The organism is Niveispirillum fermenti, from assembly GCF_048066175.1.
In the GTDB taxonomy this organism is placed as follows: Bacteria; Pseudomonadota; Alphaproteobacteria; order Azospirillales; family Azospirillaceae; genus Niveispirillum; species Niveispirillum fermenti.
In genome coordinates this window covers 1-104,689 of sequence record NZ_JBLTXA010000015.1, presented here as the reverse complement: position 1 = coordinate 104,689, position 104,689 = coordinate 1, and the positions used below count along the sequence as shown (strand labels likewise).

The 104,689-nt window shown below is 64.9% G+C and carries 107 protein-coding genes, 3 tRNA genes and 1 riboswitch; of the genes, 68 read left to right on the top strand and 42 right to left on the bottom strand.

Features of this window, described 5'->3' with window-relative positions; translation table 11 throughout:
* Positions 1-155 precede the first annotated feature (155 nt).
* The gene (locus tag ACM9LZ_RS15870) at positions 156-1,052 is read right to left on the bottom strand and encodes a branched-chain amino acid aminotransferase (RefSeq protein ID WP_416620467.1); all 897 of its coding nucleotides are present in this window, start codon (positions 1,050-1,052) and stop codon (positions 156-158) included.
* A gap of 73 nt (positions 1,053-1,125) precedes the next feature.
* On the opposite strand from ACM9LZ_RS15870, the gene ACM9LZ_RS15865 reads away from it, so the two are divergent.
* Positions 1,126-1,617: a MarR family winged helix-turn-helix transcriptional regulator gene (locus tag ACM9LZ_RS15865; protein ID WP_416620466.1), complete on the top strand. Its 492-nt coding sequence runs from the start codon at positions 1,126-1,128 to the stop codon at positions 1,615-1,617.
* Between the two features lie 206 nt (positions 1,618-1,823).
* On the opposite strand, the gene ACM9LZ_RS15860 is transcribed toward ACM9LZ_RS15865, so the two are convergent.
* Both ACM9LZ_RS15860 and ACM9LZ_RS15855 read right to left on the bottom strand, forming a co-directional pair.
* Positions 1,824-1,899, bottom strand: a tRNA-Asn gene (locus ACM9LZ_RS15860).
* Between the two features lie 95 nt (positions 1,900-1,994).
* Positions 1,995-2,070 (bottom strand) — tRNA-Asn (locus tag ACM9LZ_RS15855).
* A gap of 183 nt (positions 2,071-2,253) precedes the next feature.
* On the opposite strand from ACM9LZ_RS15855, the gene ACM9LZ_RS15850 reads away from it, so the two are divergent.
* Entirely contained in the window at positions 2,254-2,865 is a 612-nt protein-coding gene (locus tag ACM9LZ_RS15850) for an NUDIX domain-containing protein (protein ID WP_416620465.1), read from the top strand.
* 96 nt (positions 2,866-2,961) lie between these two features.
* Here the strand turns inward: ACM9LZ_RS15850 and ACM9LZ_RS15845 are convergent.
* Positions 2,962-3,035, bottom strand: a tRNA-Cys gene (locus ACM9LZ_RS15845).
* A 217-nt stretch (positions 3,036-3,252) separates the two neighbouring features.
* Between ACM9LZ_RS15845 and ACM9LZ_RS15840 the strand changes: the two genes are divergently transcribed.
* The 5 genes from ACM9LZ_RS15840 to ACM9LZ_RS15820 all read left to right on the top strand — a co-directional run bounded on the left by ACM9LZ_RS15840 (position 3,253) and on the right by ACM9LZ_RS15820 (position 9,235).
* On the top strand, positions 3,253-3,918 hold the full coding sequence (locus ACM9LZ_RS15840) for a protein-L-isoaspartate O-methyltransferase family protein (protein WP_416620464.1): 666 nt from the start codon (positions 3,253-3,255) through the stop codon (positions 3,916-3,918).
* Between the two features lie 26 nt (positions 3,919-3,944).
* Positions 3,945-4,277 (top strand): rhodanese-like domain-containing protein, encoded by a 333-nt coding sequence (locus ACM9LZ_RS15835; protein WP_416620463.1) that lies wholly within the window; start codon positions 3,945-3,947, stop codon positions 4,275-4,277.
* Position 4,278: 1 nt separating this feature from the next.
* Positions 4,279-5,670 carry a TolC family outer membrane protein gene (locus tag ACM9LZ_RS15830; RefSeq protein ID WP_416620462.1) on the top strand — a complete coding sequence of 464 codons (1,392 nt, stop codon included), beginning with the start codon at positions 4,279-4,281 and terminating at the stop codon, positions 5,668-5,670.
* A gap of 209 nt (positions 5,671-5,879) precedes the next feature.
* The gene (locus ACM9LZ_RS15825) at positions 5,880-6,449 is read left to right on the top strand and encodes a DUF2497 domain-containing protein (RefSeq protein WP_416620461.1); all 570 of its coding nucleotides are present in this window, start codon (positions 5,880-5,882) and stop codon (positions 6,447-6,449) included.
* 101 nt (positions 6,450-6,550) lie between these two features.
* Positions 6,551-9,235 (top strand): valine--tRNA ligase, encoded by a 2,685-nt coding sequence (locus ACM9LZ_RS15820; RefSeq protein ID WP_416620460.1) that lies wholly within the window; start codon positions 6,551-6,553, stop codon positions 9,233-9,235.
* Between the two features lie 122 nt (positions 9,236-9,357).
* Here ACM9LZ_RS15820 and ACM9LZ_RS15815 read toward each other — a convergent pair whose 3' ends face one another.
* The gene (locus tag ACM9LZ_RS15815) at positions 9,358-9,615 is read right to left on the bottom strand and encodes a hypothetical protein (protein ID WP_416620459.1); all 258 of its coding nucleotides are present in this window, start codon (positions 9,613-9,615) and stop codon (positions 9,358-9,360) included.
* A 517-nt stretch (positions 9,616-10,132) separates the two neighbouring features.
* Between ACM9LZ_RS15815 and ACM9LZ_RS15810 the strand changes: the two genes are divergently transcribed.
* The 3 genes from ACM9LZ_RS15810 (at position 10,133) to ACM9LZ_RS15800 (ending at position 12,872) form a co-directional block, all read left to right on the top strand.
* A complete protein-coding gene (locus ACM9LZ_RS15810) occupies positions 10,133-11,152 on the top strand; it encodes an ABC transporter substrate-binding protein (protein ID WP_416620458.1) in 1,020 nt (339 codons plus the stop codon).
* 206 nt (positions 11,153-11,358) lie between these two features.
* A complete protein-coding gene (locus ACM9LZ_RS15805; protein ID WP_416620457.1) occupies positions 11,359-12,117 on the top strand; it encodes an ABC transporter permease in 759 nt (252 codons plus the stop codon).
* On the top strand, positions 12,114-12,872 hold the full coding sequence (locus tag ACM9LZ_RS15800; protein WP_416620456.1) for an ABC transporter ATP-binding protein: 759 nt from the start codon (positions 12,114-12,116) through the stop codon (positions 12,870-12,872). Before ACM9LZ_RS15805 ends, ACM9LZ_RS15800 begins: the two co-directional genes overlap by 4 nt.
* A gap of 10 nt (positions 12,873-12,882) precedes the next feature.
* Here ACM9LZ_RS15800 and ACM9LZ_RS15795 read toward each other — a convergent pair whose 3' ends face one another.
* The 9 genes from ACM9LZ_RS15795 to ACM9LZ_RS15755 all read right to left on the bottom strand — a co-directional run bounded on the left by ACM9LZ_RS15795 (position 12,883) and on the right by ACM9LZ_RS15755 (position 21,711).
* Entirely contained in the window at positions 12,883-13,749 is an 867-nt protein-coding gene (locus ACM9LZ_RS15795) for an alpha/beta hydrolase (protein ID WP_416620455.1), read from the bottom strand.
* Positions 13,750-13,780: 31 nt separating this feature from the next.
* On the bottom strand, positions 13,781-14,671 hold the full coding sequence (locus ACM9LZ_RS15790) for a DUF481 domain-containing protein (protein WP_416620454.1): 891 nt from the start codon (positions 14,669-14,671) through the stop codon (positions 13,781-13,783).
* A 73-nt stretch (positions 14,672-14,744) separates the two neighbouring features.
* A complete protein-coding gene (locus ACM9LZ_RS15785) occupies positions 14,745-15,224 on the bottom strand; it encodes a Dps family protein (RefSeq protein ID WP_416620453.1) in 480 nt (159 codons plus the stop codon).
* Between the two features lie 242 nt (positions 15,225-15,466).
* Positions 15,467-16,012: a hypothetical protein gene (locus ACM9LZ_RS15780; RefSeq protein WP_416620452.1), complete on the bottom strand. Its 546-nt coding sequence runs from the start codon at positions 16,010-16,012 to the stop codon at positions 15,467-15,469.
* Positions 16,013-16,096: 84 nt separating this feature from the next.
* Positions 16,097-16,858, bottom strand: coding sequence for a 5'-methylthioadenosine/adenosylhomocysteine nucleosidase (locus tag ACM9LZ_RS15775; RefSeq protein ID WP_416620451.1), 762 nt, complete (start codon positions 16,856-16,858; stop codon positions 16,097-16,099).
* Positions 16,855-17,286, bottom strand: a complete 432-nt coding sequence (locus tag ACM9LZ_RS15770) for a response regulator (protein WP_416620450.1) — start codon at positions 17,284-17,286, stop codon at positions 16,855-16,857. Before ACM9LZ_RS15770 ends, ACM9LZ_RS15775 begins: the two co-directional genes overlap by 4 nt.
* Positions 17,283-19,943: a PAS-domain containing protein gene (locus tag ACM9LZ_RS15765; RefSeq protein WP_416620449.1), complete on the bottom strand. Its 2,661-nt coding sequence runs from the start codon at positions 19,941-19,943 to the stop codon at positions 17,283-17,285. The genes ACM9LZ_RS15770 and ACM9LZ_RS15765 overlap by 4 nt, the downstream gene beginning before the upstream one ends.
* 62 nt (positions 19,944-20,005) lie before the next feature.
* On the bottom strand, positions 20,006-21,373 hold the full coding sequence (locus tag ACM9LZ_RS15760; RefSeq protein WP_416620448.1) for a tetratricopeptide repeat protein: 1,368 nt from the start codon (positions 21,371-21,373) through the stop codon (positions 20,006-20,008).
* A complete protein-coding gene (locus tag ACM9LZ_RS15755; RefSeq protein WP_416620447.1) occupies positions 21,367-21,711 on the bottom strand; it encodes a hypothetical protein in 345 nt (114 codons plus the stop codon). The genes ACM9LZ_RS15760 and ACM9LZ_RS15755 overlap by 7 nt, the downstream gene beginning before the upstream one ends.
* A 226-nt stretch (positions 21,712-21,937) precedes the next feature.
* Between ACM9LZ_RS15755 and recA the strand changes: the two genes are divergently transcribed.
* The 3 genes from recA (at position 21,938) to ACM9LZ_RS15740 (ending at position 26,901) form a co-directional block, all read left to right on the top strand.
* Positions 21,938-23,014 (top strand): recombinase RecA, encoded by a 1,077-nt coding sequence (gene recA / locus ACM9LZ_RS15750; protein ID WP_416620446.1) that lies wholly within the window; start codon positions 21,938-21,940, stop codon positions 23,012-23,014.
* 253 nt (positions 23,015-23,267) lie between these two features.
* On the top strand, positions 23,268-25,943 hold the full coding sequence (gene alaS, locus ACM9LZ_RS15745; RefSeq protein WP_416620445.1) for an alanine--tRNA ligase: 2,676 nt from the start codon (positions 23,268-23,270) through the stop codon (positions 25,941-25,943).
* A 106-nt stretch (positions 25,944-26,049) separates the two neighbouring features.
* On the top strand, positions 26,050-26,901 hold the full coding sequence (locus ACM9LZ_RS15740; RefSeq protein ID WP_416620444.1) for an AAA family ATPase: 852 nt from the start codon (positions 26,050-26,052) through the stop codon (positions 26,899-26,901).
* Positions 26,902-26,972: 71 nt separating this feature from the next.
* Here ACM9LZ_RS15740 and fliP read toward each other — a convergent pair whose 3' ends face one another.
* From fliP to ACM9LZ_RS15720, 4 genes are read right to left on the bottom strand one after another with little or no spacing between them, the layout of a single operon-like run.
* Entirely contained in the window at positions 26,973-27,734 is a 762-nt protein-coding gene (fliP, locus tag ACM9LZ_RS15735) for a flagellar type III secretion system pore protein FliP (RefSeq protein WP_416620443.1), read from the bottom strand.
* Positions 27,731-28,063, bottom strand: a complete 333-nt coding sequence (locus tag ACM9LZ_RS15730) for a flagellar biosynthetic protein FliO (protein WP_416620442.1) — start codon at positions 28,061-28,063, stop codon at positions 27,731-27,733. The genes fliP and ACM9LZ_RS15730 overlap by 4 nt, the downstream gene beginning before the upstream one ends.
* Entirely contained in the window at positions 28,064-28,408 is a 345-nt protein-coding gene (locus ACM9LZ_RS15725) for a hypothetical protein (protein WP_416620441.1), read from the bottom strand.
* The gene (locus ACM9LZ_RS15720; RefSeq protein WP_416620440.1) at positions 28,405-28,773 is read right to left on the bottom strand and encodes an EscU/YscU/HrcU family type III secretion system export apparatus switch protein; all 369 of its coding nucleotides are present in this window, start codon (positions 28,771-28,773) and stop codon (positions 28,405-28,407) included. Before ACM9LZ_RS15720 ends, ACM9LZ_RS15725 begins: the two co-directional genes overlap by 4 nt.
* Before the next feature lie 358 nt (positions 28,774-29,131).
* Here ACM9LZ_RS15720 and flgB point away from each other — a divergent pair, with 358 nt between their 5' ends.
* Genes flgB through ACM9LZ_RS15685 form a run of 7 tightly spaced genes read left to right on the top strand, consistent with a single transcriptional unit; the run spans position 29,132 to position 34,769 of the window.
* A complete protein-coding gene (gene flgB / locus ACM9LZ_RS15715; RefSeq protein ID WP_416620439.1) occupies positions 29,132-29,536 on the top strand; it encodes a flagellar basal body rod protein FlgB in 405 nt (134 codons plus the stop codon).
* Positions 29,537-29,584: 48 nt separating this feature from the next.
* Positions 29,585-29,998, top strand: coding sequence for a flagellar basal body rod protein FlgC (gene flgC, locus ACM9LZ_RS15710; RefSeq protein ID WP_416620438.1), 414 nt, complete (start codon positions 29,585-29,587; stop codon positions 29,996-29,998).
* Positions 29,999-30,039: 41 nt separating this feature from the next.
* On the top strand, positions 30,040-30,354 hold the full coding sequence (fliE, locus tag ACM9LZ_RS15705) for a flagellar hook-basal body complex protein FliE (protein ID WP_416620437.1): 315 nt from the start codon (positions 30,040-30,042) through the stop codon (positions 30,352-30,354).
* Positions 30,355-30,372: 18 nt separating this feature from the next.
* A complete protein-coding gene (fliQ, locus tag ACM9LZ_RS15700) occupies positions 30,373-30,663 on the top strand; it encodes a flagellar biosynthesis protein FliQ (RefSeq protein ID WP_416620436.1) in 291 nt (96 codons plus the stop codon).
* Entirely contained in the window at positions 30,663-31,427 is a 765-nt protein-coding gene (gene fliR / locus ACM9LZ_RS15695) for a flagellar biosynthetic protein FliR (protein WP_416620435.1), read from the top strand. The genes fliQ and fliR overlap by 1 nt, the downstream gene beginning before the upstream one ends.
* 16 nt (positions 31,428-31,443) lie before the next feature.
* Positions 31,444-32,523 (top strand): flagellar biosynthesis protein FlhB, encoded by a 1,080-nt coding sequence (gene flhB / locus ACM9LZ_RS15690; protein WP_416620434.1) that lies wholly within the window; start codon positions 31,444-31,446, stop codon positions 32,521-32,523.
* 44 nt (positions 32,524-32,567) lie between these two features.
* A complete protein-coding gene (locus ACM9LZ_RS15685) occupies positions 32,568-34,769 on the top strand; it encodes an ATP-binding protein (RefSeq protein WP_416620433.1) in 2,202 nt (733 codons plus the stop codon).
* Positions 34,770-34,844: 75 nt separating this feature from the next.
* Here the strand turns inward: ACM9LZ_RS15685 and ACM9LZ_RS15680 are convergent, their stop codons facing one another.
* Positions 34,845-35,042, bottom strand: a complete 198-nt coding sequence (locus ACM9LZ_RS15680; protein ID WP_416620432.1) for a hypothetical protein — start codon at positions 35,040-35,042, stop codon at positions 34,845-34,847.
* On the opposite strand from ACM9LZ_RS15680, the gene ACM9LZ_RS15675 reads away from it, so the two are divergent.
* The 3 genes from ACM9LZ_RS15675 to ACM9LZ_RS15665 are packed head-to-tail and all read left to right on the top strand — an operon-like array spanning position 35,041 to position 38,527.
* A complete protein-coding gene (locus ACM9LZ_RS15675) occupies positions 35,041-36,270 on the top strand; it encodes a 3-keto-disaccharide hydrolase (RefSeq protein ID WP_416620471.1) in 1,230 nt (409 codons plus the stop codon). The genes ACM9LZ_RS15680 and ACM9LZ_RS15675 overlap by 2 nt on opposite strands.
* A complete protein-coding gene (locus ACM9LZ_RS15670; protein ID WP_416620431.1) occupies positions 36,267-36,821 on the top strand; it encodes a gluconate 2-dehydrogenase subunit 3 family protein in 555 nt (184 codons plus the stop codon). The genes ACM9LZ_RS15675 and ACM9LZ_RS15670 overlap by 4 nt, the downstream gene beginning before the upstream one ends.
* Positions 36,821-38,527, top strand: coding sequence for a GMC oxidoreductase (locus ACM9LZ_RS15665; protein ID WP_416620430.1), 1,707 nt, complete (start codon positions 36,821-36,823; stop codon positions 38,525-38,527). The genes ACM9LZ_RS15670 and ACM9LZ_RS15665 overlap by 1 nt, the downstream gene beginning before the upstream one ends.
* A gap of 21 nt (positions 38,528-38,548) precedes the next feature.
* Here ACM9LZ_RS15665 and ACM9LZ_RS15660 read toward each other — a convergent pair whose 3' ends face one another.
* From ACM9LZ_RS15660 to ACM9LZ_RS15645, 4 genes are all read right to left on the bottom strand, one after another.
* The gene (locus ACM9LZ_RS15660; protein ID WP_416620429.1) at positions 38,549-39,295 is read right to left on the bottom strand and encodes an arginyltransferase; all 747 of its coding nucleotides are present in this window, start codon (positions 39,293-39,295) and stop codon (positions 38,549-38,551) included.
* A gap of 23 nt (positions 39,296-39,318) precedes the next feature.
* Positions 39,319-40,290 carry an alpha-E domain-containing protein gene (locus ACM9LZ_RS15655; RefSeq protein ID WP_416620428.1) on the bottom strand — a complete coding sequence of 324 codons (972 nt, stop codon included), beginning with the start codon at positions 40,288-40,290 and terminating at the stop codon, positions 39,319-39,321.
* Positions 40,291-40,304: 14 nt separating this feature from the next.
* The gene (locus ACM9LZ_RS15650; protein ID WP_445376512.1) at positions 40,305-41,858 is read right to left on the bottom strand and encodes a circularly permuted type 2 ATP-grasp protein; all 1,554 of its coding nucleotides are present in this window, start codon (positions 41,856-41,858) and stop codon (positions 40,305-40,307) included.
* Positions 41,859-42,103: 245 nt separating this feature from the next.
* Positions 42,104-43,267 carry a flagellar motor protein MotB gene (locus ACM9LZ_RS15645; RefSeq protein ID WP_416620469.1) on the bottom strand — a complete coding sequence of 388 codons (1,164 nt, stop codon included), beginning with the start codon at positions 43,265-43,267 and terminating at the stop codon, positions 42,104-42,106.
* 167 nt (positions 43,268-43,434) lie between these two features.
* Between ACM9LZ_RS15645 and ACM9LZ_RS15640 the strand changes: the two genes are divergently transcribed.
* From ACM9LZ_RS15640 to ACM9LZ_RS15625, 4 genes are all read left to right on the top strand, one after another.
* Complete coding sequence (locus tag ACM9LZ_RS15640) at positions 43,435-43,917, top strand: flavin reductase family protein (RefSeq protein ID WP_416620427.1); 483 nt, start codon at positions 43,435-43,437, stop codon at positions 43,915-43,917.
* Between the two features lie 99 nt (positions 43,918-44,016).
* Entirely contained in the window at positions 44,017-44,871 is an 855-nt protein-coding gene (locus tag ACM9LZ_RS15635) for an alpha/beta fold hydrolase (protein ID WP_416620426.1), read from the top strand.
* Between the two features lie 79 nt (positions 44,872-44,950).
* A complete protein-coding gene (locus ACM9LZ_RS15630) occupies positions 44,951-45,856 on the top strand; it encodes a YheT family hydrolase (RefSeq protein WP_416620425.1) in 906 nt (301 codons plus the stop codon).
* Between the two features lie 59 nt (positions 45,857-45,915).
* On the top strand, positions 45,916-46,512 hold the full coding sequence (locus ACM9LZ_RS15625) for a hypothetical protein (protein ID WP_416620424.1): 597 nt from the start codon (positions 45,916-45,918) through the stop codon (positions 46,510-46,512).
* A 25-nt stretch (positions 46,513-46,537) separates the two neighbouring features.
* Here ACM9LZ_RS15625 and hemB read toward each other — a convergent pair whose 3' ends face one another.
* The 6 genes from hemB to ACM9LZ_RS15595 all read right to left on the bottom strand — a co-directional run bounded on the left by hemB (position 46,538) and on the right by ACM9LZ_RS15595 (position 52,167).
* Positions 46,538-47,545 carry a porphobilinogen synthase gene (gene hemB, locus ACM9LZ_RS15620; protein WP_416620423.1) on the bottom strand — a complete coding sequence of 336 codons (1,008 nt, stop codon included), beginning with the start codon at positions 47,543-47,545 and terminating at the stop codon, positions 46,538-46,540.
* Between the two features lie 137 nt (positions 47,546-47,682).
* Entirely contained in the window at positions 47,683-48,450 is a 768-nt protein-coding gene (locus ACM9LZ_RS15615) for an Hpt domain-containing protein (protein WP_416620422.1), read from the bottom strand.
* 267 nt (positions 48,451-48,717) lie between these two features.
* Positions 48,718-49,932: a 5-aminolevulinate synthase gene (hemA, locus tag ACM9LZ_RS15610; RefSeq protein WP_416620421.1), complete on the bottom strand. Its 1,215-nt coding sequence runs from the start codon at positions 49,930-49,932 to the stop codon at positions 48,718-48,720.
* 86 nt (positions 49,933-50,018) lie between these two features.
* Positions 50,019-50,216: a hypothetical protein gene (locus tag ACM9LZ_RS15605; RefSeq protein ID WP_416620420.1), complete on the bottom strand. Its 198-nt coding sequence runs from the start codon at positions 50,214-50,216 to the stop codon at positions 50,019-50,021.
* A gap of 6 nt (positions 50,217-50,222) precedes the next feature.
* Positions 50,223-51,611 carry an aspartate aminotransferase family protein gene (locus ACM9LZ_RS15600; RefSeq protein WP_416620419.1) on the bottom strand — a complete coding sequence of 463 codons (1,389 nt, stop codon included), beginning with the start codon at positions 51,609-51,611 and terminating at the stop codon, positions 50,223-50,225.
* A gap of 76 nt (positions 51,612-51,687) precedes the next feature.
* Positions 51,688-52,167, bottom strand: a complete 480-nt coding sequence (locus ACM9LZ_RS15595) for a glutathione peroxidase (protein WP_416620418.1) — start codon at positions 52,165-52,167, stop codon at positions 51,688-51,690.
* 164 nt (positions 52,168-52,331) lie between these two features.
* On the opposite strand from ACM9LZ_RS15595, the gene ACM9LZ_RS15590 reads away from it, so the two are divergent.
* From ACM9LZ_RS15590 to ACM9LZ_RS15565, 6 genes are all read left to right on the top strand, one after another.
* Positions 52,332-53,222 (top strand): hypothetical protein, encoded by an 891-nt coding sequence (locus ACM9LZ_RS15590; protein ID WP_416620417.1) that lies wholly within the window; start codon positions 52,332-52,334, stop codon positions 53,220-53,222.
* Positions 53,219-53,599 carry a fluoride efflux transporter CrcB gene (gene crcB / locus ACM9LZ_RS15585; RefSeq protein WP_416620416.1) on the top strand — a complete coding sequence of 127 codons (381 nt, stop codon included), beginning with the start codon at positions 53,219-53,221 and terminating at the stop codon, positions 53,597-53,599. Before ACM9LZ_RS15590 ends, crcB begins: the two co-directional genes overlap by 4 nt.
* Positions 53,596-54,633: an RluA family pseudouridine synthase gene (locus tag ACM9LZ_RS15580; RefSeq protein WP_416620415.1), complete on the top strand. Its 1,038-nt coding sequence runs from the start codon at positions 53,596-53,598 to the stop codon at positions 54,631-54,633. The genes crcB and ACM9LZ_RS15580 overlap by 4 nt, the downstream gene beginning before the upstream one ends.
* 7 nt (positions 54,634-54,640) lie before the next feature.
* Positions 54,641-55,309 carry an HAD-IA family hydrolase gene (locus tag ACM9LZ_RS15575; RefSeq protein ID WP_416620414.1) on the top strand — a complete coding sequence of 223 codons (669 nt, stop codon included), beginning with the start codon at positions 54,641-54,643 and terminating at the stop codon, positions 55,307-55,309.
* A gap of 5 nt (positions 55,310-55,314) precedes the next feature.
* Positions 55,315-56,007: an ATP12 family chaperone protein gene (locus ACM9LZ_RS15570; RefSeq protein WP_416620413.1), complete on the top strand. Its 693-nt coding sequence runs from the start codon at positions 55,315-55,317 to the stop codon at positions 56,005-56,007.
* 182 nt (positions 56,008-56,189) lie between these two features.
* Entirely contained in the window at positions 56,190-57,755 is a 1,566-nt protein-coding gene (locus ACM9LZ_RS15565; RefSeq protein ID WP_416620412.1) for a methyl-accepting chemotaxis protein, read from the top strand.
* A gap of 41 nt (positions 57,756-57,796) precedes the next feature.
* Here the strand turns inward: ACM9LZ_RS15565 and ACM9LZ_RS15560 are convergent, their stop codons facing one another.
* On the bottom strand, positions 57,797-58,558 hold the full coding sequence (locus ACM9LZ_RS15560) for a GntR family transcriptional regulator (RefSeq protein WP_416620411.1): 762 nt from the start codon (positions 58,556-58,558) through the stop codon (positions 57,797-57,799).
* Positions 58,559-58,642: 84 nt separating this feature from the next.
* Positions 58,643-59,671: a phosphoglycerate dehydrogenase gene (locus ACM9LZ_RS15555; RefSeq protein ID WP_416620410.1), complete on the bottom strand. Its 1,029-nt coding sequence runs from the start codon at positions 59,669-59,671 to the stop codon at positions 58,643-58,645.
* A 410-nt stretch (positions 59,672-60,081) separates the two neighbouring features.
* Here ACM9LZ_RS15555 and ACM9LZ_RS15550 point away from each other — a divergent pair, with 410 nt between their 5' ends.
* The 3 genes from ACM9LZ_RS15550 to ACM9LZ_RS15540 are packed head-to-tail and all read left to right on the top strand — an operon-like array spanning position 60,082 to position 63,126.
* Complete coding sequence (locus ACM9LZ_RS15550) at positions 60,082-61,521, top strand: amidohydrolase family protein (RefSeq protein WP_416620409.1); 1,440 nt, start codon at positions 60,082-60,084, stop codon at positions 61,519-61,521.
* Positions 61,521-62,684 carry a dipeptidase gene (locus tag ACM9LZ_RS15545; protein ID WP_416620408.1) on the top strand — a complete coding sequence of 388 codons (1,164 nt, stop codon included), beginning with the start codon at positions 61,521-61,523 and terminating at the stop codon, positions 62,682-62,684. Before ACM9LZ_RS15550 ends, ACM9LZ_RS15545 begins: the two co-directional genes overlap by 1 nt.
* Positions 62,685-62,694: 10 nt before the next feature.
* Positions 62,695-63,126, top strand: coding sequence for a RidA family protein (locus ACM9LZ_RS15540; RefSeq protein WP_416620407.1), 432 nt, complete (start codon positions 62,695-62,697; stop codon positions 63,124-63,126).
* Between the two features lie 95 nt (positions 63,127-63,221).
* Here ACM9LZ_RS15540 and ACM9LZ_RS15535 read toward each other — a convergent pair whose 3' ends face one another.
* The 3 genes from ACM9LZ_RS15535 to ACM9LZ_RS15525 all read right to left on the bottom strand — a co-directional run bounded on the left by ACM9LZ_RS15535 (position 63,222) and on the right by ACM9LZ_RS15525 (position 67,533).
* Positions 63,222-65,180, bottom strand: coding sequence for an O-linked N-acetylglucosamine transferase, SPINDLY family protein (locus ACM9LZ_RS15535; protein WP_416620406.1), 1,959 nt, complete (start codon positions 65,178-65,180; stop codon positions 63,222-63,224).
* Positions 65,181-65,283: 103 nt separating this feature from the next.
* Complete coding sequence (locus ACM9LZ_RS15530; RefSeq protein ID WP_416620405.1) at positions 65,284-66,444, bottom strand: sialidase family protein; 1,161 nt, start codon at positions 66,442-66,444, stop codon at positions 65,284-65,286.
* A gap of 96 nt (positions 66,445-66,540) precedes the next feature.
* Complete coding sequence (locus ACM9LZ_RS15525; protein ID WP_416620404.1) at positions 66,541-67,533, bottom strand: hypothetical protein; 993 nt, start codon at positions 67,531-67,533, stop codon at positions 66,541-66,543.
* A 496-nt stretch (positions 67,534-68,029) separates the two neighbouring features.
* Between ACM9LZ_RS15525 and ACM9LZ_RS15520 the strand changes: the two genes are divergently transcribed.
* The 8 genes from ACM9LZ_RS15520 to ACM9LZ_RS15485 all read left to right on the top strand — a co-directional run bounded on the left by ACM9LZ_RS15520 (position 68,030) and on the right by ACM9LZ_RS15485 (position 74,380).
* A complete protein-coding gene (locus ACM9LZ_RS15520; protein ID WP_465123022.1) occupies positions 68,030-68,869 on the top strand; it encodes a protein phosphatase CheZ in 840 nt (279 codons plus the stop codon).
* Positions 68,870-68,887: 18 nt separating this feature from the next.
* Complete coding sequence (locus ACM9LZ_RS15515) at positions 68,888-69,193, top strand: STAS domain-containing protein (RefSeq protein ID WP_416620403.1); 306 nt, start codon at positions 68,888-68,890, stop codon at positions 69,191-69,193.
* A gap of 12 nt (positions 69,194-69,205) precedes the next feature.
* Positions 69,206-69,967, top strand: coding sequence for an ATP-binding protein (locus tag ACM9LZ_RS15510; protein WP_416620402.1), 762 nt, complete (start codon positions 69,206-69,208; stop codon positions 69,965-69,967).
* Between the two features lie 8 nt (positions 69,968-69,975).
* The gene (locus ACM9LZ_RS15505; RefSeq protein WP_416620401.1) at positions 69,976-71,163 is read left to right on the top strand and encodes a PP2C family protein-serine/threonine phosphatase; all 1,188 of its coding nucleotides are present in this window, start codon (positions 69,976-69,978) and stop codon (positions 71,161-71,163) included.
* A gap of 2 nt (positions 71,164-71,165) precedes the next feature.
* On the top strand, positions 71,166-71,507 hold the full coding sequence (locus ACM9LZ_RS15500; RefSeq protein WP_416620400.1) for a PilZ domain-containing protein: 342 nt from the start codon (positions 71,166-71,168) through the stop codon (positions 71,505-71,507).
* A gap of 103 nt (positions 71,508-71,610) precedes the next feature.
* Positions 71,611-73,386 (top strand): ABC transporter ATP-binding protein, encoded by a 1,776-nt coding sequence (locus tag ACM9LZ_RS15495; protein WP_416620399.1) that lies wholly within the window; start codon positions 71,611-71,613, stop codon positions 73,384-73,386.
* 26 nt (positions 73,387-73,412) lie between these two features.
* A complete protein-coding gene (locus tag ACM9LZ_RS15490) occupies positions 73,413-73,760 on the top strand; it encodes a hypothetical protein (protein WP_416620398.1) in 348 nt (115 codons plus the stop codon).
* The gene (locus ACM9LZ_RS15485; RefSeq protein WP_416620397.1) at positions 73,757-74,380 is read left to right on the top strand and encodes a helix-turn-helix domain-containing protein; all 624 of its coding nucleotides are present in this window, start codon (positions 73,757-73,759) and stop codon (positions 74,378-74,380) included. The genes ACM9LZ_RS15490 and ACM9LZ_RS15485 overlap by 4 nt, the downstream gene beginning before the upstream one ends.
* A gap of 34 nt (positions 74,381-74,414) precedes the next feature.
* On the opposite strand, the gene ACM9LZ_RS15480 is transcribed toward ACM9LZ_RS15485, so the two are convergent.
* Positions 74,415-74,690, bottom strand: a complete 276-nt coding sequence (locus ACM9LZ_RS15480) for a hypothetical protein (protein ID WP_416620396.1) — start codon at positions 74,688-74,690, stop codon at positions 74,415-74,417.
* 74 nt (positions 74,691-74,764) lie between these two features.
* Positions 74,765-74,874: riboswitch (SAM-I-IV-variant riboswitch) on the bottom strand.
* Positions 74,875-75,077: 203 nt separating this feature from the next.
* Here ACM9LZ_RS15480 and ACM9LZ_RS15475 point away from each other — a divergent pair.
* The 14 genes from ACM9LZ_RS15475 to ACM9LZ_RS15410 all read left to right on the top strand — a co-directional run bounded on the left by ACM9LZ_RS15475 (position 75,078) and on the right by ACM9LZ_RS15410 (position 89,668).
* Positions 75,078-76,724 carry an acyl-CoA synthetase gene (locus tag ACM9LZ_RS15475; RefSeq protein ID WP_416620395.1) on the top strand — a complete coding sequence of 549 codons (1,647 nt, stop codon included), beginning with the start codon at positions 75,078-75,080 and terminating at the stop codon, positions 76,722-76,724.
* Between the two features lie 72 nt (positions 76,725-76,796).
* Positions 76,797-78,101, top strand: coding sequence for an MFS transporter (locus tag ACM9LZ_RS15470; RefSeq protein ID WP_416620394.1), 1,305 nt, complete (start codon positions 76,797-76,799; stop codon positions 78,099-78,101).
* A gap of 98 nt (positions 78,102-78,199) precedes the next feature.
* Positions 78,200-78,805, top strand: a complete 606-nt coding sequence (locus tag ACM9LZ_RS15465) for an RraA family protein (protein ID WP_416620393.1) — start codon at positions 78,200-78,202, stop codon at positions 78,803-78,805.
* A 19-nt stretch (positions 78,806-78,824) separates the two neighbouring features.
* Positions 78,825-79,859: an amidohydrolase family protein gene (locus ACM9LZ_RS15460; protein ID WP_416620392.1), complete on the top strand. Its 1,035-nt coding sequence runs from the start codon at positions 78,825-78,827 to the stop codon at positions 79,857-79,859.
* Positions 79,852-80,871, top strand: coding sequence for a DODA-type extradiol aromatic ring-opening family dioxygenase (locus tag ACM9LZ_RS15455; protein WP_416620391.1), 1,020 nt, complete (start codon positions 79,852-79,854; stop codon positions 80,869-80,871). The genes ACM9LZ_RS15460 and ACM9LZ_RS15455 overlap by 8 nt, the downstream gene beginning before the upstream one ends.
* A 17-nt stretch (positions 80,872-80,888) precedes the next feature.
* Complete coding sequence (locus ACM9LZ_RS15450) at positions 80,889-81,290, top strand: RidA family protein (protein WP_416620390.1); 402 nt, start codon at positions 80,889-80,891, stop codon at positions 81,288-81,290.
* The gene (locus ACM9LZ_RS15445) at positions 81,283-81,960 is read left to right on the top strand and encodes an RraA family protein (RefSeq protein ID WP_416620389.1); all 678 of its coding nucleotides are present in this window, start codon (positions 81,283-81,285) and stop codon (positions 81,958-81,960) included. The genes ACM9LZ_RS15450 and ACM9LZ_RS15445 overlap by 8 nt, the downstream gene beginning before the upstream one ends.
* Positions 81,953-82,618 (top strand): RraA family protein, encoded by a 666-nt coding sequence (locus tag ACM9LZ_RS15440; RefSeq protein WP_416620388.1) that lies wholly within the window; start codon positions 81,953-81,955, stop codon positions 82,616-82,618. The genes ACM9LZ_RS15445 and ACM9LZ_RS15440 overlap by 8 nt, the downstream gene beginning before the upstream one ends.
* Before the next feature lie 83 nt (positions 82,619-82,701).
* Complete coding sequence (locus ACM9LZ_RS15435) at positions 82,702-83,382, top strand: TetR/AcrR family transcriptional regulator (RefSeq protein ID WP_416620387.1); 681 nt, start codon at positions 82,702-82,704, stop codon at positions 83,380-83,382.
* A 303-nt stretch (positions 83,383-83,685) separates the two neighbouring features.
* Positions 83,686-85,857 (top strand): TonB-dependent receptor, encoded by a 2,172-nt coding sequence (locus tag ACM9LZ_RS15430; RefSeq protein ID WP_416620386.1) that lies wholly within the window; start codon positions 83,686-83,688, stop codon positions 85,855-85,857.
* Between the two features lie 20 nt (positions 85,858-85,877).
* Positions 85,878-87,278, top strand: a complete 1,401-nt coding sequence (locus ACM9LZ_RS15425; protein WP_416620385.1) for a sulfatase-like hydrolase/transferase — start codon at positions 85,878-85,880, stop codon at positions 87,276-87,278.
* 66 nt (positions 87,279-87,344) lie between these two features.
* Positions 87,345-88,502, top strand: coding sequence for a cytochrome P450 (locus tag ACM9LZ_RS15420; protein ID WP_416620384.1), 1,158 nt, complete (start codon positions 87,345-87,347; stop codon positions 88,500-88,502).
* Between the two features lie 5 nt (positions 88,503-88,507).
* Positions 88,508-89,308, top strand: coding sequence for an enoyl-CoA hydratase/isomerase family protein (locus ACM9LZ_RS15415; protein WP_416620383.1), 801 nt, complete (start codon positions 88,508-88,510; stop codon positions 89,306-89,308).
* A gap of 42 nt (positions 89,309-89,350) precedes the next feature.
* Positions 89,351-89,668, top strand: a complete 318-nt coding sequence (locus ACM9LZ_RS15410; RefSeq protein ID WP_416620382.1) for a 2Fe-2S iron-sulfur cluster-binding protein — start codon at positions 89,351-89,353, stop codon at positions 89,666-89,668.
* 65 nt (positions 89,669-89,733) lie between these two features.
* On the opposite strand, the gene ACM9LZ_RS15405 is transcribed toward ACM9LZ_RS15410, so the two are convergent.
* From ACM9LZ_RS15405 to ACM9LZ_RS15385, 5 genes are all read right to left on the bottom strand, one after another.
* On the bottom strand, positions 89,734-90,480 hold the full coding sequence (locus ACM9LZ_RS15405) for a DUF2189 domain-containing protein (RefSeq protein WP_416620381.1): 747 nt from the start codon (positions 90,478-90,480) through the stop codon (positions 89,734-89,736).
* A 325-nt stretch (positions 90,481-90,805) separates the two neighbouring features.
* Positions 90,806-91,606 (bottom strand): twin-arginine translocase subunit TatC, encoded by an 801-nt coding sequence (tatC, locus tag ACM9LZ_RS15400; RefSeq protein WP_416620380.1) that lies wholly within the window; start codon positions 91,604-91,606, stop codon positions 90,806-90,808.
* Positions 91,603-92,229 carry a Sec-independent protein translocase protein TatB gene (tatB, locus tag ACM9LZ_RS15395; protein WP_416620379.1) on the bottom strand — a complete coding sequence of 209 codons (627 nt, stop codon included), beginning with the start codon at positions 92,227-92,229 and terminating at the stop codon, positions 91,603-91,605. Before tatB ends, tatC begins: the two co-directional genes overlap by 4 nt.
* Positions 92,230-92,235: 6 nt before the next feature.
* Positions 92,236-92,454, bottom strand: coding sequence for a twin-arginine translocase TatA/TatE family subunit (gene tatA, locus ACM9LZ_RS15390; protein ID WP_416620378.1), 219 nt, complete (start codon positions 92,452-92,454; stop codon positions 92,236-92,238).
* A gap of 97 nt (positions 92,455-92,551) precedes the next feature.
* A complete protein-coding gene (locus ACM9LZ_RS15385; protein WP_416620377.1) occupies positions 92,552-93,766 on the bottom strand; it encodes an ABC transporter ATP-binding protein in 1,215 nt (404 codons plus the stop codon).
* A gap of 236 nt (positions 93,767-94,002) precedes the next feature.
* Here ACM9LZ_RS15385 and ACM9LZ_RS15380 point away from each other — a divergent pair, with 236 nt between their 5' ends.
* From ACM9LZ_RS15380 to ACM9LZ_RS15360, 5 genes are all read left to right on the top strand, one after another.
* Positions 94,003-94,455 carry an SRPBCC family protein gene (locus ACM9LZ_RS15380; RefSeq protein WP_416620376.1) on the top strand — a complete coding sequence of 151 codons (453 nt, stop codon included), beginning with the start codon at positions 94,003-94,005 and terminating at the stop codon, positions 94,453-94,455.
* A 69-nt stretch (positions 94,456-94,524) separates the two neighbouring features.
* A complete protein-coding gene (locus tag ACM9LZ_RS15375) occupies positions 94,525-94,857 on the top strand; it encodes an XdhC family protein (RefSeq protein ID WP_416620375.1) in 333 nt (110 codons plus the stop codon).
* Entirely contained in the window at positions 94,854-95,564 is a 711-nt protein-coding gene (locus ACM9LZ_RS15370) for an XdhC family protein (protein WP_416620374.1), read from the top strand. The genes ACM9LZ_RS15375 and ACM9LZ_RS15370 overlap by 4 nt, the downstream gene beginning before the upstream one ends.
* A 4-nt stretch (positions 95,565-95,568) precedes the next feature.
* Positions 95,569-97,164, top strand: a complete 1,596-nt coding sequence (locus tag ACM9LZ_RS15365) for an NTP transferase domain-containing protein (protein ID WP_416620372.1) — start codon at positions 95,569-95,571, stop codon at positions 97,162-97,164.
* A 115-nt stretch (positions 97,165-97,279) separates the two neighbouring features.
* Complete coding sequence (locus tag ACM9LZ_RS15360) at positions 97,280-98,896, top strand: peptide chain release factor 3 (protein WP_416620371.1); 1,617 nt, start codon at positions 97,280-97,282, stop codon at positions 98,894-98,896.
* Positions 98,897-98,924: 28 nt separating this feature from the next.
* Here ACM9LZ_RS15360 and ACM9LZ_RS15355 read toward each other — a convergent pair whose 3' ends face one another.
* Together ACM9LZ_RS15355 and ACM9LZ_RS15350 are read right to left on the bottom strand one after the other, a co-directional pair.
* A complete protein-coding gene (locus tag ACM9LZ_RS15355; protein WP_416620370.1) occupies positions 98,925-99,902 on the bottom strand; it encodes an aspartate carbamoyltransferase catalytic subunit in 978 nt (325 codons plus the stop codon).
* A gap of 107 nt (positions 99,903-100,009) precedes the next feature.
* Positions 100,010-100,903, bottom strand: a complete 894-nt coding sequence (locus ACM9LZ_RS15350) for a dienelactone hydrolase family protein (RefSeq protein WP_416620369.1) — start codon at positions 100,901-100,903, stop codon at positions 100,010-100,012.
* Between the two features lie 146 nt (positions 100,904-101,049).
* On the opposite strand from ACM9LZ_RS15350, the gene ACM9LZ_RS15345 reads away from it, so the two are divergent.
* The 5 genes from ACM9LZ_RS15345 to ACM9LZ_RS15325 form a co-directional block, all read left to right on the top strand.
* Positions 101,050-101,358, top strand: a complete 309-nt coding sequence (locus ACM9LZ_RS15345) for a hypothetical protein (RefSeq protein WP_416620368.1) — start codon at positions 101,050-101,052, stop codon at positions 101,356-101,358.
* An 86-nt stretch (positions 101,359-101,444) separates the two neighbouring features.
* Positions 101,445-102,188: a substrate-binding periplasmic protein gene (locus ACM9LZ_RS15340; protein WP_416620367.1), complete on the top strand. Its 744-nt coding sequence runs from the start codon at positions 101,445-101,447 to the stop codon at positions 102,186-102,188.
* A 409-nt stretch (positions 102,189-102,597) separates the two neighbouring features.
* Positions 102,598-102,849 (top strand): AbrB/MazE/SpoVT family DNA-binding domain-containing protein, encoded by a 252-nt coding sequence (locus ACM9LZ_RS15335; RefSeq protein ID WP_416620366.1) that lies wholly within the window; start codon positions 102,598-102,600, stop codon positions 102,847-102,849.
* 168 nt (positions 102,850-103,017) lie between these two features.
* Complete coding sequence (locus ACM9LZ_RS15330; protein WP_416620365.1) at positions 103,018-104,172, top strand: site-specific integrase; 1,155 nt, start codon at positions 103,018-103,020, stop codon at positions 104,170-104,172.
* Positions 104,169-104,689 (top strand): hypothetical protein (locus ACM9LZ_RS15325; RefSeq protein ID WP_416620364.1); only part of this gene is annotated, 521 nt, incomplete at its 3' end. The genes ACM9LZ_RS15330 and ACM9LZ_RS15325, both read left to right, overlap by 4 nt.

Below are 104,689 nucleotides of genomic sequence, written 5' to 3'. Positions count from 1 at the left end.
AAAACAGTTGCTTGGCTACGCCGCACGTGCGGCGCGGCGGCGGCGGTCCCCGCCGATACCAACGGCCAAATATTCCGACCGTTGCTATGACACCCCCGCCGCCGCCCGCCCGTTGGCCCGTTGACGGTGGCACCAGCCGGTACCCCCTCCGGCCGCTATGCCGCCGCCACGGCCAGGGGGCGGCCGTTCACCAGCGTGTCATAATCCAGCATCAGGGTGCGGCACACCTGGCCCGGTATATAGGTCCAGTCGCCGATGCGTCCCACCGGGGTGACTTCCGCTGCCGATCCTGTCAGGAAGACCTCCGTGGCGTCCCGCACCTCCTCAAGAAGGATGTGACGCTCCACCACCTGATAGCCGCGCTGGCGTGCCAGATCGATGATGGTCCGGCGGGTGATGCCGTCCAGGAAGCAGTCGGGCGTCGGCGTGTGCAGAACGCCGTCCTTCACCATGAAGAAGTTGGCGCCCGTCGCCTCCGCCACATAGCCGCGGTAATCCAGCATCAGGGCATCCTGGAAACCGTTTTGCTCCGCCTCGTGCTTGGACAGGGTGCAGATCATGTAAAGGCCGGCGGCCTTGGCCTCCGACGGGGCCGTGTCGGGGGCCGGGCGGCGCCAGCGCGCCAGTTGCAGGTGGATGCCCTTCATCCGTGCTTCCGGGCTGAAGTAGCTGGGCCATTCCCAGCAGGCAACGGCCATGTGAATCCTGTTCTGCTGTGCGGCCACGCCCATCATCTCGCTGCCGCGCCAGGCGACGGGCCGCAGATAGCCGTTGGTGAGATTGGCGGCGCGGCACGTGGCCAGCTTGGCCGCGTCGATCTCCTCCGCACTGAAGGGGATGGTGAAGCCCAGCAGTTCCGCTGACCGCCTCAGCCGCTCGCTGTGTTCACGGGACTTGAAGATGGAACCGTTGTAAATGCGCTCCCCCTCGAATACACAGCTTGCATAGTGCAGGCCGTGCGTGAGGACGTGGACCTTCGCGTCGCGCCACGGGATCAGCGCGCCATCGAACCAGATATGACCGTCACGGTCATCGAAGGGGATGATCGACATTGCTGGGGCTTCCTTGTTACTTTATGTCCCTATGAGTAGCCTTAACGTTACAGAATTGCAGAAATAAGTCAACATGGCTGACATAAAATCCGGACCCAACCCGCTCTTCCTGCGTGAAGAGGACCTTCGCCAGGGCATCGAGCTGCTGTTCTATGCCTATCGCGACTTCACCGCGGAGCCGGATGCCATGCTGGCCCGGATCGGTCTGGGACGGGCTCATCACCGCGTCGTCTATTTCGTCGGCCGCTATCCCGAGATCACGGTGACCGAGCTGCTGGGTATCCTGCAGATCACCAAGCAAAGCCTGTCGCGCGTGCTGTCCGATCTGGTGGAACAGGAATATATCGCGCAGCGGCCGGGGACGCGGGACCGGCGCCAACGGTTGCTGACCCTCACCGACAAGGGGCTGGAACTGGAGCGCACCCTGTCGGACGCCCAGCGCGCCCGCATCGCGCAGGCCTATCGCGCGGCCGGGGCCGCGGCGGTGGAGGGGTTCCGCACCGTCATGCTGGGCATCATCGATGCGGAGGACCGCGCCAAGTTTCCCAATGCCGGCAAGCGCTGACGGGGTCGGGGGGGGGGAACGGGGAGCGGGCGTGTGATCCCGCTTCTCTGACCGGCCATGACGGCCTGTCAGGCTGCATGATCCGGACAGTATGACCCAATCCGTTTAACAAGGCGGGTTGCCGCCCACCAGTCGGCGACGGGTGGTTTCATTCAGGATCGAATGACAGGGGAGAGGAGGGCGCGACACGCCCGATGATCCGGAAATGGCTCCCAGGGAGGGACTCGAACCCCCGACCGGGCGGTTAACAGCCGCCTGCTCTACCGGCTGAGCTACCTGGGATCAGGCCATTTCAGATGCCGGAACGTCACATATTATAAAGCCAATCTCACCTGAAACAACAGGGCCGGATGCTTTTGACATCCGGCCCTGCCGATTGGCTCCCAGGGAGGGACTCGAACCCCCGACCGGGCGGTTAACAGCCGCCTGCTCTACCGGCTGAGCTACCTGGGATCAGTGCTCACGATACGAACACCGCTTCCGGGGCGCCGCATCGTGCGGTGGGCGGGCTTATAGCCAACCCGGTCACCGTTTGTAAACCCCTGTTTCGCATTTTGGCGCATTTTCTTGGCCATCTTGGAAAAACCCTTTGTTTCCAGTAGCCTGAAGTCTTCCAGCTCCTTTGGCAGGCGGCCCATGCTCCCCGATCCCGACCGCAATCCCTGGCGTATCCTGGCCAGCCGGAACGTCTATGAGAATCCCTGGATCGCCGTGGAGCATCACGAGGTGCTGAAGCCCGGCGGCGCGCCGGGGGTCTATGGCATGGTCCGGTTCCGCAATCATGCCGTCGGGGTCGTACCGGTGGCAGCGGATGGTTCCACCTGGCTGGTGGGCCAGTACCGGCTGCCGCTGGGCCGCTACAGTTGGGAGATCCCGGAGGGTGGTGTTCCGATGGGGGAGGACCCGGTCGACGGTGCCCGGCGGGAATTGCGGGAGGAAACAGGCGTGACGGCGGCCCATCTGTTGCCCATCCAGCGTGTGGCGCTGTCAAACAGCGTATCGGACGAAGAGGGCAGCCTGTTCCTGGCCTGGGGGCTGACGGAAGGGGAGGCAGCGCCCGACGATACCGAGGAATTGCGTGTCCGGCGTCTTCCCCTGCGCCAGGCGCTGCACATGGCCCTGTCGGGTGAGATTACCGACAGCCTGTCGCTGATCGCGCTGCTGCGTCTGCCGCTTCTGGTGTCCGACCCGGCGACTCCAGCCGAACTGCGCCGGTTGCTGGCGATTGGACTGGAGGCGGCGGGCTGAGAACCGGTCGTTTCCAGTTTCTGGATCGACCCCGGAAAACGAAAAGGCCCGCCGTTTGGGGCGGGCCTTCTGACCTGGCGGACAGGCTTGAAAACTTGGAGGCACGGCCGGGAATCGAACCCGGATTCACGGATTTGCAGTCCGTTGCATCACCATTCTGCCACCGCGCCGATGGCCCGCCTTCCGGCTCTCGCCGTCCGGGGTGGGGCCGGTATATAGACGGCTGGAAAGGGGCTGGTCAAGGGTCTGCTGCAATTATTCCGTCGGATGCTTTCAGGGTGCAGGCGCAACATTGTGTTCCGCGGTCGGGGCGGATATATAGCAGCGTGGAATTCCTTCTGCGGATTCACGCCACCCTTCGTTTTCCCCAGCGCGACAGACCCGTCCATGATGGCCCCCACCGAATATAGCGCCGCCCGTCTGAACATGGTCGAAGGCCAGATCCGGCCGAACAAGGTGACCGACCAGCGTGTGGTCGATGCCTTTCTGGCCGTTCCGCGCGACCGGTTCGTGCCCGCCGGGCTGCGCGGCGTCGCCTATGTCGACAAGAGCATTCCGCTTGGCAACGGCCGCTTCCTGCTGGAACCCATGGTGCTGGCGCGCCTGCTGAACGAAGCCCGTATCGAGGCGACCGACATCGTTCTGGATATCGGCACGGCCACGGGCTATTCCGCCGCCGTTCTGGGCCGTCTGGCCTCCACCGTCGTGGCCGTGGAGGCGGATGGCGATCTGGCGGCGCAGGCCGATCAGGCCATGCAGACGCTGGGCGTGGACAATGCCGCTATCATGCGCGGCCCGCTGAACGCCGGGTGGGCCGGTCAGGCCCCCTACAATGTCATCGTCATCCAGGGGGCCGTCGCCGCCGTGCCACAGGTTCTGCTTGACCAGTTGGCCGAGGGTGGCCGCCTGGTCACCGTCGTCATTCCCGAAAGCGGCCAGGGCGTCGCCCGGCTCTATCAGAAGTCCGGCGGCCAGGTTTCCAGCCGCATCCTGTTCGACGCTTCCGCCGCGCTGCTGCCGGGGCTGGAGGCAAAGCCCGATTTCCGCTTCTGATCTTTCGGTTGAACGGAGCCCCGCCTGTGCGTCCCATCACAGACAATGAAGTGACGGTGGAGGATTTGGCGGAGAGGCTCCGGGGGGATGACGGGTTGGTTGTGCTGGACGTGCGCGAACCCTGGGAAGTGGAACTTTGCCATATCGGCGGAAGCCTTCACATTCCCCTCGGACAATTGCCGACCGCCGTGGCGGCATTGCCGCGGGATCGTGATATCGCGGTCCTGTGCCATCACGGCATGCGAAGCGCGCACGCCACACAATGGCTGCGTACCCAGGGTTTTGACCGGGCCATCAATCTTGCGGGCGGAATCGACGCTTGGGCCCGGCGTATCGATCCGACCATGAAGGTGTATTGACATGGACGCCACCCGTCAGAAGCCGACTTCCACCAGCCCGTTCCTGCGCCATGCGGCGCGTGCTGCCCTGCCGGCCGTGGCGCTGGCCTTCGGGCTGGGCCTGTCGCCCGCCCAGGCGCAATCCCTTCAGGATGCGCTGGCCCAGGCCTATGAATCCAACCCCACCCTCGACGCCGCGCGCGCCCAGTTGCGTGCCACCGACGAACTGGTGCCGCAGGCCCGCGCCGGCTATCTGCCGACCCTGTCCGCCGAAGGCCAGGTCGGCCGAAACGTACAGAAGAACGGACCGTCCGACACGTACTGGAATGAGAAGACGGCCAGCGCCACCGTCGTCCAGCCGCTGTTTCGCGGCGGCCGCACCGTTGCGGGAATGAGCCGCGCGGAAGCCCTCGTCCAGGCCCAGCGCGCTACCCTGCTTGCGACCGAGCAGAGCGTGCTGCTGACCGCCGCCACGGCCTATAGCGACGTGGTGCGTGATCAGGCCGTGCTGGACCTGAATGTCAACAATGTCCAGGTGCTGCAGCGCCAGTTGGATGCTTCCAACGACCGGTTCCGGGTGGGCGAGATCACCCGCACCGATGTCAGCCAGTCCGAGTCGCGTCTGGCCCTGTCGCGGTCCAACCGTATCGCGGCTGAAGGCCTGCTGAATGCCAGCCGCGCGACCTTTACCCGCCTGATCGGCGCACCGCCGCAGAACCTGCAGCAACCGGCCCCCCTGATGGGCCTGCCGGCCTCGCTGGAGGCCACGATCGCCCTGGCCGAACAGAACAATCCGCAGGTCGTTGCGGCCCGTTTCGCCGAGCGCGCGGCCGATGCCGCCGTCGATCAGGTCGCCGGCGAACTGTTGCCCACCGTGTCGCTGGTCGGCACTTACAGCCGTACCTGGGATCGCCCCGGCACGCTGGGTGACTACGATACCGGATCGATCACGGCCCGCGTCTCGATTCCCATTTACGAGGCCGGCGGCACGACGGCCCGTGTGCGTGAAGCCAAGCAGACGGCCTCCCAGCGCCGCATCCAGATCGATGAGGCGACACGCCAGGCGCGCGAGACCGCCATCCGGTCATGGGAAGCACTGGTGACCTCGCGTGCATCCATCAAGTCGCGTGAGGAACAGGTTCGCGCCGCCAATATCGCGCTGGAAGGCGTGCGTCAGGAAGCGACGGTGGGCTCGCGCACCGTGCTGGATACCCTGGATGCCGAACAGGAATTGCTGAACGCCCAGGTCGAACTGGTCCGGTCGCAGCGTGACGAGATCGTGGCCAGCTTCCAGGTGATGGCGGCCATCGGTCAGTTGTCGGCGAACACGCTGGAACTGGCGGTTCAGGTCTATGATGTGGAAGGCCATTATAACCGGGCGTCCAACAAGTTCTGGGGCCTGTCCATCGATTGATTCGGTGGACTTGACCGGCCGGTGTCGAACGGGACAGGGGAGGCGGCGACGCCTCCCCTGTCCCTTTTGGGGCGGGCAGGGGCGTTTTCTTAACGCCATTAACAAGTTCGTGGAAATTTGCAGCGTTCTGCCCTAGGCTTGGCGCCACATTCGTGGAAGGTCAGGTTACGCGCGCAATGGCCGACAAAGGGTCCTCACAAGAACCATCGATGGAAGAGATTCTCGCTTCCATCCGCAGGATCATTTCCGAAGATGGCGAGGCGCCACCGGAGGAAGCGCCGGCTGCTGCGCCGCCGCCGCCTCCCCCGCCGCCGCCACCACCCCCTCCTCCCCCGCCGCCACCGCCGCCACCCCCGCCGATGTTCGAGCCGGAGCCCGAACTCGACCCGGAACCGGAGCTGCCGTCCTATGAGGAAGAGGACGAGCCGCTGGAGTTGACGCAGGTGTTGCCGGAGGAAGATCCGGAACCCTTCTATGCGCCGCCACCGCCGCCACGCCGTCCGCCACCCCCCCTGCAGGATGATGGCGGGCTGATCTCCGATTATGCCGCCGATGCGGCCAGCCGTGCCTTTGCATCGGGTCTGGCCGGGTTCCGCCGTGGCGGCCCCAGCCTGACAGGCGATGGCCCGGTCGGGCGTGGCGATGTCACGCTGGAGCAGATCGTTTACGAGATCGTTCGTCCGATGATCCGTGAATGGCTTGATGACAATCTTCCCACCATGGTGGAACGCATGGTCAAGCGGGAGATCGAGCGGGTTGTACGGCGCGGGCTCGACTGACGCGCTTGCCTGCTTTGACATGAACAAAAGGGGCGGCGCCTTGCTGGTGCCGCCCCTTTTCCTTTATCTAACCCAATCCCTTTTACCCGGAAGGCCCGGCCATGTTGGAAAAGACGTTCTCCCCCTCGGAAGTGGAAGCCAACCATTACCAGCGTTGGGAGGCGACGGGCGCGTTCGCCGCGCATGTCGATTCGAACCAGACGCCCTATACCATCATGATGCCGCCGCCGAACGTGACGGGCAGCCTGCACATGGGTCACGCGCTGACCTTCACCTTGCAGGATATCCTGACCCGGTATCAGCGCATGCGCGGCAAGGATGCGTTGTGGCAGCCCGGCACCGACCATGCCGGCATCGCGACCCAGATGGTGGTGGAACGCAACCTGGGGAAGGAGGGTATTTCGCGCCAGGATCTGGGACGGGAGAAATTCCTGGAGAAGGTCTGGGAATGGAAGGCGGAATCCGGGGGCACGATCACGCGCCAACTTCGCCGCCTGGGCGCTTCCACCGACTGGAGCCGGGAGCGCTTCACCATGGATGAGGGCCTGAACAAGGCCGTCCGCAAGGTGTTCGTGGAACTGTACCGCCAGGGCCTCATCTATCGCGACAAGCGCCTGGTCAACTGGGACCCCAAGCTGCACACCGCCATTTCCGATCTGGAGGTGGAGCAGAAGGAGGTGAGCGGTAACCTTTGGCATTTCCGCTATCCCATCGACGGCCAGGAAGGCCGCCATATCGTTGTCGCCACGACGCGGCCCGAGACCATGCTGGCCGACACGGCTGTGGCCGTGCATCCGGAGGATGAGCGGTACAAGGACCTGATCGGCAAATTCGTGCGCCTGCCGCTCGTCGGTCGCCTGATCCCCATCGTCGCGGACGATTATGCCGACCCGGAGACGGGGTCGGGCGCGGTGAAGATCACGCCGGCCCATGATTTCAACGATTTCGAGGTTGGCCGGCGCCACAAGCTGCCGCTGATCAACCTGCTGGACCGCGATGCCCGCATCGTGCAGGAATTTGAAGGCTACAAGCCCGGTGCCGATGGTCGCCTGGAGGCGTTCAGCGAGCCGGTGCCCGACGCTTATCGCGGCCTGGACCGGTATGAGGCACGCAAGCGTGTCGTGGCCGATCTGGAGGCACTGGAACTGCTGGAACAGATCGTCCCGCACAAGATGACACAGCCGCACGGCGACCGGTCCGGTGTGGTGATCGAGCCCTGGCTGACCGATCAATGGTATTGCGACGCCGCCACGCTGGCCAAGCCGGCCATCGAGGCCGTGGAAACCGGCAAGACCGTGTTCGTGCCCAGGAATTGGGAAAACACCTATTTCGAATGGATGCGCAACATCCAGCCCTGGTGCATCTCGCGTCAGCTCTGGTGGGGTCATCAGATTCCCGCCTGGTATGATGCCGACGGGAATGTGTTCGTGGCGGAGACGCAGGAAGAGGCGCAGGCCCTGGCCGGGGCTGGTGTGGCGCTCACCCGCGATGCCGACGTGCTGGACACCTGGTTTTCGTCCGCTCTGTGGCCGTTCAGCACCCTGGGCTGGCCGGAGAAGGTGCCGGAACTGGATCGCTACTACCCCGGCGATGTCCTGGTCACCGGCTTCGACATCATCTTTTTCTGGGTGGCCCGGATGATGATGATGGGCATCCATTTCATGGGCGATGTGCCGTTCAGGACTGTCTATATCCACGCCCTGGTCCGTGATGAGAAGGGCCAGAAGATGTCGAAGTCGAAGGGCAACGTCATCGACCCGCTGAACGTCATCGACCAGTATGGTTGTGATGCGTTGCGCTTCACCCTGACCGCCATGGCGGCGCAGGGCCGCGACATCAAGCTGGCCGTCAACCGCGTCGAAGGCTATCGCAACTTCGCCACGAAACTTTGGAACGCGGCGCGCTATGCGGAGATGAACCAGGTTGCCGCCGTACCGGGCTTCGACCCGTCCCAGGTGACGCTGACAGTCAATAAGTGGATCGTCGGTGCCGTGCAGCAGGCGGCATCCCGGGTCACCGAAGCGCTGGACGCCTACAAGTTCAACGAGGCGGCGAACGGCATCTATCAGTTCGCCTGGAACAGCTTCTGTGACTGGTACCTGGAATTTACCAAGCCCATCCTGAATGGGGAGGATGAGGCCGCCAAGGCCGAGACCCGCGCCACCACGGCCTGGGTGCTGGACCGCATCCTGCACCTGCTGCACCCCATCATGCCTTTCATCACCGAGGAACTGAACGAGAAGCTGGGCGGCCAGGGCCAGACCCTGATTTCCGCTCCCTGGCCGGTGGCCCAGGAAGGGCTGATCGATGCCGCGGCCGGCGACGAGATGGAATGGGTGGTGCGCCTGATCTCCACGATCCGCACCGTCCGTGCCGAAATGAACGTTCCGCCTTCTGCCCAGCTTCCCCTGTTGCTGAAGGATGCCAGCGTGGTTTCCCAGGCGCGGCTGGCCACCCATCGCGACCTGATCCTGCGCCTGGCCCGCCTGTCGGGCGTGGAGGCAACGATGCAGGACGCGCCCAAGGGGTCGGCCCAGTCTGTGCTGGATGAGGCGACGCTGATCCTGCCGCTGGCCGATTTCATCGATGTGGAAAAGGAAAAGGCCCGGCTGGCCAAGGAGATCGCCAAGCTGGAGCAGGAGATCGGCAAGATCGACGCCAAGCTGTCGAACCGCAACTTCGTCGATCGCGCACCGGAAGAGGTGATCGAGGAACAGCGCGAGCGCCGCGCAGATGCCGAGACCACCCGGGCCAAGCTGGCCGACGCGCTGGCCCGCCTGGGATAGTTCCGCCCAGGCCCGGAAGGGGCACGGAAGACGGATATGAAAAGGCCGGCGGGTGATCATCCCGCCGGCCTCATTCTTATCGGCTACGGCCTATGTCGCGGGGCTGTGGCAATGCCGGCCTGTCAGGCCTGGGCCCTTTCAGGCTTGAATCCCCAGGACCGGAATACCTGCCCGCGGCTGTCCTGACGGCGCATGCCGTTACGCGCCTCGTTCTCCCGCCGGCGGGCGGCCTTCTCGGCGGCGGCCACACTGCTGAAATGCCGGCCATCCAGGCTGGCGAACAGGGGATGGGCGGAGAAGAAGCGGAATCCCTGGCCATCGGCCACGGCAATGCCGGCAGTATACCGGCTGGTTTCGATACTGAAAGCCTGGTTCGTCATGTCAAAATTGCTCCCATCAACGGCAAAGCTCATCGCCTTGCCGCACAACGCTGTAATAATGCTGGAGGACGCAAAAAGTTCTGCGTCAACACCCGGACATTCGGCCGCAGCGGGGAGGGGTCCGTTGAATGCTGAACTTGGTTTTCTTGTGCATTTTACTGCCCTCTCATCACCGATGGTTTGAACCAAACCACGAAGGGGCTTCGTGGCGCTTTAGCGTTTGATGACGCGGCGCAAGCTGCTGTTCGTCAAATTCCCGCGGCCCCTGCAGGGAAGGGCAACCCGGACCATGCGATCTTGGGTTCAGATTTGGTGATCATGGCGCCACTGTCAAGGAAAAACCCCAAGAAAAATTGGTATGTTCAATTTTGCATATCACACATGAATAATGTTATTTAATAGAAACCACAATAATAATTGACGAAAACCTCGGGATGTAAAACCCTCAGCCCGACGGTTCATCCAAGCCGACGTAATGCCCAGAGAAGTTTTCGACGTTTCAAGGAGGCCCTGCCCGATGTCGTTCAAGCGTTTCGCCACCCGCCTTGCCGCCGCCACCGCCCTGGTGGGCATGGCCTTCACCGGCTCCGCCCAGGCTGCCGATCCGGTGGTGGTGCGCGCCGGTTATATCCCCGTGCTGGGGGCCGCGCAGGCCTTCGTCATCGACAGCCAGGGCTGGGATCTGGAAAACGGCTTCGACCTGCAGCTCAAGCAGTTCGACAGCGGCCCGAACATGATCCAGGCCGTCGCCTCGGGAACACTGGATGCCTATATCGCCGGGGTGGCACCAGTGATCGTGGCGCGCGGCCGCGGTGTGGGCATCAAGGTGGTGGCCGCCACGGCCGTTGAAGAACTGGTGGTTGCTGCCGGTCCCGCCCTGGCCGCCACCGCGGGCAGCCCGGCAGAGGCCATCGCCGCCCTGTCCAAGAAGCTGGGCCGCCCGCTGAAGCTGGCCACCCAGCCGGCCGGCTCCGTCCCCAACACCTTCCTGCAATATTGGCTGTGGGAAGTGGCGAAGGTCGACAAAGCCCATGTCGAACTGGTGCCGCAAGGCATCGACGCAACGCAGCAGGCCCTGCTGGCCGGGGCTGTGGATGGCGCCATCATCCGCGAACCGGCCCTGACCATCATCACCGGCCGCAACCCGGACGTGAAGGTGCTGGCCTATGGTGGGGACATCCTGAAGAACCAGCCGGGCAATGTCATCGCCCTGACCGATGATTTCACCGCCAGGCATCCCGACATCGCGCAGAAGCTGGTCGAACTGACGGCGCGTGCGACGGAAGTGCTGCGCACGGACAAGGACGTCGCAGTGGCCGCCGTCGAATCGGCCATCGGCAAGGGCCTGATCCCGCGCGCCGTGATCGAACAGGCCCTGAAGTCGCCGGCCGTGAAGTTCAACACCGACCCGGCCGCCATCCTGAACGAGACGGCTACCGTTCAGGATTATCAGGTGAAGCTGGGAACGGTGAAGGAGGCGCTGCCGGTCGAGCAGCTCTTCGATCTTTCCTATTATCAGAAGGCCGCTGGCCGCTGAGGATCACCGGGCAATGCCGTCCCCGTTCTGGGGACGGCATTGCATTTCATTCAATTGGTTACGGAAATCTCTTAAAGTCACTTCATTGCAACTGATGCGGACCGGACAGCACGGTTGCGACAATTCCCATTGATACCTGATGGTTTTTGTGTGGAATTCTGGCCGGGCAATCTTGCCGACGCTGTGTAAAACGCCGACGATCCCCCATGCCCCATTCCAAGACCCGCCGCCTGCTGCTTTCCCTGCTGGGCGTGATCACCTTCCTGGCCATCTGGGAGGCCATGCCCCGCCTGGGTGTGGTCAAGCCCATGCTGTTGCCGGCACCCAGCGAAATACCGGCCAGCTTCTGGCGGGAGATCAGTTCCGGCGCTTGGCACTCCGCGGTGCTGGAGAGCCTGGGCCATTATATTTCGGGCCTGTTCCTGGGCTCGGCGCTGGGGGTCGGGCTGGGCGTGGCGACCGGCATGTCGCGGACGCTGGAAGATCTGACGAACTGGATCGTCCGCCTGCTGCGCCCCATTCCCGGTCTGGCCTGGGTGCCGTTCGCCATCATCTGGTTCGGCGTGTCGCCGACGGCGGCCAACTTCATCATCATCATCGGCGTTTTCTGGATCAATTATTTCGCGGCGCTGGGGGCTGTCCAGGCCGTGGATCGCGACCTGATCGAACTGGCCGACGCCTTCGGCCATCGCTCCCCCATCGCCAAGCTATTCAAGGTGATTCTGCCGGCATCCATCCAGCCGATCATGGCGGGGCTGCGCACAGGGCTGGGGCAGGCCTGGATGGCCGTGGTGGCGGCCGAACTGTTCGGCGTGGCCGGTCTGGGCCAGCGCATGATGCAGGCCTCGTCCCTGCTGGCCACCGACATTGTCGTTGTCTACATGATCACCATGGCGCTGCTGTATGGCATCGTCGACATGATCTTCGTCGCCCTGCGCGACCGTCTGCTGGCGTGGAAAGCATGATTTCGATCAAGGATTTGACGCTGTCATTCGATAGTGACCGCGGCCGCACCGTCGTTCTCAGGGATTTCCATCTGGATATCGAGGATGGGGAATTCGTGGCGGTGGTTGGGGCATCGGGCGTGGGGAAATCCACGCTGCTGCGCGTCATTGCTGGTCTGGTCAAACCTTCCGCCGGCACCGTAACGCGCGATCACCCGGAAACGCCGGGCCGGCGGCCTTATGCCATGGTGTTCCAGGATGCCCGCCTGCTGCCATGGCGGCGCGTCGTGAAGAATGTGGAATTCGGGCTGGAGGGGCTGGGACTGGACCGGGCGGAGAAGCGCCGCAGGGCCCTGAACGCGCTGGACCTGGTGGGCCTTGCCGACAAGGCGGGCCGCTGGCCGCACCAGCTTTCCGGTGGCCAGCGCCAGCGCGTGGCCATTGCCCGCGCACTGGCCGTTGACCCCGACCTGCTGATGATGGACGAGCCGTTCGGCGCGCTTGACGCCATCACGCGCCAGGCCTTGCAGGATGAACTGGTCGATCTGTGGCAGCGCACGGGCAAGACGATCCTGTTCGTTACCCATGACATCGACGAAGCCGTCTATCTGGCCGACCGCGTCGTCCTGCTGGCGGGCACGCCGGCCGGCGTGCGCTCTGCCGACCGGATCGCCGCACCGCGCCCGCGCCATCGTGACGATGCGTCGGCCCGCAGCACGGCCAATGCCATCCGCAACCGTCTGTCTGATGTCGTTGAGGCGGGCGAGGGTATCTAGGGTTGCTCCGTCACCCCGCTGGCCCGGGGCTGTCCGGGCGGCGAATGGCCACGGCCCTGCCACCGGCGGCGGGGGTCTTCTGCTCCAGTGTGGGCCGTGCCCTGGTCCGTGCCGCCTCGCCGCCCAGGAAGGCCAGAAGTGCCCGGCACTGGTCCGGCGGCAATTCACCATCTTCATGCCCGGAGGGCATGGGAACAATCGTCAGCGGTGCCGCCGCCGGCTTTCCGAGTTCCGCATCCGCGCTGCCCAGGATCAGTGTGGGGGCACGCACCATGGGCAGCAGGCCCGTCACGCTCAACCGGTGGCGTAACAGAGCCTGCACGGGAAGCAGCGGGAAGCGCCTGCCCATCCGCCCGGCCATGCTGGGGCAGGGCGCTTCCAGGACCAGGGCGGCCGTTGCACGCTCCCCCGCCAGCATGGCAGCCGGAACCGCTCCCATTTCCTGTCCGTAAAGAACCAGCCTTCCCCCGGAAATTCCGCGCGTGACGAGAAGGTCGGCCCAGGCGCGGGCATCGAGCATCAGGGCGTTCCCGCCCGGCCGGCCTGGATTGCCCGCATAGCCGCGATAACCGGCCAGAAGCACGCCAAACCCCGCATCGGCCAGGACCCGCGCCCGGTCGGCCCGGTCCGCCGCCTGTCCCCGGCTGCCATGCAGCAACAGGATGGTGGGCTTGGTCAGCCCGTCCGCCGGGCGAAGGCTGCCTTCCAGCAGCAGCCCGTCGGCCGTCTGCGCCCAGACGGGCTGGAAATCACCCAGCCCGGCATCGGCCAGGGGTGTGGCACGCGCAGAGGGGCGGAACAGGAGTGTGTCCTGCCGCAACCGGAACCAGAGCGCGTAGGCAATCCAGAGCAGCAGGGGGAACAAGACGTAAGCCACCCGTTCCCCCCATTGCCGCCTGCCTCATCGATCAGAATGTATAGACCAGCGTCGCCCGGCTCAATGTATCGGTCTGCTTGCGGTCATCCGGCGGCTCCGTCTCATGGCGCAGCGTGAAGCCGATGCGGGCGGAGAACAGCGAATTGATCCGCGCGGTCAGGCTGGAACTGCTTTCCAGCGTCTGGTTCTGGTCGCCGGTCAATGTCTTGATGGTCTGCGCGAACTTGATGTTTTCGTTGAATTCCTGGGTGTAATTGGCGTTGGCGCCGAACACGAATTCATGTTCCACGGCCGACACGCCGGGCGCGCGGACCTGGAAACTGTGCCGGGCACCGGGGCCGCCCTCCACCGAAAGGCGCTTGCCGTCGCTGTCCAGGATCAGGTAACCGATACCGACCGTTTCGGTCAGCCGGTGGCGGTACCCGGCGAACAGATCGCGTTCCCAGGTGAACTCACCGGCCGCGTAAAGCCGGGGATTGATGAAATAATTGGGCTTGTACCCGGCCGTATAACGTTCCTTGGAGGTTTCGCCTGACGCCCGCTGCAGGTCGGCGCTGCTGGTGATCTCATGACGCCACCGCAGCGTCTCCTTCACCAGGTTCAGGCGGATGGCGAGCGACCGGTCGTCGGTATTGCCCGAGGACAGGGAAGCGCCCAGTTCGCCATCGCCGCTCCAGCCGGCGATGACGCTGCTGCCGGCGGCCCGTTTGGCATCCCGCTCGGCCTTCTTGCGCTGATCACGCAGGTCCCTGGTGAGCGCGCCGATGGCCTCGGCGTGGTCGGGATAGGCATCCAGAGCCAGTGATTCGACCGTGTCCAGCGCCGTACCGTCCCGCGTTGCCGCCTGACGGATCATCACCTCTATACCTTCGGGAAGGGGGGAGGTCTGGGGAACCTGGGCCAGGGCCGCAGGCGTGGACATCAAGAAAAAGGTCAGCGCCGCGATACGCGGCGCTGTCTTCAAACCTGTCATTGTTCCGTCGAACTCCGTTCGGTTACTCAAGCATGGAACGCAACATCCAGGCAGTCTTTTCATGCACCTGCATACGCTGTGTCAACAGATCAGCGGTTGGCTCGTCGCCGGCTTCCTCCACCAGCGGGAATATCGTGCGGGCCGTGCGGGCCACGGTCTCATGTCCTTCCACCAGTTGGCGGATCATGTCCTGGGCGCGCGGCACCTCGGTTTCCTCCTTCACGGAGGCCAGCTTGCCGAACTGGCTGTAGCTGCCGGGCGCATGGAACCCCAGCGCGCGGATACGCTCCGCCACCTCGTCCACGGCGGTGAACAGTTCAGTGTACTGCGCCATGAACATGGTGTGCAGCGTGTTGAACATCGGCCCGGTGACGTTCCAATGAAAATTGTGGGTCTTCAGAAACAACGTGTAGCTGTCGGCCAACAGGCGCGACAGCCCGTCCGCGATGCGGGCGCGGTTCTCGTCGGTGATGCCGATATTGATCGCCGGTGCGGTGGCCATTTCTCGCCTCATCCCTTGTGGTTGTCGTCAGGAGACATGGGGATAGTGACGACAAAGGTAAAGGCTGGCAAGTGAAGCTTAGCCCTATAACCAATTGATAATGGTCTAAAAAATTCGGGGAGGACATGGGTTATGACCTTTGGTTGCCACCTTGTCCCCCCCGCAAGGTGCGAGGAACCGTCGGGTTCCCCGACAGATCCCGCCGACGGCATGCGATTGCCGGCGGGACCGGTGCGGATATGTCAGGCGGTGGCGGCAAGGCTGCTTGCGGCCTGACTGGTGCCCGTCTTCTGACCATAGCTGGCGATGGCACTTTGCAACTGGCTGATCAGGGCGCTGATCGGGTCTTCTTCCGCGCTGTCATCCTGTGTGGAACCGGTGGTCAGGCCGCTCAGGTCATTGCCAGCACTGGCCCGGGGCGGTGGTCCACCGGGACCGGGCTGACCGCCCGGCGGGGGCCCACCAGCACCGCCGGCCTGTTCCTGGGCATCCAGCAGGGTGCGGCGCGTGCCGTCACCCATGCGCTGGAACGCGGTTTCCATTTCTGCCTGGGTCAGGTTGCCGTCACCATCGCTGTCTAGGGAGGCAAACATGTCCTCCGCGCTGGGTCTGCCGGCGGCACGGGCGTTGGCGTCCGCTCCCTTCGGACCGGCAGCGCTGAACTCCTCCAGCGAAAGGCCACCGGAACCGTCCGCGTCGGCGGCCTGGAATTTTTCCTGCGCCCGCTGCTGCCGGGCGGCGGCGGACGGCGCATAGATGTTGGCGCTGCTGATGCTGCTGATACTCATGGTCGCTCCTACAGGGACAGGGTTGCCGGACCCGTCCTATCAACGGCCGGGCCGGCCCCTGCCTGTCGGGCCATGGGCGATTTTTCAGATCACCGCGGCAATGCGGCGGATGATGCGGGCGGCGTTGCCGGCGGCATTGCGGGCGAAGGCGGGAAAATCCAGGTGGCTCTCCTCTCCCGCCAGATCGGACAGGGCGCGCACGACCACCAGCGGCACCCCGAACCGGGCCGCCACCTGGGCCAGTGCCGCTCCTTCCATTTCGATGGCCTGTGCCTGGAACCGGTCGAACAGCCCGGCCCTGGTTCTGGCGCAATTGAGGAAATGGTCGCCCGTCAGCACCGTACCGAACCGCCATTGTGCCGGGCGCGATGCCCCTGGCGCCGGGGACAGGTCCAGCCCGGCCAGTGCCGCCCGGATCGTATCGTGCAGCCCGTCGGCCAGCGGATAGCCGAACCGTTCGTCGAAGCCCGGCAGCGGCGGCACGCCCGGCTGATAGGGTTTCAGCGCTCCCCCCGCCAGGGCCCCGTAATCATGCTGGATCAACCGGTCGGCGATCACCACGTCGCCCACGGCCAGCGACGGGTCAATGCCGCCCGCCACCCCGGAGAACAAAAGCCCGCGCACACCCAGATGGTGCAGCAGCAGCGTCCCCACCACGGCCGCGTTCACCTTGCCGATCCCCGCTTCCACCATCACCACGGGCTGCCCGTCCAGCAGGCCGTTCAGGAAGCGGAAACCGGCGATCCGTTCCTCTCCCTCCTGCCGGAACAGGGGTGAGAATTCGCCCATCTCCTCCGGTATGGCGCAGATCAGGCCCAGGGGGGCGGTCCGGCGGGGCGGGGTCATGGCGCGCCTGTGCTGCGATTGCGGATATTCTTGGCCAGCGTGCGTATCCGCACCTCCAGTTGGGCCGCGCTGTAGGGCTTGACGATGAAGGCATCCACCCCCTGGGCGCGGGCCGCCAGCACATGATCCTTGGTGCCGTGCCCCGTTTCCATGATGAAGGGAAGGTCCGGCCGGATGGCCCGAACGGCCGTCAGCAGGTCCATCCCGTTCATGCGCGGCATGGCCCAGTCGCAGATGATCAGGTCGATACCGCGCGGGTTGCTCTGGATCATGTCCAGCGCATCGCTGCCATCATTGGCGGCCAGCACCTCGCGGATTCCCATCTGGCGTAACACATCGGCGATCCAGATCCGGGTCTGTGGCTGGTCCTCCACGACCATGATGCGCAGGGACCGGATCGGGTCCTCGGGCATGTAATGCCGGTTCATGTGCTTCTCTTCGCTGCCAGGGCATCGGCGACGGCCCGCCGCAGGCCGTCCGGGTCGATGGGCTTGTACAGCACGGGAATGCCGGACGGCAAATCCGTCACTTCCGCGTGGCCGCGACCGGGATAGCCGGTCATGAACAGCACGGCAACCGTTGGATCAAGCTCGCCCACGAGATGGGCCAGCCGCACCCCGCCCAGGGCGGGCATGACAAGGTCCGTCAGCAACAGGTCGACCCCGCCCTCCTCGAACCGTTCCAGCGCCTCCACCCCATCGGCGGCACCGCGCACATGATGGCCGTCCTGTTCAAGGAAGGCCGTGACCAGGGTCAGCAACTCCGGCTCATCCTCCGCCACCAGGATCGTTGCCGGCGCAACTGCGGCCCCGGGGCGGGGGTCGGCACCGGTGACGGCTGCCGCCACCGGCGGTACGGCCAGCGGCAGCCACAGGGTGAAGCGGGTGCCGTGGCCGGGCTGACTGTCCACCAGGATGGTGCCGTCGGCCTGGGTGACGGTGCCATAGACCATGGCCAGCCCCAGGCCGGTGCCCTGGCCCGGCGGCTTCGTCGTGAAAAACGGGTCGAAGATGCGGTCCAGCAGTTCCGGCGGCATGCCCGTGCCCCGGTCGGTGACCGACAGCAGCGCATGGGCGCCCGGCGCCAGACCGGCGGGCGGGGACCCGGTTTCCACTGTTTCCAGCACGACCGACAGCGGGCCACCGCCAGGCATCGCGTCGCGGGCATTGATGGCCAGGTTCAGCAGCGCCTGGGCCACCATATCCGGGTCGATGGCAACCCAGACCGGATCGTCGGGCACCGACAGGGTCAGGTCGATGGTGGCGCCCAGCAGCGGCTTCAGCAGGAATTCCTGCCCCCGCAGCACCCCGCCCAGGTCGATGGGGCGCGACGGGGTTACGCCCTTCTGGCGCGAGAAAGTCAGCAACTCCCGCGTCAGGGCGGCGGCCCGGTCCACGCCCTGGCCGATCTTGGCCAGATAGCCGGCCAAGGGGCTGTCCGCGGCCACACCCATGCGGGCCATGCCGGCATAACCGCCGATGACCGACAGGATATTGTTGAAATCATGCGCGATCCCACCGGCAAGCTGGCCGAGCGCCTCCATCTTCTGGGCCTGCAGGAACTGGCTTTCCAGCCGCTTCTGTTCCGTCACGTCGGCGAACAGCACGACGAAGCCGCCGCCCGGCATGGGAAAATGCCGGACCTGCAGCCAGGCGCCGTTAGGCCGCTGGCGCTCACTGAAATGCACGCCCAGCCGTCGGATGCGGTCATAGTCGGCCAGACTTTCCTCGACCGTCTCGCCTGGATATTCACCCTGCCGGGCCAGCAACACGACAAGGTCATGGTCCTTCAGGCCCGGGCGCATGAAACCCGGTGGAATGTCCAGAAGCTCCGACACGCGGCGATTGGCGACAAGCAGCCGGCCATCGGCGTCATACACCTCGATGCCGATCCCGACATTGTCCATCATGCTGTCCAGGATGCGGGTCTTCTCCCATATCTCGTGCTCGGCCTGCCGGCGGTCGGTGATGTCGCGCAGATAGGCCGTGTAGCGCCGGCCCGGTCCCAGCGGCACGGCCGTGACGGCCAGTTCGATGGGCAGCGTGCTGCCGTCGCGCCGCCTGGCCTCCGTCTCCATGCGGCGGCCCAGCATCGTATCGTTCCGCCCGGCCAGCAGCGCGGCCAGCCCCGTATCGGACGGGTCCCGGTGATGGTGCGGCACAATCAGATCGACCAGTGTCCGGCCCACGGCCTCTGCCCGGGTCCATCCGAATGTACGTTCGGCGGCGGGATTGAATTCAAGCACCGTTCCGTCACCGTCGATGGACACGATGCAGTCCATGGCCGTATCCAGGATGGAACGCGCACGCGCCTCGCTCTCGCGCAGGCGCAGACTGGCCGCCGCCTCGTGCGTGACATCGCGGAACAGGCACAGCACCAGCCGTTCCTCCCCCGTCTGGAAGGGGACGGCGGACATTTCCGCCAGTCTCTCGCTGCCATCGCAGCTTTGCAGGCCGATACGCATCTGAGACACCGGCTCTCCGCCCGTGACCCGCCGGAACAGCATCTCTGCCAGGGGCCGCGCCTCGGGGCTGGCAAAGGACAGGATATGGACCCCCCGCGCTTCCAGGTCGGGGGCCAGGCCCAGGATGGTCCTGCCGGCCTTGTTGATGAACCGTCCCCAGCCTTGCAGATCGTGCACGGCGATGCCGTCGGGCGACAGATCGACCAACTGGCGATAGCGCTGCTCGCTGTCGCTCAACGCCACCTCGCGGCGTTTCAGTTCGGTGATCTCGGTGCGCAGGCACAGGATGCCGCCATCGGGCAGGCGCCGGTCCTGCACGCGAATCCAGCGGCCGTCGGGCAGGCGGAACTCCACCGGCCGGCCATCGGCACGGCGCAGTTCGCAAAGCCGTTCGGCGACGAAATCCTCTTCCCCGCGGCCACGGGCGGAAGGGTTCTCCCCCACCCGAATCCCGGCGCGCAGCAGCGCTTCGAAGGTCACGCCGGGCACCATCTGGGGCGACGTGGCCGGGAAAAGCGCCCGGAAGGCGGGATTGGCGCGTATCAGCCTTTCCTGCGCATCGAACAGGGCGGCCCCGTCCGTCAGCATGTCGAAGGCGATGCTCAGGCTGTCCAGGGTCAAGGCCGGGTCCTTGGGCTTGCGGGCCGTTTCCTGTGGTGATGGTGCCTTGGTCCCGGCCGCTGTCAAGCCGTCACGGGCAGGGCGGCCCGCAGCCGGGTGATCAGGCCGGCCCAATCGCCGCAGCGCTGCTGGCGGAACAGGCGCATGGAAGGATACCAGGGCGTCTTCGCCGACTTCTCCAGCCACCGCCAGTCCGTGTCGGTCGCGATCAGGGTCCAGACGGGCCGGCCCATCGCGCCGGCCAGATGCGCCAGGGCGCTGTCGGGCGTGATCAGCAGATCCAGATGGGGCAGAATGGCGGCGCTGTCGGTCCAGCCCGTGATCCGGGGCGCCAGATCGGTGACGGAACCGGGCAGCGCGGCGGCGGCCAGTTCGGCATGGCCGGCGGCCACCTGCATCGCGTACCAGTCGGCCCCCTGGCAGGCCAGCAGCGCCAGAAGCGGCGCCAGCCCCGGTGTACGCCAGCGGTCGCCCGGATGGGCGGGATTGCCGGCCCAACTGAACCCGATGCGCGGCCGGCCGGGGCGGCGGGGCAGATGCGGCGCCCATGCCGCGACGCGGTCCGGATCGGCAGCCAGATACGGGCCGGTCCAGGGAATGGTCTGCGGGGTCAGGCCAAGCAATCCCGGCAGGTCCAGCAGCGGCACCTGGAAATCCACGGGCGGGGGGGGCTCTCCACGCACCAGCATGCGGCCATGGTGCCCGTCAGCGAACAGGGGCGCCAGGGCGGGCGGTACCTCCAGCACCACATCCGCCCCCGCGTCGATCAGCGGGCGGGTCAGGCGCGCGCACATGATGGTGTCGCCGGCCCCCTGTTCATCCCATACCAGGATGCGCCGACCGGCCGCCGGCTCGCCCTGCCAGGCCGGGATGGACTGGTGCCGGGGCGGCCGGGCAGAAACCGACCAGCGGTGCCGGTAGCTGGCAAATCCCTCCGCCCATCGGCCCAGCCGCAGCAAGGCAAGCGATCGGCCCAGGGCGGCTGATGTGTCGCCGGGGGCCAGTGCCAGACAGCGCTCGAATGCCTCCAGCGCGCCGGCCGGATCGCCCGTGACGCGCCGGAACAGGCCCGTATCACGCCAGACATAGGCCTGGTCTGGGCCCAGGCGCTGCGCGGTCTCCAGATGCGGGCCGGCCTCGGCCTCGTTCCCCGTATGCAGCAACAGGTTGGCCAGCGCGCAGCGGGCGGGCAGAAGGTTGGGGGCAACGCTGACCGCCTGTGACAGCATCCGCAGGGCGGTCACCTCGTCGCCATCCCGGCGGGCTGCATCACCCAGGCTCAGCAATGCGCCGGGATGGTCGGGTGCCGCCGCCAGCACCCGTTGCCAAAGGGCCAGCGCGGCGTGTGCATCGCCGCGGGCGGCGGCCTCCATGGCCTGTCGCGCCAGAAGGGGGGCGGCGGGTGCTGTCGATGAACCGGTTCTCACCATTGTTTCTCCGTCAGGGTCGGCTTGCCCTGCACCGTGCTGCTGATGGCCTCCGGCATGCGGACCAGCCGGTCGCCGCGGATGGGCGGCAGCGGATCGGGATCATAGACCTGCTTCAGACGGCGATATTCATGGTCGTGATATTCCTGCTGTTCCTGGAAATCAGGCTCGCCATCGCGGCGGCCGGTCACGATCACCTCCTGCTCCATGGCGGGGGTGGCAGCTGGCGGCAGGCGCGCCGCGCCGGGGTCCTGCGCCGGGGCCGGCAGTGCCAGCAGCAACAGGGCCAGAACGGCACAGGGCAATGGTCGGGCGGGGTGATTCCCCACGGCGATCGGCATGGATGGACCGGCAGGCAGGATGCGGACAGGACAGCATAGGCGATTTCCGCCACGAACACTCCTGTCCTTTGCACCATCCGCGCATCCGCACGCCATTGCCATGGCTGAACAGGCGACGAATGTGAACGTAATGGGAACATTAGCACTTGGCGGGCGAGAACAAAAAAGGTACAACAGGTGCAGTTGAACGCGCATGCCTATCCGTGCGAGAAGGAAGGGGACAGATATGTCGGCAGCTCCACTCCGTCTGGTTGAAACACCCATGGACAAACAAAAAGCTCTCGATGCCGCGCTGGGTCAGATCGAACGCGCGTTCGGCAAGGGCTCGATCATGAAGCTCGGCGCCAAGGAGGCCATCTCCGAGACGGAGGTGGTGTCCACGGGCTCCCTGGGCCTCGACATCGCGCTGGGCATCGGCGGCTTCCCCCGGGGCCGCATCATCGAAATCTACGGGCCCGAGAGCTCGGGCAAGACGACGCTGGCGCTGCATGCCATCGCCCAGGCCCAGAAGAATGGCGGCGTCTGCGCCTTCGTGGATGCCGAACATGCGCTGGACCCCTCCTATGCCCGCAAGCTGGGCGTGGATGTGGATGAATTGCTGATCTCCCAGCCCGATGCCGGCGAACAGGCGCTGGAGATCGCGGACACGCTGGTGCGCTCCGGGGCGATCGACGTGCTGGTGGTCGATTCCGTCGCGGCCCTGGTGCCACGCGCCGAACTGGAAGGGGAGATGGGCGACAGCCATGTCGGCCTGCACGCCCGGTTGATGAGTCAGGCCCTGCGCAAGCTGACCAGTTCCATCTCCAAGTCGCGCTGCCTCGTCATCTTCATCAACCAGATCCGGTTGAAGATCGGCGTGATGTTCGGCAATCCGGAGACGACCACGGGCGGTAATGCGCTGAAATTCTATGCCTCCGTCCGCCTGGATATCCGCCGCATCGGCTCCATCAAGGACAGGGACACGGTGACGGGCAACCAGACCCGTGTGAAGGTGGTGAAGAACAAGATGGCGCCACCCTTCCGCGTCGTGGAGTTCGACATCATGTATGGCGAGGGCGTGTCCAAGGTGGGTGAACTGCTCGACCTCGGCATCCAGGCCGGTGTCGTTGACAAGTCGGGCTCCTGGTTCTCCTACGATGGGCAGCGGATCGGCCAGGGGCGGGAGAACGCCAAGACCTTCCTGCGCACCAATCCGGCCGTGGCCGACAGCATCGAACAGAAGATCCGGTCCAATGCCGGCATCGTGGCCGGTGCCATGATGGGCACGCCGGAGACCGATGGCGACGCTTCCAGCCCGGATTGATGGACGGGCGTTCCCCGCACGGGGGCGCTGCATGCGAAGATGGGGGAGGCGCTTGCCTTCCCCGTTTTGCTGTCCGGCCCGTGACCATCATCAGAGGGGGTTGCACGCGCTGACCGGACACGGTGCCGGCCTGAACCCCGGCCCCAAGCGGGCATGACCCCCCAGCCCCAAGCGGGCATGGACAGGCCGCCGCTTGCCACGGTACAACCCGTACCCCATGTCGCGTTCAATGCAGCAGTCAGGTCGTCATCCCATGTCCAAGAAGACCGTCAACGAAATCCGTTCCACGTTCCTCGATTATTTCGGGAAGAATGGCCACGCCATTGTCGACAGCTCGCCGCTGGTGCCGCGCAATGACCCGACGCTGATGTTCACGAATGCCGGCATGGTGCAGTTCAAGAACGTCTTCACGGGGCAGGAGCCACGACCCTATACCCGCGCGACCACCTCGCAAAAATGTGTGCGCGCCGGTGGCAAGCACAACGACCTGGACAATGTCGGCTTCACGGCCCGCCATCACACCTTCTTCGAGATGCTGGGCAATTTCTCCTTCGGTGATTATTTCAAGGCTGATGCCATCGAACTGGCCTGGAACCTGATCACCAAGGAATTCGGCATCCCGGCGTCCAAGCTGACGACCACCGTCTTCCATGATGATGACGAGGCGTTCGGCCTGTGGAAGAAGATCGCCGGCCTGCCGGACGATCGCATCATCCGTATCCCCACGTCCGACAATTTCTGGATGATGGGCGATACGGGTCCCTGCGGCCCCTGCTCGGAAATATTCTATGACCATGGGGCGCATATTCCCGGTGGGCCGCCGGGCAGCCCGGATCAGGATGGCGACCGCTTCATCGAGATCTGGAACCTAGTCTTCATGCAGTACGAGCAGTTCCCTGCCAAGGATGGCGGGTACCAGCGCGTGCCCCTGCCCAAGCCCAGTATCGACACCGGCATGGGGATGGAACGTCTGGCCGCCGTACTGCAGGGCGTGCATGATAATTACGATATCGACCTGTTCAAGGGCCTGCTGGAGGCATCGGCGGAAGCCACGGGCGCCAGCCTGCGGGGGCCGCATGCGACCTCGCACCGCGTGATTGCCGACCATCTGCGCTCCTGCTCCTTCCTGATTGCCGACGGCGTCATGCCGTCGAATGAAGGGCGTGGTTACGTCCTGCGTCGCATTATGCGTCGCGCGATGCGGCATGCGCACATGCTGGGCGCCAAGGAACCCGTGATGTACCGTCTGGTCCCGGCCCTGGTGCGCGAGATGGGCGGCCATTACGCGGAACTGGTGCGAGCCCAGGCCCTGATCACCGAGACCCTGCGCCTGGAGGAAACCCGCTTCAAGCAGACGCTGGATCGCGGGCTGAAGCTGCTGGACGAGGCAGAGGGTGGTCTGGCCAGGGGGGAGGCGTTGCCCGGCAATGTCGCCTTCACGCTTTACGATACCTATGGTTTCCCGCTGGACCTGACGCAGGACGTGTTGCGCACCCGCAACCGGCCCGTCGATGTGGACGGGTTCAAGGCGGCGATGGAGGAGCAGCGCCGCAAGGCTCGCGCCGCCTGGGCCGGTTCGGGGGAGGCCGCGACGGAGAGCGTCTGGTTCGAACTGAAGGATGAACTGGGTGCCACGGAGTTCCTCGGCTATGACACCGAGGCGGCCGAAGGGGCCGTCACCGCCATCCTGGACATGGCCGGCAACCGGCTGACCAGCGTCGGCGAGGGCACCGAGGTGCTTGTCGTTGTCAACCAGACCCCCTTCTATGGCGAAAGTGGCGGCCAGGTTGGTGATGCCGGCCTGCTGATATCGGCCAAGGGCGCGGAAGTGACTGTGCGCGACGTGCAGAAGAAGCTGGGTGCGGTCTTCGCCCATGTCGGCACCGTTACCAAGGGCACGTTGGCCGTAGGCGACAATGTGGAATTGAAGGTGGACGGCACACGCCGTTCGGCCATTCGCGCCAACCACAGCGCCACCCACCTGCTGCATGAGGCGCTGCGCCGCCGTCTGGGCGACCACGTCACGCAGAAGGGGTCGCTGGTCAGTGCCGATCGTCTGCGCTTCGATATCTCCCAGCCGACACCGCTGGCGGCCGGCGACATGTCGGCCGTGGAAGAGGCGGTCAACAGCCGCATCCGCGGCAACAGCGAGGTCACGACCCGCCTGATGACGCCCGATGCCGCCATTGCCGTCGGTGCCATGGCCCTGTTCGGGGAGAAATATGGCGAAGAGGTCCGTGTCGTCTCGATGGGTGGTGCCGATGAGGGGGGGAACAAGGAGTTTTCCGTCGAACTGTGCGGCGGCACCCATGTCCGCCGCACGGGCGATATCGGCCTGTTCAAGATCGTGTCGGAAGGGGCGGTTGCCGCCGGCATCCGCCGGATCGAGGCGCTGACCGGGGCGGGGGCGCTGGCCTATCTGGAACAGCAGGAGGGGCGCCTGCTGGATACCGCCCAGGCCCTGAAGGTTCCGGCGGGGGAAGTGGTGGCCAAGGTCACCAGCCTGCTGGATGAACGCCGCAGGATGGAGAAGGAGTTGGCCGACCTGCGCCGCCAGGTCGCGCTTGGCGGCGGCGGTTCCGGTGGGGCCGCAGAGATCAGGCAGGTTGGCGGCCTTGGTTTCATCGGCCGGGTGGTCAATGACCTGCCGGCCAAGGATCTGAAGCCCTTCGCCGATGAATTGAAGAAGCAGGTGGGCAGCGGCGTGGTCGTGGCCATCGCCGTGGCCGACGGCAAGGCATCCGTCGTGGTCGGCGTGACGGAGGATGCGGTTTCCAAGGCCAGCGCCGTTGATCTGGTCCGGGTGGCGGCGGCGGCCCTGGGTGGCAAGGGCGGCGGTGGCCGCCCCGACATGGCCCAGGCCGGTGGCCCCGATGGCGCCAGGGCCAATGATGCCATCGCGGCGGTGGAAGCGGCCCTGGCGGGGTGACACCCGTCAAGGCGGCAAGGCAAGGCGGGGCGCGCTGTGCCCTGGCCTGCCGAACCGCCGGTCCGTTTACGCCGGTATCGTCAAACCTCCCTGACAGGTATTCCCAATGACCCGTTTCGAAGGCACCCAGGATTACGTCGCCACGGATGATCTTCGTGTCGCCGTCAACGCGGCCATCACACTGCAAAGGCCCCTGCTGGTGAAGGGCGAGCCCGGCACGGGCAAGACCGTGCTGGCACAGGAGGTGGCCCGGGCCCTGGGCCGTCCGCTGTTGGCCTGGCACGTGAAATCGACGACCAAGGCCCAGCAGGGCCTTTACGAATATGATGCCGTCAGCCGGCTGCGCGACAGCCAGTTGGGTGACCCGCGCGTCAAGGATATCCGCAATTACATCCGTAAGGGCCCCCTTTGGACGGCGTTCGAGGCGGAAGAACCGCCCGTCCTGCTGATCGATGAGATCGACAAGGCGGATATCGAATTCCCCAACGACCTGCTGCAGGAATTGGACCGCATGGAGTTCTTCGTCTATGAGACGGGGGAGACCATCAAGGCGGCCAGGCGGCCCGTCGTCATCATCACCTCGAACAATGAGAAGGAACTGCCCGACGCCTTCCTGCGCCGCTGCTTCTTCCACTATATCCGCTTCCCCGACGCCGACACGATGACCCGCATCGTGGAGGTGCATTTCCCCGACCTGAAGGCGGAATTGCTGCGCGATGCGCTGACCCTGTTCTATGAGGTGCGTGAGGTGCCGGGGCTGAAAAAGAAGCCCAGCACGTCGGAACTGCTGGACTGGATCCGCCTGCTTCTGGTGGAGGATGTTTCGCCGGAAACGCTGCGCCAGCGTGACCCGAAGAAGCTGATCCCGCCCCTGCATGGCGCGCTTTTGAAGAATGAACAGGATGTTCACCTGTTCGAGCGGCTGGCCTTCATGGCGCGGCGCAACAACCAGGGTTGAGGCCGGCGGGACCCGTGACGGCGCAAAACCGCCGCCACGGGCCTGGTCTGGCCGCGCTACATTTCGCGGCGCTACACTTCGCCGAAGCTTTGCACCAGACTGCCGACGATCAGGTACCAGCCGTCGATCAGCACGAAGAAGATCAGCTTGAACGGCAGCGAGATCATCGCCGGCGGCAGCATCATCATGCCCATGGACATCAACACGCTGGCCACCACCATGTCGATGACCAGGAAGGGCACGAAGACAAGGAACCCGATCTCGAATGCCCGCTTCAGTTCCGACAGCATGAAGGACGGGATCAGCACATGGATCGGTATGTCCTTGGGCTCTGCCACGGGCGGGGTCTTGGACATGTCCATGAAAAGCTGAAGGTCGCGCTCGCGCACATGGCGCATCATGAAGGCGTGGAACGGCTCCGCCGTGCGGCGGAAGGCCGTGACCTCGTCGATCTCCTCATTGATCAACGGGCGCACCCCGACATCGTAGGCGGTCTGCAGGGTGGGGGCCATGATGAAGAAGGTCAGGAACATGGCCAGACTGACCATCACCTGGTTCGGCGGCACCTGCATGGTGCCCAACGCCGACCGCAGAAAGCTCAGCACGATGATGATGCGCACGAAGCAGGTCATCATGATCAGGATGCTGGGCGCCAGTGACAGTACCGTCAGCAGCGCCACGAACTGCACGATGCGGCCCGTGCTGCTGGGCCCTTCATCACCCAGGTCCAGGGAGAAGCTCTGTGCCAGGGCCGGTGCGGCGACAAGGGCCAGCAGCAGCCCGGCCGGCAGACCAACGCGGCGGATAAGGGGGAGGATCGGCCTGCCCGTCATGGGGTTGTGTCCGTCATGTCCTGGCGGCCCAGCACCGCCTTGAAATCGTGAGGGGTGGCGGATGGCGGCGCGATGCCGGTTTCCACCACCCTGTCCTCGCCATGGCCCAGCAACAGCAGATGCTCCACCCCGTCACGGCGCACCAGCACAAGACGCCGGCGGGCATCGAGCGTCAGCACCTCCACGATACCCAGCCGGCGGTCGCCCTTGCGCCTGGCTGTCAACCCTGCGGCAGGGCCATAGCGGCGCAGCAACAGGCCGCAGATCCCGATCAGCGCCAGGACCAGGCCCAACGCCATGAACAGGCGCAGATATTGCGTGGCGTCCATTCAATAATCCTTGGGCGTGCGATAGGCCTGGGCGGCACGGATGCGGGTCGCATGGGTCTCCCGTCCGCCCAGCTTGTCGCCATGCACCCGCTCCAGCGTTGCCGCCACCTTGTCCAGCGCGCCGCTCACCGCCTCCAGCCGATCCAGAAGGCTCCTGGCGTCCGGGGGGGGCAGTGATGTGGCGGCTTCCAGAATGGGCTTCACCTCGCGCTCCAGCCCGGCGAGGTCGACCATCTCGCCCTTGGCCAGTGCCTCCTCACCCCGGGCGAGCAGTTCCAGCAGGCTGTCCAGTGTCTGGGCGACATCGGCAGCATCGGGCCGGGCGGGAATGGTGGGCTCTGTCATGACGCGGGCGGCTCGTCTGTGGTCACATCAGGGGTACTGGCATCGGATGTGGCGGCGCTGTCGTGCCTGCCAACATCTTCAGCAGTATAGGTGCCGTTGGCACGATAGACATAGGCAAGGATTTCCGCCACGGCGGCGATGGCTTCAATCGGAATTTCGCTGTCCACGTCGATGGCGGCAAGGATTTCCGCCAGGTCGGCATCGGTGCGCACCTTCACCCCATGGGCAAAGGCCAGTTCCAGGATCTGTTCGGCCACGGCCCCCTTGCCGCTGGCCACGACGCGGGGCAGGGAGGGATCCCCCTGCTCGTGGCGCAGGGCCACGGCCACCTGTCGGCGGGCGGGCGTCGGCGGGGTATCGCTCATCGGGCTCAACGCATCACAATCCTGGATCGGTGCCGCCGGTGACAGGGGATCGTGGCACCCGTTCCGGCCACGAAACCACCCTTGCGACGAAAAGCAGCTTAGCAGATCATTGAAGCCTGTGCAGCCGGCCCCGGCGATAAAATCACCTTATATCCGGGCCGACGATGCGCTATGCTGACGAAGAGTTTGCCGGCTTGGCGTCCCGGTCCGGCAAACCCCGTCCCGCACAAGGCGGGACATGAATTCCCCGCCCGGCGCGGGGATATTGCCGAAAATGGCGCGGAAATTGCTTCTCTTGTCTTTGCCGGCGGCGGAAACTGCCGGTCGGCGGCTTGTTCGGGAATGGAAAGGATATGCCATGGATCTGAAGGACAGCGGATTGTTCCGCCTGATGTCGGACAAGATGGCCTGGCACAACCAGCGGCAGGAGGTTCTGGCCCAGAACGTCTCCAACGCCGACACGCCCAACTACCGCCCAAGCGATCTGGTCGAGTTCGATTTCAAGAAGCAGCTTCGCGTCGCCTCGCAGATGCAGGTCGCGGGTTCGGGTTCGGGGCATATGTCCGGCACCCTGCCGGTGAAGTCCGGTTTCCAGGACGGCAAGGAGCGCAGCCCCTATGAGACCGCGCCTGGCGGCAATGCCGTGGTGCTGGAGGAACAGCTCATGAAAGTCGGTCAGAACTCGATGGAATATCAGACGGTGACGAATCTTTACCGCAAGCAGGTTGCCATGCTGAAGACGGCGCTGGCGGCGCCGCGCTGATGATGGCGTCCCCGGCTGGGGCAGTTGTGGGTGTGAGGGAGAGCGGGAATGGATCTGTTGAATTCGATGGCGGCATCGGCCGCGGGCATGAAGGTGCAGGGCACGCGCCTGCGCGTCATCGCCGAAAATCTGGCGAACGCCAATTCCACCGCCCCTTCTCCAGGCGACCTTCCCTATCGCCGCAAGGTCGTGATGTTCCAGAATGTCCTGGACCGTGAATTGGATACCGATCTGGTGAAGGTGCGCAAGATCGATGTGGATCGCAGCGATTTCCAGCGCCGCTACGACCCCGGCCATCCGAGCGCCGATGCCGACGGCTATGTGCTGCTGCCCAATGTCAGCTCGCTGGTTGAAAGCATGGACATGCGCGAGGCGCAGCGTTCCTACGAGGCGAACCTGAACACGCTGGAAGCCACCCGGCAGATGATCATGCGCACTGTGGATCTTTTGCGGTCGAACTGATCCGTTCCACCGCCCGGTTTTGATGTGGAGAGAGACGAACCATGGCCATCCCGTTCAGCAACGCCGCCGCCGCCTATACCAACGCGGCCACGCGCGGGCTCAATGTTCCCGGCGGGCGCGCCGCGGCGCCGACCGACGGACCGTCCTTTGGCGACATGCTGGAAGAGGCGGTTTCCCAGTCGGTGCAGACCATGCGCACCGGTGAGGAGATGACCGCAAAAGGCGTTGTTGGCAAGGCGGATCTGGCCGATGTCGTCAATGCCGTCACCAACGCGGAGGTGACCCTGCAGGCCGTGGTCAGCGTGCGCGACAAGGTGATCTCTGCCTATCAGGAAATTCTGCGCATGCCGATGTGACGAGCCGGACCGTCCATCATGAACGAGGCCGAGGCCATCGAAATTGTGCGCGACGCGCTTTTCACCACGATCATCGTCAGCATGCCCCTGATGCTGATCGCGCTGGTGGTGGGGCTTGTCATCTCATTGTTCCAGGCGCTGACCCAGCTTCAGGAACAGACGCTGACCTTCGTGCCGAAGATTTTGATCCTGTTCACGGCCATGGTTTTCCTGTTGCCCTTCATGAACGGGCATCTGCAAAGCTTCACCGAGCGGATCATGGACCGTATCGTGGCGCTGGGCACCGGGCCTGAAGGGGATGGCGGCTGATGTCGCTGGACGCCCTTCTCGGCGGTTCCGTCTATGTGTTTCTGATGATCTTCGTGCGCGTCGGCTCGGCGTTTCTGATCATGCCAGGCTATGGCGAACAGTTCGTGTCGCCGCGCATCCGGTTGCTGCTGGCGTTGCTGATTTCCTTCATTTTGATGCCGCTGATGCTGCCCGACATGCCGGCGGCCCCATCCCGGCCGGGTGACCTGGCGCTGCTGGTCATCGCAGAGGCATTGATCGGCATCTTCCTGGGCACGATCGCCCGGTTCATGATGGCCGCGCTTGAGACGGCGGGCATGCTGATCGCCAATCAGGTGGGCCTGTCGGCGGCCCAGTCTTTCAATCCCGCCATGTCGGGCGCGGGCAATGCCGTATCGGCCGTGCTGTCCATGCTGGCGCTGATGCTGATCTTCGCCACGGATTTGCATCATCTGCTGCTGCTGGCCGTGGTGGACAGTTACAGCCTGTTCCGACCGGGGGAATGGCTGCCCCTGGGGGACGCCGCCCAGCATCTGGCCCGCGTTCTTGGCGACAGTTTCCTGGTCGGGATGCAGTTGGCGGCACCCTTTGTGGTGATCGGTCTGCTGTTCTATCTGGGGCTGGGCCTGATTGCGCGGCTGGTGCCGCAGATCCAGGTGTTTTTCGTCGGCATCCCCATCCAGATCGTGCTGGGGCTGCTGTTGCTGGGGCTCAGCCTGACGGCCCTGATGACCTATTGGCTGAACCGGTTCGAGGGTCAGCTCATCAACATCCTGCAGCCGTGAGCAGGGGAGGGAGCGCATGGCCGAGGATCAGGATGAAGACAGTAAAACAGAAGAACCTACCGGCAAACGCCTGCAGGAGGCGCGCGACAAGGGCCAGGTTCCCAAATCCCAGGAATTCAACCATCTATTCGTGCTGAGCGCCGCACTGGTGCTGATCCTGCTGGTTCTGCCCTGGTCCTTCGGGCGCATCAGCCTTTCCATCACGCCCTTCATCGAACAGCCGCACGCCATCCTGATGGATGGTGGGGCGCTGGGGGTTGTGCTGATCGATCTGGTAACCTCGGTTCTGGTTTCGATGGTCGTGCCGCTGGTGATCCTGCTGATTGCCGCCGTCATGGCGTCGGTGGTGCAGGTTGGATTTCTGGTGACGACGGAGAAGGTGTTCAAGTTCGACCTGAACCGTTTGAACCCGCTTTCGGCGCTGAAACAGAAATTCTCCATGAAAAACCTTGTGGAGTTTCTGAAGTCGCTGGCAAAGCTGATTATCGTCGGGATTGTCGTCTACATCATGTTGCGGCCGCTTTGGCAATCGGTCGATCATTTCATCGCCATGGCCATCATTGACATCGTTTCAGAGACCCAGATACTGGCGGCCAAGGTCATCTTCGCCGTCCTGCTGGTGCTGCTGACGCTCGCCGGTGCCGACTATGTCTATCAGCGCTATGCTTTCATGAAGCAGATGCGCATGACCAAGCAGGAGATCAAGGACGAGTTCAAACAGGCCGAAGGCGACCCGCTGATCAAGGGCAAGATCCGGCAATTGCGCATGGAGCGTGCGCGCAACAACATGATGGGCAACATCCCGTCGGCCGATGTGGTGGTCACCAACCCCACCCATTATGCTGTGGCCCTGAAATATGATCAGGCCAGCATGGGCGCGCCAACCGTCGTCGCCAAGGGTGTCGACCATCTGGCGCAGCGTATCCGTGAGGTGGCGGAGGAGAATGACGTGCCGCTGATCGCCAACCCCGCCCTGGCCCGCGCGCTATACGCCTCGGCGGAAGTGAACGAGGAAATTCCGCCCGACCATTACAAGGCCGTCGCCGAGATCATCTCCTATGTGTTCAAGATGAAGCGGCGTCCCCTGTCGCGCTGATCCCGCCCGATCCGTCAACATCTTCCGACACCGGTCGAATGCCCATGCGCAAAAGCACACCCGTTTCCCTGTCCGGCCTGAATCCGACGGCCCGCGTTGCCGCCCTGGGGCTGGGGGCGCTGGTCGCGGTGGCGTTGGCGGCCATGTTCTATCTGGCCCGGCTGGACGGCCCGCCGCCGGCCGAATGGGCGGCGGGCCTGCGCGGAGGCCTGGTGGTCTGGCTGGCCGGTGGGGTGCTGGCCTTCGGCGCCCTGTTTTTGATCCGGGCGGTGGCGGCCCGCAGCGGCGAGACCGAGTGGCGCCGCCACCTGCTGGCCCGCACGCTGGAGGCATCGCCGGTACCGTCGCTGCTGTTGGGGCCCGACGGCCGGGGCGTCCTGTACAATCCCGCTTTCCGGGACCTTGCCACACCCGGCCGGCAATTGCCGCTGGATGCCCTGGGTGCCGCGGCGGGCGGCGGGCTGGCGCCGCTGGAGATCAAACGGTTGCAGGCCGCGGCAGAGCGCGGGCAGGGCGGACAGGTGGATATCACCTTCCCGGGCGAGCGGCGTCGCCGCCTTTTTGTACAGCCGCTGGACGGATGCCCCGGCTACATGCTTTGGCAGGTGGTGGAGGCCCCGCCGGCGCAGCCGGCGCCGACCATGTCGGCAGGGGCGGAAGAGGTGGCGCCGCCTTCCCCCCTGCCGGCCGTGGATACCGATTGCCTGAATGCCGCGCTGGCGGCGATGGAGGCGCGCTTCCAGCGGTTTTTCGATTATGCGCCCATGGGTATCGCCCTGGTCGATGCCGAATACCGGCTGTTGGAATGCAACGACACGGTGCTGGCCCTGGCCGGCATGGTCATGGCCGATGCCCAGGGCCGGCCGGTCATCAATCTGTTCCGGCGTGATCAGCGATCTGTTGTGCAACAGCGTCTGGCCGCCATCATGCATGATGGCGGGGTAGCCCCCGCCCCGCACGAGGTGGCGCTGCGGGGCAGTCCCGGCCCCATCGTGCATCTTTATGCCCGGCGGCTGGACGGCGTGGCGGGGCCCGAACTGATCCTTTATCTGGTGGACATGACCAACCAGAAAAACCTGGAGGCACAGTTCGTCCAATCGCAGAAGATGCAGGCGATCGGCCAGCTGGCGGGTGGCGTCGCCCATGATTTCAACAATCTGCTGACCGCCATGATCGGCTTTTGCGATCTGCTGCTGCTGCGGCACAAGCCGGGGGACCATTCCTTCACCGATATCATGCAGATCAAGCAGAATGCCAATCGGGCCGCCAATCTCGTCCGCCAGCTTCTGGCCTTTTCACGTCAGCAGACATTGCAGCCGCGCATATTGTCTGTCACCGACGTGTTGGCCGAACTGTCGAACCTGCTGCGGCGCCTGATCGGCGAGAATATCGAACTGCGCATGATGCATGGGCGCGACCTGGGCCTGGTCAAGGTGGATCAGGGACAGTTGGAGCAGGTGATCATCAATCTCTGCGTCAATGCGCGTGATGCGATGGTCGAGACGGGGGGGAAACTGACCATCGTCACGTCCAACCTGCCGGTCGCCGCCCCGGTACAACGGGCCACGGAAACATTGCCCGCAGGCGATTATGTCGTGATCGAGGTTATCGATACCGGCATCGGAATCCCCCAGGAAAACCTGCAACGCATCTTCGAGCCCTTCTTTTCCACCAAGGAACTGGGCTCCGGCACAGGGCTGGGCCTTTCGACCGTCTATGGCATCGTGCGCCAGACCGGCGGCTTCATCTTTGTAGACAGCGCGCCCGGCGACGGGGCGAAATTCTCCATCTATCTGCCACGCCACCGGGAGGAGGGAGGAAGCCCCCCCGCGCCGGAACGGGGAGAGAAGGGGGCCGCCGACCTGACCGGCGTGGGCCGCATCCTGCTGGTGGAGGATGAGGACGCGGTGCGCATCTTCTCCGCCCGCGCCCTGCGCAACAAAGGGTACGAGGTGGTGGAAGCCAAGAGCGGGGAGGCAGCGTTGGAAATCCTGCGCGCACCGGACCGGCCGGCCGTGGACCTGATCATCACCGATGTCGTGATGCCGCAACTGGACGGGCCAGCCATGATCCGCGCCGTAAGGGAATTCATGCCCGATGTGAAGGTGATCTTCATCTCCGGCTATGCGGAGGAACGGTTCCGCAGCGCCGTCGGCGGTGGCGAGGCGGTGGAGTTCCTGCCGAAGCCGTTCAGTCTCAAGCAGTTGGCCGGCAAGGTGAAGGAAGTGATGGACGACGACACCTGATACCATGTGTGGACGGCCCTGCTTGAGCAGCGTGCGTCGGTGTTTCTTTGCGTATCCCCATCGGGTTCTGACCATTCACTGCATGATTGGTCTTCCCCGGCTTGCACCGATGATATATGACAAGGTTGTCAGATAACCGGGCGCCTTCTCCAATGACAAGCCCGGCACGAACAGGATCGGGAGGGTACAGATGGCGATGCCGCTGTCACGCTGCACGTTGTCACGTCGCACGGCGCTTGGTTTCATGGCCGGATCCTTGGGCTTGCCCTTCATGCCGGTGCGGGCCGCGCCGCCGCCGCCGCCCTGGCGCCGCCTGATCCCGGATCGACCGGCGGCCGATGGCGGCCTGCCCGGTTGGAAAACGCTGGGCGGGCACGCGCCCTTCACGCTGGAAGGCGGAGAGATCGTCGGCCGGTCGGTGGCCGCGTCGAAGAACAGTTTCCTGACGACACGGGAAACTTTCGGTGATTTCATCCTGGAATTCGATGTGAAGACCGATCCGCGTCTGAACACAGGTGTGATGATCCGGTCCGAAAGCCGGCCGGATTATCGCGACGGCGTGGTCCATGGCTATCAGGTTGAGATCGACCCCTCCGACCGTCGCTGGACCGGGGGCATCTATGATGAGGAACGGCGCCTGTGGCTGGCCAGCCCGGCCCATCGGCCGGAAACGCAGGCCACGTTCCGTCCCGGCGGCTGGAACCACCTGCGGGTGGAGGCGATCGGTCCGCGCATCCGCACCTGGCTGAACGGGAAGCCGGCGGCCAATCTGGTCGATGACTTGACCGCCCGCGGCTTTTTCGGCCTCCAGGTGCATGATGTGGGGCCGGACCCGGCCAATGAAGGGATGGAGGTGCGGTTCCGCGATATCCGCGTGATCACCGATGATCCTGCCCGTTTCGCCAGTCCGGTCGATGCGCGCGATGAACAGGATCACATCGCCAACCATCTGACGGCCGAACGCCATGCCTTGGGCTGGCGCCTGCTTTGGAATGGCACGGACAAAGCCGGCTGGGTGGGATGGTCGCCCGGTGGCTGGTGGATTGATGACGGAACGATCCGGCGGGATGCCACATCGGCACCCCTCATCGCTACACAAGGCTTGGCAGCCTTCGAACTGGAAATGGACGTCGCAGCCGAGGAAGAAGGAGCGGCAGGCGGCATCCTCTATCTGGATGGCGCCACCTACCGCCTGGCGCAGGGGCCGGCCGGGCAGGGGATGACGGCCAGCGGCAGCATGGATGGCCGGATTGCAGCCAGGAACCTGACAGACCCCAACCCGGACAAGCCGGCCATGAAGCCTGTGGGCCACTGGAACCGGGTGCGCATCTGTGTCACCGGTGACCGGATCGAACATTGGCTCAACGGTTCGCTGCTGGTTGCTGAGGACCGGGCGGCACTGAACCTGCCGGAAAGCGGTCCGATCGTCCTGCTGCCCGGCCAGGGTGCCATGCGCTTCCGTTCCATCCGGATCCTTCCGCTTGAGGGCGGGAGCCGATGATGAACCGGCGAGAGGCCCTGGCCGGTGCCATCCGTCTGGTTGGCGGTTCCTTGCTGCTGGCGGCGGTGCCGGCCGGCGCCTATGACGGCACGCAGGTGCCGGATGGTGCGGCCGGCCGATTTTTCACCGGCCCGGAGATGGCCCTGTTGGCCGAACTGGCGGATATCATGATCCCGCCCACCGGCACACCTGGTGCCAGGGCTGCCAATGTGCATGGGGTGATGGATGCATTGATGCTGGATTGGGCGTCGCCGGCGACACAGGCCCAGTTCCGGGCCGCGCTGGCCGGGATTGACCGGCAGGCAGGAGCGGACGGCTTTCTGTCGCGCCCGGCCGCCGGCCGCGCCACCCTGCTGGCTGGTATCGACCATGCCGCCTTTGCGGCAGATGCGCTGCCGGCGACACAGCCCTACCGCCGGCTGAAACAGCTTGTCTATTACGCCTATTTCACCTCGCAGGGGGCAGACCCCGATTATGTCGCCGTGCCCGGCGCCTATCACGGCGACCTGTCACAGGCCGACTATCGGCGGCTGGTGGAGGAGCATCGCTGATGGATTGGGATGCCATCGTCGTCGGGTCCGGCATTACGGGCGGCTGGGCGGCCAAGGAACTGTGCGAGAAGGGGCTGAAGACCCTGGTCATCGAACGGGGCCGGCAGGTGGAACATGCGGGGCCCGACTATACGGATTTCGAGGCCCCATGGGAGATCGAGTTCCGCAATCTGGTTCCGGAATCCTATGCCGGCCAGGGTTGGCAATATATGAAGGACAAGGGTGACTGGATCTACCGGATGCAGCATCTGCAGTTCTTTGCCGACACACAGACCTATCCCTTCTCCTATCCCGATGACCGGCCCTTCATGTGGACACGGGGCTATCAGCTTGGAGGCCGGTCACTGACCTGGTGGCGGCAATCCTATCGTTGGGGCGAGGCGGATTTCACGGCGAATGCCCGCGACGGACATGGGGTGGACTGGCCCATCCGTTATGGCGATCTGGCACCCTGGTATGATCACGTGGAACGGTTCGCGGGTATTGCCGGATCGGCGGATGGGTTGGATGCCGTCCCCGACGGGGTGTTCCAGCCGCCGTTCGAGATGAACTGTGCCGAAAGGCAGGTGGCGGCCGCGCTGAAGCGTGCCATGCCGGACGTACCCATGATCATGGGACGCACGGCGAACCTGACCGCCCCCACCGTTGAACAGCAGGCGCTGGGCCGCGGACCCTGCCAGGCCCGGTCGCATTGCAGCCGCGGCTGCTCCTACGGTGCCTATTTCTCCAGCCTTTCCGCCACGCTGCCAGCAGCGCGCAACACCGGCAACCTGACCGTGATGACCGACGCCATCTGCCACAGCCTGGAGGTCGATCCGGCCACGGGTCGTGTGGTGGGCGTGCGCGTGATCAATGCCGGCAGCCTGGAAGCAACCATCCATCGCGGCCGGCTGGTCTTTCTGTGCGCGTCCGCCATCGGGTCTGCCCATATCCTGCTGAATTCCCGCAGTGACGCCCACCCACGAGGGCTGGCCAACGGATCGGACGCGCTGGGCCGCCATCTGATGGACCATGTCGGCGGGGCGTGGGCCGCCGGGCGGGTGCCCGGGCTGCTGGACCGTTACCCCTATGGCCGCCGGCCCAACGATATCTATATCCCCAATTACCGCACGGACAGCCAGCGTCCCGGTGACGGGTTCATCCGCGGCTTCGGCTTCCAGGGATCGGCGAACCGCGGCCGGCCGCTGGATGCGGCGGGATTGCGGCCCGGCATCGGGAAGGCGGCCAAGCAGGCGGCGCTGGAATATGGTCCCTGGACCATCCGCATCGACATGTTCGGGGAAATGCTGCCCCATCCCGACAACCGCCTGACCCTGCATCCCACCAAGGTCGACCGCTGGGGCATCCCCCTGGCACATCTGGATTGCACCCTGCGCGCCAATGAAAAGGCCATGATCGCGCGCGGCCGGGAGGAGGCGGCAGCGATCCTGACCGCCGGTGGCTGCGAGGATGTGACGGCCGGTGCCCGGTTCGACATGCCCGTCGGGTCCAAGACCCACGAGATGGGAACGGCGCGCATGGGCCGCGATCCGGCCAGTTCCGTCCTGAACGCCTGGAATCAGGCGCATGAGGTGGCGAACCTGTTCGTCACCGATGGGGCATGCATGGCATCCAGCGGCACACAGAACCCGTCCCTGACCTACATGGCGCTGACGGCGCGCGCAGCCGGCCATGCGGTCGAACTGCTGCGCGAAGGCCGTCTGTAGCGCCTGGGCGTCCGGGGGAGATCAGAACTCCGCCATCCGCGGGGTGGGAAGGGGAATCCAGCCGTCCCGGCCCAGGGCCTCCAGCGGCTGGAAGCGGGCCTTGTAGGCCATCTTGCGGCTGCCTTCGATCCAGTAGCCCAGATAGAGATAGGGCAGCCGCTCCTGCCGGCACCGCTCGATCATGGCCAGGATCAGGTGTGTGCCCAGGCTGCGCTGGGGGAAATCCGGATCATAGAAGCTGTAGACGGCGGAATAGCCGTCATCCAGCCGGTCGACCAGCATGGCCCCGCGCAGGATCCCATCCGCGTCCCGCAATTCGGCCATGAAGGTGTTGACCCGCCCTTCATCGACCATCGACGCGAAATCGCCGGGGGTCATGCGGTTCATGTCGCTGTCGCTGTGCCGTGCATCCTGATAGGCGGCGAAAAGCTGGAACTGTTCCATATTGGACGGCGTGGCCACCAGATCCAGCGACAGATCCTCATTCGCGCGCAGCACGCGGCGGTGGGTGCGGTTGGGTGTGAACCGGCCCACCGGCACCCGCACCGGCACGCAGGCCGAGCAGCCGGGGCAGACGGGGCGGTAGACGATGTCGTGACTGCGCCGGAACCCGGCGCGTGACAGGGCGGAATTCACCTCCGCCGCCTGCGGGCCGACAAGACGTGTGAACAGCTTTCGTTCCACCCGGCCCAAAAGATAGGGGCAGGGCATGGGTCCGGACCGGAAGAACTGTTGCAGCGGTCGGTGCAGGGGCGGGATGACGCTCATGGGGCCTTTCAGCCGATCTGGTTTCAGGCAGACAGGCTACCGTTTTGGTCCACCATGAAAAAGGCCTGTGCGATATCGTTCGACAATTTGCCGAAATTTATCTGCAGCCCGTCCAGATATTCGTGCAGCCCTTGGGCGATGACGGCATCGATGGTCTGGTTGGTGAGGTCGCCGCGCAACTCATCCGACCGTTCCAGCGGCAGGGTGCCGCGGCGCAGCCGGTACTTGCTGTTCAGCCGGGTCAGCAGGCTGTCCACTTCCCGCACACAAACCTGGACGGAGCGCGGGAAATTGTCATTGAACAGCAGGAAGCCGGCCACGGCGGCGGGCGTCATGCCCCGCGGATAGACACGGCGGAAGGCGTGGTAACCGGCGGCGGAGCGCAACAGGCTGTTCCACTGGCTGATATCGATGGGGGTGCCCACGTCACGCGGGCTGGGCAGCAGCGTGTGATACTTGATGTCCAGCAGGCGTGTCGTCTGGTCGGCCCGTTCAAGATTGCGGCCCAGATTGTAGAAATGCCAGCCCTGATCCCGGAAGAATGTTCCTTCCGTGATGCCCGTATGGGTCTGGCAGGCCTCCTTGATGTAGTTGCACAGGCGCTGGATATTGTGCTGGGCCAGATCAGCCGGGCTCCAGGCCAGCAGACGGTTGTAGAAGACGTTGATCTGCGTCCACATCTCCGTGCTGATCAGGGGGCGCAACTGCCGCGCATTCTCCCGCGCTGCACAAACAGCTGCGACGATCGATGTCGGGTTCTGCTGATCCAGCACATAGAAGTTCAGGACATTCTTGACCGACGCCACGGGATAGAATTCGAAGAACCGCTTCTCGTCGGCGTTCAGGCGAAGGATGGGCAGCCAGTTGGTCGCGCCGAAGCTGTCGCGGGCAAAGGTTTCGTGTACGTCCAGGATACGGGCCAGATTCTCGGCCCGCTCCATATAGCGGGCCATCCAGAAGATGCATTCGGCATAGCGGGCGAGAAGGGCTGTCATGTCCGTTTCTCCCCTTACTGGCTCTGGGTCTGGGACTGTGATTGCGACTGGAAGGGATCGATGCTGGCATCGGGCGGCGGCGGTTCCTCCACCGGGCCTTCGGTCAGCACCCAGGTATCCTTCGATCCGCCGCCCTGGCTTGAATTCACGATCAGCGTCCCCTTCTTCAGCGCGACGCGCGTCAGCCCGCCCGGCAGCACCCAGGTGTTCCTTGCCGTGATGGCGAAGGGACGCAGGTCCACATGCCGCGGCCCGATCCCTTCCTCGGTCAGGGTGGGGCAGACCGACAGCGGGATCATGGGCTGGCTGATGTAATTGGCGGGGTCGTCCAGCAGCTTGGCGCGGCAATCATCCAGTTCGGCCTGGCTGGCACGGGGGCCGATGGTGATGCCATAGCCGCCAGCCTCGCCCACGGGCTTGACAACCAGCTTGTCCAGATTGTCCAGCGTGTATTTCAGGGCGTCCGGTTCACGGCAGATATGGGTTTCCACATTGGGGATGATGGCCTCCTCCCCCAGGTAATATTTGATCAGGCGCGGCACATAGGCATAGACCGCCTTGTCATCGGCCACACCCGTTCCGATGGCGTTGGCCAATGCCACATTCCCCTTGCGGTAGGCCTCGAAAATGCCGGGCACACCCAGAAGGCTGTCGGGATTGAACGCCAGGGGGTCCAGGAAATCATCACCGATACGGCGATAAATACTGTCGACGCGGCGCAGCCCGCCGGTGGTCTTCATATAGACCTTGTCGTCCAGCACGGTCAGGTCCCGGCCTTCCACCAGCGGCACGCCCATCTCGCGTGCCAGGAAGATATGCTCGAAATAGGCGGAATTATAGGCACCTGGCGACAGCAGCACGACCTGGGGCTCGGTATTGTCCCCCTCCGGCCGTTGCGGTGCGATCTCGCACATCGCCTCCAGCAGCTTGGCGCCATAATTATCGACGCTGCGGATGCCGATATCGCCCATCAGATCGGGGAAGGCGCGCTGCATCATATGGCGGTTTTCCACCACATAGGACACGCCGGACGGCACCCGTCCATTATCCTCCAGCACCCGGAAGGTGCCGTCATGATCACGCACCAGATCCACGCCCATGATCTGGATATAGGTCTTGAAGGGCAGGGTGATGCCCTGCATCTGCGGCCGGTAGTTGGCGTTCCCCAATACCAGTTCCGCCGGTATGATCTTGTCCTTCAGCACCTTCTGGTCGTGATAGATGTCGTGCAGGAACATGTTCAGCGCCGCGATGCGCTGCTGCACGCCCTTTTCCAGATGCGTCCATTCCGGGGCGGAGATGATGCGCGGAATCACGTCGAACGGCAGGATGCGGTCGACGGCCTTGGCATCACTATACACCAGGAAGGTGATGCCCAGATTGTAAAGCTCGCGTTCCGCATCGGAAGCGCGCCGCCGCAGGTCGTCATAGTCAAGTTGTCGAAGCCGGTCCTTCACCGCCTCGGTATGCAATGCCGGATGACTGGCCGTGCCGAACAGCTCGTCATAGAAACCGTTGGCATCATAGGACGACAACAGGTCGTCAACACCTTTTCCAGACCCGCTCAACAGAGCCCCCTGCGCCCTTCGTGCCATGCGATCCGTCGTCGAGGGCGGTGCCGACGGCGGTTTCGTTTCGCATCCGCACAAAAGAGACTAACAGATCGTAAAGGTTTGAACAGGGGGGCCGTGATGCAATTCTGTGGGTAATTCGGTTCCTTGGCGCTGCGGTCTGCCGGCTGTGGCGCGGTTGCCGCAAAAGGGACCCATCCGCCGGCGATGGGTGCGGTGCGAACGGCTGAACCGAACAGAAGCTAGCGCGTGGTGCTCAGCGTGGAGGGAGCGGGCAGGACGCCGGGTGGCGTGCGGGAAGGCGGGGTGGGCGCGGATGCCGGTGCATCACCGCCGGCAGGGCCGCCACCGCCGGCCGGCGGGGAGGCCAGCAGCGGGTTTTCCCGCAGCAGCACGATCGAAATGCGGCGGTTGCGCGGGGAGTTCGGATCATCCTTGAACAGGTGATCGCGGTCCGCCTTGCCCACCACGGTTTCAAACCGGTTGTCGGCAATTCCCGTGGCTTCCAGCGCGCGGCGCGTGGCATTGGCGCGGTCGGTCGACAATTCCCAATTGGTATAGGAAGCGCCGGCACTGAAGGGAATGCTGTCGGTATGGCCGCTGATCGACAGCTTGTTGGGCAGCTTGGCCACGGCCTGCGCCACCTGCGACATCAGTTGGGCCGTCTGCGGCAGCATGCGCGCGCTGCCCGACGGGAACATGGAATAGCCTTCCTGGTCGACAAGCTGGATGCGCAGGCCTTCCGGCGTCTTGTCGATGATCAGGTTCTGTGCCAGGTCGCGCAGTTCGGGGATCTGCTGGATGGCCTGGCGCAGCTCCGCCTCCGCCTGGGCGAACTGCTGTTCCTCATGACGGGCCAGCGCATTGCGCAGTTCGGCCTCGTCAACCTTGCCGTCGCCGTTGCGGTCGGCCTCCTGCGTGCCGCCATTGCGTTCCAGAACGGCCAGGCCATTGACCACGTCGCCGCGTGTCCATCCGCCTTCGCGCTCGCCCGCACCCTTGCCCGTCACGTCCTGTTCGGTCGGCCGGCCGCTGGAACTGTCCTGGCTGTCGTCTGTCTGTTCCTGGGAATTGGCGGCGGCCGGCATGGTGGGGGTGGGAACCGTGATGCCGGGCGGGCTGCTGGCATTGACCATGGCGCCATCGACGCGGATGGTCTGCCCGCCCAGGATGCCGCCGGACCCGCTGGTCTGCTTGGATGCGCTGGCCGGGCTGAAATAATCGGCGATACCCATCTTCTGCTCGGCCGTCGTGACGTTCAGCAGCCAGAGCAGCAGGAAGAAGGCCATCATCGCGGTCACGAAGTCGGCATAGGCCACCTTCCAGGCGCCGCCATGGTGCCCTTCACCGCCCTTGTTGATCTTCTTGATGATGATGGGGGCTTTTTCTTCGCCGCCTGCCACGATGCCAGTCCGATCCGCCGTCAGAAGCCCGCACTGTAGCAAGTGCGGTGCCCCCCCGCAAACCGGCAATCGCCACGCCTTTGGTCGCAGACCCGTGACCTCCGGCCTTGCGTGGCGGAACGGGGTCGGGTAACCGTCCATGACGCCAGCCGAAAGGAGCCGACCAGAGCATGACCTTCGATCAGCGCGCCTTCCGCGACACATTGGGCTGCTTTGCCACCGGCGTCTGCGTGGCGGCTGCGACGGGGCCGGGCGGGCATGATGTCGGCCTGACAATCAATTCCTTCACGTCCGTGTCGCTGGACCCGCCGCTGGTCCTGTTCTGCCTGGACAACAGGTCTGAAAGCCTTGCCGCCTTTCTGTTGTCCGGTGGCTTCTCCCTGGCCATTCTGGGCGCCGAACAGCAGGCAGTGTCGCGGAATTTTGCCTCCGGCCCGTCGGAAGGCCGCTGGAACGGGATGCCGGCCGAACGCTGGGAAAGCGGGGCGCCCATCGTGCCCGGCGCCCTGGCGGTCATGGATTGCGCCCGCCATGCCGTCCATGAAGGCGGCGACCATATGATCATCGTGGGGCGCGTCCTGCGCTTTGCCAGCCGCGCCGGCACACCGCTCCTCTATTATCGTGGCACCTATGCCGCGTTGGAAGCGGAATGATGCGGTGCCCGGCGGCTGGCCCGGCTGTTTCCGGGTTCCGGTCCCCCGGTTCCGCATGCTAAGCAGGTCGCCCGCATGCCAGCCGGAGACCGCCCGAGAATGACCAGCTTTGTCGATAAATCCTGCCAGGGACTGTCGGCGACCGGGTTCCACCGCATCGCCTATCGTGAATGGGGAACCGGCGCGCGTACCATCGTCTGCGTGCATGGCCTGACGCGCAACGGGCGGGATTTCGACATATTGGCAGCCGATCTGGCTGACAGGCTGGGGGCACGGGTGGTCTGTCCCGACATTGTCGGACGCGGCGGCAGCGGCCGGCTGGCCAACCCCGACAATTACGGCTACCCGCAATATCTGGCCGACATGGCCGTGCTGCTGGCCCGGCTGGATACGGAGCAGGTTGACTGGGTCGGCACCTCCATGGGGGGGCTGATCGGCATGATGCTGGCGGCACAGCCGAACAGCCCGATCGGTCGCCTGGTCATCAATGATGTCGGCCCCTTCATTCCGCGCCAGGCGTTGGAACGGATCGGCGATTATGTCGGCCAGGACCCGTTCTTCGCCGACATGGACGGGGTGGAGGCCTATTTCCGCAGCCATTATGCCGGGTTCGGCGCGCTGACGGACGCCCAATGGCGCCGCATGGCCGAAACCAGCAGCGATGCGCAGCCCGGCGGCGGCTTCCGGCTGGCCTATGATCCCGATATCGCCCGCATATTCAAGAACAGTGCCGTCACCGATGTCGACCTGTGGCCGGTCTGGGCCGCCATCCGTCAGCCGGTGCTGGTCGTGCGGGGCGCACAGTCCGATCTGCTGCTGGCCGACACGGCGGAGCGCATGACGAAGGAAGGGCCGCGCGCCTCCCTCTATCTGGTGCCGGACGCCGGGCATGCCCCGGCCTTGCTGGCGGATGACCAGGTGACGGCCGTGCGGAATTTCCTGGCTCATGACTGACTGCGGAAACCTGCCGCAAGTTATTGATTTTCCATACTTCAGACCGCGTTTCCCGTGGTATGGCGCGCACCTTCAAACCATGCGGAACACGCTGGTCGATCCAAAGGTGCTGCTGCCGCCTGCCCGCGAAATGCGCTTCACGATGCGGGATGGCAGCGGGGATATCCTGCTGGGCGCACTCGACATGCCGGATAAAGCGTCGGCATCCGAACAACCTCTGGCGGTCCTGCTGCATGGGCTGACGGGCAGTCAGGACAGCTATTACATGCGGGCTACGGCGCGGATTTTGCTGGACCGTGGCCATGGCGTGCTGCGCCTGAACCTGCGTGGCGCGGGGCCATCCGCAGCCACCTGCCGGCAGCGCTATCACGCCGGCCGGTCGGCGGACCTGCGGGCGGTGCTGGCTGACTTGCCATCGGCACTGACGGCACGGGGCGTCATCGTGGTCGGCTGGTCGCTGGGCGGCAATTGCGTGCTGAAGTTCCTGGGTGAGGGGGATTTCCCCACAACCGTTCGGGCCGGGGCTGCCATATCCGCGCCGATCGATCTGGCGGCCGGCAGCCGGCTGTTCTGCGCGCGCGGTAACCGGCTGTACCATAGCCGCCTGCTGGGCCAGATGAAGCGGGACATGCGTGACAATCGTGCCCGGCTGGGTGCGCGCTGGGCCGATGCGGCGATGGCCGCCCGCGACCTGTGGGATTTCGACGACAAGGTCGTGGCCCCGTGGAACGGCTGGTCCGGGGCGGCGGAATATTATGCCGTCAATTCCGGCCTGGCCTTCCTGCCGCGCATCCGGGTGCCCACGCTTCTGGTACATGCGCTGGACGACCCCTGGATACCGCCCGACGCCTATACCGGTTTTCCATGGGATCGCCATCCCTGTCTGGTCCCGGCCATCAGCCGGTCGGGTGGACATGTCGGCTTTCATGGACGCAACGGCGTGTGGTCCGACCGCTGCCTGGAACGGTTCCTGGACGCGCTGTAACATAAGGGTCATACCCTGGCGCTACGCTTGGCCCCTCTTGAAATGCGGGAGGACCGGCGATGCGGGTATTGGGCTGGCTGTGCTTGTTGTCGCTTCTTGTGCCCGCCGCGCTGGGCCAGCAAGGGGGCGATGACCGGCGAACCGACCCCCGGCTGCATGCCTGGCTGCTGGAAACACCCGTCACCCTGCTGGACTGGGGCATGCTGCGGCTGGATCGGGAGGTGCGGCAGGCCACCATGGCCCTGGATCTCACCGACGGGCGCGACGGACTGGTGAAAACCGGTACATCGTTCCGTCATTTCGACCGGCGGGTCGTTGCCTATGTCTCCCTGCCCATGCCGGCCCGCAGCCGCACCCTGGCGCAGTGCCAGGAACTTTACGGCATGCTTCGCAGCCATCTGCTGACCGGGGCCCCCACGGGGCTTTCCGGTGCGTCCTGGTATCTTCAACGCATCTTCGGCTCCGATGCGCGCGGCACGGGCGGCGACCGGCCGGAACCGTTCGGGGAGATGCTGGCCGACATGGTCCTGCTGGAGGTGACCCTGCGTGTGCCGGAAGCCGATGCGTTCGGCAATGGTCCGTCCAACATCGCCTGCATCGGCCGGCTGGATCAGGATAGGGCGGTTGAGGTCAAGCCCTGGCGGCCGCCGGCCTGAAAGGGGACGGGGAGCGACGGACCCGTCAATTCCCGCGCAGCAGGCGGGCTGCGTCCACCGCGCCATAGGTCAGCACCGCATCCGCGCCGGCACGCTTGAAGCCCAGCAGGGTTTCCAGCAGGGCCGCATCGTAATTCAGCCAGCCATGGCCGCCAGCCGCACGCAGCATCGCGTATTCGCCGCTGACATGATAGGCGAAGGTCGGAACGCCGAAGCCGTCCTTGACCCGGCGCACGATGTCCAGATAGGGAAGGCCGGGCTTGACCATTACCATGTCGGCCCCTTCGGCAATGTCCAGGGCGACCTCGCGCAAGGCCTCCTCGGCGTTGGCGGGGTCCATCTGATAGGTCTTTTTGTCCCCCTTCAGCAGGCCGCCGGTCTGCACGGCATCGCGAAACGGCCCATAGAAGGCGGAGGCGTATTTGGCGGCATAGGCGCAGATGCGCGTCAATGTGTGCCCGCGCCCTTCCAGCGCATCGCGTATGGCCCCGATGCGCCCGTCCATCATGTCCGACGGGGCCACGATGTCACAACCGGCGTCGGCCTGGACCAGGGACTGGCGGACAAGCGCATCCACCGTCTCCTCGTTCAGGACATAACCGTCGCGCACGATGCCGTCATGGCCGTGGCTGGTATAGGGGTCCAGCGCCACATCGCCCAGGATGCCGATATCCGGCACTGCCTGCTTGATGGCGCGGATGGCACGGCACATCAGGTTGTCGGGATCGCCGGACAGGCTGCCGGCCGGGTCCTTGCGCTCCACCGGTATGACGGGGAACAGCGCGACGCAGGGAATGCCCAGGTCACGGGCCTGCGCCACGGCCGGCACCAGCAGGTCCAGGGAAAGCCGTTCAACACCGGGCATGCTGGCAATGGGCTGGCGCTGGTTCTCGCCCTCCACCACGAAGACGGGCCAGATCAGGTCGGACGTGGTCAGGTGGTTTTCCGCCACCAGCCGGCGTGTCCAGCCATCCACACGGTTGCGGCGGGGACGGCTTCGGGGAAAGGCGGTGTGCGGTTGGCTGTGGGACATGGGGCCGGCCCTGGTGGGAAAGACGATGAAGGCTGGCCGGGATGCTACGCCCCAACCACCCGGCCCGGCAACAGCATCGGCTGCGACCTACGGCCCCAGGAATGCGCGCACAGGGGAAGGGCGCGCGGGACCGGTCGTCACCCCAGGTTGAACCGGGTGATCGTTGCGGCGATGTCGTCGCTGAAGGTGGCGCCCAAGCGGATGATGGCCGCTTCCTCCGGCACGCCGCGCAACTGGTCGGCGCCCATGCTGGTCATCAGGGCCGCCGGCACGTGGGCGGTGACCGACATGGCCCGCAGGCCGCGGATCAGGTCGATCCCGCCCAGCCCATCCATGACGGCCGACGCGATGATCATGTCCGGCGGCATGCGCACGGCGATGGAAATGGCTTCGATCGGGTCGGGGATGATATTGACGCGGTAGCCGCAAGCCGCCAGCTCTGTGGCCGCGCGGCGGGCGACGAGCTTGTTCGGCGTGACCAGCATGATTTCGACATCCTGGATTTCCACGTCGGTAATGTCGAATTCGTACCGCGTGGGCAGGCGGCGGATAATCAGGTTCGTGGAGGCGATATCCGGCTGTTCATCAAGCTCCGCCATTTCCGCCATGCGGTCGGCGAATGTCTGCAGGTCGGCAATCTGCTTCTCGTCGAGATCCTTCAGATCATTGACATAGGTCTCCAGCCGCTGGGCAATCAGGGAGACGATGGGATAGCCGAAGGTGGTGCCGGACCCTTTCAGGGAATGGATTTCCCGCCGCACCTCGCGCAGCGTGTCGGCAGCATGCGCCTGGCCTTTCTTCAACAGGTCGAGCGCATTGTAGATGGTGGACAGCCGGTCGCTCATGTAATCGCTGAATTCGGATTTGAGCTGAGCCATCAGCTCATCCATATCGACCTCTGCCATCCCTGCGTTCCTCGTCATTATCGGCTGAACGTTTCCATTTCATCCCCCTGTACCGCGCCGGAAGGTTGTCATCAAGGGGGCTGCAATGACCAATGGGTTACAACATCTCCACAACGGACGGGCAGGTCGCCGCCCCCCCCCCCCCCCGCGTGATGCGGCCCGAACGCAGAAAGGGCCCGGAACGCCGTTTGCGTTTCCGGGCCCTGTCCATATTGTCCGCGTGGCGACCGGTCAGCCGCCGCGACGGATATTCACCATCAGGCTGCGTCAGGCTGCGCGCTTCAGTTCCAGGTTCTGCCAGACCGACAGCAGGGCTTCGACCAGCTGGTCCATCTTGCGATCGTCATGAAACGGTGTCGGCGTCAGGCGCAGCCGTTCGGTGCCACGCGGCACCGTGGGGTAATTGATCGGCTGAACATAGATGTTGTGGTATTTTAGCAGGTCGTCACTGGCCTGCTTGCACAGATGGGCGTCACCGACCAGCAGCGGCACGATGTGGCTGACCGACGGCATGACGGGCAGGCCAGCCTGGGCCAGACGGCGCTTCAGCGTGGCGGCACGCTCCTGGTGGCGGATGCGGATTTCGTTATGTTCCTTCAGGAACATGACGGAAGCCAGCGCCCCGGCCGCCAGCACGGGTGCAAGCGAGGTGGTGAAGATGAAGGACGGCGCGAAGCTGCGCACGCAATCGACCAGCGCCGTCGATCCCGTGATATAGCCGCCCATGACGCCGAACGCCTTGCCCAGCGTCCCTTCGATCACCGTCAGACGGTCCATGACACCGTCGCGTTCGGCGACACCGGCACCACGGGTGCCGTACATGCCAACGGCGTGCACTTCGTCCAGATAGGTCATGGCGCCATGCTTCTCGGCCACGTCGCAGATTTCCGCGATGGGGGCGATGTCGCCATCCATGGAATAGACGCTTTCGAAGGCGACCAGCTTGGGCTGGTTCTTCGGATAGCGCGACAGCAGGGCGTCGAGATGCTCCACATCATTATGGCGGAAGATATGCTTCTCCGCGCCGGAATGACGGATGCCCTCGATCATCGAATTGTGGTTCAGCGCGTCGGAGAAAACGACGCAATTGGGCAGCAGCCGTGGCAGCGTCGAAAGCGTGGCCTGGTTGCTGATATAGCCCGAGGTGAACAGCAGGGCCGCTTCCTTGCCGTGCAGGTCGGCCAGCTCGCGTTCCAGCAGCACATGGTAGTGGTTGGTGCCGGAGATGTTGCGCGTGCCACCGGCCCCGGCCCCGCATTTATGCAGGCTGTCAATCATCGAGCCGATGACGACCGGATGCTGGCCCATGCCCAGATAATCGTTGGAGCACCAGACCGTGACATCCTTGGGCACCCCATCCTCACCATGGAAGGTGGCGGTGGGAAACTCCCCGACACGACGCTCCAGATCCGCGAAGACGCGGTAACGGCCCTCACGCTTCAGACCGTCGATCTGGCTCTTGAAGAAGCTCTCGTAATCCATGGGCCACTGTCCCGTTGACGCCACCAATAAGTGTCACGCCGGCCATGCCGTTTGTCCACCCTTGTTTATTACTCCAAAGGTTGGCTTCACAAAACCCCACGCGACGGCTTGTCGCGCAGGGTCCCGACATTGCCGACGGGCCATCGGGGGCAAACATGACGGGTAACGATTAACATCGCCTTGATTTCGGTCAATTCATCATTTCGCCGCAAGGGGTTTGCGGGCGTATTCCTGATTTCCCTGCCCATCTGGCGGACACGCGGCGGCAACACCGCCTTCGGCATGCGGCATCAATCCAGCCTGACACCTTCGCGGACCAGCCAGTCCGCCGTGTCGGCCAGCGACTTTTCAAACCGGAACAGCAGCGTATCGATTTCCGTCTCCGTTATGATCAGGGGCGGGGAGAAGCCGATCGTGTCGCCGATGGGTCGCAGGATGGCGCCATGCTGGTGGCTGAAGGAAACCAGTCTGGTGCCTACGCCCAGCGCCGCGTCGAATGGCCGCTTCGTTGCCCGGTCGGCCACCAGTTCCACCCCGGCGATCAGGCCGGTGCCCCGCACCTCCCCGACCAGCGGATGGTCACGGAAGGCGCGCAACCCCTCCTGCAGGCGCGGCGCCAGGGCACGCACCCTGCCCACGATGTCGCGCTCCTCATATATCTTCAGGGTTTCCAGCGCCACGGCGCAGCTTACCGGATGGCCCGAATAGGTGTAGCCGTGGCCGAAGGTGCCGATCCTGGCGCTTTCATCCACACAGGCCTGGTAGATGGCGTCGGAGACCAGCACCGCTGACAAGGGCAGATAGGCCGAGGTCAGGGCCTTGGCGGATGTCAGGATATCGGGCTTCATGCCGAAGGTCTGGCTGCCCCACATGTTGCCGGTGCGGCCATAGCCGCAGATCACCTCATCCGCCACCAGCAGCACGTCATATTTGCGCAGGATGGCCTGCACCTTCTCGAAATAGGTGGCGGGCGGCAGGATCACGCCGCCGGCCCCCATCACCGGTTCCGCGAAGAAGGCGGCCACCGTCTCCGGCCCCTCGCGCAGGATCAGGGCTTCCAGGTTGGCGGCCAGCCGGGTGGCGAACGCCTCCTCGCTCTCTCCCGGCTCGGCATGGCGGTAATGGTGGGGGCAGTCGGTGTGCAGGATGCCGGCGAGGGGCAGATCGAAATCACGGTGGCAGTTCGGCAGGCCCGTCAGGCTGGCCGCCGCCACGGTGACGCCATGATAAGCCTTGGCCCTGGCGATGATCTTCTTCTTCCGCGGACGGCCCAGCGCATTGTTGTAGTACCAGATCAGCTTGACGGCCGTGTCGTTGGCTTCCGACCCCGAACAGGCGAAGAACACCTTGCTCATCGGTACGGGCGCCAGCGCGATCAGGCGCTCGGCCAGATCGATGGCTGGCTCATGCGACTTATGGGCGAAGGCGTGGTAGAAGGGCAGACGGCGCATCTGCCCGATGGCGGCATCCACCAGCCGCGGCTCATCAAAGCCCAGGGACGTACACCACAGGCCGGCAACCCCTTCTATATAATCCTTGCCCGTCTCGTCGGTGACGGTCACACCCTTGCCGCTGGTAATGACCAGCGGTCCGACCGTCTCGTGGGCCTTCAGGTTGGTATAGGGGTGCAGATGGAAGGCGATGTCGCGGCTGGCGGCGGAATTTCCCTGATGCGTCATGATCATGCGTCCTGTTGCAGGTCGGACGCATGGTGGGCCCGCCCCCGCCGGAAGGCAAGGGGCGGCACCGGTATCGTCACAGCAGCTTTTCGATGTCGGCCGTCAATTGCTCTGGCTTGGTCGTGGGCGCGTAGCGACCTGTCACATTGCCGGACCGGTCGATCAGGAACTTCGTGAAGTTCCACTTGATGCCGCCGGTTCCCAAAAGACCGCGCTTCTGCGTCTTCAGCCACTTGTAGAGCGGATGCGCATCGTCGCCGTTCACATCGATCTTGGCGAACATGGGAAAGCTGACATCATAGGTCAGCGAGCAGAAATTGGCGATTTCCGCCGCATCCCCCGGCTCCTGCTGGCCGAACTGGTTGCAGGGAAAGCCCAGCACTGCCAGCCCCCGCTCGCCATAATCGCGGTACAGCGCCTCCAGCCCCTGGTACTGATAGGTGAAGCCGCATTTGCTGGCAGTATTGACGATCAGCATCACCTTGCCCCGCCATTCGCCCAGCGATACGTCCTTGCCATCCAGCGTCCTGGCTGTGAAATCGTAAATGCTGGTCATCGATATTGCCTCCCGGTTGCAGGGAACGATGATGCGACGGGACCGGCGATTGGGCAATGGCCGAACATCCTCGCAGGAAAACTTCCGGTGCCCCGCTTTCCGGCGCATCACAGGACATCATAAAGTCAGGAACGGATACCGAATCAGAGGCGGATATGATTTGCATGCAGGAAATATGCAGGGATTTCGACCGGTTCGTCGGCATCGACTGGTCGGGGCGGGAGAAAAATTACAAAGGCGTGACCGTCGCGCATTGCGGGCAGGATAGTATCGTCCATCCGGCCGTTGCGGTTGCAGGACATTGGCGCCGGGAAGCGGTGGCGTACTGGATCGCCGAACGGGTCGCACGCGGTGAGAGGTTGCTTGTCGGCTTCGATTTCGGATTCTCCCTGCCGTGGCTGGAGGGTGTCGGTTATCTCGACGGCCGGACCGATCAGGACCACATGTTCGATCTGTGGAACCTGGTGCATGTGGCTGCCAACGGTGCCGCCGATGATTTCGGTGGCGCCGCGGTTTCCCACCCCCTGTTCCAGCCGAGCTATTGGATAAGGGGAACGCGACCGGCCCATTGGGGGGACGGGACGGGCAAGCGGCGACAGACGGAGATCGCGGCCGCGGCGGGCGGGCTTGGCCGGCCGGAATCATTGTTCAAGCTCATCGGGTCGAAGCAGGTCGGCAAGGCGTCGCTGGCCGGCATGTTGACATTGCGGCGGTTGCGCAACCTGCTGGGTGACAGGCTGGCGGTATGGCCGGCGCAAACGCCGGGGCCGGATCAGAGCGTTATTGTCGAGGTGTTTCCGACCCTGTTCCGCAAGCAGGTGAACGGGAATGTGAACAAGATCAGGGAAAAGGCCGAGCTTGAGCGATGTCTGGCTCCTTTCGGTTGCCGGTTGGCGTGGAACGATCTGCTCGACTACAATGATGATCTCGGCGATGCCATCATCACCGCGGCCGGGCTGTCGCGCCTGGCGGCGAAGCCGGGCGTCTGGAACCCGTCCGGCATGACGGCAGAAACCGCCCGCCGCGAGGGTTGGATATTCGGGGTCGGCGCATGAAGATGGTGTTGTATGTCGCAATCGGGGGTGCGTTCGGTTCCGTGGCGCGCTATCTCACAGCGGTGGGGTTCGGACGGCTGTTCGGCACGGGCTTTCCCTGGGCGACCGTGACGGTGAACATCGTCGGGTCGCTGGTGATGGGACTGCTGGTGGGGCTGATGGCTCATGTCTGGTCACCACCGGCAGAGGTACGGGCCTTCCTGACGGTTGGCGTTCTGGGCGGGTTCACGACCTTTTCCACCTTCTCCCTGGATGCGGCGGCCCTGCTGCAAAGGGGGGATGTCGGTTTGGCGGCGGCCTATGTGCTGTCGTCCGTGATTGTCGGCATCGGCGGCCTGTTCGCCGGGCTTTATCTGGTACGGATGGTGACGGCATGAGTGATGCCGGTGACGCGCGCGGCCCCGCTAAGGCCGTCGAGACGAGGATGGTTGCCGAGGACGAGGCGGACATGCGCCTTGACCGCTGGTTCAAGCGGCATTTCCCGGCCGTGGGCCATGGCGCCCTGCAGAAGCTGCTGCGTACGGGTCAGGTGAGGGTGGACGGCAAGCGTGCCGATGCCAACACAAGGCTGGCACCGGCCCAGACCGTGCGTATTCCGCCGCTGCCCGACGCCACCCCGGCACCGGTACCGGCGGACGCGCAGGGGGCCGCGAAAACGCCCAGACCCGTCTTCAGCGACAAGGATGTCGCGGCCCTTCGCGCCTGCGTGCTTTACCGCGATGCCGACGTCATCGTGCTGGACAAGCCGGCCGGCCTGGCGGTTCAGGGCGGCACGGGCCAGGCCAAGCACCTGGACGCCATGCTGGACCTGCTGAAATTCGACGCCGAGGGCCGGCCCAAGCTGGTCCACCGGCTGGATAAGGATACCAGCGGCTGTCTGGTCCTGGCCCGCAACGGCTTTGCTGCCACGCGCCTGACCGAAAGCTTCCGGGGCCGCGATGCGCGCAAGATCTACTGGGCGATCACGGTGGGCGTGCCGGAACCGCACCAGGGCCGCATCGACCTGTCGCTGTCCAAGGAGATGGCGGCGGGGGGCGAGCGCATGATGGTCGATGAACGCAATGGCCAGCGTGCCCAGTCCTATTATACCGTGCTGGAACATGCCCACCGCAAGGCGGCCTTCGTCGCGCTGTGGCCCCGCACGGGGCGCACGCACCAGTTGCGTGTCCATATGAATGCCATCGGCACCCCCATCCTGGGCGATGGCAAATATGCCGGACAGGCCGCCTTCCTGGACGGGGCGGACATGAAGCGCCAACTGCACCTGCATGCGCGGCGCATCATCATTCCGCATCCGCGCGGCGGGATGATCGACGTGACAGCCCCGCTGCCCGACCATATGCGCCCCGCCTGGGACTATTTCGGGTTCAGCCAGAACCTGAAGGAAGACCCGTTTACGGCGCTGGATTGAGGTCGATGTGCTGAAACTCGCCCTGTTCGATTGCGATGGCACGCTGGTTGACAGCCAGCATGCCATCATCGCCGCCATGGAGGCGGGGTTCGCCGCTCACGGCGTTATATCGCCGCCGCCCATGGCGGTGCGCCGCGTCGTCGGCCTGCCGCTGGTCGCTGCGGTTGCCCAACTGGCGCCCCTGCTGGATGCAAGCGCGCATGAGGCCATCGCCGAGGCCTACAAGGCGGCCTTTTACCACAACCGGCTGGCCGGCACCCATCCGGAACCGCTGTTCGATGGTGTGCTGGAAGCACTGGACAGGCTGGAGGCGGCGGGGTTCGCGCTGGGCATCGCCACGGGCAAGAGCCGGCGCGGGCTGGATGCCACCCTGGCCCATCACGGGCTTGCCCCGCGCTTCGTGACCTTGCAGACGAGCGACCGCGTGGCAGGCAAGCCCAGCCCCGACATGGTCCATGCCGCCCTGGCTGAAAGCGGGGCGGACGCAAGCGGCACGGTCGTGATCGGCGATACGAGTTTCGACATCCTGATGGCGCGCAATGCGCGTGTGCGGTCCGTCGGCGTGGCCTGGGGCTACCATGACGGGGCCGAACTGCTGGCGGCGGGGGCCGACCGGCTGGTGCATGATTATGCCGCCCTGCCCGACGCGGTGGCCGGCCTGTTGGACAAGGGTTGAAAAGGATGAAGCGCTTCTACAAGCAGGTCGATGTGGTTGCGGTCGAGGATGGATTCGGCATCGCCCTGGATGGCAAGCCCGTGCGCACGCCTGCCAAACTGCCGCTGACCGTGCCAACTCAGGCCCTGGCGGATGCCATCGCCGCCGAATGGACGGCGCAGGGGGAGGAGGTCAAACCCGCCACCATGCCCCTGACGCAATTGGCCAGCACCAGCATCGACGGCGTGCGCGGGCGGCTGGCCGACGTGGCCGCGGCATCCGCCGCCTATGGCGAAAGCGAACTGGTCTGCTACCGCGCGGAAGAGCCGGAAGAACTGGTGGAACGGCAGGCGAGGCTGTGGAACCCGCTGCTGGACTGGGCAGCCCGGCGCCATGACGCACACCTGTTGATCACAAGCGGCATCATCCACAGGCCCCAGCCCGAGGGGGCGCTGAAGGCCCTGGGGGCCGCCGTCGGCGAACTGGATGAATGGCGATTGACGGCGTTGCAGAACTGCATCGGCATCACGGGTTCCCTGTTGGTGTCGCTGGCCCTGGTCGACGGACATCTCACGCCCGAACAGGCCTTCGATCTGGCGCAACTGGACGAGAACTACCAGATCGAGAAATGGGGCGAGGATTGGGAGGCGGCCGACCGGCGCGCCGTGCAACGCAACGATTTGTCTTCAACCGTTCGGTTCCTGACATTGCTGCAATGAAGCAATAATTTTTGCACTGCGCAAAAGTTCAGGCAGCATTTTCCAATAAGGACAAACCTGTTACACACAGCCCGTTAGGTCGATGCGGCAACAGGTGACAGAAAATGCATGGTCAGGCTTTTGCGGCGGGGCGCGCGGTTTTGGGGCGGCTTGGAGGAGTATTTGGTTCCGCTGCCGAAGTTTTGCACCGCCGTCTCGGCAATGGCGCCCATCCCGACGGCGCGACCGTCGCGGCACTGCGCTCCCTGATTGCAGGTGAGTTGGAGAAGGCGGATGTTGCCCGTCTGGCCGGTGCCTATCGCGCGGCGGGCATGAGCCCCGCGGCGGCCAGTGCCGCTTTCATGGATGCGCAGGCGACAATGGTGGCCGCCATCATGCGGGCCAATCGCTGGCGCATCGGTGTCGCGGAACAGGAGGTGCGCGCGCTGGGCGGCATGCTTTCGGCCGCCCTTGACCGCCTGCTGGCGCCGCCCGCGCCGGTGGCGGCGGAGGCCGGCAAACCTGCGGCCGTTCCCACCGATCTGAAAGGCTTCGCGACCGGGCTGATGGACCGTACCGTCGATGTGGCCACCGCCATCAACGACGCCTCCATCGCCAATGCGGAAATGGTGGGGCAGTTGCGCGCCGTCGATGCCCAGGCGCAGGCCATCGCGGCGGCGACGGAGGAAACGGTTGCCGGCGTGAACGAGATTTCGGCCCGCAGTCAGGATGTGGCCCGTCTGGCATCGGAAGCACATGACGTGGCGGAAGGCGGGCGGCAGGCCGTGGCCAGCGCCGTCCGCGGCATGGATGCCATCGCTCAGGCCGTGGCCGACAGCGCGTCGCGCGTTTCCGAACTGTCCGAGGCGTCCGACCGCATCCAGGACATATTGGGCAGTATCGAGGCTATTGCCGCCCAGACCAACCTGCTGGCCCTGAACGCCACGATCGAGGCGGCAAGGGCGGGGGAGGCCGGCAAGGGCTTTGCCGTCGTGGCGTCGGAGGTCAAGTCCCTGGCCAACCAGACGGCCAAGGCGACGGAGGATATCCGCGCCCGCCTGTCCCATCTGCGCAATGAGATGGGCGCCATCGTCGGGTCCATGCAGGAGGGTACCCGTGCTGTGGCTGCGGGTCAGGACCAGATGCGGGACGTCTCCTCCCGAATCGACGACGTGACCCAGCGGGTGGACACCACCACGGAACGCATGGCGGAAATCGCGGCCATCCTGCAGCAGCAAACGGCGGCTGCCCAGGAAGTGGCGCATGGCGTGACCGACATCGCGGGCCGTGCCGCTTCCAACAGCCAGGCCATCATGCGCAATGTGGAAGCGACAAAGGGGGTGGAGGCCCTTCTGGGCCGGCAATTGTCCGACCTGATGAAGCAGGACATCCCCAACAAGATCGTGAAGATCGCCAAGGTCGACCACATCATGTGGAAGAAACGCCTGGCGGACATGGTGGTCGGGCTGCAGACGCTGCGGGCCGACGAACTGGCCCGCCATGATGCGTGCCGGTTGGGCAAATGGTATTACGGTGCGGCGTCGATGCCGCTGCGCTCCCACCCCGCCTATGCAGCGCTGGAAGCCCCGCACCGGTCGGTGCATGAACATGGCATCCGCGCCGTCGAACTGTTCAATGCCGGTGATCTGGACGGCGCGATGGCGGAAATTGCCGAGGTGGAGGCCGCGTCCGAACAGGTCGTGGCTCAACTGGACCGGTTGCAGAATGAGGCGGGTGACGCCGCCATTGCCATCGCCGCGGGCTTCTGAGGGGGGGGAAAGGGTTCGGGAGGGCGCACGCGCCCCGCCCCCTATCGGGGGATGACGACGGCGTGCAGGCGGGTCTTGGTGGCCAGCACATGGGCGTGCATCAGCCGCTGCGCCTCTGTGCTGTCCTCCCGCCGGATGGCGGCCAGCACCTCCTCGTGGTCCTGCTGAGAGCCCAGAATATGGGCCGGCGGGGTCGACGGGATTTGCCGGTGCCGCGGCGGGACACAGGCCGCCACGCTGGGGCACAGGCGTGCAGCATCGCCCAGCACGGGATAGATCAGGGTCATGCGCATGGCTGCGCGCAACACCTCGTTCCGGGATTCGAACAGGATGGCCCGATGGAACTGGAAATTGAGCTGATACCAGTCAAGCTCGATCTCTTCCGACCAGACGCCCCGATCGACAATCACCCGGCCCTGGCGCACGATTTCGGCCAGTTCGGCCAGCGCGTCCGCCTCCCAGCCGTGATCGACGGTCGTGCGCACGGCGATCCCTTCCAGGGACGCCCGCACATCGATGCTGTCGAACACATCGCCGATCGTGACGGGACGGACAGTATAACCGCGATTGACGCTGTAGCTGACAAGCCCCTCGGCCGACAGCACGGCCAGGGCGCTGCGAATGGGTGTGCGCGATACGTTCAGCAGCGTGGCCAGCGCTTCGGCCCGCAACTTGGTGTCCGGCGCGATCTTACCCGTCACGATCAGTTCGCGCAGGCGCGTCAGCACGGTATGGGTGGCCGGCTCCGTCCGCTGGTGATCGGTCAGGCTCTCATCCTGTTCAATATCGTCCGTGCTTGCCATTTCCGCCACCTGCCACTCCGCCCTGCGCCGCGAGCCACCTGGTTTCTTACACCAGCCGGGTGGCCGTCGTGCAACCCCGAATGATCAGCCGCCGGCCGGCAGCGGCAAGGTGTCCCGGCCGTCGGCAATCACGGTGCCGGGCGGGGGGGATTTGCCGTCCAGGATGGACACGACGCAGCGCGCCGCAACCAGATTGGTTCGGGCCAGTCCCTCATGCGTGGAGGCGGCGGCGTGCGGCGTGGCCACGACGTTCGGCAAGGCCAGCAGCGCCTCTGTGACGGGGCGCAGGGCGGGGTCGGCCTCGCTGGCGAACACGTCAAGCCCGGCACCGCCAAGATGGCCCGACCGCAGCGCATCCAGCAGGGCGGCGTCATCGACCAGACCACCCCGCGCGGTATTGATCAGGAAGGCACCCTTCTTCATGGCGGCAAGGGCCGAAGCGCCGATCAGGCCCTTCGTCCGCGGGGTCAGCGGCGCATGCAGGCTGACATAATCGCAACGGCGCAGAAGTTCGGGCAGGTCGGTATATTCGATGCCTGTCCGCTGCGCATAATCGGCATCGGGGCTGCTTGTATGGACCAGAACGCGGACATCGAAGCCCGACAGGCGACGCACGACGCTTCGGCCAATACGGCCCAGCCCCACCAGGCCGACCGTCTTCTCGCAAAGGTCCGAACCGGTCAGGATCGACCAGTCGCCGTCCAGCATGCCGGCCTGCGACTGGCGGAACCGCCGGCCCACGGCGATCATCAGCCCGATGGCATGATCGGCCACGGAGGCATCATTGCCGCCGGCGGCGATGGTCACGACCCGGCCCAGGCTGCGCGCCGCCTCCACATCCACGCGCTCATATCCCACCCCGCGGCGGGCGACCACCAGCAGGTCGGGCAATGCCGCCAGCAAGGCCCGCGTCACATGGGCGTGGCCGACGATCCAGCCCGCCGCACCCGTCAGCAGCCGGCGCAGTGTTTCCACATCCATATCGCCCTCGCCCATGCCAGGCGGCGGCGGGGCCAGTTCGACGGTGCATCCATGGGCACGCAGATAGGCCAGCGAACGATCATCAAAGAATCGCTGGGTGACGACGATCTTGCGGGGAGAAGCGGAAGCCATGTTGCACTCTGGTTTGTGGCGGGGTCATGGATGTTTATCCGTATTCTAAATATTTGCATCCAAAAAATGAAATAAGAAATTCATTGTTGCGTCGATATCGATGGTATCCCTGCCAGGGTCCACGGGCGTCGCGCGATCAGAGGCTGTGCGTGGAGAATGAGTGAAACCGGGGGCTGTTCAGCGGCCGGCAACCATGCTTGGCTTGCCGGACCCTTTATATCAAATTGCGATGAATGGACCTCATCGCAATCTGGTACGGCGGCGACCGCCGCCGCGCCGCTCGTGCGGTGTAGCCAAGCCAACGAATGTTGGCGCCGGTATTTGAGGGCGGTGATTAGAGCCAACAGGTTCTGATTACCGCAAGGCAGTATTAGGCTAGCAATCCAGTTGAACAAGGACGGTCGGACAACATGCATTATCCTGGCAAGAATGGCGGCGGGCCGCGTGGTGCGCGGCACCCTCGGGGGTGGGGCCGGACGTGGCGTTTCCTGCTGCTGGCGGCGGCGCTGGCGGTGCCCGCCATACCTGTGGCGGCCGACGGTGTGCCGCGCCCCTATGCCCCCGCGGCCCCAGGCGTGCGCGTGATCTATACCGGTGCGACCCTGATCGACGGACGTGGCGGACCGGCGCAGGCCGGCATGGCGATCATCACCGACGGTGAGCGCATCGTGGAGGTGCTGCCCGCCGCGAACCTGGACCCGGCCCGGCGTGCCGGGGCCGCCATCATCGATATCGATGGTGCCTTCGTCATTCCCGGTCTGATCGACAGCCACCAGCACATGGCGACCCCGCCCAACCGCCCCCGGGCCGAAGCGCAGATGCGCCGCGACCTGTTCGGTGGGATCACGGCCGTGCGCGACATGGCGGACGATCTGCGGGCCGTGAACGAATATGCACGGGCCGCACGGATGGGCGAGATACCGGGTCCCGACATCCTTGCCGGCGCCATCTTCGCGGGACCGGATTTCTTCGATGATCCCCGCACCGCCGCCGCAGCGGAAGGGGTGAAGCCGGGCAGCGCCCCATGGATGCGCGCCGTGGACGACGACACCGATCTGGCCGAGGCCGTGACACTGGCACGCGGCACGTCGGCCGTCGCGGTCAAGCTCTATGACAATCTGCGTCCGCAGGACGTGAAGCGCATCACGGCGGAAGCGCACCGGCAGGGGATGATGGTCTGGGCCCACGGCATGGTGTTCCCGACCCCGCCGGACGCCGTGGTGGCGGCCGGGGTCAATTCCATTTCACACACCTGTTACCTGGCCTATCAGATTTCCGACCCACGCCCGACGACCTACAAGGACCGCCGGCCTGTGGAAGCGGCGAAGCTGATCGGCGGCGACAATCCGGAGATGGCGAAGCTGTTCGGCGAGATGGCCACCAAGGGTATCCTGCTGGATGCCACCTTGTGGGTCTATCGCGAATATGACCGGCGGCTGGCGGCCAATCCCGACATGAAACCGCGCCCCCATTGCTCGCTGGATGTGGCGGCCGCCCTGACGGCACAGGCCTTGCGGGCGGGTGTGACGGTTGTGGCGGGCACCGACGGCGTGCCGCCGGCGGCCCATCCCTGGCCCGCCCTTCACGACGAATTGGAATTGCTTCACGACCGGGCTGGCATGTCGACCGCCGCCGTGATCCGCGCCGCCACGCTGGACGGTGCGCGGGCCATGGGGCAGGAAGCGGAAATGGGCTCTGTCGAGCCGGGCAAGCTGGCCAATTTCGTGGTGCTGGACAAGGACCCGCTGGCCGACCTGTCCAACCTGCGGACCCTGCGTTTCACTGTTAAGCGCGGGGCGCGCCTGGACCGCACCGACTATCGCCCGATCACCGCCGAGGAGATGCCGTGATGACGGATATCGCGCGCCGCCACCTGCTGCTGGCATCCGCAGCCACCTTCCTGTTGCCCGTCACGGCTGCACATGCCGCCGTGACGCCGATCGACGGCCCGGCCGGTGCCACGACGATCCGGGGCATGACCATCGTCAATACACTGGGCGGGATCGGCAATCCCAACGCCAGGCCTCCGGAGGATGCCCCGCGGGAGGTGCGTTACCGCATTGATGATCGGGCGGTCGCCGATGCCCGGCGGTCCGGGCTGACGGCCGTGAATGTCACGATCGGCTGGGTGGCCGGCCCCGACGAGCCGTTCGAATTCAGCGTCCGGCAAACGGCGGAAACCCTGGCCCAGGTGCGCGCCCAGCCGGAGGAACTGGCCCTGGTCCTGCGGGCCGGCGATATCGCCCGGGCCAAGGCGGAAAACCGGATCGGCATGATCCTGGGTTTCCAGAACGGGGCCATGTTCGGCGACGATGCCTCCCGCGTCGATATCTTCGCGGACATGGGCATCCGCGTCATGCAACTGACCTATAATGTGAAGAACCAGCTTGGTTCCGGCAGCATCATGCCGGAAGATCAGGGTCTGACCGATTTCGGCCGCGAGGTTCTGGCCCGGATCGAGCAGAATCGCGTGATGGTGGACCTCTCCCATTCCAACCGGCAGACCTGTCTGGACGCCATCCACGCATCCACGCGGCCGCTTTCCATCAACCATACGGGCTGCCGTGCCCTGGTGGACCTGCCGCGCAACAAGACCGACGCCGAAATGCGGGCTGTGGCGCAGAAGGGCGGCTTCGTCGGCATCTATTTCATGCCGTTCCTGGCGCGCAACCGTGTCGCCACCGCCAATGACGTGGTGGAGCATATCCTGCACGCCGTGAAGGTGGCGGGGGAGGACCATGTCGGCATCGGCACCGACGGGGGCATCACCAGCTATGACGACATGGATGCCTATATGGAGGAACTGCGCAAGGAAAATGCCGACCGCGTCGCCAAGGGCATCGCGGCGGCTGGGGAAACGGCCACGACGACACCCTTCATCATGGACCTGCGCGGTCCCGGGCAGTTCCAGAAGCTGGCCGACCTGCTGATGGCGCGGGGGTTGAAGACGGGGCAGGTGGAAAAGATCCTGGGCCGCAACTTCATCCGTTTCGCGCAAGATACCTGGGGATAAGGACCATACAATGCTGAAGATGACGATCGCGGTGCTGGCCACCGCCCTGCTGGCCACAACCGCTCTGGCAAAGGACGGCATCCGGTTCCATCAGGCCTGGCCGGGCGCGCCCTTCGCGGAATCCACGGAGGTGAACGGCATCCTCTACCTGTCGGGCCAGATCGGCAACGACGCCGACATGAAGCTGCCCGATGGCATGGAGGCGCAGGCCCGCCAGACCATGGAAAACATCAAGGCCGCAGTGGAGCGGCGAGGGCTGACCATGGATGATGTGTTCAAATGCACCGTCATGATGGCCGACATGGCGCAGTGGGGCGACTTCAACAAGATTTACGTCACCTATTTCAAGCCCGATCGCCTGCCGGCCCGGTCGGCCTTCGGCGCCAGCGGGCTGGCCCTGGGCGCGTTGCTGGAGGTGGAGTGCATGGCGAAGCTTCGCTGACGGGCACCCTCTTCAGTGATTGACGACGCATCAGGTCTGTTCCCGGGGCCACCCTGGGGGCGGACCTGACAGGTCATGCGCCGCGGGCCCCGGCGTCAGGCCGCCCACAGGGCGCGATAGGCCTGTTCCAGCCGGCGCGTGAAGCCCGCCGCATCGCACAGCGGGGACTGCCGGAACCGGTCGCGCAGTTCCTGGCGCAGGGTGGCCAGGGCCGGGGGATCGCCGGCCAGGGCGGTGGCCTTGGCCACGAAATCCGCCGGATCGGCTGCCACCAGCCGGTCTTCCAGTCCCAGCGCCCGCAAGAATCCCTGGCCGATCCGCCCTGCCCAGCGGTCACCATGCAGGGTCAGGGTGGGCACCCCCATCCACAGGGCCTCCGCCGTTGTGGTTCCGCCTCCGAATGGCACGGTATCCAGCACGATATCGACCATGTCGTAGCTTTTCAGATATTCCGACCTGACAGCCGCCCCCTCGATCCGCAGCCGGTTGGGTGCCACGCCCTGGGCCATGAATTGATCGCGCAGGCCCCGTCGCACGCCGATATCACCAAACTGCCGGCCCTTCACCAGAAGCCGGGCGTTGGGAATGGCCAGCAATGTCCGTGACCAGAGATGGACCGTGTCCGGCGTGATCTTGGCCCGGTTGTGAAAGGACCCGAAGGTCAGGCTGCCCGTATTCAGCAATGGGGACGGGGCCACCGGCGGCGCTTCTTCAGGCGGGGTGAAGCATAGATAGCTGCCCGGCAGGTGCCAGACCTTCTCGGTGAAGAAGCGGCTTTCCGCCGGCGGCAGCACGGTTTCGTCGGCGATCACCCAATCCATCTGCGGCAGACCCGTCGTGCCGAAATAACCAAGCCAGGTGACCTGTACCGGTGCCGGCCGGCGGGCAAACAGTGGCAGCCGGTTGCGATCGGTGTGGCCGGACAGGTCGACCAGGATGTCGATCCCGTCCTGCCGCACGCGGGCAGCCGCCGCATCGTCATCCATCGCTGCGATATCGACCCATCCATCGGCTGCGGCCCGCAGCCGATCGGTCAGCCCGTCATACCGGTCGTTGTTGCAATAGCATGTGATATGCACCTGCCGCCTGTCATGGCTGGCCAGGACGCTTTCCAGGAAATAGCCCACAGGGTGGCTTTTGAAATCGCCGGAGATGTAGCCGATGCGCAGCACACGGCCATCGGCCGCGGCCGGGCGGGGTGGAAGGGGGGTGGTTTGCATTGCCCCCGGCACCTGGCGTGCTGCCCAACCCTGTGCGGCGGCCAGGAAATCCGCATTGCCCTGGCTGGTTGCGTAATGCAGGGCCATCTGCAAATTGCTGTCAGCCGCCCGGTTCCCGGGATGACCAGCCAGTACATGCCGGTAGCGGGCGATGGCCCCGTCCAGATCGCCCATTTCCTTTTCCAGGTTGGCCAGATTGGTCTGTGTCACCGGGTCTTGGCGGAAATGAAGTGCCGTTGCCATCGACGCCGCGGCTTCCCCCAGCCTGCCCGTCGCCTGGAGCGCGCTTCCCAGGTTGGCATGAACCTCTGCCATGTCGGGTTTGCACCGGATGGCCTGGCTGAAACTGGCAATGGCATCGTCCAGCCGTCCCACTTCCATCAGCAGCACCCCCAGGTCGGAATGGGCGGGCGCCAGGGCCGGGTCCAGGTCCAGGGCCAGGTGATAGGCGTCCCCCGCTTCCTGTGGGCGGCGCATCCGGTGCAACAGATTGCCCCGGGCCAGATGCAGGCTGGCATCATCCGGCAGCAGGCTGGTTGCCTGGGTCAGCGCTTCCAGCGCTTCCGGCAGCCGGCCGGCCTGCCGCAGCACCAGCCCCAGATTGTGATGGAAGGCCGCAGCCTTCGGCGCAAGGGCCAGTGCCCGGCGGATATGAGTGGCAGCCGCTTCATATTCGCCTTTCTCTCCCAGCAGCACACCCAGCAGGTGGTGGGCGTCTGCATGGCCGGGTTCGCGCGCCAGGATTGCACGATATTGCCGTTCGGCCCTGTCCCGTCGACCCTGACGATGATGGGCAAGCGCGTCGGACAGGTCGGCGCGGGGAGAGGGGGGCATGCTGGTTCCTCAAGACTCCGGACATGCACGCTACCTTAGGACTTGTTAGCCGCAATCTCCACAACCCTGTTCCCATTCAGCCTCTTCCCACACAGGCCGGCATCTATGGCTGTGGGGCGGCGGTCAGCGCTGCCAGGGGGACCCGCGTCACCTGCACATCTTCCTTGTTGGTCGTATAGGCGACATGGAGATGACCGTTCCAGACAATGCTCTTGGGATAATGGTAACCGGGGCGCTTGTAGCGGCCTTCAAAGCGCAGCGGTTGCAGGTCATCGCCGCCGCGCAGCAGGAAGGCACGATCGAAATGCCGGCCATTCCCGCCAAGGGTGACGGTCAGCGGTATGCGCACACGGCTGTCATTGGGGGCGTTGACCAGATAGGCCGTGCCATCGGGCAGGTTTCCCGCACTCTGCTTCGACCGGGAATCGGGCATGCCGGTCAGCACCGGCAGGGTCCAGCTTTCACCCCGGTCACAGCTTTCCGACGCCAGTTGCCGGAAGCTTTCGCCCTGGTCGCGGAATACCATGACGGCACAGCCATCGGCACGCATGAACAGGCTGGGTTCCAGTTCGCGGCTGACCTTGCCGTCATGGGGCAGGTTCTCCATCCGGCCGCGCGTCCAGCCGCCGATGGCCAGCGGATCGTCGGTATGGAAGGGAGCGACGATCATGCCCGGCCGCAGGTGAAAGGCCGTGACGATGCGGCCATCGGGCAGGTGGTGGGGGTCCTGCTCGATGATACCCTCCACGGGCTGGCCATCCCGGCCCATCACCCGCTTTGGCGGGGACCAGTGGGTTCCGTCGCTGCTGACGCTGTATTCGGCATAGCCGCCATCGCCCGACTGGAATCCGGTGGGCCAGACATTGATGAAAGCGACCAGCACATTGCCGTCCGTCCACCAGCCACCGTTGGACCGCATCTGGGTCGCGGTGTCACCGCGTGGCGACAGGATGGCGGGCGGTGCCCAGTTTTCCCCGTCCGGACTGTGGCTATAGGCAACCCACGTGTCGGCCGTGTCCTCGTCCCGTTCGGACACCTGCCATTGTGCATAAAGCCGTCCCTTGAAGCCGATCAGCACCGCGCCATTGTGGAATTTGTCGCTGTCCTCATCCGGTGCGAAGATCGTGAAGGTTTGTGTGCCCGGCGCCGGTTCCAGCCCCAGATCCCCCGGCCTGGATGGATCGAACAGGCCGGGAGCCACCGTGAAGGGTGCATCCGCATCAGCCGGGGCTGCCAGAAGGCTCCCCGACAGCAACATGGCCATTGCCAGACATGTCCTGATCGAAATGGAAAGCATGATGATCCCCTGCCGGATTCTGTTTATTCTGCAGGGGATGGTAACCGGTGTCAGATGAGATTGTCACCCCCCAACCCGGCGGCGCAGGTTGCCGACGGTCTGCGGCGATACGCCGACACGCCGGGCGATTTCCCGGTCGGGCAGGGCAGCCATCACCGGATCGGACAGGATGCGCATCACCTCTTCCCGCCTTTCCGATGCCGTGCGGAAATGGGTCGGCTGGCCGGTGGCAGCGGTGTGATCATCGTCGGTGCCGGTTACCCGCTTGCCGGCCAGATGGCGCAGGTCGGCCAGGATCGCCGCTTCCAGCCAGCTTCCCCGGCCGCTATGCGCCCGCCAATATTCGGCCCTGGCCAGGGCATCCTGGATGGTGACGGCGCGCAGCCCATGTTCGACCAGCCGCCGGATGACGATGGCGCGGGCATAGGCAGGCAGGTCCAGATGGCCGGCGGGATCGGCATATTCGTCCAGGATGGGGGCGGCATCGCTTGTATCCTCGCGCATCAGCGCGATCTCCTGCCCGCGCCGTTCCCAATATTCCAGTTCGGCGATGGCTCCGGCCACCGTGGTCGGCAGGGAATAGGCCGTCTCCACGGCCCGGCGGATTTCCGGCGGCATATGGCGCGGCAGGCTGCTGCGCGTCCAGCCCGACAGGCTGCGCGTCCAGCGCTCGTTTGGGGCATCCTGAGCCTGGGACCAGCGGGCCACGGCGGCCCGCAGCAGCTTTTCGCGCGAGCAGGGGGCAAGCACGGCCGCACGGCCCCCATGGCGGAACAACACCGATTGCAGGTCCGGTGCCGCATGGCGGCGCATGCGGGGCCGGGCATCCGCCGGGGTGGCGGCCGGTGCCGGGGGCGGGGGTGGTGCCGGTGGGGGCGGGGCGGCGGCAGCCGACGGGGCAAGGCTGGATTCCATCAGCATGGTGGCCAGATCGGCCAGCCGTTTTCCATCGCGCGCCAGAAGCCGTCGCGCGCTTTGTACGGCTGCGGCAACTTCGCCCTCGTTAGAGCTGTCGACGAGCGCCAGCACCTTGCCCAGCTTCACCAGATCCAGCATCTGCATCGTCCATATTGGACGGTCAGGATAGCAGGCCACCCTGACTTGTCCAGTTTGGACGCTTTAGCCCTTTGATGAGAAAGACCGCCCACCCGGCGCAGCAAACTGATCGGTCGAATCGCGATCATCGGTCCGGCGGACAATCGCGCGCTTGATGTCTGGCAACGTCAGGTGGATGGCCATGCATAAAATGCCAGGCATTGCCATGCCGGCGATAAGGTTCGCAAACGCATTGTCATGACTTTGTCAACACTGGCCATCCGACTATCGGGACATGTCCGGTCGGACGTCCCGGCCTGTGCAATATTGACAGGACTCGGGATTGACCAAAGGCGATCGGGCATTTGCGGTGACCGATAAAAAGCCGGTGAAGGCGCTGGTGCGACATTGCTGGCTTTACCCTTATGATGGTAGCAATGTACCCCGGTGTCGAGGATGCCCGTCGCGTGGGGCGGCGGGCCGGGCGGCGATCGGCCACGGTGGAAGAGTGCGTATCTTGCACGAAATGGGAAACATAGCAGGCCTGTCGGAGGCCGATTACGCCAGCCTCTACGACCGTATCGCGCAGAATCCGCAAGGTCTTGCCTTCCTGCGTGAACATGCGCGCCGTGCGGCCGATGTGGGGCAGGGCCAGCTTGACGGCACCTTGCGTGACCTCCGGGCCCTGTTCGAGCAGCAGGCCAGCCTGCACCAGACGGCCGGCCGGGCGGATGCCCTTCGGAGCGAACTGCTGGAGATGGCGGCGTCCATCGAACAGGCGCGGCGGGAGATTGCGGCCCTGCGGCCCAAGGATACGTCCAACAACCGGCTGGACATCGCCACCAATGAGCTGGATGCCATCGTTTCCACCACAGAACGCGCCTCCATCGAGATTCTGCAATCGGCCGAGCGGCTGATGGAAGTGGCGGGCCGGCTGAAGCGCCTGGGCGTGGATGGCGATCTGGTGTCCGACATCGAGAACGAGGTCACGAACATCTTCACCGCCTGTTCCTTCCAGGACCTGACGGGACAGCGCACCAGCAAGGTGGTGAATGCCCTGCGCTATGTCGAGCAGCGCATCAATGCCATGATTTCCATCTGGAGCGTCGAAGGCGTCAAGCCCCCGTTGGACGGGGAACCGGCGGATGCCCGGCCTGACGCCCATCTGTTGACCGGCCCGCGCAGCGACGGGGTGGACCAGAGCGAGGTTGATGCGCTGATGGCGGGTGCGGCCCCCCGGCCGTCACCACCGGCGTCCAAACCTGCCCCGGCCCGCCCACCGGCGAAGGTGGCCGCGGACGCGGACGATGTGCCCGACCCCCTTGATCAATCCGAGATCGACAACCTTTTCGACTGATCCAACGGAGATTTTCTGATGGACTACGCCGTCCAAACCGCCACCGATGGGCTGCATGTCACCCTGAAGGGCCGTATGACGTTGATCGACCACGAAAAGTTCCGCAATGTGGTTGATGCGATCGAGAAGTCCACCGGCTCGAAATGCGTTTTCGACCTTTCCGGGCTGGAATTCGTGGACAGTTCGGGACTGGGCATGTTTTTGATCGCCCGTGACGTGGCCTTGCCCAAGGGCATGGAGATCGAGCTTTCCGGTGCGCAGGACGGGGTCAAGCGTATCCTGCAGATCGCGAAGTTCCAGACGCTGTTCAGCGTCCGGCCCTGACGGGTCCGGGCTTTGGAACCGCTGGCCGCCCTCCCTTCCGTGCCGGACGATCGCCTGACGGTGGGCGGGGAAGTGGCGGCTGCCCTGCTGGCCCGTATCGCGGCCACGCATGGCCTGTCGGTCTGTGACTGGTCGGCGGACGGGGCGGAGGCGGGAACGGTGAAGTCCGCGCCCTCCATCCTTTTGACCCTGCGCGCCACCGAGCGGGAAATGCGCCTCGCCCTTGGCCTCGGCTCCCGCGCCATCATCGAGATCGGTGACGACGAAACGGCCCTGCCGGTTGAATTGCCGTTACGGCTGAAGGCAGATGGCGGGCTGCACCTGTCGCTGTCGACCGCGACAGCCTTCAGCCTGGACATGACGCCCGTACTTTGCGACGTCCTGCTGTCGCGCGGCTGGCTGGCAGCGCCCCGGCGCGCGGACGCGGAGATTTGCCTGCAGGAGGCACTCAGCAACGCCGTGATCCATGGCAATCTGTCGGTCGATGCCGGCTCGGTCGGGGATGCCGCATCGTTCGAGCGTTTCTTCACCCTTGTCCATGCGCGCCTCGCGGACCGTCGGCATGCCAGCCGGCGTATCATGGTCACCGCAAGGGCAGGGGACGGGCTGCATCTCAGCGTCATGGACCAGGGGGATGGTCATGCGGGGCTGGTCATGCGTCCCGTGGAGATGACCGCCAAGTCCGGCCGCGGCATCCGCATCATGCACGACCTTGCCGATCATGTACGGTTTTCCGACGGCGGGCGGCGGGTCCACCTGCATTTCCAGCCATGACACCAGCCATGACCATGGCGCCACCCGACGGGGGATCAGGTCCACGACGCATCAGCTTTCCGGACTGCCGGATACTGATCGTCGATGACAGCCGGTTCAACCGGGAGATCCTGACGCGCTTCATGCAGTGGGTCGGGGTTGGCCGGATTGATAGTGCCGGCAACGGGGAGGAGGGGTTGGCACTGCTGCGTGCCGGAAACTACGACCTTGTACTGCTGGATATCGATATGCCGGTCATGGACGGGCTGACCCTGTGCCGGCACATCCGGCAGGAGCCGGCCTGGGCTGACCTGCCGGTGCTGATGCAGACATCGCCGGCCGGTGACCCCGCCGGCGTCAAATGTTTCGAGGCCGGGGCCAGCGACATCGTCACCAAGCCCATCAATCCCGGCGAATGCATGGCGCGCGTCCGCCTGCATCTGGAAAAGCAGTTCTTTCTGCGAAACCTGACGGATTTCCACAAGCGCCTGCAGAATGATCTGAAGCTGGCGCGCAGCATGCAGAAATCCCTGATACCGGACGCGCGGACGCTGGCGGCGGCCGGCCTGCGTCACGGCCTGTCGATCGAAGGCCATTTCGAGCCGTCGGACGAACTGGGCGGGGATTTCTGGACCCTGTTCGATCTTGGCGGGGACCGGCTGGGCGTGCTGTCGGCCGATTTTTCCGGTCATGGCATTTCCGCCGCGATCAATACCTTCCGCCTCCACACGCTGATCGAACGCATTCCCCCGCAAGGGTTCGACGCGGCGGAATGGCTGACCATGCTGAACCGGCCGCTGAAGGACCTGTTGCCCGTCGGACAGTTCGCCACCTGCTTCTATGCCATCATCGACGCCGGGGAAGGCACCTTGTCCTATGCGGCGGCCGGGGCGCCGGGGCCGATGCTGTTCCAGGACGGACAGGTGGATATGCTGGATGCCAGCGGGGTCATGCTGGGTGTGTCCAACAATCCTTTCCTGACGGCCGATACCGTGCCCTTTCCCCGCGGATCCTCCCTCCTGATCTATTCCGACGCCATGACGGAGGCGGAGGACAGGCAGGGCCACCTGGTGGGAGAGGGTGGATTGCAGGCCTTGGTCCGTCAAACCTTCCCCGGCGGCGAGAACAGGCTTGCGCGATTGCTCGCCGCCTTCGACACTATGGTGACGCGGCCGCTGGCCGACGACCTGACGGCCATTTGCATCAGCAGGGTGTGACGATGCCGGCGCTCTCGCTTCCTTCGTGGATCACTGCTCTTTTCAAGCCCAACCGGCGCCTCTATGACCGGCATGCCGTGCATTACGGTGTGCGCCTGTCGGTGCAGGGGACGGCACATGATTGCCGCATGCGCGACGTATCCCCCAGCGGCGCGCTGCTCGTGGATGTACCCGCCCTGCCGGTGGGCACGCCCGTGATGCTGGAAATACCTCAGATCGCGCTGGCAGCGGAAGCCCGTGTCGTGCGCCATGTCGATGCCGGTATCGGCATCGCCTTTTCCAAGGATGGCGTCGGCGCCATCATCGCCGGTTGGGCCAGGGGGCAAAGCGGCGCATCGGAATAGAAGGGTTTCGCCCTGCGATTGACGCTTGCCCTTGCGCCCTGCTCCGGGGCGGTCCATTTCCTGGGAACTGCTTTCCCGCCCGTCACCGTCTGAAAGACCCGTCTTGTCCCTGACCCAAGCCGTACCCGCCGCCGCACCGAAGGCCACCCGCACCCGTGCCCTGCTGCGGCGGCTGTCGGCCGCCTATCTGGGCCCGTTCAAGCCGAAGCTGGCGACGGCGCTGCTGCTGATGGCATTGGAGGCGGCGGGCACCGGTGCCGTGGCCTGGGGGTTCCAGCCCTTGCTGGACCGTGCGTTCCAGCCCGACAATCAGGGGTTCCTGCTGCCATTCGCGGCGCTGATCATGGCGGCCTTCATCGTGCGCGGTACGGCCGCCTACGGGCATTCCGTGCTAGTCAACCATGTGGGTCAGCGTATTGTGGCCCGCATTCAGGGGCAGGTCTATGCCCATCTGATCCGGTCGGATCTGGCTTATCTGCACGGTCGTGCCTCCGGCCAATGGATATCGCATCTGGTCAACGACGTTAATCAGATGCGGCTGGCCGTGTCGGAATGTCTTACGGGGGCCGTCAACCACGGCCTGACCCTCGTCGTGCTGGTGTGCCTGATGTTCTATCAGGACTGGCGGCTGGGACTGATCGCCTTCACGGTCTTTCCCCTGTCCGGCTGGTTCCTGTCGCGCCTGGGCAAGCGCCTGCGCCGCATCGCCGCCAGCACACAGGCGGAACTGGGTAATTTTTCCGCCGTGCTCAGCCAGACCTTCCAGGGTGCGCGCCATGTCAAGGCCTATGGCATGGAGGATTACGAGGAGGAGCGGGTCGGCCGGACCATCGACCGTCTGCGCAAGCTGACGGCGAAAAGCTACCGCACCGGCGCCTCCATGCTGCCCATCAACGAGATTTTCAGCGGCATGGCCGTGGTGGGCGTGATCATCTATGGCGGACTGGCCATCGCCGAAGGCACGCGCACGGCCGGGCAGTTGGTCAGCTTCATCGGCGCCTTCATGCTGGCCTATCAGCCCATGAAGGCGCTGACCAAGCTGAACGCCCAGCTTCAGGTCGGGCTGGCGGCGGCGGAACGGGTGCTGACCGTGCTGGATGCCAAGCCGGCCATCACCGACCGGGCCGGCGCCCGTGCCCTGCCGGCCGGCACGCGCCACGATATCCGCTTCCAGAATGTCCGCTTCTCCTATGACGGGGAGAAGGCGGCGCTGGACGGCGTGGATATCGAAATCCCGGCCGGCCGCACCGTGGCGCTGGTGGGCGCTTCCGGGTCCGGCAAGACCACCGTGCTGAACCTGATCCCGCGCTTCTACGATGTGTCGGGCGGAAGCGTGACGGTCGGCGGTCACGATGTGCGGGAGGTGACGCTGGCTTCGCTCAGGGCTTCCATCGCCCTGGTCAGCCAGGAAACGGCGCTGTTCGATGATACGGTCCATGCCAACATCGCCTATGGCCGTCCCGGTGCCAGCCGGGCGGAGGTGGAGGCGGCCGCCCGCGATGCCGCTGCCCATGATTTCATCATGGATCTGCCGGAAGGGTACGATACGATGGTGGGCGAGATGGGGCTGAAACTGTCCGGGGGACAGCGCCAGCGTATCGCCATTGCCCGTGCCATGCTGAAGAACGCCCCGATCCTGTTGCTGGATGAGGCGACATCGGCCCTGGACAGCGCGTCGGAACGGGCTGTGCAGGAGGCACTGCGTCGCTTGCAGGCCGGCCGGACGACGCTGGTCATCGCCCATCGGCTTTCCACCATCGCCGATGCGGACCGCATCTATGTCATGGACCAGGGCAAGGTGGTGGAACAAGGCACGCACGAGGAATTGCTGGTCAGGGCCGGTGCCTATGCGCGGTTCCAGGCCCTGCAGGGCGGTTAGGTGGAAGCCGCCCGCGAAGCACAGGCGTGCAAAACGGCCGGGGACCCGTCACGAGCCCCCGCTGCAAAGTCCGGTACGATCCGCAGAATGCCGTCTCCATCGCCCAGCCGGGCTACGGCCTGCTGAATGCCCGCACGGCGTTGCGTCTGCAGGATGGTGACCTGGAAATCGCGCTCTACGGCAAGAACCTGACGGACAGGCAATATATCCAGAGCGGCGTGTCCTTCCTGGACAGCTTTGGTTTCGCCCCGGCCGGGGACGCACTCCCCGGCCCGTTCTCCAGTGGTTTCAATGGGTTGGTTTTAGTGGACAATTTGTTGCTTATCAGGCATTCAGTTCGCGATAAGGGAATGCCAGGACGGAAATTGTCATGAGGGAGAAGAAGTCGTCCGCCCGGGGCGCCATGCCGGTGCCGGATGCCAATGTCATCGCCAGTTCCATTCGCACGACACGCCGCCGCAAGGGATTGACCCTGGCGGAACTGGCGGAGCGCACGGAACTGGACAAGGGGTATCTGTCGCGCGTGGAGCGGGGGCAGAAATCACCGTCCGTCGGCACGCTGCTGAAAATCGCGGAGGCGTTGAGCGTTCCCGTCGGGCACCTTTTCGGGGAAAATACCGACGCCGACTCCATCATCGTTATCCGCCGTGACGCGCATGTCGATATCAGCGATACATCCGACATGGGACCGGGTGCGGCCCTGCGCGCCGTGCTGCCGGCCGGGGATCATCGCCGCCTCAGCGTCTTCATGCTGGAACCCGGCGACGGCCGGCACACGCAGAATGCCGACCATCCCGGGGACGAATTTCTTTACGTGCTGGAAGGGTCGCTGGAAGTCGTCTTTCCCGACCGTATCGTATCGCTGGAAAAGGGCGATGCCGTGCATTTCGACGGGCATCTGCGCCACCAGTTGCGGCGGGTGGGCACCCGGAACTGTCTGGCCATGCTGATCGTTGCGCAGGACCTGCCGACCCGCGGCAACGAGGTGGACTGAAACGGCGACGGGCGGCGAAGGCAAATTGTTGTCTTCATGCGTGACTGCCTTCGGCTGGCATGCCTGCAAGGGCCATGTCCAGGCAGTTGCCTTCCAGCACACGCAACAAGGTGACCAGACCGCCCGTGCGTCCCGGCTGGCGTTCCACCCGGTAGACATGTGTCCACAAGCCGCGGCTGCGATGCAGTACGGTGAAAATGGCGCCATGCGCACCGTCAGGCGGGCTGGCGGGCACGATGAGGTCCCCCGGTGCTGCAATCAGATCACGCAGCCATTCGTCACCGGGGCTGAAACAGGCGTCATTTTCCATCGTCCACTCCACGATCAAAAAGCGGCCTGACCGGGGGCCGGCGGGCGGATCGACGGGGCATGACAGGAGGCACAGACCACCCGCTTTGTTGCCGGCTGACCGGCCGCATCGCCCCGTCGGGGGCCGCCACCTTGCCCGGGCAGGCAGGTTGGCGCCGGACGATGTCCGGCTCTGGATGCTGGAAGGAACCCTTCCTGCCCCGCTTTTAGAACAGGAGCCAGCAGGATGGCAAGTGCGCCCGCCGCAGGTGCCCCCCGCCCAGATGCCGGGGCAGGCAGTTCAGTCGATAAAAATTTTCCACATGGATCAAATAATACGATATACAGCTTCCCATCCGATGATGCCGCCGATCAACCAGGTGGCACGCAAGAATGGGAGGAACAGGGCATGGAACCTGTATCGCGGGAACCCGTCCCGATGGCGTTGGAACCGGCACAGGCCGAGTTGTTGCGGCCGGCCGGCATGTTCGATGCGGTCAGCCGGCGCCAGACGCTGGGCGACATGCTGGCACGCAGTGTCCGGCGCTTTCCGGACAAGCGCGCCATCGAATGCGGGGCACATCACTGGACCTATGCGCAGTTCGACAATGTGGTGGATGACCTGGCCTCCGGATTGTCAGCCGCCGGGGTCGTTCCGGGTGACCGGGTGGCGTTGATGTCGCGCAACAGCCATTGGTTCGCGGCCTTGCGCTTCGCCGTGGCGCGGGCCGGCGCCGTACTGGTGCCGGTCAACTTCATGCTGAACAGTGATGACGTCGCCTATATCCTGGATCATAGCCGCAGTTCGGTGCTGTTCACCGATGCCGGTTGTGCCGCCACGGCGCTGGCCGCGGCGGACAAGGTGGGGCTGGCCCTGCGCTATGGCATTCCCGGTGAGGGGGGCTTTGGCGACGTGGGGATGGAACCGATCGACGGAACCCGCGATTTTCGGGGCCTGTTGGGCACGGGCGCTCCCCGGCCGGACCCGGCCTGCATCGATGCGCGCTCCATCGTCCAGATCATCTATACCAGCGGCACCGAATCCCGGCCCAAGGGCGCGATGCTGAGCCATGAAGCCGTGATATGGCAGTATCAGAGCTGCGTCGCCGACTGCGGCTGGACCGCGGACGCCGTTGCCCTGCATGTGCTGCCCCTGTTCCATTGCGCACAGTTGGATGCCTTCCTGGGGCCGGCATTGCAGGTGGGCGCGCGCAACATCATCGCCGCGGCCCCCACGCCCGACATCGTGCTGCCGCTGATCGAAAAGCATGCCATCACTTCCTTCTTCGCGCCGCCGACGGTGTGGATAGCCCTTTTGCGGTCACCCTTGTTCGATCCGGCCCGCCTGACCAGCCTGACCCATGGCTATTACGGCGCCTCCATCATGCCGGTGGAGGTGCTGAAGGAACTGCGGCAACGCCTTCCCTGGGTGCGTCTGTGGAACTGCTATGGCCAGACGGAGATTGCGCCCGTGGCAGCCGTGCTGCAGCCGGAGGATCAGGAGCGCAAGGCCGGGGCGGCCGGGCGGCCCACGCTGCATGTGGAGACCCGCATCGTGGATGACGACATGAACGACCTGCCCGCGGGCCAGGTGGGAGAGATCGTCCACCGGTCGCCGCAACTGATGACCGCCTACTGGCGGGACCCGGCACGGACGGCGGAAGCCTTCGCCGGCGGCTGGTTCCACAGCGGCGACCTGGGCATGATGGATGCCGAGGGCTACATCACCGTCGTGGACCGCAAGAAGGACATGATCAAGACGGGTGGCGAGAATGTCGCCTCGCGGGAGGTGGAGGAAGCTATCTACATCCTGCCCGACGTGTCGGAGGTGGCTGTCGTCGGCCTGCCCGACGCGCGCTGGATCGAGGCCGTCACCGCCTTCATCGTGCCGAAAGCCGGAGCAGACCTGACCGCGGCGCAGGTGCTGGCCCACTGCGCCGCGTACCTGTCCGGGTTCAAGGTGCCCAAACGGGTGGTGTTCGTGCAGAACCTGCCGCGCAACGCCAGCGGCAAGATCCTGAAACGCGACCTGCGGCAGATGGCGGACGCCGGCTGATCCCGGCATCCGGTGGGGCGCGAGGAACACCATCCGCCCCACCCGATGCCGATCACATTCATCGGAGGTAAAATGAACGCGGACGCATCGCGCGCCGCGACCGGGACGCTGCGCGCCTGGTCCATGGTGGCCATCCTGTCGCTTCTTTACATCGTCTCCTTCGTCGATCGTTTCGTGCTGGGCCTGCTTGTCGGGCCGCTGAAGGCCGATCTGGGTGTGTCCGATCTGCAGATCGGATTCCTGTTCGGCACGGCGTTTGCGGTCTTCTATGGTGTCGTCGGCATTCCCGTAGCCCGCCTTGCCGATCGCGGGGACCGGCGGCGGCTGATCCTGGCCGGTGTCATACTCTGGTCCTGCTGCACGATCCTGTCCGGCTTCAGTTCCACCTTCGCCATGCTGGTGCTGCTGCGCATCGGGCTGGCGGTGGGGGAGGCGGTGCTGACACCGGCCACCTATTCGCTGATCGGCGACGTGCTGCCGCCGGAGCGGCGCGGGCTGGCGGCCAGCATCTACAATGCCTGCGGCATGTTCGGGGCATCGGGTGCCTATATCGTCGCGGCCTTCGCCATCGGCTGGATCTATGCGGTGGAGCCGTCGGGCGAACTGGGCGGACTGCGGCTGTGGCAGGTGATCTTCATCATCGTCGGTGTGCCGGGGCTGGTTCTGGCGGCTGTGTTCGCCCTGGTGTCGCGGGAGCCGGCCCGCCGTGCGACACCCAAGGCGGGTACGGCCGTCACGCTGCGCGACGTTCTGCGCCACGCTACGAGCCATTCACGGCTTTATTTCGCGTTGTTCCTGGGGGCGGGCTGTCTGCAGATCATGACCAACGCCTATCTGGCCTGGGGCCCCACCTTCCTGCTGCGCACCTACGGCATTCCCGTGGCGGAAGGGGGACGCATATACGGGCTGTTCAACATGCTGGCGCTGGTCGGCGGGACGATCCTGGTACCCATGCTGACCCGCCGGCTGAAACGGCCGGATGCCCTGCCCGTCGTTTCGGCCGCCTGCGGCATGGCCGGCGGATTGTTCCTGCTGGCGGCTCCATTGCAATCGACACCGTCGGGCTTCCTGGCCATGGCCTCGGCCGGGCTGTTCCTGGCCGGCGGCGGCGGCAACAATGTGCTGGCCGCCATCCATTCCATCGTGCCGCCCGCCATGCAGGCCACCATGACGGCACTGCTGCTGATCTGCATGAGCACGCTGGCGCTGGGCGTGGGCCCCGTGGCGGCCGCCTTCTTCGCCGGGCTGGCGGAAGGGGCGGGCAACCCGCTGGCGCTGGGCCTGATGACGGTCTGCGCTGTCGCCGGGCTGGCGGGCGTTGTGCTTTTCACTGTGTCCCGCGCAGCCGTTGCGACCTGGATCGCAACGAACAGGTGATGGGTACGCATTGGTTATTGGAAGATTTTGCTTGATAAAATCTTCCAACTGTATAATTTGTAGCCATAACGAAATCCGACAATCCGGGGGAGGATCGAATGACGGCATGGCCCTATGCCGCCACGATCTCTAGCGCCAGCCTGCATGAAGCGGCTGGGCGTCGTGGCGCGCTGCCTTCGGCGATAAAGCCGATCGACCGGCGCATGAATGTGGAAGGGCCGGCGCTGCCCGTGCGCTGTCCACCGGGCGATAATCTTTGGATCCATCGTGCCCTGAGGGCCGTGAAGCCCGGTGACGTGCTGGTCGTGGATTGCGGCGGCGGGACCGAGTTCGGCTATTGGGGAGAGATCATGGCGACCTCTGCCATTGCGTTGGGGGCGGCCGGACTGGTGATCACCGGTGGGGTGCGCGACAGCCTGCAACTGGTTGACCTGGGCCTGCCGACCTTCGCCGGCGCCATCTGCATCCAGGGCACGGGCAAGGACCCCAAGGGCGATGGCGCGGTGGGGGAACCGGTGCGCATCGGCGCCGTCACGGTGCGCCGCGGTGACCTTGTGGTGGCTGATGCCGACGGGGTGATCGTGTTGCCGGCGGCGGACGGCCCCGCCCTGGTGCAGGCGGCGCGCGACCGCGACGCCAAGGAAGCCGGCATTCTGGAGCGTGTGCGCGCCGGTGCCCTGACGCTCGACGTCTACAATCTCTGAAGAAACGGGAGACATCTCCGTGATCATCGACGTCCACTCCCATCTCTGGGCACCACCGGAATTCAATGCCGGCGGCATGATGCTGGTCGGCAGCGACGGGCATTATTCCGGAATGGAGCCGAAAATCTCCGACGACCGGTATCTTGACTATCTCCAGACCCTGTTCAAGGCGCTGGATATGGTGGGCACCGACTTCCAGATGGTCTCGCCCCGGCCCTTCACCATGCTGCATTCGCGCGGAAGCCGGCTTGTCGATATCTGGACCCGCTGGACCAACAACGCCATCGCCCAGCAGGTGCGCCTGGCTCCGACCCGGTTCGCAGGCATGGCCGGCTTGCCGCAGGTGCCGGGCGAACCCATCGAGCGGGTCTTCCCGGAGATGGAACGCTGCATCAGGGAACTGGGCTTCAACTCCATCCTGATCAATCCCGATCCGGCGGAGGGGACGGGATATGTGCCGCCCATGGGCGATCCCTACTGGTATCCGCTCTATGAGAAGATGTGCGAGCATGATGTGCCTGCGCTGATCCATGCCTGCTCCTGCTGCAACGGGCGGGAAACCTATGCCAACCATTTCATCACCGAGCATTCGATTGCGCTCCTGTCCATGATCAAGGCCGGGGTGATGCAGCGCTTCCCCAAGCTGAAGATCATTGTGGCGCATGGCGGCGGCTCCGTTCCCTACCAGGTCGGGCGCTGGCGTGCCGAACGCGGCGCCTTCCCCGACCTGGGCAAGGATGGGGTGCAGGGCAAGCTGTCGGAGGCGCCGGGCAGCTTCGACGATGCGCTGCGCGCCTTCCATTTCGACACCTGCCTGCACTCCCCCCTGTCGGTGGAACTTTTGCTGAAGGTGGTGGGCACGGACAATGTCTGTTTTGGAACCGAACGCATCGGCAGCGGCAGCCAGATCAATCCCGATACCGGTCGTTCCTATGACGATATGAAGCCCGATATCGAGGCCATGGGCTTCCTGACGGACCAGGATCGCCACAAGATATTCGAGGGCAATGCCAGGCGCCTGTTCCGGGGCCTGCCGGAGACCGGTCATGGCTGAGATCGTTCTGGGGCTTGCCGCCTCGCACAGCCCCCTGCTGACCATCGACTGGGGCGAATGGCAGCACCGGGCGCAGGCCGACCTGTCCAATGACAAGCTGAACCTGTCGGACGGGCGCTTCGTATCCTATGCCCAGTTGCAGGCAGAGCGCGGCGATGCCTATGCGGCCATCGCCACCCCGCAGGCGTTCGAGAGTGCGGCCGTGCGCTGTCAGGCCGGGCTGGACAGGCTGGCCGACGCCTTGCTGACCGCCGCGCCGGACATCGTCATGGTCATCGGTGATGATCAGGGGGAACTGTTCCCCCTGTCGAACACGCCGGCCATCTCGGTCTATTACGGGGCGGAGATCGCCACCAACGATGTCTGGGGGCGTGACGACAAGCCGGCCTGGATGCATCAGATGGCCCGAGGTTATGCCATGGACCGCGTCCATCGCTTTCCCGGAGCGCCGGAGCTGGCCCGCGAGGTCATCACCGGGCTGATCCGCCGGCATGTCGATATCGGTGCTGCGTCGAAGGTGGATGATCCGGTAAAGGCCGGGTTCGGCCATGCCTTCGGCTTCGTGGCCGAGCGGCTGTTCCGGGACCGTGCCATCCCCATGCTGCCCGTCCTGCTGAATACCTATTTCCCGCCCAATGTCATGACGGCGGCGCGCGCGTTCGATATCGGGCGCCTGCTGCGCAGCGCGATCGAGGACAGCCCGTCCGACGCGCGGGTGGCCGTGGTGGCGTCGGGCGGCCTGTCGCATTTCGTGGTGGATGAGGAACTGGACCGCCGCGTTCTGGCGGGCCTGGAGCCGGGTGCCGGGGATTTGCTGCGGTCCATTCCGCCCGAAGCGCTCAATTCCGGCTCCTCGGAGATTTTGAACTGGGTGATGACGGCGGGTGCGGCCGACCATCTGCCGCTGTCCTGGACCGAATATGAACCCATCCGGCGCACGCCGGCCGGAACCGGCATCGGCGTCGGTTTCGCGGCCTGGGGAGCATCCCCGGCCGGCAACCCTGGCGCATGAGAGAAAGGGGGGAAGCAATGAGCAGTGCAAGGCGCAGCATCAATGTCGATGGTTTCAATCATGGCGCCCAGCCCATCCCCGCCGCATCGCGCGTTGGCGGGCTGGTGGCGACGGGCGGCATCTATGGCCTGGACCCGGATACAGGCAAATTACCCGATGACGTCGCGGCGCAGGCCAGGCTGATGTTCTGGCAGTTGCAGCGGGTCCTGGCCGCGGCCGGGGCGGGCATGGGGGATATCGCCCGCATGACCATCTATGCCAAGGTGCCCGAAGCACGGGCCGCCGTGAATGCCGAATGGCTGAAGGCCTTCCCGGACCCGGAAAGCCGCCCCGCACGGCACACCCTGACCTATGAGCATCTGCCCGCCAACATGCTGGTGCAGTGCGACGCCATCGCGATGGTGACCGACAATGGCTGATGCGGGAATCGTGAAGCGGCTGCAGCACTTCGACAGTTGCACCGTGTCGGATGCCCTGGACAAGCTGGGCCTGACGGGTGCTGTCAGCGGGTTGTCGCCCCTGACCCTGCCGGGCCGTCGCATTGCCGGCCGGGCCGTGACGGTAAAGCTGGGCGCGCCGCTGCCGGCCCTTCCGAAACGGCATCTGGGTGCCGGCGCGGTGATGGCGGCGGAACCGGGCGACATCATCGTCGTGGAACATCGTGGCCGGACCGATGTGTCGGGCTGGGGCGGGCTGTTGAGCCGGGGCGCGGTCGGCAAGGGCGTAGCGGCGGTGATCGTCGACGGCGCCTGTCGCGACGTGGATGAAAGCCGCGACCTGGGCCTGCCCGTCTTCGCCCGCGCCGCCGTGCCGGTCACGGCGCGCGGCCGGGTGGCCGAACATGATTACAATTGCCCCATCACCATCGCGGGGCTGGCCGTGTCGCCGGGCGACTGGCTGGTCGCCGATGGCAGCGGCGTGGTCTTCATTCCCGCCGCCAGGCTGGAACAGGTTATCGCCGTGGCCGAGGACATCCTGGCGCGCGAAACCCTGATGGCCCGCGCTATCGATGCCGGCGTGCCCATCGGCCAGGTGATGGGGGCCAATTACGAAGACATGCTGAAACGAACGGAGAAGCAGGATGACTGATCCGCAACTGGTCGAACGGCTGAAAAAGGCCGGTGTCACGGCCTTGTCGGATGCGCTGGACAGGTTGGGTATCGAAGGTCAGGCCGTGGGCATCATGCCCGTGGCCCGCACCATGCGCTTTGCCGGCCCGGCCTTCACCATCCGCATGCTGCCTGTGGGCCTGACGGGCGGCGTGGTCGGCGATTATATCGACGAGGTGGCCCCCGGCACTGTCGTGGTCATCGACAATGACGGACGCCCGGATCAGACGGTCTGGGGCGACATCCTGACCTTCGTGGCCCATGCCAAGGGCGTCGCCGGCACCGTCATTGACGGGGTCTGCCGTGACAGCGACCGCTGCGTGGAACTGGGCTATCCCGTCTTTGCCCGCGGCAATACGATGCGCACCGGTAAGGACCGCGTCACGGCGGACGCCTACAACGTGCCGGTGCAGGTCGCGGGCGTTCGTGTGGCGCCAGGCGACTGGCTGGTAGGTGACGCGGACGGCGTCATCGCCATACCCGCTGACAAGCTGGTCGCCGTGCTGGCCATCGCAGAGGAGATCGAAGCGGCCGAGGACCGTATCCGCACGGCCGTGGCCGGCGGCATGCGCCTGGACGAAGCGCGCCGCGCCGCCAACTATCACAGCCTTCAGACCCGCGCGGCGGCACAGCATTGAGCGATCGGGCCCCGGCGCGGGGCGGAGGCTGGCAGACATAGAATGGACTGGCGAAAACCCTTTGATCCCGTATAGATAGGGTCATGTCGACCGAGACCCAGACGCCAGAAGCCAAACCCCCGCGCCGCCGGCAGCAACAGCGCGCCATCGACACGCGGGAACGGATCATCGAAGCCGCAATCGTCGAATTCGCGGCGCGCGGGTTCGAGGCTGCATCGACCCGGGCCATGGCCGATGCCGCGGACGCCAAGCACACCCTTGTCACCTATCATTTCAATGGCAAGGAAGGCCTGTGGCAGGCGGCGATGGACCGCACGGTCCGGGCCTTCACCACCAAGCAGCGCGACAGGCTGGCGGGCCTGCACGGGGTGGATGATGTCATCAAACTGCGGCTGGTGCTTGAGGATTTCGTGCGTTACAGCGCGGAAAACCTCAATGTCCACCGCCTGATGACCCATTCGTCCAGCGAGGCGAGCCCGCAACTGGATGCGATGGTCACCGATTACCTGAAGGGCTATTTCGATCTGGTCGCCGACCTGATCCGGTCCTGCCAGGCCAAGGGACAGTTCGTGGAAGGCGACGCCCATCACCTGCATTATCTGTTCATCGGCGCGGCCACCCGTATCTTCATGCAATCGGCGGAAGTGACCCGCATCCTGGGCCGCTCACCGCTGGAACCGGCCTTCATCGACAGTCATGTCGAACGCTGCCTGGCCCTGTTTTTCCGCGACCTGCCAGAAAAGAAGGGTCGCCGCAGCGTGTGAGCGGGACAATACCGTCCCCCACCGCCGTTTCACCACCGGGTTCCGGACCAGCGGGCGGCGGCTGACCGCTGCCGAGCGATCCATCCGCAAACAACCGCCGCCCTGGGGAAATCCCCTGGCGCGAACCCTTTTGCCCGTCTGCTGTCTGGCATCCCATCGTAGGCAAAATTATTCACCAAACGGCACAATGGGCTTTACTATTTAGTCCACTTGGAATAAATAAAGCCTGTGCCCGATGCGATGGGCCAAGAAACATCCGGCGCCGATGCGGGCGCTGTTCAAACGAAAATGGGGAGGAAAGTGATGCGCGGATTTTCGCGTGTGATTCTGGTCGGCCTGCTGGCCAGCACCAGCCAGGGAGCCCTGGCCCAGGAACAGAGCGCGGCCGGTCAGGCCGTGCTGGAAGAGATCATCGTGACGGCGCTGAAACGGTCTCAGCCCCTGCAGGAGGTGCCGGCATCGGTCACCGTCGTGCAGGGTGAGGCGCTGGCGCGCACTGCCATCGTGTCTCTGGACCAGATCACCCAGGTCGTGCCGGGCATCCGCATGCAGTCGGCACCGGGCGGCACGATCAATCCCGTCGTGCGCGGGCTGGGCACCAGTTCCTCCAATGACAGTTTCGAGCAGACCATCGGCCTGTTCGTCGATGGCGTGTTTGCCGGCCATGCCCGCGACTATGCCGCCGCCCTGTTCGATGTGGAACGGGTGGAGATCGTCAAGGGCACGCAGGCAGCCATCCTGGGCAAGAACACGTCCGTTGGCGCGCTGACCCTGACCACGAAGAAGCCCGGTTCGCAGTTCGGCTATGAAGCCAGCTACATGCATGAATTCGAACTGGGTTCCGACATTCTGAATGCCGCGGTGAACCTGCCCGTCAATGACAGTTTCGCCATCCGCGTGGCGGGCCAGTTCGCCGACGAGGGCGGCTGGATACGCAATGCGCTGACGGGGCAGGACGAACAGTCCAGCAACCGCAAGGCCATCCGCGCCACGGCACGGTGGGAGCCCAACGACGTGCTGGACTGGACCGTGTCAGCCCAGGCGCATTGGATCGACCGCGATGGCCAGACCTTCTATGCCGGGGCGGACACGCTGGGCCGGCTGGCCGAAACTGCCGCCATGTACGGCGACCCGGCCTTCACCGCCGCCATCCGTGATGTCAGCCGTGGGACCGTACGTCCGGGTTTCGAGAAGATTTTCGATTATACCCAGGGCTGGCGCACCAACTCGACCATCAATCTGGCGCTGGGCGACCACACGTTGACGGCCGTCACCGGTTATGCCGAATATGACATGAAGCGTCTGATCAACCCGGCGGGTGTGCGCCAGGCGCCCGTGCTGCGCGGCGCGACCGAGCATAATGAGAGCTTCGGCCAGGAACTGCGCCTGACCTCCCCCGAATATGAGCGGTTCAGCTACATCGCCGGTGCCTATTACTACCATGACAAATGGGGGAACTTCGATTACCTGGATGTCCTGCCCCAGGTCGGGACGCCGTTGAACGGCGCCGTGGCCACCAACCAGGAATACAAGACGGAGGCGATTTCACTGTTCGGCCAGGTGAATTATGCCGTCACCGACGCTCTGGACCTGACGCTGGGCCTGCGCAGCGACAACCAGAAGAAGCGGGTCGATTACACGCGCACCATCGTGCGGCCCGGGCTGCTGGCGACGGCGGCCTATCCCGCCTTTGTGCCGACGCGGATGAGCCGCAAGGATGATTTCGTCGATTACTCCACCTCGCTCAGCTACAAGCTGACGCCGGATGCCATGCTTTATGCATCCTATGCCACGGGCAGCAAGGGTGGCGGCTTCCAGGCGTCGCCCAGCACGATCGCCACGGCCGAGTTCGGTGATGAAGGGGCCAAGACGGTCGAACTGGGTGGCAAGTTCAGCTTCGGACGCGGCACCGTGTTCAACGTCGCCCTGTTCCAGACCCGCATTTCCGATTACCAGATCGCCATCAATACGGGTGCTGGCTTCGTGGTCCGCAATGACCAGATCCAGTCGCGCGGCGTGGATGCCGAACTGAACCTGGCCCTGACCCCGGACCTGTCCTTTGCCACCAGCGTCACCTATGCCGACGTTGAAAAGCGTGGGGCGCTGCCGGCCAATTCGATCGGCGGCATCCCCTTCGCCCCAAAGCTGACCGGCACGGTGCAGGTCAATTATGACACGGCGCTGGACGACCACTATTCCCTGAACGCCAATGCGCTGGTGGAATTCCGCACCCGTCAGCATATCATCGACCTGGCCAACGCCGTCATCCCGACATCCGGCAGCTATGCCAAGATGAACCTGCGTGTCGGCGTTGCGCATGATCCGTCGGGTATCGAACTGGCGCTGGTGGGCAAGAACCTGACGGATCGGCGTGTGGTGAATTATGGTTACAACGCCTTCGCCCAGGCCGGGGCGGCCATCATCTCCACCGACCCGTCGCGGACCATCGGCCTGCAGGTCTCCATCCGGCATTGACAATAGGGGATAAGGGAAGCATGCGCCCGTCCGATGAAGGGATCAGCCGCCGGCAATGGCTGGGGGGTGCCGCCGCCCTGGCCGCCACCGCGATGCCGGGCTGGAACGTGGTGGCGGCAACGGACCGCCGCCCACCGAACATCATCTTCATCATGGCGGACGATCTCGGCTATGCCGATATCGGCTGCTATGGCGGGCGTATCGTTCCGACCCCGCATATCGATGCCATCGCCGCCGGTGGGGTCCGTCTGACGCAGGCCTATGCCAATTCATGCGTCTGTTCGCCGACCCGGTTGGCCCTGCTAACCGGCCGGTACCAGTACCGCCTGCCGCTGGGGCTGGAGGAACCGCTGACAAGGGCGCAGGTGGGTCTGCCATCCGGCATCGCCAGCCTGCCCGGACTTCTGGCCGCCCGTGGGTACCGGACCACACTGGTCGGGAAGTGGCATCTGGGAGAAGCGCCGTTCCCCGGTCCGCTGGAAACCGGCTACCAGCATTTCTACGGCATCAAGAAGGGTGGGGCGGACTATTTCACCCATCTGGCCTATGGCACGCCGGCAAAGGGGGAAGACGGGCTGTTCGACGGGGATGTGCGGTCCGGTGATGCCGGTTACCTGACCGATCTGCTGACCGACCGGGCCGTGGCGGAGGTGCAGGCCGCCGCGACAGCCGGACAGCCCCTTTTCCTCAGCCTGCATTACACCGCCCCGCACTGGCCCTGGGAGGGGCCGGAGGATGAGGCGGTGGCCCGGACGCTCACGGACATACGCCATCATGATGGCGGCAGCCTCGCCACCTATGCCGCCATGCTGGACAGCCTGGACCGTGGGGTCGGGCGGGTGATGGACGCGCTGCGGCAGGCAGGGCTGGCCGATGACAGTATCGTCATCTTCACCAGTGACAATGGGGGGGAGCGTTTCTCCGATGTCTGGCCCCTGATCGGCATGAAGGGTGAATTGCTGGAAGGGGGCATCCGCGTGCCCTGTCTGGTTTCCTGGCCCGGCCGCATCAAGGCGGCCGGCACCAGCCGGCAGGTGGCCGCCAGCATGGACTGGCTGCCCACGCTGCTGGCCGCCGCCGGGGCGCCGGATGGCGGGGCGGGGGAATGGGACGGGATCGACCTGCTGCCCGTGCTGACCGCTGCGGAACCGGATATCCCGCGCACCCTTTTCTGGCGCCACAAGCAGGGGGAGCAGGTGGCCGTGCGTCATGGCGACTGGAAATATCTGCGTCGCGGCACGCGCGAGGCCCTGTTCGACCTGTCGGCAGACGAACGGGAACGGGCCGACCGGCTGGCTGTGGAATCCGCCATCACCGCCGACCTGAAAAAGCGGTTCCACGAATGGAACGGCACCATGCTGCCCTATACCGAAACCACCTACAGCTATGATGCCGGCGCGTATGCGATGGACCGGCCGTAAGAGCCGGCTTGGAAGCGGTTCCGGCCGTCCGGCAATCGCTCCGCACCCTACAGGGAGATGATGACGATGTTCATGTTCGACCCCGCCGATCCGGCCTTCATCGCCGATCCATACCCCACCTATCGCCGGTTGCGGGACGAGGCGCCTGTATATCAGGACCCGGACAGCGGCCTGTGGCTGATCACCCGCTATTCGGGAGTTGAGCGGGCCGTTACCGACTATCCCGTCTTTTCGTCCGCCCATGGCAATGTCGTGCAGGACAGCCCGACGCGGGTCGGCAAGACCCTGGGGTCCATCGACCCGCCGCGCCATGACGAATTGCGGCGTATCATCCAGCGCGGGCTGGGCAATGCCCGGATCGAGGCCATGCTGCCCGGCATCCGGGCCGAACTGGCAGAGCGCATGGCGGTCCTGTCCGACAGGCGGGAGTGTGATTTCATCGCCGACATCAGCCAGCCGGTGCTGTTCGGCGCGCTGGGGCGCATGCTGGGCCTGGATGCCGATGCCGCCGTGCGGGCCACCGAACTGACCAAGGGGCTGTTCCATCAGGATGACGGGCCCTTCGGGTCGGTCCTGGCACCGGAAACCTTCCAGGACATCGCCGCCTTCCTGCGCGATCAGTTGGATAACCGGCGCCAGGAGCGCGGCGACGATCTGATCTCCGTCCTGCTGGATGCGAAGGAGGATGGGGCCCCCTTGAGCGACGAGGAGATCGTGGCCAACGTCTCCACCGTGCTGATGGCGGGCAACGCCTCCATCGGCCATTTCTTCCCCAACCTCATCCATGCGCTCTGGTGTCATCCGGACCAGCGGCGGATAATGCTGGAGGACCCCGGCCGCATCTCCGCGGCGATCGAGGAGTCCGTGCGTTGGGACACCTCCACCCAGTGTTTCGCCCGGCAGATCGTGCAGGAGGTGGAGATCGATGGCACGCGCATCCCGGCCGACAGCCGGGCGGTGGTGTTCTACGCTTCGGCCAACCGTGACGAGCGGGTGATCCCCGATCCCGACAGGTTCGATATCGGCCGGGCGCGCGTGCGTCATTTCGGCTTCGGCATGGGGCCGCATTTCTGCGCGGGGGCGAATGCCGCCCGCACCATCCTGAAGGAAGTGATGCGCGAGTTGATGCCGTTCCTGGGCGAATATGAACTGGATATCGCGCGTGCCACCCGCGTGCGTCACATCATGGTGCGCGGCTTCGCCAATCTGCCCCTGTCCTGGTGACCGGCATGGGCGGCGAGGCGGAACAGCCCGTTCCCCTGCTGGTGGAACGGGATGGGGCGGTGCTGCGGCTGGTGCTGGACCGGCCGCAGGCGGGAAACGGGATCAGCCTAGCCATGGCGCGGGCCCTGATGCGGGCAGCCATCGCGGCGGACGAGGATGAAACCGTGCGCTGCGTGCTGCTGACGGGCCGTGGGCGCCTGTTCTGCGCCGGCGGCGACATCCATGAGTTCGCGGTGGCCGGTGACGGCATCGGCGCCTATCTGAAGGAGGTGACGGCCTGCCTGCATGCCGCGATCATCCGCTTGCTGCGCATGCCGAAACCACTGGTGGTCGCCGTCAATGGCCCGGCCGCGGGGGCGGGGTTCAGCCTGGCCATGGCGGGCGACATCGTGCTGGCATCGGCCCGCGCCCGCTTCATCCCGGCCTATGGCGCCCTGGGCTATACACCCGATGGCGGCTTGTCCTGGCTGCTGCCGCGGCTGGTCGGGTTGCGGCGGGCTCAGGAAATCCTGCTGGCCAACCGCGCCCTGACGGCGGAGGAAGCGGTCGGCATCGGTCTGGCCACGCGCATCCTGACGGAAGACGATCTGGAAGCCGCAGCCCTGGAACAGGCCCGGACCCTGTCCTCCTGCGCCACCGGGGCCCTGGGGCGCATGCGTGGCCTGCTGCTGGATGCCAGCCAGCCGCTGGAGGCCCATCTGGACGCCGAAGCCCGCGCCATTTCGGCCAGCGCGCGAACGGCCCACGGACGGGAAGGGGTTGCCGCCTTCCTCGCCAAACGCCTGCCGGATTTCACCGCCGTCTGAAAAGAGCGTGCAAGACCTTAATTTAGGGGAAGTCGATCTATCATGCCCACCCTTATCATCATCACCCGCGACGGCCGGGAACGTGCCGTGGAAGCCGAGGCCGGCCTGTCTGTCATGGAAATCGTGCGTGACAGCGGTATCGATGAAATGCAGGCCCTCTGCGGTGGTTCCTGTTCCTGCGCCACCTGCCATGTCTATATCGATCCTGCCCATATCGACCGGTTGCCGCCGGTTGAAACGGACGAGGGCGACCTGCTGGACTGCGCGGCGGAACGGCGGGTGACGTCACGCCTGTCCTGTCAGGTCCGCTTCGACACGGCCCTGAACGGCATGCGCGTCACCATCGCACCGGAGGACTGATCTCGACACTGATCCCGCCGGCGAACTGAACGATCGCCGGTGCGATTATATGATGCCGGTTGCCGTCAGACCACCATACGCCGGTAAAGATGCCAGGTGGCGTGCCCCAGGATCGGCATGATGAAGGCCAGGCCGACGAACAGCGGCAGACTGCCCAGCAGCAGCAATCCAGCCACCATCAGTCCCCAGATGGCCATGGGAAACGGATTGTGCCACACGGCCCTGAACGAGGTGACGATGGCATCAAGCATGCCCACGTCACGGTCCAGCATCATGGGGAAGGATACGACGGTCAGCGTCAGGACCAGCATCGCGAACAGCAGGCCGGCACCATTGCCGGCGATGATCATCGTCCAGCCTTCGCGCGTGCTCAGCAGATTGGCGATGAAATCGGCCATGCCGGCATGGGGCAGAGTGGCCATCGTCGCCGCATGAATGCTTTCCGCCACGGCCAGCCAGGCGATGAATACCGCCAGCAGCACGGCCCCCAGCCACGCGATGGACCAGAGCGACCGCGAATGCCGCACGTCCAGCGCATTGCGCCAGGTTACGTCGGCGCCAAGTTCCCGTTGCCGGCTCAACTCGTACATCCCCAGCGCCGCCAGCGGCCCCATGATGGAAATGCCGGCCAGCGCCGGGTAGAGCAGGGGGAACAGGTCGGCCTGGGCCGCGGTGGCGGCGGCCAGCACCCCGACCAGCGGATAGATCATGCCAAGGAACAGAAGCTGCGTGGGTGCGGCCATGAAATCCTGCACGCCCAGCGACAGGGCCTGCATCAGGTCCTGCACGCCAATGCGCCGGATGCCCGGCATAGACAGGGAGCGATCCTGATTCAGGGATCGGTCCGTATTCAGTACCGCCCGATCGGCGGCCATCCGGTAAGCCATCGCGTCGACCCTCCCGACAGGCCGGCCCAATGATCCCGGTCCGGGCAGTCATGTGCCACGGCGGAAGGGCCGGCGGGACGGTTCGGCCGGGAAGCCCGGCAGGGGGCCGCGATGGCGCCATTATCCATCGCGCAACGGATGATCGGTGGGCGATCGGTCGAACCAGGTGCGACAAATTATAGCACCAACACCCATCCCTGCACGGAAAAATACGTCGGCGCGAAACCACCGGCTACCATGCTTCGCCGTGTCAGGTTTCCAGGGCGGCTTCCTGTTCGGCGCGCTTCTTCTCGATCCGCCGGGCCATGAACACCGACACCTCGTAGAGCAGCAGCAAGGGAACGGCCAAGCCGATCTGGCTGATCACATCGGGCGGCGTGAGGATGGCAGCGGCGATGAACACGCCGACGATGGCATAGCGCCGCTTTGACGCCAGCCCGTCTGCCGTCACCAGCCCGACGCGGGCCATCAGGGTCAGCGCCACGGGCAGCTGGAACGCCAGCCCGAAGGCGAAGATCAGCGCCATGATCAATGACAGGTAATCGGCCACCCGTGTCTCGGCCTGCACAGCCAGGGTCGTGGCCGTTGCCTCCGCCTCGAAGCTGAAGAAGAATTTCAGCGCCATCGGCATGATGAAGAAATAGACCAGCGCCGCCCCCAGCAGGAACAGCACGGGCGTGGCCACCAGGAAGGGCAGGAATGCCCGGCGTTCATGCTTGTAAAGGCCAGGCGCCACGAACTTCCAGAATTGCGAGGCGATGATGGGGAAGGCCACCATCGTCCCGGCCCAGAACGCCACCTTCATCTGCGTCAGGAAGAATTCCTGCGGTGCCGTGAAGATCATGCGCCGTTCATTGGCTTTCACGCCCAGCGCCTGGACCAGCGGATGCATCAGGAACTGATAGATATGGTCGGCCACGGCAAAGCACGCGATGAACGCCAGGAACAGGGCGCCCAGGCTCCACATCAACCGGTTCCGCAACTCGATCAGATGTTCGAGCAGCGGCATCTTGCCGGCGTCCAGTTCATCCTGTTCGGTGGGTTCGCTCAAGGTTGCTTATCCTTGGTGGGGTCCGGCGATGCAATGGGGGCGGGGGCCGGCTGTGTGTGCGTGTCCGGGGATGGCTCATCACGGGGCATCGGTGGCAGCGGCGACGCGATGCTGGCCATATCCGCCGCCGCCTCACTTGAAATATTAGCCGCCGCTCCGCTTGACCTGTCCATCGCCGCTCCGCTTGCCATATGCATCGCCGCTCCGCTTGCCGTATGCATCGCCGCTCCGCTTGCCGTATCCACCGCCGCTCCGCTTGCCGGCGTGCGCGCGCCGATGGCCTCGGTGGAGGTTGTTGCGGGCTGGGGGGCATCACCCTTGGCCGGGCTGGTGAAGTCGTCCACCGTCAGCGACTTGCGCAGGCCGCCGTCGGGATCGATGCTCTTCTCCAGTTCGTCGTTCAGGTTGAAGTTCCGGGCCTGCTGCACCTGCTTGCGCAGGTCCTCCAGTTCGGCCTGACGGACCATGTCGTCGACATTGTTCTGGAAGTCGCGGGCCATGGACCGGGCCCGCGCGATCCATTTGCCCAAGGTGCTGAGCGCCTTGGGCAGGTCCTTCGGACCGATGACGACCAGCGCCACCACGGCAATGATCAGAAATTCCGACCAGGCGATATCAAACATGTCCGATCAGACCTTGGTCGTCGTTTCGTCGATCCGGACCGGGGCCGGTGGCGATGAGGCCGGACGATCCCTGGCCACGTCACCTTCCGGGTCCGACATGCCGGATTTGAAGCTGCGGATGCCCCGCCCCAGGTCGCCCATGACCTTCGGCAGCTTGCCGGCGCCGAAAATGATCAGGATGATCACAAGGATCACCAGGATTTCCCAGACGTTCAATCCACCCATGGATCACTCCACCTCATGCGACACGGCAAGACCGGGGCCCGGCCGAAAGGCGCGGGATCATGGCAGAAACGAAACACTGCCGCAATCGGGCCGGCTGTCATGGCCGAGCAAAGACGAAAGCCTGCCGCGGCTCCAGCATGACGGACACATGGCTGCCATCCGCTGGCAGGAAATGACCCGGCGCGCGGGCGTGCAGGTGATGGGACCGGCCTTCCCGGTCCGTGACCCGCAGATGCACCAGACTGGTGCGGCCCAGCAGGCGCGACGCCTCCACCTGTGCCAGGTTGGGCACGCTGGCTGCACCCTCGTCCTCTCCTGTCAAGGCCAGGCGCAGTGCCTCCGGGCGGATCAGCACCTCCACCGCCTGGCCTTCCCCCATGCGCGGGGCCGGCAGGCTGCCGACAGGCGTATCGACCCGGCCCCGGCACACCCGTCCCTCCAGCACGTTCACCTCGCCGAAGAAACTGGCGGCAAAAGCGTCGACGGGCTTTGTGTAAAGCGCCGTCGGCGAGCCCACCTGCACCAGCCGGCCGTCACGCAGCAGGACGATGCGGTCGGCCAGGAACATGGCCTCTTCCGGATCGTGGGTCACGATCATGGTGGCCGCACCGCTGCGCTTCAGCACATGCAGCGTTTCGTCGCGCACGCTTTCCCGCAGCCGCGTGTCCAGCCCTGAAAAAGGCTCGTCCAGCAACAGCACGGACGGGCGTGGCGCCATGGCCCGGGCCAGCGCCACGCGCTGCTGTTGCCCACCCGACAGGGCATGCGGATAGGCCTTGGCATAGGCTTCCATCCCCACCTGTTCCAGCGCGGCCATGGCGCGCCCGGTCCGGTCGGCGGCGGGCAGGCGGTTCAGGCCGAACCGCACATTGTCCAGCACGGTCAGATGCGGGAACAGGGCATAATCCTGGAAGACCAGCCCGATACCGCGCCGCTCCGGCGGCAGGGACTGGCCCGGCCGGGCGATCATCTGGCCGCCGATGGCCACGGCGCCGTCCTGCAGGATCTCCAGCCCGGCCGCCAGCCGCAGCAGGGTGGATTTGCCGCAGCCGGAAGGCCCGACCAGACAGACGATCTCCCCCGGCGCGATCGATACAGAAACATCATCCAGGGCGCGCTTGGCCCCATAATGATGTGTCACCTTGTCCAGGGACAGTGCCGGCAGGGCGACGGGCGGATGATGCGGGCTGGCGGCGTCCAGCGGCGGCGGGCGGCCGTGCGGCCCGTGGCCGGTCCGTCCCCCGTCCTTCTCATCGCTGCGCGGCGGCGGGACCCCGGCCCCGCTTGTCCTGTCGCTGATCGTCGTATCCATCCTGGCCGACGCTTTCTTTCCATCGTCGCCCCGTGAGGCGTCGCCCGCAAGGGGCCCAAAAGTGATGGGTCATACTTAGGATGCCGCCACCCTCTTTGCAAACCGTTATTAACTGCCTGCCCGTCATGTGGTCGTTCCGGCCCGTCCGGTGCGGGTCCGATCAGCGGGGTTTCCCTTCTGCACCGGGTTTGTGGCACTGTGCGCCGCAGTGAAGACGACAGGAACGGAAGCATCCCATGGATATGGCTGGCGAATACCGACTTCCGGCCGGACGTGCCGCGGTGTGGGCGGCCCTGAACGATACAGGCATGCTGCATCGCTGCATTCCGGGCTGCGAGGAACTGGAAAGGCTGTCGGACACCGAACTGGCGGCCAAGGTGAAGGTGAAGATCGGCCCCGTCAGCGCCCGGTTCGCCGGCCGCGTCACCTTGTCCGATATCGACGCCCCCAACGGCTACCGCATCACGGGCGAAGGGCAGGGCGGGGCCGCCGGCTTCGGCAAGGGCGGCGCGCTGGTCACGCTGGAAGATACCGGTGACGGCGGCACGCTGCTGAAATACACCGCCGAGGCGACAGTGGGCGGAAAGCTGGCGCAGATCGGGTCCCGCCTGGTCCAGGGGGCGGCCCGCAAGCTGGCCGATGATTTCTTCGCGGCCTTCGCCCAGGCCATGGCCGACGACCCGGCATAGGACGGCCTCTGGCAAATCCATATCCGGCTGCCTATGTGAAACCCTGGTCCCGCCCTGAGAACAGCCCCCATGTCCCCTGAACCCGACGACAGCGCCGCCATCCTTGCCCAGGCCGCAGAATGGCTGGCTACCGGATCGCGCGTGGCGCTGGCATCCGTCATCGCCACATGGGGATCGGCCCCACGACCGGTGGGCAGCCTGATGGCCGTCACGACCGACGGTGCCATGGCCGGTTCCGTTTCCGGCGGCTGTATCGAAGGTGCCGTTGCGCTGGAAGCCGTGAAGGTGGTGGAGGAGGGGGAGCCACGCATCCTGTCCTTCGGCATCAGCAATGACATGGCGTGGGAAGTGGGGCTGGCCTGTGGCGGGAAGCTGGATGTCTATCTGGAGCCCCTGGCATGAAGCGGCGCATTCTGGAAGCATTGCGCCGGGCTCAGGCCGATCGCCGGCCCGTGGCGCTGGTCACCGACCTGGGAACGGGCTTCCAGACCCTGGTCGGCGCCGATGGCCGCCAGCAAGGCGATGCCGGGCTGGAGGAGGAATTCCTGCCCGGCGTGCTGGATGCCATCCGGCGTGACCGCCGTGGCATCGTGGAATTCTACGATGGCCGTTTCTTCATCAATATCTTTCCCCCGCCATCGCGCCTGCTGATCGTCGGCGCGGTGCATCTGGCACAGGCGCTGGCGCCGGCGGCAAGGCTGGCCGGCTATGATGTCACGGTGATCGATCCACGTCGCAGCTTTGCCACGCCGGAACGCTTTCCCGACACACGCCTGGTGCTGGAATGGCCGGATGAGGCGTTGGACATGCTGGCACCGGACGCGCGAACGGCCATCGTCACCCTGTCGCACGATCCGAAGTTCGATGATCCGGCCCTGGTCCGCGCGCTGGCCGGCCCGGCCTTTTATATCGGTGCCCTGGGCAGCCGCAAAAGCCACGCGGCCCGGCTGGAGCGGCTGCGGGCGCAGGGGCTGGCTGATGATGCCCTGACCCGCATCCATGGTCCCGTCGGGCTGGACACCGGTGCCGTGACGCCGGGGGAAATCGCGGTATCGATCCTGGCGGAAATGACCCTGGCCCTGCGCGGCCCCAAGCACAGGGCAGGTTGAGCCGATGTGGTTCGGGTCCCTTGCCGTGGCCGAGGCCGAAGGCGCCATTCTGGCCCATGCTGTCCACCATGCCGCCGGCCGATTTGCCAAGGGGCGTGTCCTGGGCCGGGAAGACATCGAAAGGCTAATACAATCCGGAATCGAAACGATTATGGTGGCGCGCCTCGATGCGGGTGACATCACGGAGGATGCGGCCGCGACACGCATCGCCGCCCGGCTGGCTGGACCTCATCTGACGATCAGTGCCGCCTATACGGGCCGGGTCAACCTGTTTGCTGCCCAAGATGGGCTGGCGACCATCGATGCCGCGACGATCCATGCCCTGAACCGCACCGATGAGGCGGTGACCATCGCCACCCTGCCCCCCTTCACACCCGTCCGCACCGGGCAGATGCTGGCCACCATCAAGATCATTCCCTTCGCCGTGCCCGAAGCCATCGTTTCGGCCCTGGAATGGATGCTGGCGGGTGCCGGGCCGGTCGGTGTGGCCCCCTGGGCCGGCTTGTCGGCCAGCCTGATACAGACCATGCTGCCGGGCACGAAACCGGCAGTGCTGGACAAGAGTGTTCAGGTGACGCGCGACAGGCTGGCGGGGATCGAGGCGGATCTGGCGCAACAGATGCGTGTCCCGCATGAAGTGGGGGCGCTTGCCAGCGCCCTGCGTGAGGCGGAAGGCGATCTGGTACTGGTCATCGGTGCATCGGCCATCACCGACCGTCGGGACGTGATCCCCGCAGCATTGGAAAGGGTGGGGGGCACGGTCCGGCATTTCGGCATGCCCGTCGATCCGGGCAACCTTCTGCTGCTGGGGGAACTGAACGGGCGGCCCGTGCTGGGCCTGCCCGGCTGCGCACGTTCGCCAAAGCTGAACGGCGTTGACTGGGTGCTGCAAAGGCTGGGGGCCGGCCTGCCCGTCGATGCCGCCGCCATCATGGCCATGGGTGTTGGCGGATTGCTGGCGGAGATGCCGGGCCGGCCCCTGCCGCGCGCCATGGCAACATCCACACCCCGCGCACCGCGCATCGCCGGCCTTGTGCTGGCCGGCGGGTTCGGCCGGCGCATGGGGGGAGAGGGCAACAAGCTGCTGCGTCCCTGGCGGGGCAAGCCCCTGGTCCGGCATGTGGTGGAAGCAGCAATGGGCGCCCAGCTCTGTGCCGTAAGCGTGGCGACCGGCCATCAGGCCGCAGAGGTCCGTACCGCGCTGGAAGGAACAGGCGTGGATTTCACCCACGCGCCCGACCATGGACAGGGCCTGTCGGCCACCCTGAAGGCCGGGCTGGCAGCCTTGTCCGACGATATCGATGGCGTTCTGGTGCTGCTGGGTGACATGCCCCGCATCGGGTCCGCCACCATAGACCGTCTGGTGGCCGCCTTTTCGCCGGAGGATGGGCGGGCCATCATCGTGCCCACTTGCGGCGGGCGGCGCGGCAACCCCATTCTGTGGGACCGGTCCTTTCTCCCGGAAATGCAGGCTCTGACAGGCGATACGGGGGCCCGTTCCCTGCTGATCCGCCATGCCGCCGCCCTGTGCGAGGTGGCGGTGGAGGACGAGGGCATCCTGCTGGATGTCGACACGCCGGAGGCGCTGGCGGGCCTGTAACCGCCCCGAAAGTGCCGCTTCACAGGTCGCCTGCAAAAGTTTCCGTCCTGCTGGGGGCCCAAATCAGGTATTGAGGCGGCTGATCCCGTCGGTTTCCCCGTGCAGAGTATACCCCATGCCCGCCAACATCCTTGAAGCGCAAGTCGCCAAGCGCCGCACCTTCGCCATCATCGCGCACCCCGACGCGGGCAAGACGACGCTGACGGAAAAGCTGCTGCTGTTCGGCGGCGCCATCCAGATGGCCGGCGCCGTGAAGGCCCGCGGGGAACAGCGGCGTGCGCGTTCGGACTGGATGAAGGTGGAACGGGAACGCGGCATCTCCGTCACCGCATCGGTGATGAATTTCGATTATGCCGACCGGACCTTCAACCTGGTGGACACGCCGGGCCACGAGGATTTCTCCGAGGACACCTATCGCACGCTGACCGCCGTGGACAGCGCCGTCATGGTGATCGACGCCGCCAAGGGCATCGAGGCGCAGACGCGCAAGCTGTTCGAGGTGTGCCGCATGCGCGACGTGCCCATCATCACCTTCGTCAACAAGATGGACCGAGAAGCCCGCGATCCATTCGAACTGATGGATGAGGTGGAGCGCGACCTGCAGCTTGAGGTCACGCCGGCCTCCTGGCCCATCGGCTCCGGTTCCGATTTCCGCGGCTGCTACGACCTGATCCGCGATCGGTTGATCCTGATGGATCGCCGGTCTGGCGACGTGGCCACCGACGGCATCGAATGCCATGGCGTCGATGATCCCCGGATCGATGAGTTGATCCCCGCTGACCAGGCCGCCAAGCTGCGCGAGGATGTGGCCATGGTGCGCGAACTGTGTCCGCCCTTCGATCTGGAAACCTATCGGGAGGGTCACCAGACCCCGGTCTTTTTCGGGTCCGCCATCAATAATTTCGGTGTGCGGGAATTGCTGCTGGGCCTGGCCGAGTACGCACCGCCACCGCGCCCGCAAAAGGCTGATGGCCGCGCAGTGGACCCGGCGGAGGGCAAGGTCACGGGCTTCGTGTTCAAGGTGCAGGCCAACATGGACCCCAACCATCGCGACCGCATCGCCTTTTTCCGCCTGTGCTCGGGCCATTTCAAGCGCGGCACCAAGCTGAAGCATATGCGATCCGGCAAGCTGCTGGCGGTCAACAACGCCGTGCTGTTCCTGGCCCGCGACCGGGAACTGGCCGAGGATGCGTTTCCCGGCGATATCATCGGCATTCCCAACCACGGCACCCTGCGCATCGGCGACACGCTGACCGAGGGGGAGGATCTGCGCTATACCGGTGTACCCAGCTTCGCGCCGGAACTGTTGCAGCGCGTGCGCCTGGACGATCCGATGAAGGTCAAGCACCTGCGCAAGGCGCTTGAGCATTTCGCGGAGGAGGGGGCTTCACAGGTGTTCAAGCCCGTCATCGGCGCCGACTGGGTGGTCGGCGTTGTCGGACAGCTCCAGTTCGAGGTACTGGCCGCCCGGATCGAGGCTGAGTATGGCATGAAGGCGCGGTTCGAAACCGCCGGCTATGACGCCGCCCGCTGGGTGGAAAGCGACGATCCGGTGGCGCTGAAGGCATTCATCGACAGCCGCCGCGCCGACATCGCGGAGGATCATGATGGCGCGCTGGTCTATCTGGCCCGCAACGGCTGGCAGTTGAACCGCGCGCAGGAGGATTTTCCCGCGCTGCGTTTCCTGAAGACGCGCGAGCAGAACAAGACCGTCACCACGGTGGCTGCCTGACGCGCAGCCACCGGACCATCCGGCCGCATCAGGCCGCCTTTGCAGCGGCACCGTCACTGGTCAGCAGGTCCAGGCAGGCCATGCGCACGGCCACGCCCAGTTCAACCTGCTGAAGGATCACGGAACGGTGGATATCGTCGGCCACAAGGCTGTCGATCTCCACGCCGCGGTTCATGGGACCGGGATGCATGATCAGTGCGCCGGGCTTGGCCAGCGCCAGCTTGTCGTAATCCAGCCCGAAAAAGCGGAAATATTCCCGCTGGCTGGGCAGGAACTGCCCCTGCATGCGTTCAAGCTGCAGGCGCAGCATCATGACGATGTCCGCATCCTTCAGGCCCGTCTTCATGCTGTGATGCACCTCCGCCCCCATCCGGTCGACGGCACCCGGCAGCAATGTGGGGGGGGCGACAACGCGGACATGGGCGCCCATGATGTTCAGCAGGTGGATATTGGACCGCGCCACGCGGCTGTGCAGGATGTCCCCGCAGATCGCCACGGTCAGGCCCTTCAGGGTGCCCAGGTTGCGCCGGATGGTCAGGGCGTCCAGCAAGGCCTGGGTCGGATGCTCGTGCTGGCCGTCCCCGGCATTGATCACCGCGCAGTTCACCTTGTCGGCCAGAAGCTTCGGCGCCCCCGAATCCTGGTGGCGCACGACCAGCGCATCCAGGTGCATGGCGTTCAGGGTCGTGGCCGTGTCGATCAGGGTCTCGCCCTTCTTCACCGAGCTGCCATCCACTGCCATGTTGATGGCATCGGCACCCAGCCGCCGCGCGGCCAGTTCGAAGCTGGTGCGCGTGCGCGTCGAATTCTCGAAGAACAGGTTGACGATCGTCTTGCCGGCCAGCTTGCCGTTGACCTTGTTGGCGGAGCGATTCTGCTCGACATAGCGGTCGGCCGTGTCCAGCAGCAAATTGATCTCCGGCGCCGTCAATCCCTCGATACCCAGAAGGTGGCGATGGTTGAAGCGGTCGGCGCGGGCATCGATGTCATGCGGATGGGCGGCCATGGGTAACATGCTCTCCGGCGGCGTGGATCGGCGGGGCGGGACTATGGTGGCACGCCCCGCCCCTGGCAAGCGTCAGAAAGACCGGTCCGGCATGAATGGCGCGGGGTTCAGCCCGCTTTGCCGGCCACCCCATTGGCACGGAACCATTCCAGGCAGCGCTTCCAGCCATCGGCCGCCATCTCCGGCCGGTAGCTGGGGCGATAATCGGCATGGAAGCCGTGCGGGCCTTCCGGGTAAAGGTGGATATGGCTTTCTGTCTTGCCGGCAGCGGCCAGGGCTGCGCGCATCTTTTCCACATCCTCCACGGGGATGCCGCCATCCTTTTCGCCGTAAAGGCCCAGAACCGGGGCCTTGATCCGGTCGGTCAGTTCCACCGGCACCATGGTTTGCAATGCCGTGGCAGGCGTCGCCAGCCGGCCGTACCAGGCTACGCCCGCCTTCACGTCCGGGCTGTGGGCAGCATAAAGCCAGGTGGCGCGACCACCCCAGCAGAAGCCGGTGACGCCCAGGCGGGAAGCATCGCCACCATCCTGCCCGGCCGCCCAGGCGACGGCAGCGTCCAGGTCGGCCATGACCTGCGCGTCCGGCACCTTGCTGACAATGTCGGCAATCAGCTTGGCGGTATCGGTATAGGCGGCGGCATTGCCCTGTCGCGCGAACATTTCCGGCGCCACAGCCAGATAGCCTTCCCGGGCGAAGCGGCGACAGACATCCTTGATATATTCATGGACCCCGAAGATCTCCTGGATGACCAGTATGATGGGGAAGGGGCCCTGGCCCGCCGGCTTGGCACGATAGGCCGGCAGGCTGCCGTCGGCGACGGGAATGGCGACTTCTCCCGCCGCCAGCCCATCGGCCGGTGTGGTGATGGTCTGCGCGGAAACCGGCAGCGTGGACAGGGCGAAGCCACTGGCCAGGGTGGTCATGGCGAATATCCGTCTTGTAAGGGTGGGGTTCAGCGGCGACAGAAGACACTGGGCTTCGGCGTGGATACGCTCCATCGGGCTCCTCCCGTGATCCATGGCTGGCAATGGGCAGGCAGGATAGGACATGGGAACGGTTACGCAACCGGTCATTAGGCCGATTGGGCTTGCCGTCCGATGCCGGTTGCGCGCATTGTGGCATTGGACTTCCCGCGGAACACAACATGACCGCCGACGCGAAATCAGAGCTGTTGCGCCAGATCCGCGCCATCCGCCGCCGCATCGATCCCGATGTGCTGGCCAGGGCCGAGCGCGCCGCCCAGGCGGCGGAGGCGGCCCGCACCGTGCCGCCCGACCAGGTGCCCTATGACAAGGATGCCGCGCGTGAGGTGGTGGCCAGCTTCCTGCGCGCCCGCAACGATGGCGGCCGGTTCGCCATGGCACTGATGGAGAATTTGCGCAAGCCGGACGCGGCGGCCAAGGCCTATGCCAAGCCGTCTCCCGCGACCCGCCCCGGCGGCCGACGCATCTGAAGCCTGGCTGCATGTATCCGGGCTCGATCGCAATGACACGGCGGACGCCTGTCGCCTCATCATCCCCAACCGGTCGTGCAGCAGCCATGGCGTGCGTCTGGCTGCTGACAGCCTTTTCGGTGTTAGTGCCGGCGGCGGCGGCCGGTGATGTCCTGCGGCTGCTGATGTCCGAAAGCCTGCCGCCGCCCTATCTCATCCAACTGGAAGGGGAGGCGGAGCCGACAGGCCTGACCGTTGATCTGTGCCGGAAGGTTGCCGCCCGCCTGGGTTACGGCGCCAGTGTTCGCGTGGCACCGCCCAAGCGCGTGCCTGAACTGATGCGGGCAGGGGAAGCGGACATGCTTTGCCATGTCTCCCCCAACTGGTATCCCTATCCGGAAGAGATGTGGTTCGGCCGGCGCCTCTACAGTGCCGACAATGTCTTCATCGCAGCACGCGACGCCGAACCGGTCTGCGAAGAATGCGCCATTCCGCGGGAAGTCGCGACTGTCATCGGCTCCGATTACGGGGAACGGGTGGACATGGCTTTTGCCAGCGGACGGTCGGCCCGACGCGATGTCCGGTCGGAAGAAAATGTTTTCCGCCTCATCCAGTATGGCCGCATGGCCTATGGGATCGTACCGGAATACACGTTCCATTATTTCGCAGGCCACAATCAGGATATGGCCATCAAGGGGCATGCCTACCGTTTCAACATCACAGTGGGCGTGCCACGAAGCGGCCCGATCGGTGAGGCTGAACTGCTGATCGCCACAGCTTCCATCCGCCTTCCGCAGGACGTCGACCCAGCCTTCCGGCCCTATCTCGGGCTACCCGGCATTGAGCCATGATAGACGGGTGCAGATTAACCGTCTGATTATAAAGAAGAGTCGCACTTCAGAATAGAATCCACCTCACCCAAACGGGTGTCGCCCAAACGGGAAAGATTGATAATGTGTATTATGGAAATTTAAGGCAATTTTAAAAGTGTTGCGTTCTGGGTGATCTGATCACCTGATCAGCGCAATCGGCCTATTACGTAAACGGCATGAAGATATTGCCATGTTCGGACACGCCGTGGACATGGATACTCATAGTGCTCATGATGGTTAGCATGCGCGACCGAAAACCGGCGCGCGGCGCCTCAGCGACGCAAGCGCGCCGGGACCGGTCGTCGCCGCACGGTGTTGTAAACCGCGACCGGACCCAGCCGTTAGGCTGGGCTTGTAGACTTGGGCGGGTGGTCTAACGGAGATGGAAATGCGCGCGACCGTTATCAAACTTGGGGATAGCTATGCCATTCAGATTCCTGCGGCCATTGTGCAGGAAATGAATTTGAAGGAAGGAACACCGGTGGAAATAGCCGCATCCCCGACAGGCTTGAGAGTTACGCCTGTGCAACAGCGTTTCAGCCTGGAGGAGCTCGTGGCGCAGATGCGGCCTGAAAATCAGCATGACGAGTATTTCTTGGATAAGCCAGTTGGTGCGGAGATCGTTGAATGGAGAGACTAGCCTTCGGATGCTCTGCTTTCCATTTCTGAAATCCTGCATCCCCACGGACCACTACGGGTAATTAGAACTTAAACGTTGCGATGTTTGTGTTTTGTGCGACCATATTTACCTATGGCAAGACTCAGACTTCGACATCCCGCAGTTCCGTCATCGCTCCGCGGCTATATCTTGGTAGACGCGCTCGGGCTGCCCCGCTATTGGGCGACGATCTGGGCGGACGTGCTGAAGGCCGGAATCGAAGATGGCACACGGAGTGTCTATCTCGCCGCCGTCGAGCGCCTTTATCAGTCTGTCATCAATCAGTCCGGCGAAGATTGCCTAGACTGCATGCTTGCCAGGCAGGACTTCCGTGGTGTTGAAGCGGCTTTGTCAGGGTTTTTGACGTCGTTGCGAAACAGCAGCGCTGTCGATGGTGCAGATCGAGCAGCAACGTGGAAGTACGCTTTGATGTTCGTCCAGGACGTCATGACGCATATGGGGCCCGTTGCCGATCAACGGATGGGCGCGATCGACGCCAATCTGGTGCGTCTGGACAGGCTATATTCCCAGATTGCGCCGACGCATCCAAAACCAGCAGCACCAATTAGGGCATTGCCTGCGGTCGTAATTGAGGATCTCCACCGCCTGTTCGCGCCAGCCTCACCTGACAATCCGTTCCGATCGGAGGATCTAAGATGGCGTAATTTTCTGATTTTCCTCGTCTTTTTGCACCTTGGGCTTCGCCGGGGCGAAGTTCTGATTCTGCCAGTCAATGCGGTGAAGGAGGATTACGATCCAACATCTGGCTTGACCCATTATTGGATGAATGTCGACGAGACCCTCGATGAAGATAGCCGGTTTGACGCCCCGAGCCTGAAAACCAAACATTCTCGACGTCAGCTGCCGGTTTCCAAGGTGATCGTCGCCCTGGCAGATCGTGTCGCGGTCAACCATCGGTTCAAGGCGTTGCATCCCTTTCTGTTTTCCTCGCAGCAAGGCAAGCCACTCGCCATCCGCTCCGCGACCAGTATTTTTGAGCAGGTGAGTTCCGCTCTGTCGGATCGTTCCCGCAAGGCACTGGCTAACCGTGGCAAAACCAGTGTAACGGCGCATGATCTGCGACACACCTGCGCAGTCTACCGGCTTGCACGCTACCGCGGCCAGGGAGACGACATGGATACCGCAATCGAGAAACTTCGCGTTTTCTTCGGCTGGTCGCCCACATCCGAGATGCCGCGGCACTACGCCCGGTCATACTTTGAGACCAGTCTCCAGGAGGTCTGGGAAGACAGCTATGACACGTTCGTCGAGACGATCCGAACCATCGACGGAGTGCCCCCATGACCGGTCTGCCCAACCAACTGTTGGACCGCGTAGGGTCAGTCTTGCAGGTTCTGCCGCCCCTTCCCTCTGCCCTGCGCTACCATGATGACTACTTGGATGAAATGCATTCCTTGCGTGATCTTGCAGACGAGAAATGTTGGCCTATCCACTGTGATGGTCAGACATCTATGTTGGATTTCAGACGGCTATCAGAACCATTTCGACATCTATTCAAGCATTTAATTGTGGATTTTCTGGGAAAATCAGACGTGACCTACGTCACCATTCTGTTTTCTTCAATGTCGAGATCCATTGAAAAGTTGGGGGACGAACTCCTATTAAATTGTATAATTCTTACGCCTCCAAAATTTAGATCATACTGGATGGAGAAAATATCCCCAGCATTATCTAGCGTTGAGGCAAACGCACTTAAGTCTATGCTTAGATCGTTTTGTACATTGCACATCGGATCCTGGCAAATTGGCCTAGAAAATTACATAGCACAGCTACCTGTTGTCAAATCTGATGTTTATAGAAC

Bases quoted from the DNA above. Each gene is read 5' to 3' on its own strand.
- flhB (WP_416620434.1), top strand. From the start codon at position 31,444: ATGGCCGAGGATCAGGATGAAGACAGTAAAACAGAAGAACCTACCGGC.
- ACM9LZ_RS15450 (WP_416620390.1), top strand. From the start codon at position 80,889: ATGAGCAGTGCAAGGCGCAGCATCAATGTCGATGGTTTCAATCATGGC.
- ACM9LZ_RS15625 (WP_416620424.1), top strand. From the start codon at position 45,916: ATGCGGGTATTGGGCTGGCTGTGCTTGTTGTCGCTTCTTGTGCCCGCC.
- ACM9LZ_RS15755 (WP_416620447.1), bottom strand. From the start codon at position 21,711: ATGCCGATCGCCGTGGGGAATCACCCCGCCCGACCATTGCCCTGTGCC.
- ACM9LZ_RS15810 (WP_416620458.1), top strand. From the start codon at position 10,133: ATGTCGTTCAAGCGTTTCGCCACCCGCCTTGCCGCCGCCACCGCCCTG.
- ACM9LZ_RS15380 (WP_416620376.1), top strand. From the start codon at position 94,003: ATGGATATGGCTGGCGAATACCGACTTCCGGCCGGACGTGCCGCGGTG.
- ACM9LZ_RS15550 (WP_416620409.1), top strand. From the start codon at position 60,082: ATGCATTATCCTGGCAAGAATGGCGGCGGGCCGCGTGGTGCGCGGCAC.
- ACM9LZ_RS15830 (WP_416620462.1), top strand. From the start codon at position 4,279: ATGGACGCCACCCGTCAGAAGCCGACTTCCACCAGCCCGTTCCTGCGC.
- ACM9LZ_RS15430 (WP_416620386.1), top strand. From the start codon at position 83,686: ATGCGCGGATTTTCGCGTGTGATTCTGGTCGGCCTGCTGGCCAGCACC.
- ACM9LZ_RS15415 (WP_416620383.1), top strand. From the start codon at position 88,508: ATGGGCGGCGAGGCGGAACAGCCCGTTCCCCTGCTGGTGGAACGGGAT.
- ACM9LZ_RS15365 (WP_416620372.1), top strand. From the start codon at position 95,569: ATGTGGTTCGGGTCCCTTGCCGTGGCCGAGGCCGAAGGCGCCATTCTG.
- ACM9LZ_RS15480 (WP_416620396.1), bottom strand. From the start codon at position 74,690: ATGGAAAATGACGCCTGTTTCAGCCCCGGTGACGAATGGCTGCGTGAT.
- ACM9LZ_RS15535 (WP_416620406.1), bottom strand. From the start codon at position 65,180: ATGCCCCCCTCTCCCCGCGCCGACCTGTCCGACGCGCTTGCCCATCAT.
- ACM9LZ_RS15545 (WP_416620408.1), top strand. From the start codon at position 61,521: ATGACGGATATCGCGCGCCGCCACCTGCTGCTGGCATCCGCAGCCACC.
- ACM9LZ_RS15405 (WP_416620381.1), bottom strand. From the start codon at position 90,480: ATGCCGGGCATCCGGCGCATTGGCGTGCAGGACCTGATGCAGGCCCTG.
- tatA (WP_416620378.1), bottom strand. From the start codon at position 92,454: ATGGGTGGATTGAACGTCTGGGAAATCCTGGTGATCCTTGTGATCATC.
- ACM9LZ_RS15440 (WP_416620388.1), top strand. From the start codon at position 81,953: ATGACTGATCCGCAACTGGTCGAACGGCTGAAAAAGGCCGGTGTCACG.
- ACM9LZ_RS15590 (WP_416620417.1), top strand. From the start codon at position 52,332: ATGCAGGAAATATGCAGGGATTTCGACCGGTTCGTCGGCATCGACTGG.
- ACM9LZ_RS15340 (WP_416620367.1), top strand. From the start codon at position 101,445: ATGGCGTGCGTCTGGCTGCTGACAGCCTTTTCGGTGTTAGTGCCGGCG.
- ACM9LZ_RS15725 (WP_416620441.1), bottom strand. From the start codon at position 28,408: ATGACAGAGCCCACCATTCCCGCCCGGCCCGATGCTGCCGATGTCGCC.
- ACM9LZ_RS15850 (WP_416620465.1), top strand. From the start codon at position 2,254: ATGCTCCCCGATCCCGACCGCAATCCCTGGCGTATCCTGGCCAGCCGG.
- ACM9LZ_RS15820 (WP_416620460.1), top strand. From the start codon at position 6,551: ATGTTGGAAAAGACGTTCTCCCCCTCGGAAGTGGAAGCCAACCATTAC.
- fliE (WP_416620437.1), top strand. From the start codon at position 30,040: ATGGCCATCCCGTTCAGCAACGCCGCCGCCGCCTATACCAACGCGGCC.
- ACM9LZ_RS15525 (WP_416620404.1), bottom strand. From the start codon at position 67,533: ATGCTGGATCTGGTGAAGCTGGGCAAGGTGCTGGCGCTCGTCGACAGC.
- ACM9LZ_RS15605 (WP_416620420.1), bottom strand. From the start codon at position 50,216: ATGCCGAAGGCGGTGTTGCCGCCGCGTGTCCGCCAGATGGGCAGGGAA.
- ACM9LZ_RS15530 (WP_416620405.1), bottom strand. From the start codon at position 66,444: ATGGCCATGTTGCTGTCGGGGAGCCTTCTGGCAGCCCCGGCTGATGCG.
- ACM9LZ_RS15385 (WP_416620377.1), bottom strand. From the start codon at position 93,766: ATGGATACGACGATCAGCGACAGGACAAGCGGGGCCGGGGTCCCGCCG.
- ACM9LZ_RS15640 (WP_416620427.1), top strand. From the start codon at position 43,435: ATGACCTTCGATCAGCGCGCCTTCCGCGACACATTGGGCTGCTTTGCC.
- ACM9LZ_RS15600 (WP_416620419.1), bottom strand. From the start codon at position 51,611: ATGACGCATCAGGGAAATTCCGCCGCCAGCCGCGACATCGCCTTCCAT.
- hemA (WP_416620421.1), bottom strand. From the start codon at position 49,932: ATGGATTACGAGAGCTTCTTCAAGAGCCAGATCGACGGTCTGAAGCGT.
- ACM9LZ_RS15420 (WP_416620384.1), top strand. From the start codon at position 87,345: ATGTTCATGTTCGACCCCGCCGATCCGGCCTTCATCGCCGATCCATAC.
- ACM9LZ_RS15555 (WP_416620410.1), bottom strand. From the start codon at position 59,671: ATGGCTTCCGCTTCTCCCCGCAAGATCGTCGTCACCCAGCGATTCTTT.
- ACM9LZ_RS15355 (WP_416620370.1), bottom strand. From the start codon at position 99,902: ATGGCCGCCCATCCGCATGACATCGATGCCCGCGCCGACCGCTTCAAC.
- ACM9LZ_RS15770 (WP_416620450.1), bottom strand. From the start codon at position 17,286: ATGAACCGGCATTACATGCCCGAGGACCCGATCCGGTCCCTGCGCATC.
- ACM9LZ_RS15410 (WP_416620382.1), top strand. From the start codon at position 89,351: ATGCCCACCCTTATCATCATCACCCGCGACGGCCGGGAACGTGCCGTG.
- ACM9LZ_RS15685 (WP_416620433.1), top strand. From the start codon at position 32,568: ATGCGCAAAAGCACACCCGTTTCCCTGTCCGGCCTGAATCCGACGGCC.
- recA (WP_416620446.1), top strand. From the start codon at position 21,938: ATGTCGGCAGCTCCACTCCGTCTGGTTGAAACACCCATGGACAAACAA.
- ACM9LZ_RS15350 (WP_416620369.1), bottom strand. From the start codon at position 100,903: ATGGAGCGTATCCACGCCGAAGCCCAGTGTCTTCTGTCGCCGCTGAAC.
- fliQ (WP_416620436.1), top strand. From the start codon at position 30,373: ATGAACGAGGCCGAGGCCATCGAAATTGTGCGCGACGCGCTTTTCACC.
- ACM9LZ_RS15840 (WP_416620464.1), top strand. From the start codon at position 3,253: ATGATGGCCCCCACCGAATATAGCGCCGCCCGTCTGAACATGGTCGAA.
- hemB (WP_416620423.1), bottom strand. From the start codon at position 47,545: ATGTCCCACAGCCAACCGCACACCGCCTTTCCCCGAAGCCGTCCCCGC.
- ACM9LZ_RS15670 (WP_416620431.1), top strand. From the start codon at position 36,267: ATGATGAACCGGCGAGAGGCCCTGGCCGGTGCCATCCGTCTGGTTGGC.
- ACM9LZ_RS15335 (WP_416620366.1), top strand. From the start codon at position 102,598: ATGCGCGCGACCGTTATCAAACTTGGGGATAGCTATGCCATTCAGATT.
- ACM9LZ_RS15825 (WP_416620461.1), top strand. From the start codon at position 5,880: ATGGAAGAGATTCTCGCTTCCATCCGCAGGATCATTTCCGAAGATGGC.
- ACM9LZ_RS15665 (WP_416620430.1), top strand. From the start codon at position 36,821: ATGGATTGGGATGCCATCGTCGTCGGGTCCGGCATTACGGGCGGCTGG.
- ACM9LZ_RS15680 (WP_416620432.1), bottom strand. From the start codon at position 35,042: ATGAAGGGCAAGCCCAAGGATCCGGCCATGAAACCAAGCGCCGTGCGA.
- ACM9LZ_RS15515 (WP_416620403.1), top strand. From the start codon at position 68,888: ATGGACTACGCCGTCCAAACCGCCACCGATGGGCTGCATGTCACCCTG.
- ACM9LZ_RS15780 (WP_416620452.1), bottom strand. From the start codon at position 16,012: ATGAGTATCAGCAGCATCAGCAGCGCCAACATCTATGCGCCGTCCGCC.
- ACM9LZ_RS15465 (WP_416620393.1), top strand. From the start codon at position 78,200: ATGACGGCATGGCCCTATGCCGCCACGATCTCTAGCGCCAGCCTGCAT.
- ACM9LZ_RS15345 (WP_416620368.1), top strand. From the start codon at position 101,050: ATGACCGCCGACGCGAAATCAGAGCTGTTGCGCCAGATCCGCGCCATC.
- flgB (WP_416620439.1), top strand. From the start codon at position 29,132: ATGGATCTGAAGGACAGCGGATTGTTCCGCCTGATGTCGGACAAGATG.
- ACM9LZ_RS15730 (WP_416620442.1), bottom strand. From the start codon at position 28,063: ATGGACGCCACGCAATATCTGCGCCTGTTCATGGCGTTGGGCCTGGTC.
- fliR (WP_416620435.1), top strand. From the start codon at position 30,663: ATGTCGCTGGACGCCCTTCTCGGCGGTTCCGTCTATGTGTTTCTGATG.
- ACM9LZ_RS15445 (WP_416620389.1), top strand. From the start codon at position 81,283: ATGGCTGATGCGGGAATCGTGAAGCGGCTGCAGCACTTCGACAGTTGC.
- ACM9LZ_RS15760 (WP_416620448.1), bottom strand. From the start codon at position 21,373: ATGGTGAGAACCGGTTCATCGACAGCACCCGCCGCCCCCCTTCTGGCG.
- ACM9LZ_RS15815 (WP_416620459.1), bottom strand. From the start codon at position 9,615: ATGACGAACCAGGCTTTCAGTATCGAAACCAGCCGGTATACTGCCGGC.
- ACM9LZ_RS15370 (WP_416620374.1), top strand. From the start codon at position 94,854: ATGAAGCGGCGCATTCTGGAAGCATTGCGCCGGGCTCAGGCCGATCGC.
- crcB (WP_416620416.1), top strand. From the start codon at position 53,219: ATGAAGATGGTGTTGTATGTCGCAATCGGGGGTGCGTTCGGTTCCGTG.
- ACM9LZ_RS15655 (WP_416620428.1), bottom strand. From the start codon at position 40,290: ATGACAGCCCTTCTCGCCCGCTATGCCGAATGCATCTTCTGGATGGCC.
- ACM9LZ_RS15485 (WP_416620397.1), top strand. From the start codon at position 73,757: ATGAGGGAGAAGAAGTCGTCCGCCCGGGGCGCCATGCCGGTGCCGGAT.
- ACM9LZ_RS15870 (WP_416620467.1), bottom strand. From the start codon at position 1,052: ATGTCGATCATCCCCTTCGATGACCGTGACGGTCATATCTGGTTCGAT.
- ACM9LZ_RS15865 (WP_416620466.1), top strand. From the start codon at position 1,126: ATGGCTGACATAAAATCCGGACCCAACCCGCTCTTCCTGCGTGAAGAG.
- ACM9LZ_RS15805 (WP_416620457.1), top strand. From the start codon at position 11,359: ATGCCCCATTCCAAGACCCGCCGCCTGCTGCTTTCCCTGCTGGGCGTG.
- ACM9LZ_RS15775 (WP_416620451.1), bottom strand. From the start codon at position 16,858: ATGACCCCGCCCCGCCGGACCGCCCCCCTGGGCCTGATCTGCGCCATA.
- ACM9LZ_RS15540 (WP_416620407.1), top strand. From the start codon at position 62,695: ATGCTGAAGATGACGATCGCGGTGCTGGCCACCGCCCTGCTGGCCACA.
- ACM9LZ_RS15720 (WP_416620440.1), bottom strand. From the start codon at position 28,773: ATGAGCGATACCCCGCCGACGCCCGCCCGCCGACAGGTGGCCGTGGCC.
- ACM9LZ_RS15790 (WP_416620454.1), bottom strand. From the start codon at position 14,671: ATGTCCACGCCTGCGGCCCTGGCCCAGGTTCCCCAGACCTCCCCCCTT.
- ACM9LZ_RS15360 (WP_416620371.1), top strand. From the start codon at position 97,280: ATGCCCGCCAACATCCTTGAAGCGCAAGTCGCCAAGCGCCGCACCTTC.
- flgC (WP_416620438.1), top strand. From the start codon at position 29,585: ATGGATCTGTTGAATTCGATGGCGGCATCGGCCGCGGGCATGAAGGTG.
- ACM9LZ_RS15675 (WP_416620471.1), top strand. From the start codon at position 35,041: ATGCCGGTGCGGGCCGCGCCGCCGCCGCCGCCCTGGCGCCGCCTGATC.
- ACM9LZ_RS15595 (WP_416620418.1), bottom strand. From the start codon at position 52,167: ATGACCAGCATTTACGATTTCACAGCCAGGACGCTGGATGGCAAGGAC.
- ACM9LZ_RS15505 (WP_416620401.1), top strand. From the start codon at position 69,976: ATGACCATGGCGCCACCCGACGGGGGATCAGGTCCACGACGCATCAGC.
- ACM9LZ_RS15560 (WP_416620411.1), bottom strand. From the start codon at position 58,558: ATGGCAAGCACGGACGATATTGAACAGGATGAGAGCCTGACCGATCAC.
- ACM9LZ_RS15435 (WP_416620387.1), top strand. From the start codon at position 82,702: ATGTCGACCGAGACCCAGACGCCAGAAGCCAAACCCCCGCGCCGCCGG.
- ACM9LZ_RS15455 (WP_416620391.1), top strand. From the start codon at position 79,852: ATGGCTGAGATCGTTCTGGGGCTTGCCGCCTCGCACAGCCCCCTGCTG.
- ACM9LZ_RS15475 (WP_416620395.1), top strand. From the start codon at position 75,078: ATGGAACCTGTATCGCGGGAACCCGTCCCGATGGCGTTGGAACCGGCA.
- ACM9LZ_RS15570 (WP_416620413.1), top strand. From the start codon at position 55,315: ATGAAGCGCTTCTACAAGCAGGTCGATGTGGTTGCGGTCGAGGATGGA.
- ACM9LZ_RS15470 (WP_416620394.1), top strand. From the start codon at position 76,797: ATGAACGCGGACGCATCGCGCGCCGCGACCGGGACGCTGCGCGCCTGG.
- ACM9LZ_RS15500 (WP_416620400.1), top strand. From the start codon at position 71,166: ATGCCGGCGCTCTCGCTTCCTTCGTGGATCACTGCTCTTTTCAAGCCC.
- ACM9LZ_RS15800 (WP_416620456.1), top strand. From the start codon at position 12,114: ATGATTTCGATCAAGGATTTGACGCTGTCATTCGATAGTGACCGCGGC.
- fliP (WP_416620443.1), bottom strand. From the start codon at position 27,734: ATGACGGGCAGGCCGATCCTCCCCCTTATCCGCCGCGTTGGTCTGCCG.
- ACM9LZ_RS15740 (WP_416620444.1), top strand. From the start codon at position 26,050: ATGACCCGTTTCGAAGGCACCCAGGATTACGTCGCCACGGATGATCTT.
- ACM9LZ_RS15635 (WP_416620426.1), top strand. From the start codon at position 44,017: ATGACCAGCTTTGTCGATAAATCCTGCCAGGGACTGTCGGCGACCGGG.
- ACM9LZ_RS15630 (WP_416620425.1), top strand. From the start codon at position 44,951: ATGCGGAACACGCTGGTCGATCCAAAGGTGCTGCTGCCGCCTGCCCGC.
- ACM9LZ_RS15660 (WP_416620429.1), bottom strand. From the start codon at position 39,295: ATGAGCGTCATCCCGCCCCTGCACCGACCGCTGCAACAGTTCTTCCGG.
- ACM9LZ_RS15785 (WP_416620453.1), bottom strand. From the start codon at position 15,224: ATGGCCACCGCACCGGCGATCAATATCGGCATCACCGACGAGAACCGC.
- ACM9LZ_RS15580 (WP_416620415.1), top strand. From the start codon at position 53,596: ATGAGTGATGCCGGTGACGCGCGCGGCCCCGCTAAGGCCGTCGAGACG.
- ACM9LZ_RS15615 (WP_416620422.1), bottom strand. From the start codon at position 48,450: ATGGCAGAGGTCGATATGGATGAGCTGATGGCTCAGCTCAAATCCGAA.
- tatB (WP_416620379.1), bottom strand. From the start codon at position 92,229: ATGTTTGATATCGCCTGGTCGGAATTTCTGATCATTGCCGTGGTGGCG.
- alaS (WP_416620445.1), top strand. From the start codon at position 23,268: ATGTCCAAGAAGACCGTCAACGAAATCCGTTCCACGTTCCTCGATTAT.
- ACM9LZ_RS15375 (WP_416620375.1), top strand. From the start codon at position 94,525: ATGTCCCCTGAACCCGACGACAGCGCCGCCATCCTTGCCCAGGCCGCA.
- ACM9LZ_RS15425 (WP_416620385.1), top strand. From the start codon at position 85,878: ATGCGCCCGTCCGATGAAGGGATCAGCCGCCGGCAATGGCTGGGGGGT.